The following is a 115343-nucleotide window of genomic DNA, read 5'->3' on the forward strand; positions in this document are numbered from 1 at the left end:
TCACCTGCGAACTTGACTGGAAATCTGGCTCAAGCCGGGGCATGTATTGGTGTATTCCTCTTATTGAAACATAAAGCGAGCAAATCCAGTGCTTTATCCAGTGGTGTAACGGCGATGTTTGGTATTACCGAACCGGCTATCTTCGGATTCAACCTTAAGTACAAGCGTCCTTTTATCTGTGCGATGCTTGCAGGAGGTATCGGAGCAGCTTACATCAATTTCTGGGGTGGAGGAGCAACGGCTCTGATTCTGCCAGGTATCCTGGCCTTGCCAACCTATATCGCTGACAGTTATATACACATCATTATCGGGGTAGCAATCAGCATTACGCTTGCACTGGTTGCCGTCTTGATCTGGGGAATTGAAGAAGAGATTCCAGCTCCAGTTACTGCAAGTGTTGGCAATGGAACAGATGGTTCTGCTGCCGCTAATGTGATTACGTCGACCTCAGAATCCCATGCTTTGACTCGACCAACCGGAACACTAATCATTGGCTCTCCGATTAACGGGATAGTTAAAAATATAACTGAAATCGACGATCCCATCTTTGCTCTGGGGAGCGGTGCTGCAGTTGAATCAATCGACGGCAAAGTATACGCCCCATTTGACGGAAAGGTTGTATCGCTGTTCCCAACCAAACATGCCATTGGACTGATGTCGAATGAGGGTGTGGAAATGCTTGTTCATGTAGGGATAAATACAGTCAAGTTGAAAGGAAAGCATTTCACGGCTTATGTGCAGCAGGATCAGGTGATTAAGCAAGGAGATCTGCTGATCGAATATGATCATGAAGCTATTCGGGCAGCAGGATTTGATACGGTCGTGCCCATCATTATATCGAATACTTTTGAATATCAGAGTGTTGAGCAGATTGCTGAGGATCGGGTTGTCCAAAACGAAGCACTGTTACGCATTCACGCTTAGAGGTGGTAAATATGAGTAAATTATCTGAAGACTTTCTTTGGGGAGGCGCTGCAGCGGCCAACCAGTTAGAAGGTGGATGGAATGAGCGCGGCAAAGGAGTCAGTGTTGCAGATGTCATGACAGCAGCAACACATGGCTTGGAGCGAAGAATTACACAGGGAATTGAGGAGAATGTATATTACCCTAGTCATCAGGCTAGTGATTTTTATACAAGATACAAGGAAGATATTCAGTTGTTTCATGAGATGGGATTCAAATGCTTTCGAACCAGCATCGCGTGGACACGGATATTTCCAAACGGAGATGAGACGGAACCGAATGAGGAAGGTCTGCAATTCTATGATGACTTGTTTGACACCTGTTTGGCATACGGGATTCAGCCAGTAGTCACCATATCTCACTTCGAAATGCCATATCATCTAGTGACGGAATATGGGGGATGGCGCAATCGTAAATTGATTGACTTTTATTTAAACTTCTGCGAAGCAGTCTACACCAGATATCGGACAAAGGTTAAGTACTGGATGACGTTTAACGAAATCAATATGATTGTGCGCAAGCCATGGAAGCCGGGAGGCATTCAGTGGAACGATGGGGAAAACAAACTTCAGACCATGTACCAGGCTGCGCATTATATGCTGATAGCCAGTGCCAAAGCAGTCAAGCTTGGTAAAGAGATCAACCCGGACTTTATGATCGGCGGCATGTTCCTTCATCCAACATCATACGCAGCTACATGCGACCCTGATGATGTGCTTGCCCAGGTCAAAAAACTTCAACAAGCTTACTTCTTTCTCGATGTACATGTCAGAGGCAAATATCCACGCTCATATTATGGGTTCCTGAAGCAGCATCAATTAGAAATTGAAACTGCTCCTGAGGATGAATTGATTCTGAGAGAAGGAACCGTAGATTATATCGGATTCAGTTATTACTCCAGCTCTGTCGTTATGGCTAATCCAACCGATCAGGACAAGAGTGAGGGGAATGAAATAAGCGGTTATAAAAATCCGCTCTTGCCTGCCAGTGAATGGGGATGGCAAATTGATCCGGTAGGTCTCCGGATTACATTAAACTGGCTGTATGATAAGTATCAGATCCCGCTATTTATTGTAGAGAATGGTTTAGGCGCAGTGGATACGCTCGAAGAGGATGGGTCAGTGCATGATCCGTATCGGATTGATTACCTTAGACAGCATGTGAGTGAGATGAAAAAAGCCATTCTGGAAGACGGGGTCGAAGTGATAGGTTACACTCCTTGGGGTTGCATTGACCTTGTCAGTGCCGGAACAGGAGAGATGAAAAAGAGATATGGCTTAATCTATGTCGATAAAGACAATGATGGGAAGGGTTCATTAAAGCGAGTTAAAAAAGATTCTTTCTACTGGTATAAAGAATGTATTAAAAGTCAAGGGAAGATAATATAACACTTCGTCAAGTACACGAATGATCAATTAAAAGCCCTTGTCTCCATCGGCAACAACTGGAGACAAGGGCTTAAGCTTTTTCAAAGTTTTACCGAAATTTATTAGGGATTTTTTTTACTGGTGCTTACTGAGAATATCAAATATGATCTTGGCATTATCTGTGTTGTCGATCAAACCGGCGAAGCGATGACTTGCCGGACCGTAGGCATAGACCGGAACATCTTCACCTGTATGTCCACCTGTTGTCCAGCCGGTATATGAACGGTTATCAATAATCGCTTCAATAGCATTATCAATCTTTGTTACATCCGCACTTTTGGCTGCTTCGTTCACCGATTGAATCTCTTCAGGTTTCAACTCCAGTTTGAGATAACTTTTCAGTGTTTCTTCAACCGAAGCACCTTTTGCAATTTGTGCTGCCATGAAGTCAGGTGTGCGCAGTGCAGCTTTGATTGGGTCTACGAAGAAGTTGTATTCTCCGTCTTTTCCAAGCGTAAGTCCGCCCGTGGAGTGGTCGGCAGTAGCTACGACAAGTGTTTCACCGTCTTTTTTGGCAAAATCAATAGCTGCCTGAAATGCTGCTGCGAAATCATCCATTTCACTCATCGCGCCAACGATATCATTATCATGTCCTGCCCAGTCGATCTGGCTGCCTTCGACCATTAGAAAGAATCCTTTGTCGTTCGAACTGAGGCGATCAATCGCTGTATTGGTCATCTCAGCTAATGATGGAGTTGCAGCAGTACGATCAATCAACTTGTCCAGCCCTCCGTCCGCAAACAGTCCAAGAACTTGTTGATTCTTATCCGCAAGGAGAGAGGAACGATCCGTCACATAGCTGAATCCGGCCTTCTGGAACTCCTTCGTCAGATCACGACCCTCGCGTACAAAATTGGATTTCCCTCCACCCAGAAGTACATCCACCTTATGCTTGCCATTAATCAACTCATCATAATAATCGTCCGCAATTGCATCCATATTTTTTCGACTGATATCATGGGCACCAAATGCAGCTGGTGTGGCATGAGTGATCTCCGATGTAGCCACGAGTCCGGTGGACTTGCCGTTTTCTTTGGCCTGCTCAAGTACGGTTTTGACTTCCTTCTGCTCAGGGTCAACCGCAATGGCCGCATTGTATGTTTTCACACCCGCCGACATAGCCGTTGCTGCGGAAGCGGAATCCGTCACATTTTGTTTATCATCATCCGGATAGGTCATTTGTGCTCCAACCAGATAAGGGTCGAATACGGTTTTATCCATGCCCTTCGTCGAAGGATCATCTTTCATATAACGGTAGGCGGAAGTATAAGAGGTCCCCATGCCATCCCCAATGAGGAAGATGATGTTCTTGATTTGTTTTTTCTCCACACTTACAGCTTGAACCGCACTTGCTTGTCCTGCAGACAAGAGAGTAGAAGCCGATACAGCCAGAGTCAGCGCTACCGCTGGTAATACTCTTTTGGATAATTTCACAATGATTCCTCCTCGTAATATCTCAACAACAAAAATGAATGCATGAATCTATATTCATTTGTTCATCATTAAGAAGATTAGCATTTATTTGTAAATGAGAACCAAGAATTTTGTATACCTGAGGTAAAATAAACAAATACGGTGATAACTTTATTTCTTTGCATGAGGAGCAAGTCAAGCATTCCAATCAGAGAAAAATGATCCCGGCGAAAGATTCACATGATCTGCAACATACGAGATTACAAAAATATACTCATTCCGCTATTTTTGAAGTATGATACAACATAAGTAGAACGCTTTCATTTTTATATTACTGTTAGTATACAATCAATTTCATTTTCAGGAGGCTCTTTACCATTGATCAAAACAACTCCAAATTATGATGGGTATCTCTTTGTACATTTTATTGGCGAACAACCAGACGGAGAGCAGGTTTACTTCTCCTATAGCGAGGATGGTCTTCACTGGAAGGACCTTAATGGCGGATCGCCTGTGCTGTTTTCCGACCTTGGAGAAAAGGGGGTACGGGACCCGTTTCTGGTTCGTTCAGTCAAGGATAATAAATTTTATCTGATTGCTACGGATCTCCGCATCGCAAGCGGCAAAGGATGGACTCATGCCGTTAATGCCGGGAGCCGTGACGTAATTATATGGGAATCCAGCAATCTCGTGAACTGGTCATCCCCATGGAACGTTACACTAGGTGTTGAGGGCGCTGGATGTGTCTGGGCACCAGAAGCTGTGTATGATGAAATGGCAGATGAGTTTCTTGTATTCTGGGCTTCTGCGACGCAGGAACTACAGGAGCAAGAACGAAAACAAAAAATATACAGTGCTCGCACAAAAGACTTTCGTACGTTCTCTGCATCGGAAAAATACATTGAGCGGGATAATCATATTATTGATACAACGATTCTTCCTGCGGATGGCTCTTATTATCGATACTCCAAGGATGAAACAACCAAAAACATACGGGTAGAAAAAGGAGACTCTCTCGACAAAGGGACATTTGTTACACTTCAAGCTCCGGTACTGGAGGCTATGGCAGGTGTGGAGGGACCTCAAATCTTTAAATTCAATGACCGGGAGGAATGGTGTCTGATTGTTGATCGATTTGCTGAAGGCAAGGGTTATCTTCCTCTGCTGACTACAGATCTGGGAAGTGGAGAATTCCGAATCGTCCCTGATGGTGAATTCGATATGGGAACGACTCAAAAGCGGCATGGAAGTGTCCTGCCAATCACAGCTGAGGAGTGCAGCCGGCTTCTCGCGGCTTTTGGGGATGGTCATCAGGTGCTTCCCGGACAATATGCCGATCCTGATGTCGCACAGTTTAGGGATCGTTACTATATGTATCCGACAACAGATGGCTTCGAGGGGTGGTCAGGGACACAGTTCAAAGTGTTTTCTTCTTCAGACCTGAAGCATTGGCAAGACGAAGGTGTTATCCTTGATCTGGGAACAGAGGATGTCGCCTGGGCAACCGGTAATGCCTGGGCACCGGCAATTGCCAGCCGTAACGAAAAGTTCTATTTTTATTTCTGTGGCAAAATGCTGAACGGCGACAGTGCCATTGGCGTTGCTGTAGCGGATACACCGATTGGTCCATTCCTGGCCGAGTCGCAGCCTTTAATCACAATGGAGCAGTTGAAACGTCTGGGCATTGCTATGGGCCAAGCTATTGATCCCTCCATCTATGTCGAAGATGATGGAAGACCGTATCTGCTATTTGGCAATGGACATGGTGCCATTGTGGAGCTTGGTGAAGACATGATAAGTGTCGTTGAGGACACAATGAGCAATCTGGCGGACTTGCATGATTTTCGTGAGGCGGTAACCGTGTTGAAGCAGGGTGGACTATACCACTTTACATGGTCCTGTAATGACACAGGCAGCGAAGACTATCATGTGAATTATGGTACGGCAGAGCAGCTATATGGTCCAATTACCTATCGATACCCAATCTTGAGCAAAAAAGTCGAGAAGGGCATGCTGGGAACAGGTCATCACTGTATCTTTAATGAAAATGAAACCGGTCAACTACGGATTGCCTATCACCGTTTTGTAACACCACTGTCCAGATTCTCCTCTGGAAAGGGGTATCACCGCGAAATATGTATGGACCCGCTTCTTTTTGGTAAGGACGGACTGATTCAGCCGGTCATACTCTAACATAAAACGTTCAGTTAAATCGCTATTTTATGAAGACCTGATACAGCATGATTGCCTGTCAAATGTCGCTTTTAGCGGTTTTGGCAGGCATTTTTATCATCCACCTGGAACAAGCCAAAACCGTAGGGTTGAGCGTGTATAGAACTTATTAAACGCATTAACTCCAGAATACATTTGACAGGAGAATCAATAAATCGTATTATTACGATATAACGATTTAGGAGGAATACTTTTGAACACTCCCGCTTTTGACAGCAATAACATTAAACAGTTCGATGAACCAGCTAATCTGCTGAAAGCTTTGTCTCACCCCATTCGTTTATGCATTGTGCGCGGACTGATGATGAAAAAAAAATGTAATGTTTCTTATATGCAGGAATGTCTGGATCTTCCCCAATCAACAGTCTCACAACACCTCCAGAAACTTCGTAGTGCAGGTATTGTTGCTACGGAGCGGAATGGTCTTGAAGTGAACTATGTGCTTGCCGATCAACGGGTTGAACAGATTATCAAAACTTTATTTGAAAAGGATGATTGTGAATCATGAGCAAAAAAGTACTCATTGTTGGCGGTGTAGCTGGAGGTGCATCTGCAGCTGCACGTCTTCGCCGTCTGGATGAACATGCCGAGATTATTATCTTTGAGAAAGGGCCCTACATTTCATTTGCCAATTGTGGTTTGCCTTATTATATAGGTGGCTCAATCGATGATCGAGAGCGTCTGCTGGTGCAAACGCCAAAAGGGATGGCAGATCGCTTTTGTATCGATGTGCGTACAAGAAGTGAGGTTGTAGCTATCGATTCGCAGAAGCGAGTGGTTAAGATACAGTCCCAGGAGCGCGGTGCATATGAAGAAAGTTATGACGAGTTGATATTGTCACCAGGTGCTAAACCGATCATTCCCGATCTGCCGGGCAAGGACAATCCACTAATTTATACCGTACGAAGTATTCCAGATATCGATCGGATCAAAGACCAAGTAAGTTCGTCTAACAACAAGTATTCGATTGTCATAGGCGGTGGATTTATAGGTGTGGAAATGGCTGAGAATTTAAAGGAAGCTGGTCTGGATGTAACGCTGGTTGAGGGGAACGCACAAGTACTCACACCCTATGATACCGAGTTAGCAGCCGCATTAGCACAGGAAATGGAGAATCATGGTGTAAACCTGCTGTTTTCCAAACGTGTTCAGGGATTTCATTCCTTAGAGCAGGGCATAGGGGTTGAACTTGCCGATGGTCATGTGTTGACAGCTGACATGGTTATTCTTGCGATAGGCGTAACACCAGACACCTATTTTTTGAAAGATAGCGGCGTTTTGCTGGGTGCACGTGGACATATTATCGTAAATGAAGCCTTGGAAAGTAGTGTGCCACATATCTATGCTGTTGGGGATGCGATCGAAGTAACGGAAAGCATTCATGGTACGAAGGCAACGATACCACTTGCCGGACCTGCCAACAAACAAGGCCGTATTGTTGCCGACCGTATCGCAGGGCTTCCTTCTACCTATAGAGGAACACAAGGTACGTCCATTATCAAAGTATTTGGAATGACCGCAGCCACGACAGGCAGTAATGAGAAAACACTACAGCGTCTCGGCGTGGAATATCAAACCGTTATCGTACACCCTGCTTCTCATGCATCGTATTATCCGGGTTCAAGTGCAATTACTCTTAAACTGCTGTTTACTCCGGAAGGCAAAATTTTAGGCGCACAAGCAGTCGGTTATGATGGAGTGGATAAACGAATTGATGATATTGCTGTAGCCATTCATTTTGGAGGACATGTCCGGGATTTAACAGAGCTTGAACTGAGTTACGCGCCTCCTTATTCGTCTGCCAAAGATCCCGTGAATATGGCTGGATATGCAGCAGAGAATATGATTACCGGACGTGTTCAGACGTTCACCTATAATCAACTGGCTGATCGTCAGCCGGGGCAGTCGATACTTCTGGATGTACGCAGTGAAATTGAGCATCAAAATGGTCATATTCCGGATTCACTCTCTATTCCAGTTGATGAGCTTCGTCAACGTTTAGATGAATTAGACCCATCCAAAGAAATCTGGCTATACTGTCAAGTCGGCTTACGTGGTTACACTGCTTCGCAAATTTTGCGTCAGCATGGTTTTAGCGTAAAAAACTTAAGTGGTGGTTATAAAACATACCGTCAAGCCCAGTTTAATCCTGCTCCATTTACTACTGCAAAACAAGATCATCATGATTCTGCGGTGGACGTTAAGGAAAAAAAGTCTATTCCCTCTGAGTCGATACAACCGCAACGTATTGATCATGAGTTGAACGTTTGCGGATTAAGTTGTCCTGGTCCCCTAATTCAGGTTAAGCAGAAAATGGATCAACTAGCGAACGGAGAAACCCTTCGCGTGAAAGCTTCCGATCCAGGATTCTATGAAGATGTCAAAGCATGGGCCACAATGTCGGGTTCCACAATCTTGCAGTTGGAAAGACTGAAAGGCGGTACAATTGAGTCTGTCATTGCCAAAAATACAGCACAACCCGTATCCAATGCCCCAATCAGCGATCCTGCCAGCACGATGGTTGTTTTCAGTGGTGATCTGGATAAAGCGATCGCCTCACTCATTATTGCAAATGGGGCAGCAGCGAGTGGACGGAAAGTAACCCTATTTTTCACATTTTGGGGATTGAGTATTATTCGTAAGCCGCAACCTCAGAAGTTATCCAAAACTATGATCGGCCGTATGTTTGATATGATGTTACCTCGCGGGAGCCAGAGGCTTGACATGTCCAAAATGAATATGCTCGGAGCAGGCCCGAAGATGATCCGTGGTTTGATGAAAAAACATCATGTGCCGTCGTTGGAGGAATTGATTGAGAGCGCAATTACACAAGGAGTAGAGATCGTTGCCTGCCAAATGTCCATGGATTTAATGGGAATTCAGCGTGAAGAATTAATAGATCAAGTCAAAATTGGTGGTGTGGGTTACTATCTTGGACAAGCATCACAAAGCAATCATAATCTGTTTATTTAAAAAATGATCACAAACTCCAAAAAGCGTTGATTCGAATTCGAACCAACGCTTTTTGGACTTAATCATCAAGTAAACATTGACTTCATTTTTTTGATATTATAATATAAGCATACACTTATATGTGATTGAAGGAGGAAGTGCTATGGATTCTATGCAAGAGGTAGCGGATAAGCTTAAATTGCTGGGTGACAAAACACGCCTTACTATCCTTACACTCCTCAAAGAACGTGAAATGTGCGTGTGTGAATTTGTAGAGATTTTAGACATGTCACAACCTGGAATTAGTCAACATTTGCGCAAACTGAAGGATCAAGGCTTGGTTAAAGAAAGTAAACGTGGTCAGTGGGTATACTACTCTTTAAATGTAGAGAATACACCCTATATTACATCTGTCCTGGAATTGATGCCGGATACAGCAACTATTCTTAAATCGTTAAATAAAGAAAACTTTACTTCAGGGTGTAATTAATTTTTGTTCAATATATAAGCATATCATTATATACCAATATAAATTAAGATGAATTGAAAGGGGGGATGGTTTTGTTTTCTACGCTGTTAGCCTGCATCATCTTTTTGATTACACTTGTACTCGTTATTTGGCAGCCTAAAAACCTGTCGATTGGTTGGTCTGCTTGCGGCGGAGCAATCCTTGCTTTACTTGTGGGTGTGGTCAATTTGGAAGATGTATGGGATGTGACACAAATCGTATGGAACGCCACGCTTGCTTTTGTGGCAATCATTCTGATCTCATTAATTCTGGATCGTATCGGCTTTTTTGAATGGGCTGCCTTACATATGGCCAAAGCCGCTCATGGCAATGGTGTACGAATGTTTGTCTATGTCTCCATCCTGGGAGCGGTGGTTTCTGCTTTCTTTGCCAACGATGGAGGCGCACTGATTCTGACGCCGATTGTTCTAGCCATGGTACGTGCACTGAATTTCGATGAGAAAAAAGTATTTCCATTTATTATTGCCAGTGGATTTATTGCGGATACAACTTCCTTGCCGCTGGTTGTAAGTAACCTGGTCAACATTGTGTCTGCCGATTTTTTTGGTATTACGTTTATGGAGTACGCAGGAAGGATGTTTGTTCCAAATCTGTTCTCGCTGGCGGCGAGTATAGGTGTACTGTATCTCTTTTTCCGCAAGAGTATTCCCAAACGATTTGATGCGAGTGAATTGAAACCTCCGGTAACTGCCATTAAGGATATGAAGATGTTTCGGTTGTCGTGGGTGGTGTTAGCGGTTCTTCTCATTGGATACTTTACCAGTGAATTTATCGGAATTCCCGTATCTCTTGTGGCAGGTATTGTCGCGATATTCTTCCTGATCATGGCTTCCCGCAGTTCAGCTGTACCAACTACATTGGTTGTCAAAGAAGCGCCGTGGGCCATCGTATTTTTCTCCATCGGTATGTATGTCGTGATTTATGGTCTACGTAACGTAGGTTTGACCGATTTGTTGGCCGTTGTCATTCAGGCTGTGGCTGATCAGGGATTGTTCGCTGCAACAATGGGTATGGGCTTTATTGCGGCAATCATTTCATCCCTGATGAACAATATGCCTACCGTGTTAATTGATGCGCTTGCCATTGATGCAACCACAGCTACAGGGACTGTTCGGGAGGCGCTTATCTATGCCAATATTATTGGCTCGGACTTAGGACCCAAGATTACCCCGATTGGTTCACTCGCGACCCTGCTTTGGCTTCATGTTCTTAGCACCAAAGGTGTCAAAATCTCATGGGGCACTTACTTCAAGACAGGTATCATAATCACTATTCCGACTCTGCTTATTACGCTAGTGGGTCTGTATCTGTGGTTAAGCATTCTATAATTCAAACAACGAGGAGACGATGAACATGAGTAAAAAAACACTGTACTTCCTGTGCACAGGCAACTCTTGCCGGAGCCAAATGGCCGAAGGCTGGGCCAAGAAATATCTGAGTGAGGACTGGAACATCTATAGCGCAGGAATTGAGGCCCACGGTCTGAATCCAAAAGCGGTTGAAGCCATGAACGAAGTTGATCTGGACATTTCGACTCAAACCTCGGACATCATTGATTCAGAGTTGTTGAACAACGCTGATTTCGTAGTCACGTTGTGTGGGGATGCAGCAGATAAATGTCCAATGACGCCTCCACATGTGAAGCGAGAACACTGGGGATTTGATGATCCTGCCAAAGCACAAGGTACAGATGAAGAGAAATGGGCCGTATTCCAAAGGGTTCGTGACCAGATCGGGGAACGCATTAAAACATTTGCTGAAACCGGAAAATAATACAAACCTGCCTGAGCAGGATAATTGAATGCGTACCAAGAGAATGCCACGATGAGTGGCATTTTTTTGTTCAAAAATAATGAACGTTTCATTCAAAAACGGTTCTTTGACTTACCCATAACAGCAACATAGAGTGATGACAAGGACGGTGATTGATTTAGCTAGGCAAATGAGAAGCATATACACCCTTGACTTTCCCCTGTACGGGAAACTATATACTCGCATTAGGTTAAAAGATTGGAGATGATATGTTGTTCAAAATCAGTGCGTTTTCCAAGCTAAGTAGGGTCTCATTAAAAACACTGCGTTATTATGACCAGATTGGCATACTTAAGCCGAGAAAGGTAGATCACGATACGGGTTACCGTTACTATTCCGCAGATCAGCTTCTCGAGCTTAACCGAATCTTCATTTATAAAGAATTGGGGTTTACGTTGCCACAAATCACACAGCTGTTACAGGAACATATTACATTGGAGAATATTCAAGGCATGTTTAAGCTAAAAAGAAGCGAAATTCAGCAGATTATCGATACGGAACAAGCCAAACTTATCAGAATCGAGGAACGCATGCAGCTTATAGAGGAAGAGGGGCAAGTCGAAACTGGGCAAGAAATCCGAATCAAAGAGGAAGGTGCTCGGCAGTTCCTTTTTCAGACAGGCTGCGGGAGGGAAGAGGAGATCCCGAGTTTATTTCGTCAGTTTGACCAGTCAGTAACAAAAGAAATGCGCCAAATGATCGACGGACCTCAGGTTGTTTTGTGGAAAGAAATCGCAGGACAAGAGGAAGAGTTCGAGTTTGAAATAGGTTACTTCTTAAGCTGTGAGCTGCGATCACCTCCCGACCCATTTCAACTGCGGACTCTTCCTGCTGAGCCCATGATGGCCACCATAGCTTATCGTTCCAATGCCACCTTTGCCTGTAAAGCCTGTGTTCATCTGGCTACATGGATTGAGAATAATAACTATCAGATCAAGGAGAACGGAGCTGGTAGGGAATTATATTTACCCTTATCTCAAGAACAAGATGTACAGTTTATAGAAATACAAATTCCAATACTAAATAGATAACTAGAGAAGACGGAGTGGATTAAATTGAAAAATAAATGGATTATATATATCTTGGCATTGGCTGTTTTTCTGATCGGAACCCTTGAATACATTATTACAGGAGTCATAGAAATGATCGCCTCAGACTTGAGCGTATCTACTTCCGAAGTGGGTTTACTGGTGACTGTATTCGCTCTGGCAGCGGCCATTATCGCTCCAATTCTCATTGCAATTACAATAAATATGGATCGCAAGAAGTTACTGTTGTCCGCCCTCAGTGTGTTTATTGCCAGCAATGGACTTATGCTTGTTGACCTTTCTTACGAAACTTTACTATGGGTACGAATTATTCAAGGGGCGAGCGGAGGAGTGGCTACCGTAGTAGCGATGGCCGTATCGACACGACTGGTTGAAAAAGAAAAAAGGGGCAATGCCATCGGCATCATTTTGATGGGGCTAAGCAGTTCGCTAGTGCTCGGTGTCCCATTGGGCACATTTTTTAGTGAAATGTTGGGATGGAGAGTTCTATTTATATTCATTGGATTGTTAAGTGTTGTTCCATTACTTATTATCTACAAAAAGGTTCCGGCAATCAAAGAGGAAGAAAAGATCACCCTCAGAATGCAGCTCTCCATTTTAAAAAATCCATTCATTCTGACTGCCTTGCTTATTACATTATTGTATATCGGCGGCTATTCGACACTGTTCACATATATTACGCCTTTCTTACAAGCTACGTCTTCTCTTTCCATGACCGAGATAAGCGGTGTTCTATTTCTCGCGGGAATTTGCAGCTTTGTCGGATCAAAAGTGGGCGGACAATTGGCAGATGCAAAGGGATCAAAGTTTACAATTTGTCTAGGCCTTCTGTTACAAGGCGTAACTCTTCTTTTGTTTGCTCTAACTGGAGTTAATCTTATGATGTTAATCTTGGTTTTAATGATTTTTATGTTAGCAACGTGGAGCATATCTCCGGCCCAGCAACTATATCTGGTTACACTGGCACCTCGTAATCCCGACATTGCCCTTAGCGTAAATACGTCGTTTATCCAATTTGGTTTTGCATTGGGATCTGGATTAGGTGGGATTGTGATCAGTCGTACATCTGTCCTGTATTTAAATTGGTTGGGGTTTGGAGCTGTAGGAATTGCTTTACTTCTTGCCATACTGCTATTTAAGAAATCGAGAAGCAGGACTGGAGACACACGGTCTGAATCCAAAAGCGGTTGAAGCCATGAACGAAGTTGATCTGGATATTCCGACTCAAACCTCGGACATCATTGATTCAGAGTTGTTGAACAACGCTGATTTCGTAGTCAAGTTACGTGGGTATGCCGTAGATAAATGTCCAATGACGCCTCCACATGTGAAGCGAGAACACTGGGGATTTTATGATCCTGACTGAGCAGGATAATTGAATGAGTACCGAGAGGATGCCACAATTAGTGGCATTTTTTTGTTCAAAAAAAAATGTTTCATTCGAAAAAGGTTCTTTGACTTACTTATAACAACAATATAAAGTGAAGACAAGGAAGTTGGTTGATTTTAGCAATGCAAATGAGAAGCATTACACCCTTGACTTTCCCCTGTACGGGAAACTATATACTCGCATTATGTTAATAGACTGGAGATGATATGTTGTTCAAAATCAGCGCGTTATCCAGGATAAGTAGGGTCTCATTAAAAGATGGAGTGGAGTAGATAAAATAATATATGGTGTTACTACATAGCGATGCTGTCTAAAATCCAGTGATCAGTTCAAAAAGATTATGTATATCAGCAGCTAACATGGTATTCAGACACAGGTGAACCTTCTTATCTATTGATAGATAGGGGAGTAGCTTTTAGCTAGACTGGACTACACAATACCTTCTCCATAGCTAAAACAATGTTGCAGCAAAGAGGGAACCGTAAAACTTGAGTCTTCATGACTTATATGGACAGATGCAAAACTGAGTTAAAAGAAAATGGGAAATATAATGGGAAGGTGTATAATTCAGTTGAGAATATTGCTAATATAGCAAAAAAACTTGGCACAATAATAAAGCGTTTTCTGTAAACTTGGTGTAATTTTACCGTCCTCTTACACAACGGTAGGGTATTGACAATACGCAAATGGGCGAAATATAATAATTAATAGTTAAGATATTATGAAATAATTCATAAGAATGTATAAATTTATACTATGTTGACTAAGCGAAAGAGTAGACTTATTTTCCAAAACAAAGTATTATTCTTTCCTACAATCAGCAAGCTCCAATCAAAGTTGGATTTCTTTTAGTTCCTTAATTTAGATGGAATTAACTCTGAATTGGAACAAACACTCAAGGAAGGATATAAAGTAGCAATTATAGATACACCTGTACTAAGCTTCTTTATGATGAGTAGGTTCAACGCTCAGACTGACCAAGTGACTCGTTTCCTGAGTTATGGAAGTAAAAGAGTACCGACTAGAAAGTAAAAGTATATGCACTTTTTTAGGAGATGATTCATTGTGGCAAGAATACCACTACCGTACAAGACTGAAAACAACCTAACTGAACTATTGATAATGGAGCAAGCAAGAAGAGCAGCTGGAACTCGTGGCACTGCCCGCCCATCTCTTAAAGAACTTGAGGAAGAATTAGCTACATACTGTAATGTTACGCAAGATACTATCAACCTGCTGAGACGTAATAAGCATCAACCATCGCTTCCGGTTGCAATCAAAGTATGTGAGTATCTACAAGTTCAAGTGGACGAAGTATTTAAGCTTATAGTCAATCCCAATTTCAAATAGGGTGGTAGGGCGACATTCCTGCTGCCTTTTTTTTCTATCATAGGCATTATATTAGTTAAAGTAATAAGTTAAAGTAAACATGAGAATTGAGTAAATTACGATGGTTGAGACTTTCTCAAAAATTTCCACACATCTAAAACATAAGAAACCCAAGCTGACTTCGGTACACTGTCCTCGTTGGTTTGTTTAATTTAAATGGTGGCCGTCCCATAGAGTTGTCGTAGACATGAGACGTTTACTAAAAAGCATCTCACTGTTCGGGAACCTTGCGAGTTCCTTTTATATCGAAGTTTCTTACGCATGGTGGCTTGAAGACCAATCTTTTGAACCAAATACAGTACCGTCTTAAGATTTTCCATACTCCTCTTAGTAGTTTCCACACAATGTGAAAAAATTCTCCTCCACAGCTTGATCTATCTTTTTCCTCTTCGAATTTGAGTCTTTATGAATATCTGTAAACTTCTCACTTTAATCTCCACACAAAAAAACCTTGTATACAACTCTTAAACCCTAGTATTTTTTTCGCGATTTCCAACTACTTAGCTGATAAAGCAATAATTTGTTTTACCTTAAACAAGCAACTTTTTTTAAACATAGAACGACCATTGAAAATTGAGGGGGTCAAACATTATGAGCTAAATGCTAGTGATTTGAATAGATTAGCTACATTTACAGGAGAGAAGAAATAAAGATGAAGTTAAGAAGGCCGTAACAGGCAGTAACTTCTACCACTGCGGCTATTATTCTTGCTGATTGATAAGAACACTGGACAACGCTCTACATACTCTTATTCGTATTACGTACCTAAGGTTATACTGGAGTTTTAGGTGAAAAAGCTACTTGGAAAATTTGATGCAACTAGCCAGAACAGGAAAACTCAATGAACCCTCTGATTTAAAACAGGAAGCGAAATATGCTTAGGCTGAATTATTCAACCAGATAACGACAGAGTTCTGTAAGAGCATTGACCTCTAAAGTAGGGCTCAGGGAAAGGACTGTGTAGTATTGAATTATGATTGCACGAAGTGCGGAAAGAGAATGAATGATATTTTAGAACATATATTACATATCATTCACGAATGCCCTATTAAGGGTTGACTAGTGAAAAAATGAACATCATATTGATTAATTCACTTAAACTAATGAGTAGCAATATATTAAATATGATTTACAGTAAGACTTATCCTAAGGATAAGTTGGTTGTGCATTTAGGATTTTAACTTTAGCAACTATTTCAGTACTTGCACCGACTAATGAGGTAGGGAGCTGATTTTAACGATGGTACACAAAGAACCGGTGATATTATCTAAAGAAAGAGAGTGTATTTATCAAGATTCTGGAAATAGAGGGCACATTCAAATACCGAATATGGTCATCTCTTGTTTAGACTTATCAGACACATCGAAGATAGCATATGGCGTAATATCTAAGTACGTTTGTGAGAACGGCAGAGAAGCATTTCCTGCAGTATCTAGAATAGCAATGGCTTGCAATTGCACCAAGAAAACCGTCATCAAATATATCAAAGAACTTTGTGACAAAAAATTTATCCTTAAAGATCGAAACGGTAATCGAAAGACAAACACCTACTACTTGATGAGTATTGATAAAATAGAGCACTTACATGTGTCGGAGATGTTCTGGCGCGCAGTTAACGAAGTTTACAAGAACGTGGAAGCTTGCCTTTATGAAGAAGTCTACAACTCCTTCATAAAAATGCTTGAGAACATAGTTGCCGAGGGAATTGTGTTCCGAGAGATTCCGGTCAATGTTGAAACAGAGGGTTACATAAGAGAGACCCTTTTAAAGGGTATATTGAAGAATGCTGATGGCATGTATAAGCCTCTCGACCTTGAGAAAGTGAAGCCTAAAACGTTTGATCAACCTATGATGAAGAACACAACAGATAAGTTTTTAAACGGAACTATTAAAATTCATGAAACTATCTTAATGGATACAAATAGATTTGTTCTTCCTGATGACGTAGAGAAATGGAATATGGATAACTTCGTTCAATACTTTTATGAACAGTTTATTAATGCAACAGGAAGAACTCACGAGTCCACACGTAGTAAGCACCGTGGAATGTTTAGACGTATAGTTGATAAAACTAATAATGATAAAATACTGGTAAAAAAAAGGATACAAGCTTTTTTTCAAATCGGCTATGATAATCAATCGCTTGAATGGTTCTGTACATCTGGAAGAGCCGTTGAGATAGATTTGTTCATTACTCAAGGAAAGAGACCCTTTTACATTATCACAAAAGAGAAGAAGAGCACCACTGAAACTCAATTACAAATAAAGAGTGGTATGACTGCTGACGACTTCCTAAAAAGGATTAAAGGAGGCAAAAAATGAGTACAACGATTGAGATTAAAGAAGAACTCTTCAGCACATGTAAAAACTGTGTTGTGAAGGATTGGTGTAGACTTCGTAGCGGCGAGTTCAAGTTACCGCTCGATAATATGCACACATTCTGCATCGGCTATGAAAAGCTGTCCAAGGCTATTGAACTGGCGAAGATACCGAAGGAGTACCATAGCGCAAACCTTTACAACTACGTAGTGGACGATGACAATGTAGACTTCGCTCCAATAGTAAAGGAATTGCTCACTAATCCAGTGGGCTTCGTCACTTCCGGTACAAACCTCGCGCTGATTAACTACAACAAGGGGACAGGTAAGTCATGGACTGCGAATGCAGTCCTTAATGAATTTATCTACAAGGTTTGTCGTGACTCAGGGTGGTTTGACTATGAAAGTCCAGTAGCAATGTATGTTAAATTTGGGGCATGGGCTAACCGTCAACGGGATATTTATATTCGCAATGACGCACAGTTTAGCTTTGAAGCGCACAAAGAACTAAGTCAAATGAAAGACGTTCCTTTACTACTTCTCGATGACATAGGGAGTGGCAGAATAACCCCGATAATTCGGGATCTTACCTATGATGTTATTGACTTACGTAAAGAAGAACAAAAAAGCACTATCTTTACAAGTAACTTCACTACGTCAAGATTACGTCAAGATGACATGCTTGGTGATATGGTTGTTTCCCGAATGTTTTACAATACAATGGTCATTCCATTGGGGGGAAGAGATAGAAGGGAAGATAATACTTATATTTACTAAAGGTAATTTGACTAGAAATAGAATTTTTCATTGTAAATGTTATTAATATACTCTAAACCTGGACATCACAAGTTAGTTGAATATACGGCAAGGAACTGCTATGATTGCTCTAATAAGTTCGCTAAACAACTATATGTAGAACGTCTGAAGGTTGCTAATGTAATCCTAGGAGTAGTTCTATTCACCCTAAAACTAATGCGGACGGAAACCTTTATCCGAGCAATAGAAAGCTGTATTATATGGAATTGGTTCAAGTTAAAGTTATATTGGTTGTACTCACCTTCGTTATGTTCCTAGTCTAGTTATCAAGTAGGAGGTATTGAAATTCCCTACTTGGAAACTCAGTACTACTTATTGTAATCCGCCTTCCTTTCCTCAAACTTTATTGCTCTAAATGGATTAGGCTTGACGGACTAAATTTTTTGAATTACACACCACGACTACCGTCAAGGTTATATTAATTAGAGCAATGTCCCTTCAGGATGCCCACTATTCATATAATAATGGGTGGCTCCGAGTTTTTCCCGATTTTTTGTCGCTATATCCTATTCCAGTAAGGAAGAGATTGATGTTAACTCACGTAAGCCAATGGGCTTATTTAAGTTACACACGCTTTTTAATCACCAAATAATTGCTTTATTTATAATAAATTCATAATAACGACACTCACAAGGTCTAACGACTAGTACGTTCAAAAAAGCCCCCAAATGGGCATAATATCTAAGTCTTGTGATAAAGTGTGACTTCTTCTTTCTAATCATAGTTTGAATTGTATATTAGTGTTTAGGCATATCATATGGCGACACCTTAAAGACTTGTCGATTACATCGATCATTATTGTAATTGAGCAAGTCTTTTCTTATTGCCAAAATTCATGAAATGCTATTTACTTCCGAAGTAATAATAGCATACATAATGAACAAGAAAAGAAGTATTTGTGATCCTCGCGCACCTTTACCAATACATGAATCAACTACTGATAATGTAATTGGATATTGGGAGGGGAAACGTTGGCTGCGATCGAAGAACTCCAACTATTAAATCACGTCCTCAATGTTAAAGACTGGGGCGTAGTAGAGGGTGCAGGAATCACCGAGAATTATTTCCAGATCCACAAAGACGCTTTTGAGTTCATCAAATTTTTCATAAGAATTAATGGACAATTGCCAACTATTGAAACGGTAATGAACAAGTTTAATACATTTGAATTGGTGGATTTAGAGAATATCGACCATGTAATTAAATCACTGAAAGAGGACTTCCTATACAGACAGTTTAAACCGATACTTGTATCAGCTTCAGAAGCCTTCGCTAATAAAGAAACGACAGCGGCAATTCAACAATTGCAAATGGAAGCACAGCGTTTTTTGAAGTCAATTGGATCAAGCAGTCAAGGGTACTCCTATGTTAAGAATGCTCAAGTAAGGCTAGAGGCTTATAACAGAATTCATGGTAGAGCAGAAGATGAATTTATTGGAATGACAACGGGTTTTAAACCACTTGATTTAGCAACCAACGGAATTGAATCACTAGAAGGAGCGGTAGATTATTTCCTTGTGTTTGCGCCAACAAACATGGGAAAAACACTCATATCATCATTTATGATGGGAGCTGCATGGAATAGTTCGTTAGCCACAGACTACCCTGCCTATTTTTCACTTGAGCAAAGAGCATCCGAAATTGCTCTGAATTGGGACAATACGCTTGCAAAAATATCTAGACTAGCTTTAACACGAGGTACGCTTTCTGGTGAAAAGAGAGACGCTTATGCAGAGTTTGTTGACCGACTTAAGCAAAAGAAGAAGGACATGATGATTTATGACTTTGACAGCAACGGCGGCAAACCATTTACGCTTGACGATATACACAGGATACTGGAGCGAGAAGGTCACAATCGCTGGACTCTTGATCAACTATCAAAAGTTAGACTCTCACACCGTAGTGCGGGAGACCTCCGCCAACGATTATTTGAAGTGTCTGCAGGTGTCCGTGAAATTATCCTCAATACTGGAAAACCTGCTATGGTAGTTGCTCAAGCGAACCGTGACGCTCTCAAAAAAATTAAAAAAGATATTACAGAAAATGTGGATGCTACAGATATCGGGGAGGCTTTCTCAATCGTACAAGATGCTTCTAAAGGAATCTCTATCGTTAAAGTAAGCGATAATACATTCCGTATTTTGGTCATTAAGAATAGAAATAACATAAGTGGGCAATCTTTCCTTGTGCGCTACGACTTCGATACTGGAATCGTTTCCGTCTTGGATGATTACATTGGAGAACAATATTTTTAAGAGAGACAAGCACAAAAGCAGTTAATGCAAGAATACATGTATTTAACTCTCTCTGTCCGCTCAGAAGAGTTACCGACTCTATAGTAATACTTCCACTTGTCTAAATACATATTGAATCGCATAAAAACCCTTCCATTCAAAAATAAGGGAGTAAGGGGAGTGGAATATTTACAAATCAACAAAAGAGAATCCAAATATAGAGATTCTTGAATCCTTGCACATCGACCCCAAACAGTTGATAGAAGAACTACGTTTTTCTTTTCAGTATCTCTCTAAGGGTTTAAGCAACCCTAATGCATTCACGGGTTTAAATGATACAGGTGAATGGATAATGAGTTGTTGTCCCTTACACACAGAATCTAGAGCTTCTTTCGGAATCTCTAAAGAGTCTCCCTATCACTGCAACTGCTTCTTTTGTGGCTATTTAGGGACAATAGACAACTTAATAGAGAATGCTCTTGACTTAAACGAAGGAGAGGGCATTAATTTTTTGGTCTCTACCTATATATTCGAGGAAAAAAGTAGAACGTTCGATATGGTTGACTATATAGATAATCGTAGGGACAAATATGTAATCCCCTATCTTGAAGAAAGTAAACTAGTGACTCTAAAGAAATCAAGATCAAAGAATGAAGTTCTCTTTCAATCAGGCATGAGCTACATGCGTGGTCGGGGTTTTAAAGATTGTACTCTTGAGACCTATGAAATTTGTGTTGACACCAAAACTGAGATGTTGGTCTTCCCTCAAAGAACCAGAACGGGACAACTCCGTTTTGTTCAAAAGAGGAAAATCGGCAACAACTATCATGGTGCTAAGTTCATAAATGAAGGAAGTACGATAAAAAAAGATATCGTCTTCGGTCTTCACTTCATTAACAAACTTAGAACTACGACAAATCGAATCAAAAGAGTCAGAATGGTCGAGTCACCTACTGACTGTATGTCCAACTACCAGATAGGTATTCCCGCGGTATCAATTAATGGACGTATCCTTTTCAGAAATCAGGTTCGGGAGTTACAGTTGGCAGGCATCGAAGAGGTTGACTTGATGCTCGACAACGATAAGGCGGGTGAGAAGGGGATGCAGGATGCCGCCATATTACTGGATAGGGCGGGTTTGATTGTAAACCGGGTTCGCTACCCTAGCTTTCCTGTGTTCAAAGATAGCAATGAGCTACTAAATGCTGGACTACTAGACCGTCTTGTCACCTACAATGTGAACCTTATCGGTGCAATTTTCAAGTAGTTTAATTTCTTTCGCACCTTTTCTACAGCATGCAACGACCACTAATAGCAAAAGGTAAAACATTATACATTATCCCATTGGAGGAATTAACTGTGACCAATCAGACAACCGTAGCTAACTTCGATATCGAAACTTTGACGCCAATCTTTAACTTCATATTGAAAGGTGTAAGACACGAAGACCGTGAAGAAGTTAAATCCGAAGCCGTTCTACGTATTCTGACTGCCATCGACAAAAGACAAGTTAAAAAAGATGTGTTTACATTCTCACACACTGTCGTTCAACGTGCTGTTTACGACTACTATCGTAAGAATAACAGAATGATTACGAAGAACAGCACTCTTGTAAACTACTGCGATGGTGCAGATGAAGAGCAAGGTTCAACCGTTGATTTCTTCTCTTACGCAACTGAAGAAGTGGGCTACGGTCTATCTGATGTAAAGACAGATTACTTGAATAATCACTCTGATTTCACTCCGCAACAACGCAAAATAATTGATTTCATGCTCTTCACGGAAGGAGGAATAGATATGAAACCGACAGAGATTTCTAATTTCCTCGGTTTAGACAAGTCCCATGCTTCACGTGCAATGAGCAAACTTAAAAAGTTATGTCAAAGTTAAATTCCTTTTAGGGCAAATAATAAAATATAAAATAAAGGGATCAAATGAATAAATGAAGATACTTTTATTTAAGTATATCACATAACACTTCACATTTTTTTTTATTTTCTCATTTGTTCCTAGGTATTTCTTTCCAAGTATATATACGATCATATTACCACTCTGCTGAGGGTAGTGTCAATACACTACAATACTGCTTATAACAATACATCTTTATCAAATTCATATAAATATTATTCTAAAAACTTAAGATTATTTAACCAATTCTTACGTTTTTGAAACAACCTTTTTTATCTTTTGAATAGGATAGAAACATTACTAAAAATTAAGTGAAGAAACATTTAAGAGAACATTGAATCTTCCTTACATATCATATCCAACTTCTTAACAAGTCATTCCTATCTTTCAAAAATGTGGAACGACGAATTATTTGAAGTTATTTAATCTCAAACACAAAACTGTTTATTGGAGGAAGACCGATATGTCTAACACTGTAGTTCGTGGTCTTGGAGCAATTCTTTCTGGTGGTGCAGATTTTATTACTTTTCAAGAAGGGAACCCCATGACTTTGCTCTTTATTGATTGGTTTGAAAACTTGCTCGGTATCCGTGAGCATTTTGAAGCTACTTTGAATCCTAAGTATGTTCGTTGCCCTGGAAAAAATATTTGTCCCCTGTGTAAAGCAAATCCTTCCAAGTATCCTGCACTTCGCATTAAGTTCCGTGTATATGATGCGGTTGAAAATAAAATAAAATTCGTATCTCTAGCTAAAACCCACGTTCAAAAATTGAACTGTGATTTCATACAGCACGAGATTGACCCAACTAAGAATTTTGTAACTATCTACCGTACTGGAAAGGGAGCATCGGATACTTCCTATAGCGCCCGCCGTTACGTAGCTAATCTTGAGGCAAACAATTCACTTGATTATCCTTCTCAAGAATTACTAGACAACATACCTGACATTACACCACAAGTAACACCACACAGCCCTGATGAGATTACGGCATTTGTACAGGCAATGGCAGGTGTTACTCAGTTCTATACTAACAGCGATATTCGATCGCCTCAAGGTAGACATGTACCCTCTTACGAGAAGCAGCAAGGGACTCAAACTGCACATCGTAAGCTGCCATTCTAATCGTTAAACGTGAGGGGATATAAAGCCCCTCATTGTTGTACTTACTTAAACCTTAGCACATTCATCATGTTAAGACGTTACAACATTTCAAGTGTAATAGGGAGGGTCACAGTGTCTGAAGCTAATGAAATACTTGAAATTCTCAAAAAGGCTGAAAAGAAAAACGCCCAACCGAGCCGCACTAAAAAAACAGAAATTTTAAAATCTAAAAAAAAGTTAACTAAAAGAGAACAGCAGATTTTGGATATCGAATCTTCTATTAGAATGCCAGATAACTATACGCTTGTTAATACCCCTGAACTACTTGAGCGGCTAGTGAAATATTATAAAGCATATAAAAAGATGTATCAAGGCGATGCTTTTGTCTATTTAGATACTGAGACTTATGGACTAAACAACTGGCGGGACTCTTTAATATCCATTTCTATCGGTTTTGAATCAGAACAATATTTTAACATACCTATGCGCAAATTTCTACATAATATGTCGAAGGGTGTCGAAACTCTGCCTTTTGATGTTGTATCCGACGCGCTGAGACCATTGTTAGAAACTGATTATATGATTGTAATGGCAAACGGGAAATTTGATATTCACGTACTCAAGAATTGGGCAAATATTGACATTACCTTTAATATTCATTGGGATATTATGATAATGGGTGGGTTGTTAAACGAAAACAAACCAAAAGGTTTGAAGGAATGGTACAACTCATACACCCTCCCTTGGCTAATTGAGCAAGGTAAACTGAGTCGTGACGAACTCAGTCGGCCAACCTTCAAGTTTGGTAGCATGTTCGACAAAATCCCATATGATAGTATACCTCACAGTATTGCCAATTATTATGCTTGCCATGACGTGTTCATGACACATTGGGTGTTCAGATATCAAAAATTCATTATAGAAAATCCTTCTTTTGGACTATATCGTGTTTACAAATTGTTCAGAGAAGTTGAGATGCCATTGGTGGCAATTTTCGCCACTGCAGAACGGCGAGGTGTAGAACTTGATTCTAAGTTTCTCAAAGACATTATAGGTAGAGTTCTTCAGGAAAAGTTGGATGAACTTAAGACAGATATCTTCAGTGTCTTAGGCAGAACGATTACCCTCACCAAATCAAGAACACGTCAGCGACAGGGTATTAAGTTCAAGGAAGAATATGAGATCGTTGAAGAATTTAATCTTGCTTCTCCCGCGCATCTAGCAATTAAGTTATACGTGGAGCACGAGATACTTGAGCCTGAGATGGTTTACGTCAAAGAACTCAAGCGTAAAGTACCTACACAATCAACAAGCAAGAAGGTACTGACAAGGAATAAGAATGTCCTGGTCTCTGTAAACGACAAGGCTCATAAAATAGTAGATTATATTCTGGAATATCGAGGTCTTTCCAAGCTGATTGACGCTTTTTGCAATAAACTTCCTAATGACACAGTGGAAGGTATTATACACTGTTCCTACAATCAAATGGTTCGTACCGGGCGTGTATCCTGTTCAGCACCGAATCTGCAACAGATTCCATCAAAGTTCGACCTTATAAGATATGCATTCCGTGCATCTGCTGGTCGATTGCTGGTTTCTGCCGACTTTTCACAACAAGAACTTCGCTGGTTAGCTATCTTTTCTCAGGAGCAAACCCTCATTGATATATTTAAGTTGGATTTGGATATGCACAGTCGGGTAACGTGCCAGATTCACGGATTTGATTACCATATGTTTGAGATGATTCGAAGTTACAAGGGTGAGTCCGAAAAAGAAACTTCTAATAAAATAGAGGAAATAAATGCGAAATATTCTGGTTCTCAAGAACTTCTCTTCGCAATGACCTATCTTAATAGTAAGGAAAAAGGAGCGAACGCTTCCACTGTGGGGGGGTCAAGCCAAACGATTGAATACCTTGCTGGATTATTTGAACTGCTCCGTAAGAAAACTAAATCCGTAGTGTTCGGTAACAACTATGCCGAATTTAAACTCCTCTCATATCGGTGAAATCTAAGTGGCTGTCGAGAGACGCTCCATACGGCAATACCGAGCTAAAACTCGCTAGGTTAGTAGTGAATGATGGTGTAGAGACTTATCATAGGTCGCCTGACCACTAGTGGTCAAATCAATCGAATCTATGTAATGGGGAGAACAGTTATCTCTTAGATAGGATCAACCTACGTTAATTTAACAGTCAGCAGCTTATATTAAAGCCAAAATAAATTTACTAAGGTTGCTTCTATAGCTAAAGGACGAATTAAAGTTGATGTTGAAAAGGCATTGCTCTTTACTGAAGATGCTAAATTCACTCCAATATGCGTGAATTCATGGGAAATGTAAGATTACAAGGTGTCTCGAATCGCTTTGGTACTTACAGTAAATTGTGATGAAGCACGAGGGAACTTGTTAGTATTGATCTCAGGCGGTAAAGGCTTTTCGAAAGCACTTTAGGTTCATAGAGAACTGAGAGCGGTTAACTATCTCAAAACTAATCATCGCGAGATTGACCGCCGTAGTTTTATAACTGTTAAGGGATAGTCCAATCCCATAGAAATATGGGGATACGAAATGGTAGTTTACGGTATTACTGAGTTAGGGTTAAGTGAGCAAATTGGTTCTAGTAAAGAGGAGGCTAAGAAACTAATTGAAGGCTTTAAATCCTCCATGCCCAACTATCTTATGTGGGAAGCAACAACTCACAAGGAAGTAATGGAGAAGGGGTTCATAGAGACTGTTCTCGGACGTAAACGTAGATTTGGTGAGACCATTGCCGAAGCTAAACAAGAGGACATCTGGAAGAAGTCAGGATGGCATTGGAAGATTGAAAAATGCAAACGTCAGTCCTGCAATGCCAAGATTCAGGGTTCATCCGCTGACCAAACCAAGAAGGCAATGGTTGATCTATTTTACCCGACCCGTCTTGACGGAACGAAGTGTTTAGACCGCCGTGAGTGGTTACGTGAAGGCTATATGTCTCAGCTTGAGAAGGACGACCTTCACCTTGTTCTTCAGGTGCATGACGAGTTGATTTTTGATGTCCCAGAGACAGTTGACCCTGCAGCGCTCAAAGCGATCACGGACACTATGGCTAATGTCATCCCCAATGACGTAGGCGTTAAGTTCAAATCAGATATTGAAGTAAGCCCTTATTGGGGTGGTAATTTCTCCAAAGAACAAATCCGTCTCATGACTGAAGGTCTGTTGGACTGGAAGGATATATTCAAGGAAGAGGTGAATAAGAAACTTTCTCAGTTCGGCTTTGATTACAAAGTTGGAATTTTTGCTGATGGAGACTTAGATGATGAGAATGATAGTGAAGAAAACACTTAATACGATTCTTTTTGTTTTTTTGAAAGTTAGTTACTTATAATGTGTTTAGCTGATTAAAAGGGAGTGATTTTTATGCCATCCGTAGGCATTCGAATATGGGGAAATTCCCACCTCGCCCCTCAACGTGAGGTGGAATCTGGAGTGAATGACATAATCGTTATCAACGTCAACGATACAGACTACACAATTGTCCTTGATGCAGGAAGTTATACATCAAGCCATGAGCATGTAACCTCTAGCTTTGTACAGCATGTGAACGACAAATTGATCGAGGTAGGCTGTCCTGTAATTGCAAAGGTAGGAGGTATTCATGATGACCAGCCACGTACAGTGCTGTTATTTGAGACATCTGAATCATCCGAGAGAGTGACAATGTCTATTGAGGGACCAGGTGCAGTAGAGTTTATCGGAGATACACCATACCAGACAGTACCAGCTGTTGAAGAAACCCAGATTGACGGTCTACCTTCTAAAGTTGCAGCACGTGGTACCGGCATGATTTCCCTCACAGGAGAAATTGGGGTATCTTAATCTCCCTAAACAGTAAAGTAATTTTGATAATTCATAGTAGATAATTAGTAAGTCAAAGACCTCTAAGGGGTCTTTTTTCATTGCCGCACCCTTTCAGGCTAGTGGGTTGACTACTAGAGTGTATGCCAAACAGGCAACTGATAGGAGATGATCCCATGACAACAGGAAAATCCCACTCCAAGAACGTGTATCCCAACGAAGTCAAGACTTGAAATCACTTCCATTAGCAAGTGCGTGGAGCGACTATTAGAAAGAGGGTAACAATATGAAGATGACAACACAACAATACGCAGAAATCATCGCAGGTAAGGTTGCTCATACTGCAAAAAACATTGCAAAGAACAGTGGTCGTAAGGAAGAAGCAGATTCCGATGTAGCTGCCGCAATGATTGTAACGTTCGCAGAAGAGATGATGGAAGTCATCCGAAAGAGGACACCCAATACACCAAACCCCTTATCTAAAAGCTTCTTGAAGCTGAAACGGTTTCTGCGAGGTGTTGGGTAATGTTTGAGCGGTACTTAGTTGGCGGACGACTTGACCCACCCTACTTTCCGACGAAACCAAGCCCTCACTTTGTAGGTAGGGAAATCATAATTCCAGCTAAAGCGAACGGGGATAGAACTGTCAAGGATACCTTTACAATGTCACATGACCTGGAGTTCTATGCGGTATCCATCCGAACCAATTCGAACAACGTCGAGGACTACTGGAATCTGATGATAGATGGCAATTTTGTTGCTAAGAACATCCACTGTAAAAACTACGAGGAGGGATTATATTTTCAGGTGGCACATCCTGTAGCGGCAGGTAAAGAGTTCCTCTTTGAGTACCATACACCTCAAGGAGACAGAAGAAATTTTGAGTTAATGTTTCACTTTCTTACTGAGCATAACGTTGATTTGGTACTCACTGAAACAACAGATTTGGGAAATTACCCTGATCCTTCCGAAGAGCCAGCAGATGACCAGCAGCCACCGGATACGCCTGAAGATGGTATACAACTTCCCATTACGTGGAAACCGTTTATTTCCGTTGTAGATGCATACAAATGGACACAGAACCTTGGCGTGTCGGTAAACTTCGCAAACAAACTTGATGCAGCAAACTATGTGACTGAAGCCTTGGCGCTTTTACTGAACACATGCGATGGCTTTAAAGAGATGATTCAGAAGCACAAGCTAACTATTAACATAGAGAATGGAAACGGAGCTAATGGTTACTTTGATCCTGCGTCTGGAAAGGTAGTCATAAGCAAGACTTATGACTACACTAACGCCGCCACAATTGCCCAAATGGAGTACAGCACAGGGCAGAAGTCTTCACCCGACAAGCTGCGCACAATCATTCATGAGATTGGGCACTGGCTTCATTATCACAATATCGGATCACAGCAGTTCTTTCAATATTCAGCACTTGACCCTGATAACTACGGCGTGAAGACAATACTATCAAACGCTCAATCATCTTACATAGCAAACAACCTGTGTAACTACGCTACCAAGTGGTTTCCTATTGAGTTCGTCCCTGAGACATTCACTGCCAAAATAACCGGAGTCCCCATTGATGCTAAGATATGGGAGTGGTACGAGCAATACGGTGGATACAAATGTATGGGATGGTAGATATCTATCAATAAAATTGCAAGTTTTTATGAATGTATTAAATAAATGCAACATAAGGGGGCTATGCTTAATGGACATTACAGTTCCTTGCGTATTCTGTAAACACTTCAATCGGGACGAACGTGCAAGAATGACTTGTGCTGCATTCCCTAACGGGATTCCGAAGGACATTCAAGAAGTAAAAGTGATTCATACTTACCAATACCCTGCTGACAATGGGGTTCAATATGAAGCGTTAAGTGATAATCAAGACTATTTCAAATATTTTAAGGGAGAGACTCGATTATAAATGTATGAGCAATTGCATTCCTTATCATTTAGATAAACCTACCACCCAACGTAAAAAAATTATGAAAACTAAAGCCAATTATAGAAAAATCGAAGAGGAGTTTAAGATTTTGCAACTCTAACTAACCATATATCGACCACTATAATGAGGTGATGTGAATGATAGGCTTCTTAAACAAGTGCCCTCATTGTGGGGCACGTTCTTCTTTTACACCTGAAGAAATGGAATGCGATAAGGCACTAGTTCTGTGGTGTAACAACTGCGGTAACTTCATAAATCAAACCTTGACTATCGAAACTGTTCTCAGGTGGTGGCTTCGCTACAATGAAGGGGAGGAAACGATAGTCCCTCCAGTCAGCAGGAAAAACCTTCAAAAACTCATAAACATTGAGCAGATGCTTAACGAAGAAGGAGAGTGGATGGAAAGTATAGAGATACACATTAAAGACTTCAGAGAGTACCATTATACAGAAGTAGAGGGTGAAAACCATGAAGGTTCAGGTAACGGCTAAGTTCTTCCTTGATAATGGGGAAGTTAAGCGAGTCGATTGGTTTGAGATTGATCCTAAGTTGATAGGTAAGATTGTAGAGAATGGCGTTGACAAGCCTATTGAAATTATTCTCAAGTCGGCAAAGGACGTACAGGACGAATACAAAAAGATATTCCGCAGGCTTCATCGCCAGGGAGAGATGTTCATTGTTGAGAACATCAACGGAGAGTTAGCAGGTGTACCTTTTACCAAGGTGACCTACTGGACATTAAAAGCGGGAGAGGTTACAAAGAATGTAAACGAGTCTACTAATAGAACGAGTATCTAATATACCTTGAGAAAATCTGAGTCCTAACCTCTCACTTCTACCATTGCCAGCTAACCTGAGATATTTGAACTGGAGAGACTGGGTAATTTTCACGCTCACTACGGTCATCTTTCCCTCGTACAACCTTCAATCGTGACTGCCACTTTTAATAGCTAATGGATAATACAAGGGCGCATCTATCACTGGTAACTGTTCCGGACAGATACTAGTGCACCGAAGGCAGGAAGGTGAATGTAGGTTGCATAAGTTAGATGAGAGTCGTGGGGTCACAGACGTATATAGATTATATAATTGACAATATCAGACCTTCTAATAGTTGCTCGTTGACTATCTGGATGGTCTATTTCATGATGTAAGAGTTGCTGATAAACAAGGGAGAATGAGTCTAAAAGGGCATGAAAATAAAATGTACATGAGAGGCCTACGGGTCTCTTTTTTTTGACTGAAAATTCTCATCGCACCCCTCAATGGGGATACCCCGACTACTGAAGTATAAGCAGTTGAACTCCACTGCTGAGGGCTCTATATGATTAAAGAGAACATATCTTATCATATAGATATTCCGGTCACCTTAGAGGGGAGGAAAAGTGAACAGATAAAAAAGAACGGTATTCTAAGTGTGAAATGAAGAAATATCATTATGAGTTAAAAATTTACAAAGTTGATTAATAACAGGGCTGAACAATGAGCAGACTTGATAATTCAACTTTGCAAATGACGAAGTAAACTAGAACTTAGTGAAAATTCATTCCTATCGCGACTATTAAAGTGATCGAAGTACTTAATCCAGTGAAAAATGATTAGAATTCTATTAAACCTAAATAAAGCCAGTAGCACGACATTATCAACAAATGATGGGATAGCTTTAACCTCACATTACTAGGAGGATCAAAATGGCAAGCACTTATGTCTACACTCTCGGAGTCATAGTAGAGCAAGTCGAGCAGATTGAGAGATCTATTAAGAATATGGAACAAACTATGCGTCATGTATCGCCTGCCACTGTGGATGTAATTCGCAGAAACAAGTCTCAACTTGAAGCATTGCTTGAACGCATCATGAATGCTGATGTGACCTCCACATTTAGTTTACAAGCTTTTATCGAAGTCAACAAACAGTGCTTGCAGGACTGTTTCTCTGCTGACTACACAAACCGTCTCAGCACAATTGGGAGGACGAGAAGACAATGAAAATCAAATTCCGTGATGTATATGAAATCCTGCAGAATAATCGGAAGGCTGTTTTGGATATGGGTCTTGATGTAACAAATGTTCTTGATGGTGAAGGTAAATGCTTAATTTCAGATGAACTAAATGTGCTGAAAGAAAGTTACGCAGACCTGTACAATTCAGACATTAAATTGAACGAAAATATTGACGCTATTAGGGCTAAAGCTAACTCTTGTTATAAGTGTTTAGACCTTAGTTGATAGGTAAACATCAGAATGTTTTTGATCAATAAATATATACCTATTACATCCAGAGTTTCTAAAACCAGTGACGAATAGCACTGTGTCAGCTTGGGATAAAAAATGAGGGGCTTATTTTACTAAGAATGGCGTGATATGGATGAAAATTGACAACAGAATAGTCGAAGGGCTTCGATTAAAAGATGTGCCCGAAAACAAAACGAAAGAGATACACTTCTACGCTAACGGGAAGAGTATTTTTCTGAGTTCCATGACTGAAGAGAAATTGATTAACGAGGAACAGTTGGATATGTTCCAGCACTGGATCGAAGAGACTACTCTTAACCTGCCGACTTACCAGACATTGTTAGAAATTCTTGAAACAGAAGGTAATGTGGTCTAATGATAGAGAGATCGTCCATTTTCACAAGAGCACTGTGTTTGCAAGCGGAACGTGCCAGTGACATTAACTTGGTACTAACTATGTTAACTTGTTCCAAGCACTAATGTGTGGCTTGCTGAAAAATATGGAATTCTCCATATGGATAACCGTCTAAGTTCCCTATCTATATATGCTGCAGCTATCGTAGCAACTATGAATGGATCAAGAAGTACTTAATTAACCGTGCAGGAGTAAACTAAAAAGTAAAGGAGGCATGCCTATGTTTCCAGAAGTGGACGACTTCATAGAAATTGATAGTGAAGGACACCCGCATAACGGTCTTATTGGCAGAGTTGTCTCACTCGCCCCGAATAGGGTTACTTTCAATCTGTATGGTAAGGAAGTTTCTATTGCGGAGCGTTTTGTCAAAGTAAAAGCAAAACTAGGAACACGGGCACATATCTTACTGAGTCGGAAGTCTATGCACTGGGAACTGAATTCTCTGGATTTCATAGGCTTATATGTTCTTATGGACATTGCTTTATGGATGCGAGACTACGAGTGGTGTAGAGATATTCAGCAACGGATGGCTAAGGTGGGCTAAGCGCCCACCTTTTTTCACACCTTATTGTAAGCATGTCACGACCATAATAGGGAAGACAAAAAGAAGGAAGGAAATAAGGTTTGAAATCAAATGGCATGGTTATTGGCAAAATGAGTGTCAGCAGTTACTTTTATTTAGCACATTAAACCGGACGAAGAGAAGTTCAAATTCATCCAAGCTACTCCATGATTCATCTTAGACAATTTAGCTCACCTTTTCTTTATTCTATTTCTTCAGTCAGAGGCTTTGCATCTAAGGATTTCTATTATTTAATTATAGACTTCGTTTGGAAAATACTTGTAGAACAAAAAGGATGAAAATTGTTAAATGAAGAAAATTAAGTTGACAGTGGCATTAGCCATGACGATTACTGCTTGCTCCCCGCATGAGAAAACATCGGATTTCGATAATAATCCGATCCCCCAAGTTTCTGTGTCAGAAAGTGTGTTTAACGTTAGACACCTCTTGTCGATAGAGGCGAATAAAAAAGAGCCAATCCCAATGATTGCAAAAGCTGTACTCGAAGCAAAACCAGCACCTAAAATGACAGCTGCTGCAGATAAACCGAAAATTGCGCCTAAATCTACTGCTGTCGTTACAAAGTCTTCCACTGTGCAAAAGAACATAGTGAACCATCTTCTCAAATACAAGGTAAACAAGTCAGACTCTACTAAGTTTGCCACTCTTATCGTACAGAATAGCAAGACTTACGGTGTCGATCCTTATACTATACTAGCAATTATTCAAGTTGAAACAGGGGCGACATTCGACCCTAACCTTGTCAGTACTCACGGTAGCGTAGGCTTGCTGCAGGTGCTCCCCTCCACACAGAAATATATGAATATATCGGGGAGTCTCAAAAAACCTTCAATTAACATCAAAATTGGCACTAAGTACCTTGCCTATACTCAAAAGAGATTCGGCGATGAATTGGGAATCGTTGCTTATAATCAAGGCGAGGGGAACGTTAAACGAGGGACGTATAACACTAAGTATTTGACCAAAGTTAATAAAGCATTGGCAAAAATCAAAAAGTAGTTGCACAGGATCATGGTTCAGGACCACAAGGTTACGAAAGTATGTCAGGAATTCAAAACAGCACAGGAAAGACTTAAAGTCGGCAAGAAAGTCTATCTGCTGAAAGCCTACAAGCAATATTAGTTAAACTACAAAGACTTGATAGGGTAAATAAAATTGAAACTGAAACGGCATGGGAAAAACCCTCATGCCGTTTTTTTATGTGAAAACAAGTACTTCCATAGCATAAATGAAGCGAAGTAAAAATTCGTTTAAAAACTCAGATATCTGGATGTAACTCTATGAATGGGGTGGAGCAAGGTTTCTACGAAAAACGGTTTTTCTGTCACTGTTGGACAAAGTCAGAATTGTTGCTCCTTCATGGAAATAGTCGTTGATTAGCTTTTCAAGCTTTCGTCTTTTTTGAGATGAGCTCAGCGCTTCAACTTCATTATATTGGCCCCGAGAGGGGTCTTTTCTATTTGTTCACACCTCCTGATAGGGTTAGCGCGACTACTAAGAGTATGCAGGAAATAATTTTGTTTGACACAGGAAGGAGACCAGAAAATGAGTATTTCACACCTCTGATGTAACGATAACAAGTTGGCAGAACTTCAAGAACTTAATGTAGCCCTTTAAAGTAGGTCCTCAAGATCAAGGAACAAAGTTGCAAAATCACAGCAGATGGGACGTCAGCGGACTTCTCAAAAGTAATACAAAAAAGACAGAAATTTCGAGGTGAATTAGATAGTGCCGAGTCCCAACTACCTACAGCTCAGGGATAAAGAGATGAAGGATATGCATAATATGGTTCTCTTGAAGGCGTGTAAAGAGAACAGAGAACTCATGGGAGACTTCTTGAAGGCTAATCGAGACTTTATCTTCTCTATTATCAAGCACTACAAGGGGAGTATCCTAGAACTTAAAACGAAGTTCCGAATCACAGAGGACGAACTATACCAACATGCTTGTATTGGCATTCTGACTGCTATCAAGGATTTTGATTTTGAACGAGGCATTAAGTTCACAACATTCGTTGTACGCCCCATCCTCTGGGAAATCAATCAGCTTCTTTATAGTGATTCTCAGTCTGTAAGGTTGAGCAGGGGGGCGGTTGACCTCATTAAGCAAATGGTCGGGATTGAGGATGCTCTAGGTTATCGCCCCGGTGAAGAAGAAATGTCAGCTCTACTTAATGTGTCAATTGAGCGCTATCGCGAGATTGCCATGTTCAGCGATGGCCTTGAGCATTATGACGGGATTGATAATTTTGAATTCGTCAACAAGGATGAGAAAATCCTTGAAGAAGATGTGGCCAATCGTCTTTATGTAGAGCAACTACTGGATGACCCTATATTTAATGAATTCGAAAAGAAGGTCATGCGCCTGCTCTTGAGCGATACAAGTAACAACAATGCTCAGATTGCTGAACAACTGGACGTATACCCCATGACCATTAGTCGTACTCTCGCACGAATCCGCAGCAAAACTGTGAATAGAGAGTTGAAGGAAGAGGAAACTAAGAGCACTTCCAAGTATGAACGGGAGATTGAACTTATCGCTCAGGCAACAAGGGAGTGTAATGAGAACTTGTGCATCAATAAAATTACAGAACTACTTGAGGTGTGTGGGTATGACACCAACGCCTACACAACCAGAGTGCTTTATTACATCCGTCAGAAAGCTATTCAACAAAGTGCTTAAATAACTCGCACTTTTTAATAAGGATGCGGGGATCAATATTGTATATAGAAAACAAACTAAACCAGGACGTTTGGATCACAATATCTTAAAATGTATCTTTATTAAAATCACTCTGAAGTCCCTTCTTACGGCGAAAATCTTGAACAGCTGCCAGCGGATGAGACAACAGTCGAATTATCAATTAATCATAAAAAATTTAGCTAGAGAAATCATCGTAATGGATGTTTATGAAATAGACAACAAAATTTGTATGTTAAGGAGGGGCGACAAGCCCCTGATACTGTATAGGAAAGAGTGATGAGATGAAAGCGCGAACTCATCATAAACCAAAACATCCTTTTGAAAAGAGACTGACGATAACTTCCCATCTATCAGTTCTATTATTCCACTATGAATTCTAAATGAAGGGAGCACTATAAGTGGATACCAACGACTATCACAACTGGAACATAGACCCTTATGACAAGCACCTTACATACTACAAATGAAAATCACCCTATACTACAACAATGAATGCGGTCATTGCCGACGTTTCCATAAGACCATAGACAATATAGCCTCGGAACGTCCGCACATTGATGTCTCTAAAGTCGAATATGTGCCCTCTATACACACAGATGTCATGTTCATACCAACTATGATCGTCAGCCACGGAGGTAGGGAATTAGGGCGCTTCAGCAGTGCTCTAGAGAAGAAAACTATCAGCATATGGTTAGATCAACTCGATGAATACATTAAAACTCACTTGTATTCCAACGATATATAAAACTCTTTGAGTATTTTATCTTATCACGTAGTCCAGGACAGCTCTAAACGACCATTAAATTACATCCTAAATTAAGTCTTAAATCAAGTCCTAGTATGTTAATTAAGACCCTTCGGGGTCCTTTTTAGGTTGATAACGTAGAAAGGTAATCTGCGCAAGAATACAACCAGTTTGAACGATCACAGCATAATTTTTTATTCATAATAAAGAGGAACAGTGTCAACAATGTACACGTGAGTCAACGTCTCAGCGGTTCCATTGTTTTATCACTCTTCCTTGTAGTTTTATGAGTCTGTTTGCTCATATGCCATCCGCCAATTCATGACTTCCATCAAAAATATACCTAGTAGCTAGAACTAACATCAGACGTTTTTGATTCGACTTTTTGTAAGAAACACCCATTGTATTGTGCATGATTGACATGTACTTCTGGTTTACATCATCTATATGAAAGGAGCTAAACATTATTAGAGTTTCCACTTCTATGACCAATCAATCTTCCGCTTGCTTTTACCCCGATTTTTGGGCTCCCTCCTCCAAAAGGGTAAATAGTAATAGTGTATCCCGCTGACATAACTTCGCTTTCTCACATTATTTCTGTCCTCTCGGTTCTGGTCTTATTATATTCATTTCTCTTCTGACCCTTACATTCCAATTAGTCGCACTACTCCTATAAAAAGATGTGTCTAGTACGTACAAAAGTTCAATTGTGTACAAATCAACTTATATTGGTACTAGAGGTGGTCATATGAAATGCGATTGCGGACGCTTCATCACGCAGAATGCCAAGGCTTTAGCCTCGATCTATGAGACGAATGGTGGCAAGTGTATTCACTGTTTGTCAGAGACCCTGAGTGTTCCTTATCAAGAATTAGTAGATAGGTATATGGGAATCTACGAGTGCCGTCCTTGCGCTCAAGATAAGAAAAAAGAGGAATTAAGAAGGAAATTACTTGGATTAGGGGGTTAGGACATACTGGTTTGAATCGTGAAGCGAAGTGTAAGCCTCGTATGGGCAGATAAAATCCTGAATACTGCCGAGTATGGTAAAGGTTGTGGAGAGTGAAAAGTCTCTCCCATCCTAAACTAGTCCTGCGCTTTACGGTAAGAAGAAAAATAAAGGGATTGATTTAAAATGGACTTTTTAATCAAGTGCATTAAGTGTGAATTCAGATACGTTACTGATAAAGCAAGGGAGAACTTTGCGGCTGAAGGACTGAAAGGAGAATCCATGCTTTGTCTACACTGTATCGGGGAAATTACGGGGAAAGTCTTGAACCAATACAGCTACTTGGTCTTGCCCGAAGAGCTAGAAGATTCGAATCAACGGATGCAAGTTCTACCTAAAACGCCCACTGGTTGTAGACCGTGTATGAAGAAGAGAGGGTGATCGTCATGAAAACGGAACGTATTTACTTGAGAACTACTCCTAAAAATAAAGAGTATTTACAAAAAGTAGCTAAAAATTATTTTAAAGGAAATCTGTCTGCTGTTTTCGAGTACATGATTGAACATCTCGATATACGTATGGATTGATTACTCTTAACTGAGTTTCACATTCACAAAAAATTGTTAGAGCAGGCATAAGGTTAAACGGTCTGCTTTTAGGGAGAGTGAAGTAATGGAGATAAACATTGGGAGATTAATTGCATTTGTTGGATCAGTTAGGAGCGGTAAGACAAAAAAACTAATTGACCTTTACGAAGAAATGATGGGCGATGGTGTCAAAGTCGCTGTGTTCAAGCCGTTTATTTCGAGTGAGAGAGAGGGTGATGAGTTTGTCCGTTCTAGAGAAGGTGATAAAGCCCCTGCGAGGGCTGTTAAATATCTGTCTGAAATCCCAGCTATAGTCGAATCGGAGCGTCTGGAGGCAATACTAGTAGATGAGACACAGTTATTTAATCAAGAGGAAGATGGCTTCATAATTCTTGAGGGATTGGCTATGGGAGGACTTGAAGTTTACTTGTTTGGTCTCGATGTTGACTCCGAAAACAACACATTCAGGTATATAGGGGATATTCTTGCTCATGCTGATGAAGTCCATAAACTCCGTACATCATGTGTAAAGTGTGGAGAGGAAGCAAGGATTAGCAAATTCGTGGGCATAGTCAAGTCCGACGTCATACCAAATGGTGAGCCGGATGATTATGCTCCTTATTGCCGTTTCTGTTACCACGGATGGAATGATCGGTTGGAAGATCTCCGTAAGACAGCACAGATCACTGTCGGGGGGGACGGCTTCTTTTTTACTTGCGATATCGAAATTGAGCGAATCATGGAAATAGGCTACGACATTGAGACTCTTGAAGATAACTTGCGGACAGTTGACCAAATATTAGAATTCATTTCAAAGCTGAAAAAAGCAGATTGATTTTATTTCTAAGCATAAATGATGTATCCCTATGTTCTAACCATGTAATCCAAATAGGGACATTATGAATCGTGAAGTGTAAGTTTTACATTTTAGGATTTCCACCTATTTAAATGTTTTTTTGAAATGTAAATTTTACACTCAATAAAGATTAAAAGATTAAAGATTAAAAGATAAATAATATATTAAATTAATAAATATTGCGAAAGTCATTACAGACCAATTCTCCCAGTACAACTCAAATATTTTTAAACTAGCATGAACCTAAGTTTGTTAGTCTGTTTTTAAATAACCATATAATCAAAGATGAGTCATATAAAGTGAACTTCAGTAAAAATATTCCTTTGACGATCTGATATCGATACTCTGTTAACTCATCACTAACTACAAGGCGGATAGGGGCTACATCCCCCACCTTTTTTATTATCACAATAATACCATTTTGAGAGGAGTTTTCTTACATGGCAGGACCAACTGGGACGCACAAGAAAGAATTAAAAGTCGCTGAAGCACACTTAGAGACAAAGGAAAGAAGCAAGCCGATGGCGACTGATGATGTAAATGTAGAGGATGTGGAGGGGGATGTGGTAGCCGAGTTAACCCAACAACTTACTATGTTCGGACAGTTCATTTATAACGCTCAGGAAAAAGATACCATCCTGATTGTCGAGAACTTGGGTTATGGCGATATTTACGTAAGTGACAAGCATAATCCTCGAGTAGGCAATGAAGATCAACGTCTAATTTTCAAGGAGCAAAAGGCATTCAAATCTGGAAAGCTGTATATGATTTCGGCAAGCTATCCCATAGTATCCGTTATTGAGATCAAGTAAAAAGAGTATAGGGCCAGTCTACTCAATCATGGGTTATTACAGATCGAGGGAGAGCATCCCCCGGCTGATGTTGATATTGTTGGACACCTCAATACGCACGGCTGTTAGAAATGTTCCCATTTCAGCTTATATTGGTATACGAAGCATTCATAAGAGGATGTGATGTAATGGGAGAATCCACATCTCCAATGTTTACACCTATATTCACACCACGCTTCGTCAAGACCCTCAAATCTTGCAATGCTAGGACTGCCGGCTAACGATTCTCCAGAAAATTTAGCTACCTAAATTCAGAAGAGAAAGAAGCCTCAAGACTTAGTCAGCACAACTTGCCCTTGATAATATTTTATAAAAATCCTGGAGCAAGAGGCGAGAATTACCTTGAGTATAGATTCATCGTAGACTTCGATATCTATACGAAGGATGATGTGGTATTGACTGTAAACATCGCTGACCGATTTGCCAGATTTTCGACGACCAGTACCTTGGTATGCCGAAGGGTAGTGTGTTTAAGAGGGAGTACGTCACAAGTTCTGAAGACGATACTTACTGGAAAACACCTACAAGTATTTCACCCAAATAGTTTTCGCTATTGGGATAGACGAATAAAGGAGGTTTTTTGAATGAAAGTTACTAAAAACAAAAAAATGCTGATTAAAGGTGCAGGTAAATTCATGGCGAAAATCCCGAACTGTGACGACCTCGTTACAATCGGAACGCTAAATAACATGCGTCTAGACATTCAATTGGATATGCAGGACATCGAGGCCGGCGATTCTAGCGTCGCTCTGGACACTTTGCTGCGTAAGAAGACAATCGACATTACCGCAGAAGCGGCTAAGTTCGATCTCAACCTTGTTAGGTTGGTACTTGGCTCAAAACTGCGCGAAGGTGTCTCAGGCTCTGCTTACAGTATGGTTACTGAGACTTTCGTAGTTCCTTCTGCATCTCCATATCAAGCAGAACTGACTCAAGTATCTATCGCTTCTCCTGCACCTAAGTCCTTTGAGGGTGCAGTGGGCGGTACAGACCTGAGTACAGACGTGACGATATCCGGTCAGAACGTAGTGTTCGACATGGCACTGGCAGGTAAAACAGTTGTCATCGTCTACGCTGTGGCTCTAACGGGTATTACTCCAGACCCTGATGGCTTTGTATGGGTTCTGGAAGAGAAGCACAACGTTAAACAAAACGGTTCTGAATTCACTACTGATCTTGTTTATGGTGCTTCACTCAATACAGACCCTCAGATATCCGTCCGTACCCTGCAAGGTAACGTCCTTCTGAAAAAAACGGTCAATCCTAATCCTACGGAAGACCAATATGTAATTAGCGCCGGCACGCTGAAGTTCAACTCGGCTATGAAAGATGTAGACATTTATGTTAACTACAAGCGTAACGAAGTTGTCGATATCCTCGATATCACAACCAAGGACATGCCGTTGACAGTTCACGTTGTTCACGACGGACAATTCGAACAGAAAGATGGAACGATTCAAGGTTATCAAACTGAGCTGTACCAATGCCGTGTGAAGTCCAACTTCACTCTCGACGCACAACGTCAACAAGCTTCCACACATAGTGTAACTCTAACTGTAATCGACCCTGAACGCTTTGACGGTAAGCTTGGTTCTATCAAGCGTTACGAGGCAGGTTCAGCCCAATCGGTAGATTGCTAATCATTAGACTCCCCTCGGGGAGTCTTTTTACATACAAAATGTTATAGCCTTGGCTTACTCACTTAGAATGTCCTATGAGGTGATTACAAGGATTCCCCCACCTTGTCGTCACTTCGATTAACTGATTCTTGGGGGAGAATTTAAAGGGGGAGTGTAAAGTGAGTGAACGAGATTTAGTAATTCCAAGAGCAGATAGTACTGTGACCAAAGAGATTGCCAGTCAAGTTGAAGAGCAGACACAAGAGGCGGTAACTGAAAAAGAAAAGAATCCTTTGACACAAGAGGAAGCAGAAGTGTGTGAGAAAGTATTCTTTGAAGAGGACGATAAGGTTCGTTTACGTGACGGCAAAACTTACAATATTCCACCATTAGGTCTGATGGATGCTCGAAAGCTAATGAATAAACTTAACACGATTGATTCTGGTGTAATCATCGCTAACCTTATCCCTGAAGACGGGGATGATAGATTTGACGAACTGCTTGATGTGCTACTAATGGCATTTAAACCGTACTACAACCACATGACGGTCGAACATCTTGGAAATTACGTTGATTTGGAGACGGCTAAGAAAATTATCGACTGCATGATTGGTCTCAATGGGCTAAAAAAGTCCATGTAACCACTCAGGTAGAGGAAGAAAACTATGACAGCATGCCGCCTGTCAATTGGGCAAATATCTTCTTCAAGCTCGCCCACTACTGCCACTTGAAAAAGCAGGATGTATGGCAGTTAACCTTACCTCAGTTGGGTTATTACCTGGAACAATGTAATGAACACATTGAATTTACTATCAAAGTTTCTAGTATGTCTCTCGGCGGGTTGTTCGGTAGCGGTGTTCCTTCCAACGAAGATTCCAGCGGTGGTGAGGAAGAAACAAGAACCGACGGTAACTACGTGAATGGTTATAAAGTAGCCGATGCGGAAGACATGAGTTTCCTTGCACAGTTATTATAAATTCTCCTGCTCTGCTTCCTTCTAGGGAGGGGCAGGAGTTTTATTTTATGAGGGTGGTGAGATTATGAAAAATATCCAATCTGATGTGATTTTAGAATTTCAGAAATCCATTGAAAACATGACCCGATTGGGACAGGAGATGGCAACTCTCGATGCTCAATTTGGTAGATTAGACCAACGTATTGACGCAATGCGGACATCTCTGTCTGGCCTGCAATCCCAGGTTTCTCGTGGAACTGATGGAAATATTACAGAATCATTAACTAAAGGACTTAACAACTTTATTGCAGGAAACGAAATTTTTCTTCAGCAGTTAGGTTCGACAGGACTGACCGTTCAGCGTGAGACTCTACAAGGCATCTTCGGTAAGATAGAGGTCGAAATTAATGAAGAGTTACGTAAGCATGTCCGTAACATGAATGTTGAAATAGACTCTAGCTATGCCAAAGGGCAGAAGCTACCTATCAGCAACGAAGATTTCAATGAAATCAACGAGGAAGTCGCTAAGGTTGTAAAAATGCAAATCCATAACCTTATTAAGGTTATTCAAAATCACACAGCAAGTCTGACTGGACCTGACTCTCTCGAAGGTTTACAAGTTACGGTAGGCAAGAACACCATCATGGCGTTCGTCAATAAAATCAAGCAAGAGATTCTGAATAAGCTTGAGAACCCATATGTAGCGAATTCTAGTGACTTCATAATTACCAAAGAAGACTTGAACAAAGCAATCAAAAATGTAAAAGAAAAGCTGTTGAAGTCGGTAGAAGTGGAAGTACCTGATGTTAGCGGCAAGGAGATCACCGACAATATTAAGAATATCTCGAACGAACTTGAACGTAGTTTTACGGAGTACGTCAACAAAACTGTAGCAGGAATCAACGGGGCGACGGCAGGCAAGCTGGACGTTCCAATACAAAACCTCAGCAATAAAGTCAAGAAGATTATTGCAAGAGAACTCGAAACTACGGTTGATCAATTGGACACTCTTGGAACAGTGGATTTAGGTTCTTTCCGTGGGAATGAATTGAAACATCAACTTGAACGAGTGGCTAAGGCTCTCGACAAGAAAATGAGTAATAGTGTACAGGAAGAGATTGACCAGATAGTTAAGACAATTAACAATGTGGAAATCACGCCTGAACCTAAGCTAAAGCGTCACCTCGTCAACCAAATTAATCATATTAATAATGCCATGATTGATAAAATCCGCGAACAAGTGGATGAACAGGTACAGTCTATCATCCAGGAGATTAATGAAGTCCAGTCAAGACCAAAAGGATTAAACCGAGACGCTAAGATACAGAACGCAGGAGGTCTTGACATTTCTACAGAATCCTATTCCGAGAATGGCAAGAACGACAGCACAACACCAAGTGAAACGGTATCCAACGGAAACAGTTCAAGTCAGGAGAACAGTTTTGCAGGAACAATAAGCAACGTGGCTCTGGAGTCCGCAGTCTCTAACATGATGCGCAACAAGATTACAGGTGTTATGGTCGGTGCACCGATGCTTGTTTTGAACCAAGCTGTCGAGACCTTCAAGTCTGTTCAGACCGAACAGATTAAGATGATTCAGAACTTGATGATGAAGGACAAGTACAATAAAGACGAAAACGGAAATGTCCTCAATAGCACCAACATGGCTGGAGTAGAGAATACTGTCAACGAACTACAATCGTTTATTCGACAACAGTCCATGTTTTACGGAACGGACTACCATAAACTTTATCAAGTTGGTGGAGTAGCTTCCGGTTTTCTCAAAGAGCCTGTTGAAATGAAAGAATTCGTACGGGTGACTGCTCAGTTGCAGGCCCTCACCCCTGGTAGTGACCCTCTTAAAATCGCAAAGGGTCTTGAGTCAGCAAAGTCGCAGTTCGGCCTTGAGATGTCCGACATGGAAGATAGGGTGGCACATCCGATAGCAGCAGTATCTCAAGTCACGAATACCAGCGTCGAGGAACTTTTCGACATTATAAAGCGATCCGGTTCTGCTTCTAATAATACCAAAGTTGATTCTGAGACAGCTATTGTAATGGCTGGCGCTTCCAACCAATCTCCTGCAATAGAAGGGACAAATGTCAGTCATTTCTACAATTCCATTGTAGAAAGATTACAGCCTTCTAACTTGCTGAACAAAATGGATAAGTTGGCTGTTGACCCGAACTACGGTGATGATGGCGAGAAAGTAGCTGCCAAGCTTCAGTCTCCTGATGCCATGAAGAAACTGCAGGAACTTGGTCTTGCGAACGTTACGGATACAGGAGGACAACTCCTAGTTCCAGCCAAGGAACTCTTCAAATCCATCTCTCAAAAGTTGTCCGGTGCAGACAGTCTAACAGTTCGCAACACAGCTGATACCCTGTTCGGTACATCGCAGTCCTCAAAGGGTGCTGCGGCAATGCACGAAGTCATGAACACGTTCGTCAAGGTAATGCAAGTTACTGATAACTTCAATAAGTCCCAGTACGAGAAAATGATTATGACTTCAATAGACAACCCTCTTGTCAACACTAAACGAGCAACACAAGGGACTACCATTGCCTTTGATGCTATCGTTCAAGAAATGACTCCTGCCATAAATAAAGTGTCCTATGCACTTATTAACTTGGCAGAAAACGTGGCGAAGAATGCTCAGATATTTGTAGCTTTGGGTGATGTACTCTCGAATGTGGTGCTCGGAATGCTAATGCTCAAAGGTATAAAGTGGGGAGCTGGAAATCTAGGTATTAGAAGTAACTTTGAGAGTGAGACTGCACGGACTGCTTTCCTAGATAACATGAAAGATGTAAGTGTTGATAGCGACTTCAAGAAGTTAAATCGACAAGAGGTAGCTGCTATGCAGCAAGATCCACTGCTGAATCGATATGTTCAGGAACTGAATGGTATGTCGGAAGAACAGAGTAGACACTTTAAAGATTACATTTCTGAAAAGAAAGTTGATATAAAAGACATTCCAACTCTTTTTACTACGATGGACGAAGCTAAGAATTGGGAGAAGCAGACGGAGTTAACAGACGATGAAAAATTCGACCGTACAAGGCAGTACAACAACCGTCTGGGCACAAGAGCTGAATTGGCTGGTGTTATTAACCCTAGCCTTCTGACCAGGCTGAGCAATAGTACAGCTAGTCAAGGGACATTCGGAACCTACAGAGCAAACGTATCTGGATACACCGAATTGACTGACAGAATGTCCCGAATGTCTCAAGGAGATTTCAATGGATTTGAAGACCACTTGGTAGACAGACAGCGCAATGGTTTACCTCAAATTAATGATATTCAGAGTCTTAGTCGTGCGATGGATGAGTATCAGAATAGTCAAAGGGAAATTGCCACATCTGCACGACGAGCCTCCCCTGAATTTGGTAACCTATCCAACGCAGTGCGTGGAATGAACTCTGCATTATCTCAGACTACATCCCTGAAGACTGGTTTCAAACAGTTTATGAAGGACATTTCAGACATGGGAAGAGGTGCAGCTACTTCCTTTAGAAGCTTTGCAGGAGGTATCGCTAAAGCTGCTCTAGAGATTAGTGCGGCTATCGTTTTAGCTGAAGCAGCTAAAGCTATCATGTGGGAAGCTTCTTCTACAGAAGACCAACGGATGATGGCGATGGCTGACACGGACGACAAGCAACTTACTTCAGCCGCCAATTCAATTAGGATTGGTCAGGAAGGAGATGGGACTTCAGTAGCGGGATTCCTTAACTTCTTGGGTGGACTGTACGGAGACGGCATGAACTTGATCCAGTCTGTGGCCAACTCAGACATGTCCCACGCGGGTGTATTTACTGAAGGCGGTAGCAAAGAAGTTGCAGTTGGCGTTCTCAACATGCTCAATAGGGATCGCGGGACTAACCTTCGTTCTCTTAACGATATGTATAAGTATCTGAACGACAACCAGGATGATCCTACTTTGAACGAAACTGTTCTCGTGAACAAGTGGGCAAAGGAAACGGGACGTATAGAGGATACTAAAAAGTTGCGTCAGGAAGCCTTTACCAAACAGTACGAAGCCTCAAAACTGGCTGAAATAGAACAGAAAGAGCTCAAAGATATCGCTACGAAAGAGTACGAGAAGAAGTACATGGAGGGTGCTGTTGAACTCACTTCCATTGATACTGACAACGTACTTAATCGTGTCTCTGACAATCTGAAGGAGATTAAAGATACCAGCCAGATCGAAACCCTCCGTTCACTCATGAGCGGGATGAAGACCGACTCCGACGAGTACATGGCGATGCGTAAAGCACAAGCGGCATCCTTACGTCAGGTATTGGATGATGAATTGGCTATCATTGACCAGTATATCCAAAATGCAAAGAACATTATGGAAACTTCTGATCCTGAGTCGCAAGAGTATCAGAATGCCAAGAATGCCTATGATTCCTTTACATCGGCCAGAGGCAAAGTAGCCAATGAAGGTGAAGCAGAAATTCTACAGGAGAAATGGAACAACCGTCAGGAAACATACCAAGGTCAGGTGCGCAAGGTAAATAACAGTCTGTCAAGAATTGATCTTCTCGCTCAGGCAAAGGAATTAGCCGCGGCATACAACATGGATACTCAGTCTCAGGAATATCTGGACACCATGAAACAAATCACCCTGAATAAGCTGTCTGCGATGAAGTCCGAACTCTCCAACCTAAAAGCAATCGAATCCATCGGGGATCTCTCCGAAGACCAAGCAACGCAGGTTTTACAGCTTCAGAATCAAATTGCCAACGAGCAAGCAAGAATTAAAGAATACAACCTTGCATCCATCGGTCTAGGTACTGCAGAAATTCAGAACAACAATTCGGAACGCGAGAACAGGCTACTGGAACTCAAACTTCGTGCTGGAAACCCTGATGACTCTTCCCCAATACTACGTAACAGACGTATCGCCAACGCCAAGGAAGAGGTATCCGAAATCAATCAGGTAATTACTGACCTGAAGGCTAGGCTACCTGCGGCAGGAGCTGACGAGACCTATAAGATTAATCAAGAAATCCGCGACTTGCAAAAGCAATCTTTACAGACTCAGTTAGGAATCTTGAGTGAAATGAAAGCTTCGGCAGGCACGTTCAACATGCCAGATGGTGTACAGGCTATGAGTCGCTACCAGTACCTCACACGGGGGAATACTCATAACACAACTGCCATTGGAGCAGGAGACGTGACCGTAAACATCACGCTTCCTAACGTGACTAACGGCATGACATCCAGCCAGTTGCAACAGGTCGGACAGTCCATCGGACAAGGCTTGTCAGTGGGACGAGTGGGCGGTCTTCGTAACCAACAAGCCATGAACCCAATTAACTACCGAAGTTAACAACTCACTCCCCATCTTAAAATGAGGTGGGGAGTTACGTATAGGGAGGTACACTCATGACACAACAAAACAGCCTCTTATCGGAGGATTCGGTTTATAAGAAGAAGCTATTTTACGACAACGGAGTTCAGTTTACACAGGTCAAGGCGAAACTGGTTACGGAATATAAGCCTCCAACTCCAGTACTTAAGACATATGTCAATAAGACCCTAGCATCTTCTGCGGGGCTCGTGCAAAACGGTACTTCCCACTATGACGCTACACTTACCATGCTGTTCTATTCCAAGAAGGAATACGCTGATTGGCTTCAGTATATTGGATCACAGCATAAGTATTATGACGAAAAGGGAACAGTTTACATCGGCATCGTAACAGGTGAACCCAATATCAGGACTGCAGAGATGGAAACCAAGTACATCGTAACCGTTGGTATGTCCCTTGTCCGCAAACAGGAGTTCGAGTACAAATACCTGACCGAGTTCATCGACATTGAGAACCATTGGGCAAACAAGTACATCGACAATATGCAACAACTTGGACTTATTGCAACGAATTGGGAAGCAGACGGGGAGTCCGTTGTTAACTTCCGTCCGGATGAAGCGGCGACACGGGCAGAGTCAGTAACGTTGCTTATGAGGACTTATAGATACGTGGATAAATTACTAAGGGGGTATTAAGATGAAACGATGGATTGACGTTGACCCTCTGGATTGGTTCTACCGTGACACCCTTGAGATTACCCGACTGAAGACAGACGGTACAGGTGACGTGGACGTACTAAGCGGCATGACTTATAACGTATTCAAGACAGGTTACGAACGCATGGTTAAGCGTTTTGTAACAGTCAACGGACAGCAGGAGTTCCTTGTTCCTGACTATAAATACCATGCCGACAACCCTATGTTCGTCATGATTAATGGGGTGGAGGTTCTTCCCGAAAAGATTGAGGATGGGAAAGTTACCATGTCCAACCCTTTGTCGGCGGGCATAGAGGTAGTATGTGTCGCTTATGGTATTCCTGACCGGAAGGATATTGGTTGCCTTAATACCCCATACAACGGAACATCTGACTACCGGATGCCGCACGGAACGCTAAAATATGCGACCACTTACAAATTTAGTCTGAGCAACCCACCGGAGTCTTGTACGGTGCTTGGTGTAAAGCTGAAGAGGATGATTGTTACTGTGGGGGCTGGAAGCGATGCGGGAGTTGTAATCAGGAATGCTATCGGATTCCAACGGGATGTATTCGTGATACATAAAGGTGAAGTGTACCTTCCTTATATGTATAACGGATTCCCTGCAACCATCGGGTATAACGCAAAGATTAATGGGGTTAATAGACGCACAAGCGAGACGGTAATCGTCGAATCAGGACGGGTGACATATAACGACAGGTTCTTCGGAGACGTTCGCATTCGTCGTGGAGACTTCTTCGCACTCATGAGCCGTATTTATGAGAACCTTCATAACCGATACACTGACCGTGCGTTCGCATATAACGCCACGCCAATGCGAGATATTGCAGATAAAGCTGATATTCAAGCCAATTGGTACAGGAACGATGTGCTGACTCTACTGGATGAAAAATACCATGACGGTTGCTATGTGTTCCCTCTTTACGCCGATGACAAGTTTGAACCTGAAGCATGTATTACTAGAGCGGAAGCTGTAACCTACCTAAACCGATTCATTGAGTGGATTACAGAGAAATATAGATAAGGCAGGTGGGATAAGTGACTTATGTTTCTAACGTGAACTACCCTTCAAGGCAGTTGTTACAAGGAATCATGGAGCGTGTGAATGCACTTGGAAATGAGCCGAAGGTGGTCGTGGAGTTGGACAAAACATCATACGTGCGGGGATTCCGTAGAAAGTACGATGCAGTACAGTACGTAATGGATAGTGCTGTAAGCGACCTTTTGTCCATCGACAAGGCTGAGAAACTTACGGACTACGTTGACGGTACGTTGGTGGAGACTAGCACGGAACTTCGTAACTCCGACTTCTCCATGCCAATCAAGAGCAGTTCGACCATGCACGGACATGAGAACGGGGAGCGTACCATCAACGGCATGTATATCACGGACTTCTTTGAGACCGACCCAAGAAGCACACGGTATGTTGGTCGTGGAGGTAAGCATAAAGGGATTGACCTCGACCTTGCAATGAACGACCCTGTTTACGCTGTGTGGTCAGGTACGGTCACAGTCGCCAGCACCTTAAGAGGATACGGTAGAGTTGTTTATGTTAGCCACGGCAACGGATGGGAGACTCGCTATGCCCACTTAAACAAGATAAGTGTCAGTGTGGGGGATAAGGTTAAGGCAGGAGGTCTTGTTGGTCTAGGGGGCAACTCCGGTACTTCTCGGTCTAATGGGGGAGACGGTTCACACTTACACTTTGAAGTAAGGCTTAACGGTAAGGCACTGAACCCTGAGCAGTTCCTTCGCGGTAAGAAGACCATCCAGACCGCATCCAAAGCTGACCCACGAAACATACAGGATTCTGTTTTTATGGATGCTTCGGTTATGGCTGATTCATCGACTTCTCATGTGGAATACAACATGGAAGCCACGGCATATGTCGCTGATTGCCCCGGCTGTATAGGAATCACAAGAGGCGGCACTGACGTTCGCACATGGAAGAACTGGAAGATTATTGCCGTTGACCCTTCCATCATCCCCTTAAAGAGTAAGGTTGAACTTGTTGTCGATGGAGTAAGTTGGGGAGAATACCTTGCCGATGATACTGGCGGCGACATTAAAGGAAACCGGATTGACATTCTTTTTGACACGAAGCCTAATGCCCTTAAGTTTGGTAGGAAGCCTGTCGTGGTGAAAGTGAAGTCTTGGGGAGACGGAAAGACCCGTTCAGCGGACACTACCGGTGATACAAGCATCGACAAAGAAATCGTAACGTACCAGTACAACAAGACGACTTCCAAGCAAACCTACTTCAAGGATTTTACAACCAAGAAGACCTCGCTGGATGTTAAGAAGTACACCAAGACTGACGGCGCGGTACAGATGACGGTCATTGACGACGATACTCAGATGAACGTACTCGGATTCAAAGGTACGGGCGGGGCTGGTCAGGCTAAGACGATAGTGTTCGAGCATGACTGGTTTAAGGCAGGAAACCTTGGATGGTCATACTTCTCAGACCTTGAAATAGACGATGTAATTATCGTCAAGGTAAATGATTACGAGGTCGTGCGAATCAAAGGTATTAATGCCAAGAACGGTGTAGCTTATCCACCATCAATCCCAATGCCAAAAGGACATAACGTGGTCGAGATTACGTTTGCCAACTCTTCCAAAGCATCGAGAGGCAAGTTCGGTATTCTTTGGTTGCGGGCTAAAGAGTTTGATGTGGAGACGGTAGAGACAAAAACCTTATGGGACTTTGAAGACAACATGAGTAGCGCCAACAAGTGGACTCCGTACAGCACCGTTGTACAAAAAGACAAAGGTGACTATCAGGCAATCTCAACTAATGGCGGCGAAGCAGGTATTGAGCGGCTAGGTAAAATCAAGAAGTTCCCCTTTACGATTAACTTCAGCCTGAAGACTGCGGCGGGCACAAGTGGCAAGCTAATTATCAGCGACGGTACAAAAGGATTCCTTCTGAACATAAAGGATGACCAAATTTACACTAGTGGTGGTGGGACATACCAACTCAATACGGCTGCCGATTTCATTGAGTATACCGTAGTTTGCCATGACCAAACGGACATTGACGTATACGTGAAGCTTAACGATGTTTGGGTCAACACCGGAATCCGTGGGGCGGCGTTCGACTACCCATACCAGAGCAGAATCCTGTTCGCTGTGACGGATGGGACAATTTACCTCGATAGTATCAACTATGCTTCTAACGACTACGCCGTTGAGCAGTTGGCTACAGCTATCGGTGACACCTACAAGGAGAAGTGGTATGAAGTAGGGGAGTTCGTCTTTGAAGAGACGTACACCATCGACGTAGACGTAATGAATTGGGAAATCAACACCCATCTCGATACGACTATTAGCACAGCAAGGATTACGCTGAACAACGCTTCAGGTATCTACTCTCCATTGTGGGAGCGCAAACCGGAGTTTCCAGACGCATTCCGAACGGACAAGTCTCCCCTGAGTTACTACGAAGAAGGAGAACTGCGTCACGTCATTAGTGAGTACACCCCAATCAGGATTTACGCTGGATACGGCGAAGAAGTTGTTCGGGTATTCACGGGGATAATTAAAGGCGAGATTATAGAGAACTCTGCGGAGAAGACTATCTCCTTTAGCTGTGTGGACAGGTTCGACATGCTTGAGGAATTTGTGTTCTACAAGCCGATGCAGTACCCGCCAGAAGAAGCTTATGCGGGAGACGGTGGGGCGTTTGCTTGGATTAAATCAAGCATCGTGGAGGATATCGTTGTCGCTTCTGGATTCACCGCATGGAAAGTTCATGCAGAGGATATGGCTAACCCTGACTACGTAATTGAGGATACAGTGTACACTGACGTAAACAAGGGAAAGAATACATTCATGAAGTTCAACAAGGATAACGGAGAACTAGAAGCCGTTAGTCAAGAGAACATCATGGAAGTGGGTGGCTGGCAGAACCCGTTCGTGGCAAGTGTAACCTTCCCATTAGGTACAAACGCTTCCGATGCCTTGCAGTCTCTCATTCAGGACTTACCATACCGAATCTACTGCGATAGGTACGGGACGTTCAGAATGGAACGCATGGATTTCTTGGATGCACCTGATTGGGCCATGGTTTCTGGAATGAAATGGGAGTTCATCGACGGCGAGAATCTACTGGAAGTCACTTCTTCTACGGATTACTCCCGTGTTAGAAACCACTTGATGATTTCCGGTACAGCAGGGATTGTCGAGCACTTCTTCGATAAGTCGCTGATAATTGCAACCAAGGGTAATATGCGTACCGCAGGTGCTCAACTGGATTGGATTGAGGAAGTCGATGGCTCTTCAATGCGTGGGCTGAAGGAAGACGTAGCCAACAAGATTTTCTTTGACTATAAACGTCAGGCGAGAACGAAGAATGTGGTGGTCAAAGGGAATCCGTTAATCGAACTACTGGATTCAGTTTATGTCTACGACGCAAAGACATTCACGTCCAGTTACTATTTAGTAAAGGGAAATAGAATGGTGGGCAGTAACGAAGGTATTTTCAATTACCTTGAGTTGACCTGGCAGACACTATCAGAAGTAGGGTAGCACATATGGGCAGGGAGCACTTACGTCTATGACGCTAATTGTTTCCTGCTTTTTCTTATAATGCCATAGAAGTGAGGTGGATTCTGTGGAGAATAGAAACTTTCTAAACTCGAATGAGATTTATCCCATACTTGACTTAATTCGTAGGGAGATGCAGAAGTCTGGTCTGTATACGGGCGGCGACGACCTCACAATCATAAACAGTGCTCCGGTAGAACCAAATGTAATTAACGTGGAAGCCCGTAGAGAGATGGCAGGATACTCCGCTCTCGTAACCTCAGTGGTTTACACCTATGACAATGGGACTATTGAAGTGCTGACGCTTGAGAGGGACGAGAATCTAATCGTTAACGGCTTCCTTATAGAGATAGCATATCCTTCCAGAATCAACGAGCAAATGGAAGAGGAAACGGATATCGCATCTTTTAGCACCATTAGAGGGACTATTATTAGGGAGAACGGGTTGTTCAGTAATCTGGAACTCGAATATATAAAGGGGGTGTAGTGAATGTCTAGCGGCGCTAATTTTGCAAGTTACTTGGTAGGCGGTAGACTCGACCCTCCTTTTATGCCAACAAAAACAGACCCGTACATTGAAGGGATTATGGTAGAGTCCCAAATGGCGGGCAAGGTCGAACATAAGCTAACCATTGAAGAAGATTGCGAACTGCTCTCTATTGCAGTAGGCGTATCCAACTATGAAGCAAGGGACTACTGGAACTTGTATGTAGGGGAACGGCTAGTCTGTAAAAACATTTACACGAAGGACTTACCGGAGGGCATGTACCTGACGGCAATCATCCCGTGTAAGCAAGGGACGCAGATTCATTTTGAGTTCTTTAATGAGGGCGGCAAGCCCAAGGTCGTTTGGGCAAACTACCAAACTCTCAAGTAGGAAGAAGGTGATTAAATGGCAGATACTTCATATCAACCAACGCCGTGGCTCGACACGACTATTAATGAAGAGTTCCTGCTGGAAGGGCTTGCTGGAATTATGACAGCCAATGGGTGGACAAAGGTTACTGAGTTTACCAAGGTCGTCTACTCTAACAAGCTAACAAAGCCTACAATCAAGCGGTTCTATCTTCCGCTGGCTAACCCTAAAATTGATTTGCCGAAGGTACTCAACGACGATTACTACATTTTCATTGATGGGGAGATTGCTCCAACATCCTATTATACGGCGGTCAAGAATCCAGACGAGACAACCACGCTCACGTTTGAAGCAGGTGTGTCCGGTCAAGTAGCTATTTACTACAGCACAGTCGGGTCCACGGATGCCTTCGACTTCTACGTGACCAAGCATATCATCGTCAAGAACATATCGGGAAACTTATTCGGTATGGCGATGATGGCAAACGTCAATGAGCAGATTGGACGGACAGGGTGCAAAGTACCATTTGCAATCTACGATAAAAATGCAGATTACGGTACGCAGTTGACACCGCAGGACAGCGGTGTATTCTCATGGGCCATCCAGAAGGCAAACGAAGATGCACTCTTTGAGCGACACACGCTTTACTTTTATCAGCTTGAGAAGTGGATTGGAAATGGGAAGATGTTGGTCGGTTGGGAGAAAACCGATGAACTGAAACGGGTTTCTCTGGACGTAGAGGTGCAGACAAGCATGTGGGGGTTGGACGATAACACGAATGCTCTTCAGTCGAGAATAACGGACTCGTTCCCTCAGATGTATCAATCTCCAATCGTTACAGCAAGGACTCGTATTCCTCAGCTTGAACACACTGAGAAGATTGCTTTCGTGGACGTGAAGTATACGAACTGGTGGGATGATAGCAAAGTGTTCGTCAAAGGATTCATTGACGGAAAAAGTATTATGTTAATCATCTTAGCTGACACTGCTCCGATTTGGGACAGCAATGCCGTACCTGCGATTCCTCTTTACATGGGAGACTTCGACGTAAATGGCCTGACTGAGGAAGTTATTAATCGGGATATCACGTTTGACTTCTACCGGAAGACGACTAAGACCTCTACAATCATCTCAGGAAAACCAATGGTCAATGCAGGTTCTTATGTAAAGGTATGGCTCATGGGTGACACGGACGGCGACATGCCTGACGAAGCAGTCAGGCTAACCATTGCAGGACAGGAGATTGGTCGGTTCAACACCATGGGGGTGAAAGAGCCGTCAAACAATAAAAATGATGCTCAGTTGATGGGTCAGTTTGATATCACTGGTATCGAGGGTATGTCCTCCGTAACCATTGAAGCAGAAAGTGGGGATGGGGTAAGTGGTTACACTCCGGTATCCGGTCGAATGTTCCTTGAGGTGCATATCGAGACCAATAGGAACGCTGAGGGAACACCGTCTGCTCTGTTCTCAGGAACAGCGTACAACAAAGAGGGGGCAGACGTAGAAGCCGCACTCAAACAGTCAGCTAAGTTCGATTACGATGATGCGTCAGTTAAGCAAGAGATTCTACTGCCTGTTATGAAGGAATACCCCCACTACCCAAGTAACGGCGTTGACTCAATCATGGTCAAACGTAACAAGTTCGGAGCAAGGTATCAGGCGCATTACCTGTCATGGAATGTACCGTCAAACACTATGCCGCCACGCAGGGAAGATTCTGACGGACACAAGCACCCAAGAGCATGGAAGGATTACATGAATGAGCAATACAAGTACCAGTTTAGTCCTTCAAGGTATAGTGGCAAAGCCCATTCATCCCGTGCGCTCCTGGTTCACCCTGAAGATGGCACGTTCGGAACACTGCGAAACGTTATTTTAACGTCTCCCTTAACTATAATGAATGGTGACGAGTTAAAGGCTGTGAGGGATTACTGCGATGACGAGAATAGGTATGAAGTTTATTCCTACTACTTGGTCGAAGGCATCTCGCCACTGACAAAGAGACCTGCAACGCCGTTCAGACCTGCCGCACTAGGCATCCTGAAGGCGGGATACACTCTCCCTGAGATTCCTCCTGCACCACCTGAGCCACCAGCCTTGATTCTAACCATCGACCCTGCTTACTCAAGTATAGAAGAGGAAACACCAATCAGGTTTACTTCTATCTACAGTAAAAACTCTCCCATTACAAACTTCAAGTGGGAAGTAGCAAGCGATGTGAACAAGGGAAGCTATACGGTCGATAATGCAACATTTACGTTCAACAATGTCGGCACGTATTCGGTCAAGCTTACGGTGTGGAATGAATTAGGTCAGAAGGCAACGGGTACGGCGACCGTATCGGTAACTGCCAAGTACGTTCCACCACCACCTGCTCCACCACCACCCGCAAACACATTGCAGTGCGGTAAGCTGAACGACTCTGGCGGCGGTGCTTACACCGAAAAACTCCATGAGATGGGTAACACGTCTGGACGAGTGGTAATCACCTACAACATGTACGGAGTAGCTGACCGAATGGATGTTTACTATCAGAATCAGTTGCTTGCAAGCACGAACACTGAGGTATCCAATGGCGGTTCGCTTCAGTTCCAGTACAGTCCTGTGGGCGGTGTGACGCAAATTAAAGTAGTGATGAGTTCTGGTTCAGGTTCAGGTTCATCGTGGGAATACTTGGTAAACTGCCCTGTGTAATAACAGGGCTTCATACAAGCAAATAAGTGAAGGGGTGTTATTTAAATGCCATTTATCGACACAACGCCTGCATCTTTTATCCCAAAGGTAACGGAGCAGGATATACAACCGCGTTTGGGCGACCTGCTTGCTACTCAAGGGTGGGAGACGGTAGCAAACTTTAAGAAAGTGACATTTGATTCAGGCATAATGCGAAGCACTTATACCGGACTTGATACTACTGACATTCCGATTTACGTAGCAGAGCATTTCATCTACAAGAACACGGAGGGTAAAATGTTCGGGGTGGCTGTCCTTGGTACTTGGAATCAAAATCTAGGTGTGCTGAGAAAGTTAAACAAGTCCCCTGATACTAAAGCACCTGCTCCTGCGACACTCCAAGTGTTTTCTGAATGGGCGACAAACGAGTTCCGTAAGTACCGTTCTCCACAAACCTTGTACTTTTACATGGTCGAGAACCTTGCTGGACTGACTACAAACAACCCTGACATTACATTGCCTTGGATAAATACCTCAGAACTCAAAAGGGCAGTGTTAGATATCGAAGTTGAAGTTTCAGGTTGGGTGGGCACAGGTGCATCAGCTACTTTTACAGTAACTAAAGCCGAAGGTAATCGGATGCAGTCTCCTATTATGCAAGCTGGTCTTCGGACAAACCTGCTGGAAAATTACTACGATGACACTATCAACTACGCCATTCAGAATACGAACTGGTGGGCTGACTCTGAAATCTCCATTAAAGGTCACTTGAACGGAGAAAGCCTGTTCTTCATCATCCAGTGTGATAATGTACCCGCACCGGAAGGGAATCTTGTTCCAGTCATTCCTCTTTACTTCGGCAAGCTAGATGCTATTGAAGAAGGTGACGATGCTTATGCAATGTTCACGGGTAGTGTGCCTATCGTATCCAGTACAGGTACGGCGGGGCTGACAGCAATCTCCGAATACGACTTTGATGACACCGCGAAGAAGCAACCAAACATCATGCCGCTCATGAAGTCTTATCCTAAGTTTCCTGCGAACGGTTTGGATAACATCATGGTAAGCCGTGGTAAACTAGGTGCTCGTTATCAGGCTTACTACCTGTCGTGGAACGCCCCTGCAAATGCCATCCCTCCAATGCGTACTTCAGTGGATGGTAAGAGAGATTACCCAAGGGCTTGGAACAACGCTGAGAATCCTCTTTACAAGTATTCCTTCAACCCATCCCGATACAGCGGTAAGGTTCACACCTCCAAGCTGTACGTAGTACATCCAGAAGAAGGGGTGAGGGGAGCACTGAAGGATACTATCGCATTGTCGGCGCTGTCCTTTAACGCTAACAAGTTGCGTGTAAAGAAGGAGCATTGCCCTGACGAGTTCGATGTATTCCGTTACTTCTTGGTCGAAGGCGTATCGCCACTGACCAGCAAGCCAGGAACTCAGTACCGCCCAGCGGGTATCGGATTATACTTCAACACAGTCAATGACGAAGGAATAGAAGTTACTTCTACGCCCCCAACACCGCCTGTAACCCCATAAAAATCAAGCCCTGCCGTGTAAAATCGGCGGGGCAATTCTAAACTAGAGGTGATCTATTGTGAGTTGGTTTGATGGAGATTCCACGATTCAGCTATTCCCTAAAGACCTTGAAGCGCTATTTAACTCCAAGGGATGGGATACATTCATTAAATACCGCTCTGTATCGCAAGACGGTCTCAAGTTCGCAGAAGTCCGCTTGTTCAGGTCTCTTGGCTCGGATAATCAAATGCGTAACTTCGGCATGGTTTACGGCTACGGTAAGAAGAGTACCCCTGCATTGGGTGAGCAAGAGTTTATTTCTCAGAACTCCGTTCTTGGTGCGTTGATTAGAGATGAGACCTTGAATACCAAGTTCCAGTACCAAGTATTCCCTGTAATCGCAGACTCGGCAATTATCTACAAGAACGGTAACGCCGTGCCTTCCACGGATTACGCACTGGATGCAATGAAGGGCGTAGTTACGTTCACTTCTGCTCCTGAACCTACAGACGCAATCACATCCAACTATTCCCCATCCCCAATTGCACCACAACCAGTGAAGCGTATGTACTTCTTCACATTTGATGACGTGCGGGGCGAACGTATTGTACAAGGCGTAAGTGGTACTGTAGTAATCGGAGACCCTGAATCCATTTTACCTGATGGTGACGGAACTAAGAAATTGTTCCCAATCCCTACTGTAGCAACGATTAAACCTGACACTGTTCGGGTTTATGTAAATCAGGTCGAACAAGCCGCAACTAATTACACAGTTGACTACACTAATAATACTGTAACGTTCATTGGAAAAGCACCGGACGCAGGGGCAGAACTTCACGCATCTTACGTGAAAATTCTGAACGCCACAGGAACACAAACCCTGAACTACGGTGATATTATGGTTAAGAACTTTGACCCTGATAAACCTACCGACCTGATGAACGCTGTGTACTCGTCCATTTACTACATCTATCCGTCCTTGCCAACGGCTCTGTCCTTCACTCCGTTGCAGAACTTTGATAGAGGATGGCAACGCGACAGCACGATGTACTTTTGGGGGAATGTGACCAAAGACCGCATTGTAATGTTCTTCCGTCCAGACCCAACTCCGGGCGCAGAGAACACGTACTTCGCTCCATTGTACATCGGGCGGCTGACGACCCTCGGTAAAGCCCCTCGTAAGAACAACGTCATTATCTCCGGTTGCCGTGAAGCCGATGAAGTTGTTTGGAAGAAGGACATGAAGTTGGGTGCAGTTTACGTGGACTACGGAAACAACACTTCTAACGGAAACCGTGGAGTACAGTTACAGCAGTCTATTGGTGGTACTTACTACCAACAGCATTACCTCGCATTCATTACGCACGATAAGAGCATTGATGCGGGCGAAACCCGATTTAACCCATCTGTATACAGCGGTAAATACCACATTTCTCCGATGTACATTGTTCACCCGAATGATGGCTTTGTAGGCAAGCTGGATGAGTGTTATGCCGTCCACCCTAAGAACATTTCTCAGTTGGATGAACTCGAAGTAGTTGAGACTTCCGACCATGAAGAATTGGGCAAAGGCAACGGAGTAAACAAAGTCTTCCACCTGGCTCACTCGCCATCCCTGAAGGATGACGGTACGCCGTTCAAGCTTGAGGTTCAGGTGGATTGTGCAGACCAAACGCTCGGCACGGACTACATGGTTGATATCGAGACGAAGACAATCAGTTTCCTTGAGGGTAAAGAACCTGCGGCTGAAGCGGAAGTTCTTGCTACTTACGAGTACAAGCAACTGTACCGCTACACTTTGGCAGACACACCTGTTAGCCCGTTCACTCTAGCTAACATGTCACCGTTTGCTCCAATTGGCCTAGGCATCCTAAAAGAAACGCTTAAAAAGAACTCGTAATCTATAGTATGGGAGGTTGGCGGTGAATGATGAACGGTAAGAAATCTTACCTAATCAGCTTCACCGCCCTTTTTTCTAAAAGGGGCTATGAACTGAAAATTGGGTTCGAACAAATTATCAATGCTAACAATCAATATCACCTGACCGCTCCCGTTAACAGTACCTATAAGACATTGATTGAGGATACCATGAAGAACGCAAACAAAGCCCCTCACTCGGCTACCGGATTATTCGGGCGGCTAGGGAGTGCTGAGTACATCACTCAGTATGACGGCTTTGAAGTAGAGACTGTAGTAGCTTCTATCGTATCGTACCTGTCAGGCATCCATAAGTATTTTAACGGCGAAACAGTCACAGACGGAACAACAGATGGACAGCAGGATGCACGTAGGCTTGAGCAGATACTTGAAGCTGAAGGTGCGGCGGTAAGCGAAGGTAGTCGGATAGACAAATTTGCACACCTTGAAGAACTGGCTTCCGGTGATCTTTATGACGTTAAGGTCTCCGTTGCAGAAGGTAATAGGGTTTCCATTTTCCTGTCCAACAAACAAAGTGTAATACATGCGCTCGAATCCACCGTATCCGGTATCTCACAAGACACTCAGATGGGCGGAATTGAATCCGCAGAGAACGGTGTCCGGTTGAATGCTGAAGAAGGACGGGCGGTACTTTCCAACATCGTCCGCAGTATCTTAGATGGGGAGATGGCTTTAACCAGCGTAGCTACCCATAACCCTGACATTAGCGTGGTAGGGGAACTACACTATACGGAAATAGGTGAGGTTGGGTTTGACAGAGCTGTCAGTGATTCTTATCCATTGGAGTATGCAGTCCTTGTAAGTGAGGGTAGTGAGCAAGGGTATGAACTCGCAGAGATAGCCGTAAAGGGATCCTCTCTAGAAGTTTACGTACTTACGGATACTCGACAGGAGGGTACTCTTGAGGGCAGGGAGGAAGCAAGACAGCTGGAAGTCACGGAGGATGCTTTCGTTTCTCGGACAGAGACCGGACATTTGGATATGGTATTTGATGCTCAGACAGGAACACCTGTTTTCGCTGAAAAGAGGAATGAAGCAGAACTTACGCTTACCACGGTAGCCGACACATACGGCGGCGGTGAAGCTGAGATGAATGAACACGTACTGGCAGAGACCCTTTACAACGAACCAACCATCTTGAGTGAGTATGTGATGGTGGACACGAATAAGGACGTAGACCTTCAGCCTTTTACTGAGGTTCATACTTACCAGAACGCCGATGCTCAGGAGTTCATTCGTACGGATACAGTTATGCAAGCAAGCCAGCAGGATGACGTAAGAGGTGAGTTGATTCAGTCTGTTTACGATGGTCAAGTGGAAAGGGTCTTGGTACAGGGAGAGAACGTACAGGATGCCGCAATGCAGGAGAGTTTGATGTACGACACTTTAGTCAATACACAGACGGACGAGCAGACCACCGCTGTTACCTACGAGAACGGGCACAGCCTCGAATTCTCATCCAAGGCAACCTCTCAGGTGAAGGACGCTAGAATTGAATCTACTCAGTCTGTGGACACAAGTGTCTCAGCAGATATGCAGGAGTTCCTGACCTACGATACAAGGCAGGACAGTGAACTTGAGACGTTCACTAGAGCGGAAAGTTGGGCTAACTCACTGCTCTTGATTGACCGGACGGTGACGGCTGACACAGAGCAAGAGGGCAGGCAGTCACTCGAACTGGAAAGCGGTAAGATTGAGATGGAGTATATGGCGGGCGTTGAAAGTTTAGACCAATCATACTACTTCGATAAGCACATCACCAATTCCTCATTTTCAAGCTCAGATAGTGTCAAGGATGCCACTGAGAGCCTTCTTGTAACTGTAGAGTACACTTCGGACACGGCTAAAGCAGGAAGCCTTACAGACGCTTCTAGCGCTATTGGAGACAACGAAGGTTACCTCAAACTGGTATCCCAAGGAAGCGCCGTACAGGAATACAACGCTGACATTGACGATTTTACGGATGTTACGTATGTGAGCGGTGACGGGGCTATCCAGCTTATCAGTGACGCAGAAGTTTACGTGGGCGGCGACCCACTGGTTGATAGATTCATAGAAGCTACCGATAAGAGTGACAAAATGGATGCAGAATTCGAAGAGTGGACGGAAGCTGGCATGTCGAAGCGCACACAGGCAGAGGTAGAATCCCTTTATACGTTCGAGCAGATTCGGGGAGCGATTGCAGAATCGCCTGAAATACTGAAGGCGGTGCGACTCATGGAAATTATGTACGGCTCAAAAGCGGTTGATTTGATTGAAGCAGGGATGGAGAACATCATCCAAGATAGCATCACTCAAGGTTTCACACAAGCTGATTTCCCTGCCATTACGCAAACGGTAATCGAAAAGCTGAAACAGGCGGGGGCAGGGGTTACGGTTATTGCTTCCAATCAGGAAGAGGTGCACGTCGAACAAAACAAGGGGGCAGACCTGAAAGCAGAGTCTCCGACGACCGGACGGTACGTAGTAGAACAGGAGGGCACGATGCCGCAGGGAATTTCAGGTGCTTCCTTATCGGACTTCAAGCAGACTGCAAACATTACTGAAATAAGCAGGGCAATTGCGGAAGCCAACAAGCACATCGGAGTCATTCAAGGACTGGACAAGGCAGATCAGAAGACCTTCGGTGAAGGTGTTAAGCAGACAGGGCTCACTGCGGCAGAGACCGACATTACAAGGGACGGTGTAGTTCACTTACCTGAGACGGCGTTATCTAACCCTACTGCTGAAGGTGTAGGTACAAAGCTTGAGACAGGTTTGGCGGGCATGGGATATGAAGGTGAGGTAGAAAGACCGGACACAGCCAACCAAGTAACAAGTGTAGAGGCTATCAAGCAGGACATCGAGTCCGCCGCACAGTCTGACAGCAAGCATGTAAGCTATAAACACAAGACTGAGATAGCGTTATCTAACCCTACTGTTGAAGGTGTAGGTACAAAGCTTGAGATAGGTTTGGCGGGCATGGGGTATGAAGGCGAGCTAGAAAGACCGGACACAGCCAACCAAGTAACAAGTGTAGAGGGTATCAAGCAGGACATCGAGACCGCCATACAGCCTGACAACAAGCATGTAAGCTATAAACACAAGACTGAGATAGCGTTATCTAACCCTACTGCTGAAGGTGTAGGTACAAAGCTTGAGATAGGTTTGGCGGGCATGGGGTATGAAGGTGAGCTAGAAAGACCAGACACAGCCAACCAAGTAACAAGTGTAGAGGGCATCAAGCAGGATATGGAGTCCGCCGCACAGTCTGACAGCAAGCATGTAAGCTATAAACACAAGACTGAGACAGCGTTTAATGGTACAGGTGTGGACGGTGTGTGGCACGGCATTAGTTTGGGCGAACAACGGACAGACAGGGATGCACTGACCCATGAAATCGAAGGCGCTCGAATCAGTGATGGAAACTCACCTACAGCTATTCAGGAGTTGGAGGATGCTTGGCATAGCGATGTTGCGAAGGAGACTGTTCTTTACGAAGAACACACAGCAATGTTTACGGACAAAGGGTATGAAGCAGTGGAGTCCAAGCTAGAAGGGGCTACCAGCGGCAAGTCTAATGACGCATTTGTGGTGGGTATAGAAGGAGCAACTTCCTTTATTTCCGAAGAAGCTGTGGTTCATCAAGGAGAATCAGCCCAATACCATGACGGCTCGACAATGGGCGTTATTCATGAGGGTGAATCGGCTAATATTGATGATAGCAGTAAAGTTGGAACTATCTCGGAAATGGGGACAGCAACAACGACAACCAATGCTGAAGCAGTCACCCATGAGTTGGAGGGAGCGGTAAGCGGTAAGGATACGGGTGCCTTTATTCAGGCAGGAGAACTCGCTGAGCACATCTCACATCAAGACCTTGCAGTCATTGAGGATTTGGAGTCAGGGGTACGGAAGAGGTTGCAACTTGAGACTGATATCCAAGACGACTCCAAAGTGACGAATCACCGTGAGCCTATCGAGACGCATATCAGCGAACCGGAAGAAGCCGCTAGACCTACTAAGGCGATTGAGGTGGGAATTGAAAAACCGGAGAAAGTCGACAGACCTAAGCTTGTTCTTGAGGTCGATATCGAGCAATCAGAAGGTGCAGAACGACCTAAACGTGTAATCGAGACGACAATTGAGAAATCTGAGGGCGGTATTCTCAAGACACCTGAAGAACCGAAGAAACCTCGCATCTGGCTCATTATCGGTAAGATAGCTTCTTGGAGCATCTGGAACTGGAAGAAAACAAGGTAGGTGATAATAATTGGGAATCTATAAGAAGTCGAGTGGCTTAATCTTCGATGACAGGTTCGATAGCGGGAGTATTCATTCCCGCTATACCCTTTCACCTAGTGATGCTGTTTCAATCGACAATGCTTTAGGTCAGGTCATCATGCCGCACACTGAAAGCGACACTTCTATTATGTTCGATGTTCCTGAAGAGCAGACTGTGCTAATGGAAGTGACCGCTGACTACGTGCCGACAGAACTGTTAGATGAAGGCGGTATTATCATCTGGCAGGACGGATACCACCGATTGGAGTTTCTTGAGAGTAAAGACACAACCATTAGGGAGTATAGCCGTTGGCGGGCACTAAAGAAAGCAAATAAGTGGACGTTCTATGCCCATCGCGGTAGTGGGTGGGAGATATTCGATACTGCTCCTATGGTCGCTGAGAAGATGGGTGTCATCCTAAAGAATAGGGAACAAACTAACTTCGACACTCTGAACCTCGATAGGATGGTTGTCTGCAAGAGCGACAAAATTACGATAGGCAACTTACCTACGGGGTACTCAGTTTACCTCTGTGACCCTGACGGCAATTCAGTGGCTTCAGCGGTGGTTGAGCCTAACTGGACAGGTTGTGAGATTGAACTGCCCTTGATGCCCTATAACGGGATTATCAGGGTTTACGATACGCAAGGTACGCTTCTATCAAGTCTCGGCGCATTCGATATCTACGGTGGCGACATTTACCTGTTTGGCACTGAACTAAAGGTTATCTGGAATGGTAAGGAACTTAACAAGGAGACCGACACGTATCTTGGCACGATGTATGAAAATCAGATTCTCGTTCAGATGTTACTACAGAACCCTTCCAAGGAGAAACCTGCAAACACCATATCGCTTGGCATCCTAAAGTATATGGAGACGTTCGGGTACGAGTGGGCAGACATTTGCCATGATGACGGGGCAGACACGCCGACAGAGGAGTTCTCGAAGCTTCTAGATATGGGCAGTTTACCACCTCTTGGAGAACGAAAGTTCTGGATGAAAGTTGAGAGGATGGAAGACCGTTTCCAGATTAAACCCCTGCACTTTATTCTGGACATTAACCATACGTAAGGAGGTGAGCGTAAATGGCAGGAACGAAGATGACCCTTCGCCGCTACGGGGGCGGTGAGTTTCAGTATTGGGATGAACAGGAAATCATCGTAGACGAACAGTACCTTTTATTAGAGCGTGGGTTGTTCATCTACCTTGACCACGAATACCGGATGGGCACGAAGCAGTTAGACGTGTACTTTAACGGAGCACACTTGCTAGAAGGCGGCGGCTACGAAGAGATTGACCCGACAACTATCCGGTTGGACTTAGGGACGTATGAAGGAGACACACCCCTTGCTGGACTTCCTGTACAGCTTCAGGTGGGCGATGAAATCCTTATCCGTACATGGAAGCCTGAATACCGTCAGGGCAACGGGAACATTGATGAACTCAGGTTCTTGACTCTGGAAGAAGAGATACGGAAAGCAAGGCAATACAAGGACGCTGACGCACCTCATTCCAGCCTTGATGAACGTCTCGATTTTATTGAGCGGCGGGTAGAATCCAAGACAATGGTATTCTTCCTGAGTCGGGTGTTTGACGGAGTAGCCAAGCTAGTCATGCGCTTCCCGTATGAGGGAGATATCACTGAGGTTTACGCTTCCACATCACGTGAGGGAGACGCTGACACTATCTTCCAAATTGAGAAGTGTTCTCAGGAAAGTTACGACGGTTTGAACCCAACATGGGAGACAATCTTCCACAGCAATCTTGTGGTAGATGGGAACGAGCGTTCCAGTAGAACGTCAGACAGACCTTACGCTGTATCCGTTCCTAGAATCAACAAGGATGACCATTTCCGTATCAACGTGGTCGAACGTGGAGAAGGCATTGAGGGTGTAACAATAGAACTGGTAGTGCGGTTAGGATAGTTCCACAGTTTACCAAACCCACAGTAAAATATTGGACTACTTGCTTATAATGTATGTGCGGTAAAGAGCCGCAAGATCGTAAAGGAGAGGTGAATAAATATGGCAGGAACTAGGGGTATTGCTAGATTCCGTGGTGAACAGTTGAACAACAAGTTGATGCGTAATAACCACTTCGATGTTGCCAACAAAATCAATGAGCAATATTTGGATATTGATTTCCACGCACACCGTGAATCCCTTGAAAACACCAAAATCGACGTGTTCGTTCAAAAGAATGATGTAGCTGTAGGTGTGGGGCTGAACTCCATCGCAATCACGCCCGACATTCTAAACACTAACGTAGCAGTTGACTCCAACACTGAGGGTACTGTTGTCGGCAACGTAATCGAACTACGTAAGAATGGCACACAAGACTTCCCGTTTATTGATGAAGACGGAGATAGAGTTTACGGTAAAGTACGTGAAGATGCAGGAGATTTCTACCTTGACTTCTTCAGTGAAGTTGCAGGAGTAGAAGCCCCTTACACATTCGTAGATGCGGTAACATTCGACTACAAGTACATTACCCGTACTAACCTGTCTGTAATTCCTGTTGATGCTATTGTTAGTGGCGGGGCAGGTCTCGTAGCAGATGCCGTCGATGCTAAAGCCTACATGAACCTTAACCAGTTGATGAAGGACATTTACGGTGGCGGTGGCACTCTGGACAATGACGGTAACGCTAACCTCGCTACTAGCATTGTACAGCAAATTGCCAACGAGATTCAAGCACGTACTGACGCTGATACAGCTATCCGTAACGACTTGGCATCCACTGCGGCGGCTAAAGGTGCGAGCCTTGTTGGGGTAGTCGTTGACCCTAACTACGATGGTGCAAACGTTCAGGCTGTACTGGCTGACCTTGCACAGCGTTTGGTAGAAGTTGAGACGCTGACTGTGGGCATCGCTAACCGTGATTCTGACTCTGCCAATGGCTACTTCAAGGCGGGAAACTTCGGCACGGCTGAGGGTCGTATCGTTGACCTTGAGACTGCCGCTGATGCTGAGTTTAAGGCTCAAACTGACCGCTTGGTGAAACTTGAAACTGAAGATGAAGAAGAAGTGTTTGAAGCGGCGGGCGGTGAGACTGAGTACGTGTTCCTTAACGGCTTGGCTAAACCTAAGACTGTCCTTCTGTCCATCAACGGTCAAGTACAGACACCTACCATCAACTTCGAGTACCATGTAGACGGTAATGGCGCAATCCGTGGTGTAAAATTCGCACCTGAGACGTTGAAGATCACTGACGGAATCCCTGATGTACTGTACGTCAAGTACAAGAAGATTCTCTAGTAACTAGACCCCTTTATCGGGGTCTTTTTATTTGCCCCGAACCTAACTATAAAACGACTAATATAGTAGTGTACTTTACACGGCAATTGTTAAGGTTTCACCTGACCAACCTATATTGTCTATAGCTTGACAAGAACAAAGTCGAGAACTAAGCAATTAAGGGAGGAAATACAATGCCAGCACCAATAGTTTCTTGGTACACGTCCGATAACTCTTCGCAAGTAACTCAGTGGGATATCGGTACAGTTGACGCAGGTTCGTTGTCCACTACCTTTACGGTACTGATTTGGAATAACCGTGGCGGCTCGTCCGCAGTATCCGATATGCAGAACTGCACAATCACAACTAAGGATAGTTCGGGTGGTAACACGGGTGAACTTGTAACAAACACTTGGATTGAAGTTAAAGTGGATTCTCTATCCGAATCCACGTTTACTGCTATCGGCGGCACAGTCACGAAAGATATTCGTGCTACGAAGTCTGACACTCCTGCGAAAACAATCAAAGGGGCGGCAAATGACGGTAACATTAATACTGCTAACACAACGGCAAACTTATCGAAGGTAACTCTTCGTGCCAACGTACCACCAACAGCTACAGCAGGATTAGTAACATTCCTGACACGTGTGTCTTACCAGTACGTGTAAACATTGACTTCAATACAATGAAGGAGGAATTCATAACATGCTTTCGATTTTCAATGAACACAGCGGGATCTCTCCTGTAGGACAAGACTTCGTGTGGGTGGGTGAGTACATAGATGGTACTTACCTATCCGAATTCGACCTTACAACCAAGGAAGAGAACAGTTTCTACGATATTGATCGCGATCGGTTGGTTCGATTTGGCGTTATCGGTCACGGTAATAAATTTTTCTTCGAGAATGACGGTGTGTTCAACCTCGGTGGCTCGGGAATAGAAGTTATCTACAAGGACGGGGAAAGAGAGTACAACCTTACCGGTCACGCTGGAAAGTTTCACGATATCATCACCTACAAGGATGCGGAGTCTTCTGTGAACTTTGCTGTGGGTCAGGGCGGAACTGTCGCTGACACTACAATTACCCAATTTAACTTTGGATACAAGTCTTTGATTGAGATTGACGGAGTAACCTTCCAGTTTAAAGCTACTTGCAGAATTCCATTCGGTGAGCCGATGTATATCAACTTCTGGCTTGTAGCAGATCAACAGCTTAACGGGGTGCTTCTAATCAAGAAGAACAACCGAATTGCCACAGAACTCAAAGCACCACTAAGAAAAGGCGTGGGCGGCGAAGTTAATTTCGGACTGTCTTGATCCTAAGACAGTCTTTTTCTATTTAAGGAGGTACGATCATGCCGTATAAAATAGGAAATCTAGTGTTCACAGGACAAGCCGCATCGCAGACGGTGAATGGCTCTGTGGCTGATGTTATGGTCGGAGATAAATACCTATACGTTGCTTCATATAACTTGAACACCGTATATGTTTACAATAAAAATGCTGACGGAACTTTTGGTTCTTTAGTCAGGAGCTTAAATTGGGTCGCAAATGACAGTTACGTCCAATATATTTGTGCAAGCGGAAGTTCAGTGCCTTATGGTTATGCCGTTTACACTAAAGACGGGCAAGATTACCTTGTCGGTTGGTCTTCTAGTCACGCTTTACTGTTCGAGTGGACTATTAGGCAGTCCGACCAAGTGGTTGTAAACCGTACTCAGTATGCTGCCCCTACCACAATGGGTTCATATGGTCGTGGTGGTTGGGACGGAAGGGACGCTGTTTGGTTCTGGAACAGGAATGACATGAGCATATATAAGTGGGATTTGAATAACAAGACTGGTGGGTTGACCAAGGTTGTTGGCATACAAGGTAGCGGTTATGCTCTTGACTCAAGTTACACAGGGAGCGGTCTCTTAGTGGATGGGAATTACGCTTATTGGGGTTCTGGCTCGAACGAAGCTGACGGGTTTCTTGGGTGCTTTAGCTTGTCCAACGGTTCATTAGCAGAGTCTATCATGAAAAGTGGTAATCTATCAAGCTTCGGAGTCACTGCTATTTCGGGAAACACGGGGTGCATCCAGATAAACCCTACCAACAGAGGTGTAGCGTACTACTTTACCTTCAGTAACACAGTTAAGACCTTATTCCTTACTAACTTAGTTGTATCTAATACTACAATCCCTACCACTGCACATGACGACTTTGATATCCAGTTTGATATCTCCCTTGAAACATTAGGTAGTGCGTCCTCAGCCACGTTCCGTGCATTGATAAATGGGACGGTAATTAAGCCTTTCGCAACTTTATTTCCACTTCCAGTGACTAATAATACTGTAACAGTCCCAATTTCCAAAATGGTCTTGGGGGATAACACCTTAACGTTGGAACTTAAGGATAATTACGGTGGAGTATCAACAAAGACCTTCAACATCACGGTGACGAATAACGAACCTATAGTCGTAACAAGCGTTTCAAGGTCAACTACGCACGTGGATAACGTAATCTTTGAAGCCTATGTAAAGGACGAACCCACCGACCTCATGACGTACAGGGTATTGCTAAATGACATTGTGGTTAATGACTGGACAGTATCAGGTTACAACTCCCCACTGACTGTTCGGCGCTCGTTCAGGGCTGACCAACTAAACATCGGTAGCAATACGATTACTATTGAAGTGAAGGATAACTACAAGACCAATACTGAAGTTGTGTCAGGCACAAGTACGGTGACGAAGGTGAACACAAAACCTGAGTTGACGGTGGACATGAAAGGAAACACACTTAACATACTCATGCAGGACGCTGACGGAGATATGGTTAGGTTTAGAGTTCTGCTAAATGGTGAACAGGTTATCCCTGAGTCCGGTTACTCTGCCCCGTTCCCTTCGCCACTAGCTGTTACGTACACCTTACCCAAGAAAAAAACTATTACCAACCAAATTAATACAGTGAGGGTTGAGGTAATCGACTCGGCGGGAGACATATCAGAGTGGTCTTCGACAGGAGTATTAGGGTATAGCGGGCTGATGTTTAAGGACGCTTCTAGTAATTTCTACACTACGGACTTCGGGGTACTTCTGAAGTATCTGGACGTTGGAGTCCTTTACGCTAGGGAGCAGTCAGGAATATTTGAGGTGTTCGTAGAGAACACACTTGGATACCCTGTGAAGAATGTTGAGATTAAGGCATTGCAGGGAGACCTACACCCAACCAACGAGAAGGTTGAGGTCAGCCTGAGCAACGCACCTTTCGCTCCTGAGAGTGGACTGCTTTATCCTGACACCTACGTCACAGGCGATACACTTAAGTTCTATGTCCGTCTGACAATGAACGACGATGCAGTAGGCGGGGGCAACTTCAAGATTAAAGTAACAGGCAATGCCCTGTAAGAAAGGGAGGTCAATACAATGGCTAATCATAAAAACAACCGCCTAGTTGTAGATTCTACGGGCGTGAACCGCACAGCGGGCGCTCAAAACACTGTAGAGTTTTGGATGTTCTGGCGGGGAGATGATGGGCAGATGCCCTTCGGCTTTGACAACTACGACATTTACTTAGTGTCTGGAAGCTTAGGAATCAACACAAATAATAGTGATGTTATTGGGATAGCAAGCAGTGGTTTAGCGAATAAGTGGGTACATGTGACGGCTGTCTTCTATAACGGAGTACCTAATGCATCAAACCTGGAAATTTATATTAACGGGGTCAAGCAGACGATAGCTCAGCGCCTTGGTAGTTCACGCTCAATGACTGTAAGCAACTCAGCGGCGTTTGGTGGGTGGTCTCTGAGCACTTCTTACCAGTTTAACGGATATATTCGTAACGCCCGCATTTGGAATAGGAAGCTGCTTGCATCTGAGGTAACAACCGTAATGAACACGGCGGGGGCTGTACCCACAGGGAATGGACTCGTCGGACAGTGGTACACAACCTCCATCGAGAACGTAGCACCTCAGTACGATTATGCCTTTGCGAGTGGATACAGCAGGTTCGACCCCGTTGGTCTTCTTACACCTAACACGACATATCCCTTTGATGACAACGGAGACCCCTACGCAGGTTTTACGTATCAGTGGGACGTTCCGATTCGCTTTACTAAGCTCAGATTCAAATCGCACCCAAGTTACCCAATTAAAGGGGTGTCCATATATGTAGATAACGTGAGAGTCGTCACTAACTTAACCATCACAAACACTTGGTACGAAGCGAGTGGTAACTGGTATGGGAGTACCGTGACTCTTGTAAGGACAGGTACGGGAGACCAAACCATACAGCAGGTAGAGTTTTACGGGGATGTGCTGAATAAGGATTATTCTTTGAATGTAACCAAGGTCGGTGAAATACCTGCTTGGTACGTATACAACATGCAGATGGTACAGATTGATAACACGTTGGATGTTATCGGTGACACAGGACACGGAGGTAACGACATATGGCACATGGTCAGAACTGCTACTGTGGGCGGGTCAGTAAGCTACGTAAGAAATTACCAGCTAACTGGTATGCAATATACTACTACGCATCCTGACTGCTATGATTACAACCCTTGGAACGACCACCTGTACATTATCCATGACGAAGACCCTTATACCATGTACAAGTACCGTATTAATAAGCCAAGTATGAACTGGAATCTGACCTACACTGCGAAGTACACCTTTAGTTCAAGCTTATCCAACGGCGGGGTGCTGGTAACGTGGGCAGGAACTAAGTTCGCATTCAACAAACAAACGAATGAAGGATACGCTTACCTACTCGCTAACGGTCTTGGTCAAGGGACTACGGCTAAATTGTACAAGATCAAGCTGGACACTCCCAATGCTATACCAGAGTTTGTCGTAGATATTCCTTGGTATGCTCCAAACAACTTAGTTAGTTTCGCTGTCACGGACGAGTACGTATTTCTTCCGTTATCCGGCGGGGTACGTCTAGGGGCGTACAGTAAACGTTATGGTAATTTAGCTAACTCCTACCCCATGGTTGGAAATAAATTAAATAGTTACTTCAGCGCTTCCAGCTTCAACTACGGCGGGGCGACTTACATTACCGCCAACGGATACCAGTACGGGCTTATTCAACTAAGTGTAAGAAACAAGCGACCTTTAATTAATGACCTGAAGGCAACACCTGCCACGCTGACACGTGAAGACTTCCGTGTTACAGCAACGATAGGGCATACGAATGACTTGCCAACCTCCTACAAGATATTTGTTAATGGGGTGGAGAAAGCCACCGTATCATCCCTTCCAGTGCCTATTACAGTCAATCACCTATTATCTAATAGGGATCTTGTTTTAGGTTCCAACACGATAACGCTGGAAGCTATAGATACGCACTCTGCTAAGGTGACGGCTGTAGCGACCGTTCTCAAGACAAACACTGACCCTTTCCTTAACATAACGGCATCTACGCTGACCTGCCATAAGGAGCACATCTCCCTTGAGGTAGTCGTGTCTGACGCAGAAAAAGATAAGGCTAAGTTTCAGATTTTACTTAACGGGGTTGCTAAGTACCCCGACTCAGGAGGGTTCACTGAGAGCCTAAATACACCGTATACCTACGTATACTCACTGCGTAACAGTGACCTTCTAATTGGTGACAATACGGTTATAGTGAATGCGGTAGACGAGTACGGGGCGACAGTGAGTAAAAATTTGACCGTCAGTAAGCTAAATAAACTACCTCTAGTGGAAGCTGAAGTTAAGGGGCAGACCCTATTTGCTCACATTACTGACGATGACGGGGATGCCGTTCGTTACAAAGTCTTGATAAATGGTTCACAGGTTTACCCTCCCTCCGCTGGTGTATGGACGCAGTATATACCGACTCCCATTGACGTTCAGTTCATGATACCTAAAGAAGTTATTGTTTTCGGCAACACTCACAAGGTAGAAATCGTGATGGAAGATGACATGGGGGAGAGCAAGATTTGGCAGGAAACCACCCTGATTGACTACGCAGGTCTTATGTTCATATCTGAGGACGGTCAGTATTACTCTACTAATATCGGTGAGGTTCTGAAGTATCTTGAAGTAGGGACGATTGTGGCAGGCAACTTGTCAGGAATGTTCAAAGTTACTCTGAAGAACACCATTGGGTACGAAGTAAAGAATATCATACTGACAACGGCGCAGAAAGACCTTAATCCTACCGAAGAGGTCGTAGAGTTGAGCCTGACGGACAAACCTTTCACCGCAACTAATAGGATAGAGGTTGATTCCCTAGCCCATGCGGAGAGCGTACCTTTTTACGTAAGAATCAATGCTTCACCAAAAGCCATTGGCGGGGGGGAATTCGATGTAAGAGTCGTAGGAGACCCCGCTTAATATGCGGCTAGGAGGGAATAAATGAGTACTCAATCAGCACTGCACTCGTCGTACATTAAAAACAACGGTGACGTTTACTTTTTTGGGCATAACAGCTACGGTCAGCTAGGGTTTTCATCCTCTGCTGTTTACCCTTACCAAACAAAGGTTTCTCAACTACCTAATGTCAAAATGGTGGCTGAGGGGCACTACCACTCTGCTGTACTCCTTATGAATGGAGACCTGTATACCTTTGGGTACAGTTACTACGGTCAGCTTGGTGACGCAAGGGGGTGGAGAAACAGTAATGCGTATCCCACGCCTGTAAAGGTCATGTCCGATGTTAAGGAAGTAGCCTGTGGATACCTGCACACGGTTGTCTTAAAGAATAACGGTGACGTATACACCTTTGGTTATAATAATTACGGCAGTCTAGGTAACGGAAGCTCAAACGATAGCTACGTACCACAGAAGGTAGCCACAGGTATTCGTAGGATAGGGGCAGGGTATACTTCTTCGTTTACGATCGACCAAGAGGGTAAGCTTTATGCTACAGGGTACAACGGATACGGTGGGCTTGGTATCGCAGGGACGCAGGCTAGGTACAGCTTCACCTACGTCATGGATGATGTGCGCCAAGTGGACGGAGGTGTGTACCATACATTGTTCCTGAAGAATGATGGTTCGGTGTGGGGAGCAGGGTACAACTATCATGGTCAAACAGGCAGAGCCACAGGTAACAGTACAAGTAACGCCTACCCGACACCTCACAAGATTATGGATAATTGTCGCTCAGTCACTTGCGGCGGGTACTTCTCAGGAATTGTGACAAATGAAGGTAAGTTGTATACCTTCGGTAATGACGATTACGGTCAGCTAGGCAGAGGGTTCGTAGGGGGTAGTATAAATCCAACACCTACATTGGTGGCGGCAAACACCAAGCAGGTAGCTATGGGTTACTATCATACTATGGCGCTGGACTACGAAGGTAATGTCCGGTCTGTAGGTTACAACCATTATGGGATGTTAGGTACTACTGTAAATAACAACAGCGGTAATGGTGTAGTTGCGTGGCAGAACGTGACAAACGATGTTAGACGGCTCATGGGCGGTGGTGAAATCGCCTTTGAGTTCTCTGCCACCAGCGTTACGAAGGAGTTCCACAAGGAAGACTTCCAGCTAGTCGTCACAATTGACCACGTACAACATGACCTCATATCATACAGGGTGTTAGTAAATGGTACGCAGAGATTCCCTTCAAGTGGATGGACTTCTCCACAGTTACCTGATTTCATGCTTACTAAAGACCTGTCCCATACTTACTTTGACTTGGGCGGTAACTCTGTAATGCTGGAAGTCAGGGATACGACAGGAATGACTGATGCCATTACGTGGACGACAACCAAGACTAACATTGCCCCCACTGCTTCCCCTGAACTGTCTGCCGCTCAGATTCACAAGGACAACATCATGATTGGCGGAACAGTGTCCGACCCTGAAGGTGATAAAGTACAGTACCGTGTGCTCCTGAACAATGTTCAGAAATACCCGATTACTAGCTTTACAGAACTTGAGCCGTCACCTGCAACAATCGGCTTGGTCATCAACAACGCAGACTTCAACGTGGGGGCTAACACCCTGAAGATTGAAGTAAAAGATGACTTAGGTTCATTGACGACTTGGACGCAGGTAATCATTAAGACAAACACTGCCCCTACGATAACAGGGACGGTAAAGGGTAACTTCCTTAACGCCACAGTTAATGACTTTGATACGGACAAGGTACAGTACAGACTGACGTTAAACGGAGAACAGCTATACCCGCAGGATGGTTATACCGGATACAACGCGGTACCTCTAAGCATTCAATACACCATTCCGAAGACTAAGGTCAAAAATGGTGTTAACAACGTACTCAGAGTTGACACGTTGGATGAATTGGGCGGGGCTAGGTCGCTGGATATCACTTTCGTAGGTATCCTATCAGGATTGATGTTCTGCGATGCCGCTGAGTCATTCTACTCGGATGACTTCGGAGAGGTAATTAAGTACCTCGACTTCGGTACAATCGTTGCAGGGCAGACCACAGCGGCAGAGAGGGTGTTTGTAAAGAATACTCTAGGCTATCCGGTAGAGAATGTCCGGTTGACAGTAGACCAGCGAGAACTTGACGGTACGAACGCTAAAGCAGAGGTAAGTAAGCTAGACGCTCCTTTCGATCCGCTTGACAAATTGACCTACGTGGAGCAGTTAGAGCATAATGCGAAGATTAGCTTTTATGTTCGCATAGCCGCCAACCGTCAATCCATGTGGGGCGGCATGTTTGATATCCTTGTCAAAGCTGACCCAAGCAAAAGCTAAAATGCGCCCTTGCTATCTTATAATGATGGTAAGGGCTTTTCATATGTAATTACAATTCCACTCAGAGGTGATTTTATAATGGCTAATGGAGTTTATAAGGGAGGCACAGGAACAGCGAACGACCCTTATCTGATTGAAGATGGGTACGACCTGTTTGAGTTCTTGAGCAAGGTAGTTACTATTAACACATCCAAGTGTGCACAGCTAGTTAATGACATTGACCTTAATATCGCCCCTTACAATACAGGTCTTGGGTTTTATCTTGGGCATACAACAGCCTTTCTTGGTACGTTCGATGGGGATGGGTACGTAATCAGCAACTACTTCAACCGACAGACCACCAGCTACGGGGGATTGTTCCCTCAGCTTGGAGCGACAGCCATAGTTAAGAACTTCGGGATGGTGAACGTGGATATCCAAGCATCGGGTATGTCTTATATGGCGGCTGTTGCAGGGAACATGGCTGTGGCGGGAGCGCTGATTGAGAACGTATATGTCAGTGGGGGTAAGTTTTACGTGGGCGGCTATTCCGGTCTGATTTTAGGGAGTATGTCGAATGGTACAATTCGCAACGTTTACTCGCTCAATGTCGATATCAAGCAGTATTCCAACTACGTAGGCGGTATCGTAGGAAGTATATCTTCAGCCAACCCTCAATGCTATAGTTCGTGGGCTTCCAATACTATATCCTATAATTCCAATAACTCTTATTTGGGAGGGTTTGCAGGAGGCTGGACGAACAGTGTCCCGATGAATATTATTAACTGCTATTACAGCACAAGAATGAACTATGCAGGGTATAACGGAAACCTTGCCTTAGCTGTTACGGAGACGCAACTCAAAGACCCTTCTTATATGTACAACCTGAATGCTAACCAGACAACAAGCGTAAATACGTTTTGGGTTCTTCGTCCGGTATCCTACCCTGCTTTGTGGTTTGAAGACTTCATGTCGTTCCTCCTACTTGACGCAGGTAAGCCGATTACAAACTTGGACTTTGGGGCAGTGCTTGAGGGCGGCAACTCCCCCACTAAGAAGGTCAGGCTAAAGAATGGGTATAAGTACCAAATAAAAAGTATTAATGTAGGTTGGGCAAGGGCGGCAGGGGTGTCAGATAAGACAGAACTTCAGCTTAGTTTGGATGGGACATTCACTGACAATGCCAACCCACTTTCCTTGAACGGGTTAAGTATCCTACGTGGTAGAGAGTTTGACTTGTACGCTAGAGTAAAGACCTATGATGGGGTAACTGGTGCAGGGCAGTTCGATATAACCGTAACAGTGACTTCGGCAGAGTAATGGGTTTTTCATCTCAATACAATGGGATAGGAAGTGGTTGAATTGTCAGCATCAGGAATCATTGGTGCGGAGTCGAGTTTTTCGGCTTCGCACGTTAGTTTAACCAAGACTCTTTTCCTACCACTGTCGGCTACCCATACCATTAATGAAAATACCCCTTATACCTTAACTGCCAACCATAACGTCTTGCTGAAGACAGCAACGTTCAATTTAACGGCAAGTCATAGAACAGAAGGGAAGTCGCCACTTTTATTAACTGGTAGCCATGCAGTTCTCCCTAAGAGTGTGCGGTTGAACTTAACCGCTAGACATAACACGGTGGAGTACGGGACGAGTGACTTACAATTAACAGCAGAACATACACTTTATTCTAAAACGTTCAACCTTCAAGCATATAACAGGATAGACCCTAACACCACTTACTTTACCGCTGAACATACTTCCATACTTAACGCAGTGGCGGCTGATTCGGAGATAAGCAGTAGCCTAGCAGTAGCCCCTCCAATCACTGAAGCGTTGAATGGTGCTATCTCCGTAACAGAGACGAACACGATGGACGGTATATCGTTCATTTGGGGTGTAAGAGATGCTGACCTGAATACGAAGGTAAAAGTCAAGAGAACGGAAGATAGCTACCTTAAATCGCAGATAGCCGTTAGAGAGTCCAATACTATGGACGGTGCGGTTGATATCTTCGGTCGGGGCGAGACGGAAATCAAGAGTAGTATCTTTGCGATGGGTGTCAGTGAGTCTTACATCGACGGTCGAATTGGTGTCCGTATAAGAAACGCCATGACAGGTAATACCGACATTTGGGGCACTGATAACAGTGACCTGAGCGTTAATGTAAACGTCAAGCAAGTCTCTGACCTGCCTATGACGCTAGGTGTAACCCCTGCAAACAAGATGACAGCAATTGTAGATATTCAGCAACCTACGAGAGTAACCGATAAATTGACCGCTAAACGTGACGCATTCGTTCGTCAAGCATATCCTAAGCTGAACTACGGCGGGGAGCAAACGTTGGTTACAGGTTACAGTGCAACACGTGAAGAAGTGTTCCGAAGCATTGTCGGCTTCGATATTACTAATCTCATGGGGCTGACCAACGACTACAAGATTGAAAAAGTAGTCATGAAACTGAAGCATTCAATCGGACGCACTCCAACTATCCCAATTGAACTAAGCGCCGTCAATGGTGCTTGGACAGAGTTCGGAATCACTTGGAACAACCAACCTGACTCCGGTGACATTGTTAGCCAAGGAGACTACGTTGTAAACGCTGAGAAAGGCTTCATCGAGTTCGACATTACCAACTTCATCCTGCAAGCAAAAGAGCAGGGAAAGAACCTCGTAGACTTTTACTTGCGAGCGGTAAATGAGAGCGATGAATCTGTGCAGTTCTTTTCAATGGATGCAGGGGCTTCATTGACACCTACCATCGAGTACACTTACTTCGATGAAGTAATCCGAAGCACTGGACGTTCTGGAATTGATACGAGTATCTTAGTCACGTACCCTGCTAAAAAGGACTTGCCTTCTAAGATTAATGTATTCAAGAAGTCCGATAATAAAGAACTACCTTCGACGATTACGGTTACGCCATCGGGTAAGAGATTCGAGAACTATCCTTCCAGTGTGATGATTAGCCGACCTGACCTGTCCGGTAAGGGTACGGTAAGGATAAATACTTGGAGTGAGATTGATTCTAAGGTGTCCGTAAGAGAAGTAGACCTGTACGACCTTGAGAACTGTAGTATTGTAATTTCCAGACCTAACTTTAACTCAGAGCTTTACGTAGCCAACAGAAAAGACACTCCTTCGCAATTGGGTGTTCGAGTATGGAGTGAAGATAATCTTTACGGTTGGGCAATTATTACCGTTAAAGAACGTCCTGCACAAGTCTATGTACGACCTTACGTTAACTTGGGAGGAAGCGTAACAGTTCGCCATTCGGTGGACGAAGACCTGTTCGGAACATTTACCGTAAGTGAGCGCAACAAACCAGGTACGATTTATGTACTGAACCGTGATGACCTTCCTTCGCAGGTAATCGCAAGGGGCGGCGAGAACAGTGATATTGTTTCTAGCATCACTGCCAATCAGTTCCAATTTCAAGGTACAATTGAGGTTAATCCTTATATCGACTACAAGGGTAGCGTTTCTGTAAGACGTTCCTCGCAAGTGGAAAAGGAATCTAGTATTACGGTGTCTAGACCTGACCTGAACTCTTCAGTTTACGTCAGATTCCGCAGTGACTTAGACGGGGTAATTAAGACAAGACGTAAGGATAAGAGCGACCTTGATGGGCGGGCGGCAGTATCCAGACCTGACCTGCAAGGTAGAATCTTCCCTATCATTCACAGCGACACGGTAGGCAGTATTACCGTAAGGCAGAATAAGGTCGCTAACCTGAACTCTAAAATTAATGTGCCTTACCGAAAGGACATTCTTGCTGAGATTGATGTAGTAGGGGCAAGCATGATACCGTCCAGCATCCAAGTAAATTCGGGATACCTGTCCAGTAGATTGGAGATTCCTGCTTACGGCAACGAAGACCTTGACAGTGAGTTCATTATCAGAGTGAGATTGGCAAGCGATATTGATTCCTCAATCGACGTGTACTCCTTTAGCACGATTGAAGGTAGTGTTATTATACGCCAAACCTACGACAAGTCAGTAGACTCTAGTATTACAGTGAGACGTACCGAAGGAAAAGACCTGGCGGGTAGTATTGATGTTTGGGTTGTTAGAGACCTGAAGGGTAAAATCTCCATCCGTAGAGCAGAACATTCTGAGATTGACTCTAGCATTTCCATCCTGTGGCATAACGACTTAGCGGGTAGTGTTATCATCCCTAGTCACGCAGACCTGAACAGTAGAATCAATGTCATGTACCCTGCACGGAGTGAGATTCTTTCCAAAGTCCTTGCTAAGATTCGTGTCCACAGTGACGTTGAGTCAAGCATTGACGTAGCGAAGGGTGGGGCAGGAGACCTCCTAAGCTTCTTGGGAGTCACACCTACCAATAAGATGACAGGTATTGTAGATATCACTTTACCAATCCGTGAGGAAGTTACTCTGGATGTTATCAAAGACACATATGTTAGGGAAGATGTTCCAACCCTTAACTATGGGGAAGAGACCACTTTCGCAGTCGGTAGCTATAAAGGTAAGGTGCTTCGCTCACTACTTGGATTCGATATCTCTAGCTTGAAACGAAGCTACGATATCGACAAGGTTGAACTTCGCATGGTGTACGGTCAAGAGCCTGACAAGAACCTGAAGCTGTACGCAGTTGACGGAAGCTGGTCGGAGATGGGCGTAACATGGAACAACCGTCCAAGCATTGGTACAGAAATTACCAGCGCCTACACAGTAGCAACTGAAGACGGGCACGTGACATTCGATGTGACAGACTTCATCGAAGGACAGTACCGAGAGGGGAACAACCTAGTTGACTTCTACTTGGTGGCGGCTGACGAGCCTGAGAACGACTACGAATACTTCTTTACCAAGGAAGCAAGCCTAGCCCCTCAGTTAGTGGTCACGTACTTTGACCCTGCTGTATGGAGTTTTGGACGTTCTAACATCGACTCTAGCATTAGAGTACCTAAGCACTACGATAAGGCATCAAGACTGCGTGTTAGAAAACCTGCTTGGCTGGACGTAGAGATTCCTGCGACCATTGAAGTAACTCGTAATAATGAGTTCTCCGGTGCTATTACAGTAAGCCAACCTGATTTGGATTCCAGCGTTCATGTCGTGTACCGTAACAACCACGATGTTCCTTCTCACTTGGGAGTATCGAACAGGGCTCTTGCTAAGATTGACGGTAGCCTGACAGTAAGTAGACCTGAGCTTCCAGTCAGCTTCTACGTTAAAGATAGAGTAGACCTTCCTTCTAAGGTCGGCGTAAGAGTAGAGATTGAACAGGACTTCTTTTCTTGGTTGGTTGTCAATGTGAAAGAGAGACCTGCTACCATCTTCGTAAAACCTCACAACGATATCGAGTTACGCTTTACGGTTCGTGGTTACGTTGACGAAGATATGGAAGCGAAGATTGCTGTATCTCAGCCTGAGTTTAGCGGGGCTGTCACGGTACAGCGTAGTGAGGATACTGACCTTCCTGCTAATGTGACCGTAAGGCACAGTGGAGATGAAGACATTGACGGAAGTATCAAAGTCAACGTTGGCATCAACAAAGACCTTTACTCTGAGGTAACGGTAATTGGCAAAGCAGACAGCGACCTGATTGTATCTTTGCAGGTTGTTGGGTATTACTTGGGAGGTTCGTTGTTCGTACCACTGACCAGCGATATTGCCGCTCAACTGCGAGTCGCACCTACTTGGTTCGATTACCTGCCATCTACTGTGGCGGTAAGCAGACCGGATGCTCCTTCTAGCTTGGAAGTTACTCTTCCTGCCGACATTAACGCCACGATTACGGTCAAGGTAGTAGGCGAGAATGATGTAGCGGCAAGCATGGCGGTAAGTAGACCGGAAACTCCTGCTAGTGTGGTCGTTACCAAACCTGCTGACCTTGAGTCAAGCATCGGAGTAAGGGTAGAAAGCGAGTCCTCGTTTGAGGGCGGTCTGGTGGTAAACAGACCTCATATTACAGGAAGCCTAGACGTAGTGGCTAACAAAGACCTGCCTTCTAGTGTGGCAGTAATGCACAGCGCAGATGGTGACCTTAACAGCAGAACCTACGTGAAGTACATGAGCGATATCTTAGGAAGCCTTGATGTTGTTGGGGCAAGCGTCATTCCTTCGACTATTCGAATTATCTCAGGCAACTTGGCTTCTGTCATCGCCGTACCTGCCTACGACAGCAAAGACCTGAAGGGTACTATCGGAGTAAGAACCCGATTCATCTCGGAGATTCCTTCAACCCTGCAAGTCCAAGAGTGGTCGCAGTTCGTAGGTAAAATCGGAGTACGGGTGTGGGCAAACCACGACACGTTAGGAACGCTCAAGGTAATCGTCAAGGCTGATAGTGACCTTGCTTCTACTATCTCACCAGTGTTCTTTAATGTCATTCCTTCCAAGTTAGGCGTTCGTTTCGATAACACGATGACAGGTAACGTTGACTTCATCCCTGTTGGGGATTCAGACCTCGACGGACGTATTGACATTAGCCCTGCTTCCGATATCGCAGGTAGTATCCAAGTTGTCCTGAACGCTGAGGATGACATTCCTTCTAGCATTACAGTACGTGTGAGAAGGGAGAGCGACCTACCTGCGAACGTGGACGTTATATACAGAGCAAATGAAGACCTACCTACTACTTTAGGTGTTCCTCCTGTAAATAAAATGACGGGTAAAGTATTCATTATTCCGGTAGACGATAGCGACCTCAAGTCGATTATCGAAGTCCATGAGCACGTAAACCTCCCATCTAATATTACTGTTAGTCAGTTCGGTCACGAAGACCTACCTTCGACAATCGAAGTTCACCACTTCCTTGACGTGGCGGGTACAATCTCGGTCAGAAGAACTACCCCTTCTGACCTGCCTTCGGAGATTGCCGTAAGGGTTTGGGGCAAGAACGACAAGAGCAGTAAGATTATCGTAAAGCAGAGGGACAACAGCGACATTGGAGGTAGCATTAACACCATCCAATGGAGAGTCCTGAACTCCAAAATTATAGTCCGCAGAAGTGCTTTCTCTCAAATCCCGATGCGCTTTGAAGTATTGGAGAAGAGTGACCTACTGGACTGTAGCATTACGGTACGGAGAACTGACAAGTCCGACCTGACTTCTACAATCACTATCCTAAGAAGTGCTGACAAAGACCTCGACGGTAGAATCGTAGCAAGGCAGACTGATAAATCAGACCTTCCGTCCTTCATCGAAACATGGCAATTCCGTACAGTACCGTCACAACTTGATATTCTGTATCGTAACGACATTGTATCCACAATTGATGTAGTCGCTGACTACGGTTACTGCTTCATCATGTAATGAAAATAACCCCTACCTTACTTGGTTGGGGTTATTTTCACGCCTAAATTACTTATATTATAGTTGTAAGAGAATGAAATTTTCTGAATGTTTGCTGTTTATTTTTCTATATCCTGTACACAGTTTTCCATGGTAGGATCGGTAAGTTTTTTCTGTTTGTAGGTAGAATAAGAACGTCTCAACATAATTCATACAGGTACGGAAAGGTCAAGTGATAGATATGGATGTAGGGGTAATCACAGCAGTCGTCGGTCTTGTTAGTACAGCTGTATCCGGTGTAATCGGCTATGCCAGTGGTAAAAGTAACAACAAAGTGACTGACAGGGAACTGCTCTCCAAAGACGAGCAAGCCTTCCGTGAGAGGTTGATTGAAAGGTTGACCTCATCCGAAGAAAAGATTGAACTACTGAGCAACGAAGTGATCACGCTCCGCCAGGAAAATATGGAACTTATTACAGAGAACAGACTACTAAACATCAAAGTAGAGCAGTTAGTAGCTCAACTCTCAACACGGAGGGGAGATGTAGCATAGGGTGAGAATTTTTTTAATTAATGCTTTCTGGAACGATGGAGACGGATTTTCTGCAAAGGATTTTTTAATGGTACTATTCGGAGGTTTGTTCGCGTTGTTTCTAACAATTGCATTCTTTGCACCATTCTTAGGAGCGGCGGTGAGTGCTGTATCCTTAGAGGCGATTAATAGCTTGAGTACGGTGGTCATGACTATTGTTGGCGGGGTATTTGCCATACAGACTGTGAAAGAGTTCAAAACTATCAATTCAGAAACTCCCCTTACAGTGCCTGAGCATTCTCTAGTAGAAAGTGTCCTTACTGTGGAGGGAACTAAAGTAGATAATACACCAAAAATTCAATAGAAAGGGTGAACCAGATGACTTTTAAAATGAAATACACTATCGAGCAACGGTATCTGCCTAACAATACCAAGAGACGTTCCGGTATCAAGAATCAGGGAATTAGCTTTATCGTGGCACACGATACAGGTAACGATGGAAGTACAGCGGCAGGTAACGTGAACTACTACATGAACTCCGCTAATGTCCAAAGTGCATCGGCGCATACCTTTATCGATGATAAAGTAATCATTGAGTGTGTGCCCCTTACAGAAAAGGCTTGGCATGTCCTTTACAACGTAAAAACTGACAATGATCTTTACGGATTCGATTCTAATGATCGTGCCATCGGCGTAGAACTTTGTTACTCCAATAAGAAGGGTAGCATCAATAACACAGAGTCTTACAAGCGTTACGTTTGGTACATGGCATACCTCTGTAACAAGTTCAAACTGGATCCCCTGAAATGTATCTCAGGACACAACGAACTTGACCCCAATCGTAAGAGCGACCCTTACAAGAACGCCTTGAAGATTATGGGCATAAGCAAGACGAAATTTCTGAATGACGTGGTAGCGGAATTTAAGGATTGCACTACGACTCAAGTAAATGTACCACAAAATACAGTATCGGGGGATGACGAACCAATGAAACTTGATAAATGGGCGTTAGACATGCTCGTGAGCGCACTAACGAATTTTAAGGCTAAGGGCTACTTTACAGACGAAGCTTGGATCACTAAAGCTAAGAACGGGACTCTGACAGCTGCAGAACTAGCGTTTCTGAATACCATTCTGATTGCCAAGGCGGTGAAGTAATATGGTTACATTGAATGCAGTACTTACTACAGCCGTAGCCTCAGTTGGTTTGTGGTTGCTTTTGGCGGGCTTAACTGAAGCTCTTACAGAGGTCGTTAAGACAGTTCTCCCAATCAAGGATAGAGCTACATATGGTGTGTCAATCGTAGTCGGCGTTGGTTTAGCAATCTCATCCGGATTGAATCCATTCGGACTGACCGGAATTTCCGCATACACATCTATGGTAGCTGCTGGATTGCTGGCATCCCGTGGAGCGAACTACCTGAATGGTTGGTTGAAACGATTTGGTATTCATCACTAACTGTTTAAGATGAAAAAACCGTTCATCCGTTACTCGGGTGAGCGGTTTTTGATCCGTTTCTATTCTATCCGAAGTGATGAAGCACTAATAAATTGAAGGCTTTGTCCAATCAGTATTAGGTTCACATACCCGTTTGGTTATAAAGCCATATTAACCGCAACAGGGTATAATCCAGACTGGTATTTCAAGCATCTGTGCAGATTCAATTTGAAAACGCATCCGTGAAGTTCTGCCAATCAGATGAACTCGACTGAATATCTGTTATAAAAGAAAAGTATATAATTACCCAACAATGATAGCGCTCTCCAAACATACCGACAGGTGTCGCTTGTACTACTATTATTCTTCAATCATCCGCAACGTTGGCTTCTCCAGCCTGTTGCGAATGGCTGCGATATTCGCTTGGCGCTATGCCTGTCCACCGCTTGAATTGGCGGCTGAAATGCGCATTGGTCTTATACCCCAGCATCATTGCAATATGGTCTATGTTCAGGTCGGTTTGCTTTAACAGCCTTTGCGCTTCGTTCAGAAGGGTTTCGGATAGAAACTTGCGCGGAGCGATGCCGTATACCTGCCGAAAAATACGATTAACCTGTGACGGGCTAATGCTCAGCGACTTGGCAATGTCCTGAATCCAGGTTCGCTCACTCTCCTGAATTTCCCCGTGAAGATGGATATATCTTACCGAATCCTCAATGTGCTCAGCAATCTGATGAGCAATGGTTTCTTTTCTCGACAACGTAACGGAAGCTTGCTGAGATAACTGGCCAACCAGGGAACCAAGCAGTTCAAACACGGCCGCATGTACCTTCATTTGTTTGGAGGAAGATAGCGAGCTAGACAAATGCTCTGTGGACAGACCATACAAGGTAGACAGGGAAGGGGAGAGCCCCAGAGCCAAATTCGAATTTGCCGGATAATAGATGTCTTTGCAACGGTTAAGTTCTCTGCAAAAGGATGTATCGTGTATGCTGAAATGCACGGAAAAATAAGTGAACCCCTCCGGTCCGGCTCCGGTGCAAGAGTGGGTCATACCAGGCCGGATGAACAGAAGGTCGCCAACCGACTGACGATAAGACTGCCCGTTGACAACCATGTTCATCTGCCCGTCCATCATCCAGTGGACTTCATACATTGAATGTTCATGAGACGGATAAGTCCAGCTGGAATCCACCTTTCTTGCATGCAGCCCCAATAATTGAAAAGACATGCGAACATCGGGCAAACGACCTAAATACACAGCATCCGAAAGCTTGGTCACAGCAAACCAACCCCCTTGTACTATTCTATATACCAACATCCTGTCATCGGAGTATCCTCGTAAACCATCTTTAGTTCAACGGATCTAACCTCATCTTAACAGAAAAAAAATGCGTGAAAAGGGTAAATCGTCGGAATGATTAGAACATCGTCATGAACCCTAGCGGGTGCTATGGTAGTATTATCAACCCGATGGGGAAAAATGGAGGCAAGCTTGAATGAGAATTATTCGATTTCTGGACGGACAACAGAAGTGGCTGGCAGCCGTTACGGATGATGAACAAGCGTATCGTTTGCCACAAGCAGATTTTATGACTTTGATCTATCAAGCAAGAAAGCAGGGGATTTCTCCAGTTCAACTTGTTGAAAGCGCTTTTAAACCGTTAAACAAGTTAACTGACGATTGGACTTCCTTACATCTAATCACTCCATTGGAAGCTCCGGAAGTATGGGCGGCAGGTGTAACTTATCAGCGCAGCCGGGAAGCGCGAAATTATGAAGCAACGGAAGGCAAGCTGGATGCAAAGACCTTTTACGATAAAGTTTATGATGCCGAAAGACCGGAGATCTTTTTTAAATCCACAGCAGCCCGCACTATAGGACCGCTTGAGGCAGTCACGCTTCGCAGCGATTCCAATTGGCAGATCCCGGAGCCTGAGCTGGGGTTGGTGCTTGCCGCGGATGGCAGCATTGTGGGATACATCGTTGGCAATGACATGAGTTGCCGCGATATTGAAGGGGAAAACCCGCTGTATCTGCCGCAAGCAAAAATGTGGCGCAATTCCTGTTCTATAGGTCCGGCCATTCGTCTAGCGGAAACGGTGCAGAATCCATATGCGTTCAGCATCGTCTGCGAAATATATCGTGAAGGTGAAATAGTTGTCAAAAGCGAGGCAAGCACGAGTGAGTTAAACCGAAAACTCGATGAGTTGGTTTCTTTTCTGGCCAGAGATAACGATCTGTTTGACGGTACGGTGTTATTAACAGGCACTAGCATCGTGCCACCTAATGAATTTACACTTGCACCCGGGGACCGCATTGAAATATCCATTAGCGATATCGGGACACTTATTAATCCAGTCATTTCAAACTAATGTATAAGGAGGATGAATAGGATGATCACATTTCAGGTAGAGCAGACATACAGCAATTACATTAACGGAGAATGGGTGAAGGCGACGTCCGGCGAAACCGAACCGAGCATCAACCCAGCGAATCGGAAGGAGGTAGTTGGCTACGTACCCACCTCAGGCGTAGAGGATCTGAACCGGGCTGTTGCAGCCGCGAAGGAAGCAGCAAAAGATTGGCGGAGGTTATCGGGCGCGGAACGCGGAAACTATCTATTTCAGGCAGCCAATGTGTTGGAACGCCGGGCCGATGAGGTTGCAGAGGCGATGACCAGGGAAATGGGCAAAACACTCCCAGAAGCCAGAGGAGAGACACTGCGCGGTGTCGCGATCTTAAGGTATTACGCTGGAGAAGGCATGCGAAAAACCGGTGATGTCATTCCATCAACGGACAGCGAAGCGCTGATGTTTACGACCCGCGTACCCCTTGGCGTTGTTGGGGTTATTGCTCCTTGGAATTTCCCAGTAGCCATTCCGATTTGGAAAACGGCTCCGGCCTTGATTTACGGCAATACGGTTGTGTTGAAGCCTGCTCAGGAAACTGCGGTCACTGCGGCTAAAGTAATGGAGTGTTTTGAAGAGGCGGGCATTCCGGCAGGCGTTCTTAATCTGGTATGCGGCAGAGGCTCAGTGATCGGATCTGCACTTGCTGAGCATCCGGATGTGGGCGGAATAACGTTCACAGGTTCCAATGAAGTGGGCAAACGGGTCGGCGGCGCAGCACTGGCACGTGGGGCCAAGTATCAACTTGAAATGGGTGGGAAAAACCCGATTATTATCGCGGCTGACGCCGACCTGGATTTGGCTGTGGAAGCCACGATCAGCGGTGGGTTGAAATCGACCGGGCAAAAATGTACGGCCACCAGCAAGGTCATTATTGAACGAAATGTATACGATTCCTTCAAAGAAAAGCTGCTCTCGCAAATCCAGGAAATTCGGCTGGGTGACGGCATGTCTTCTGGAAGCTGGATGGGTCCATGTGCAAGCGAAGGACAGCTCAATACCGTGCTGAGTTATATTCAAAAAGGCCAAGATGAAGGTGCCGTTCTGCTCACTGGTGGAAAAAGAGGGGACGGTCCGGGATTAGAAGAGGGATTCTATGTGCAGCCGACCGTATTTGAAGGGGTCGAATCCCATATGTCCATCGCCCGGGAAGAAATCTTTGGCCCGGTTCTGGCCTTGATTGCGGTAGATTCCCTGGAGGAAGCGATCGAAGCGGCTAATGATAGCGATTATGGCTTGAGTGCTTCCATCTATACACAGAACGTCGGAGCCATGTTGTCTTTCATCCGGGACATGGATGCAGGACTGGTCAGAATTAATGCAGAAACAGCCGGCGTAGAGCTGCAGGCTCCGTTTGGCGGAATGAAGATGTCAAGTTCACACTCCAGAGAACAGGGGCAAGCGGCTATCGAGTTTTTCACGGCCATCAAAACGGTCTTTGTGAAGTCATAAACTGTGGGAGGCTATCATGTACGAACAGATTACGTCGATTATGGGAGAGACCGCGTCCAACTGCTTCGATATCATAGCACATGCTCCAGGGGCTGCCGGACGTCTGCCTTTAACGGATGATTTGCTGCGGAATGCTCCAAGCGGCGACTTGTTCGGCATGTCCCAGAACGTTGGAATGGGCTGGAAGCCCGGGGAATTGAACGGAAAACAATTTCTGATCTTGAGTACACAAGGTGGCATACGGAATGAAGACGGTAGCCCGGCAGCACTCGGTTACCATACCGGCCACTGGGAGGTCGGCCTGCTGATGAAGGCTGCCGCAGAAGAACTGTCAAGCCGGGGAGGAATCCCGTTTGCTGGATATGTCAGCGATCCGTGTGACGGCAGATCACAGGGGACAACCGGCATGTTTGACTCGCTTCCGTACAGGAATGATGCCGCTATGGTATTTCGCAGACTGATTCGCTCGCTACCAACTCGTAAAGGCGTGCTTGGTGTCGCCACTTGTGACAAAGGTCTTCCAGCGATGATGCTCGCACTTGCCGGCATGCCGCAATTGCCTGGTGTAATTGTTCCCGGTGGCGTCACACTTCCGCCTACCGATGGAGAGGATGCCGGTAAAATTCAGACCATCGGTGCACGGTACGTCAACGGGGAACTTTCTCTGGAAATGGCTTCGGATTTAGGATGTCGAGCTTGTGCTACACCGGGAGGAGGCTGTCAGTTTCTAGGTACCGCGGCTACGGCCCAGGTGGTAGCAGAGGCACTGGGTATGACAGTGCCACATGCTGCGCTTGCACCTTCCGGACAGCCCATCTGGTTTGAAATGGCGCGCCAATCTTCACGTGCACTCATCCACATGGAGTCACAGGGGATGAGAATGGCAGACATTGTCACCGATGCATCCATTCGCAATGCGATGACCGTTCATGCCGCGTTTGGCGGATCGACCAATCTGCTTCTTCACATACCGGCGATTGCCCATGCAGCCGGTTTAACCATACCCACGGTACAGGACTGGATACAGGTCAACAAAAATGTTCCGAGGCTGGTTAGTGCCCTGCCAAATGGACCGATCTTTTATCCGACCATACGTGTCTTTCAGGCAGGAGGTGTACCGGAGGTCATGCTCCACCTCAGACAGCTTGGTCTGTTGGATGTGTCTGTACCAACGGTTACAGGTACTTCATTGGGTCAGGTACTGGACTGGTGGGAATCGTCGGAACGCCGTTATCTCATGCGGAAGCAGTTAAAAGAGCAGGACGGTATCGATCCGGACAGTGTCATCATGAGTGTAGAACACGCTCAGCGGCTTGGAATCTCATCGACTGTAACATTTCCAACCGGGAATATCGCTCCAGAAGGTTCTGTCATCAAATCCACCTCTATTGATCCTGCTGTGCTGGATGAGCATGGCGTATACCGTCATCGTGGCAGAGCAAAGGTGTTTACCACTGAACGTGAGGCGATCCATGCGATTAAGACCGGAGGTATTCTGGCTGGCGACGTTGTTGTGCTTCTCGGGCGAGGTCCATCGGGAACTGGAATGGAGGAGACGTACCAGCTTACATCTGCGCTTAAACATTTGCCTTTTGGCAAATACGTGTCACTGATTACGGATGCCCGGTTCTCCGGTGTTTCCACCGGAGCGTGTATTGGTCATGTTGGCCCCGAAGCGCTGGCAGGCGGACCGATTGGCAAGCTGCGGAACGGAGACCTGATTGACATCACGGTTGATCGTAACACGCTGGAGGGTAGCATTAACTTTGTCGGAGAAGGCGATCTGGAGTTTTCGCCGGAAGAAGGTGCTCTCATCCTGGCACAAAGGCCCTTTCATCCAGATATGAGGCCTGATGAGGCTTTGCCGGATGATACAAAGCTCTGGGCTGCATTGCAATCGGTCAGCGGTGGGACTTGGAGAGGGAATATATATGATGTCGAGCGGATCGTAACCGCCCTGGAAGCCGGCAAAAAAGCGCTGGGCTGGTACTGATATCCACCTTTTGTGTATCTGTTGTTGTACAGATCATTACTTTCATACCGGAGGTTTCTTCCATGAATAAGATCAAGAAAATGATCACCAATCCCATCCTTCCCGGTTTCCATCCCGATCCGTCCATCTGCCGAGCAGGGGAGGATTATTATATCGCCACTTCCACCTTTGAATGGTTCCCTGGTGTACGGATTCACCATTCCCGGGATCTGGTTCATTGGCGGCCCATCGCTTCTCCGCTGACTCGTGTAACGCAGTTGAACATGGAGGGCAACATTAATTCCGGAGGCGTATGGGCACCCTGTCTTAGTTACGACAACGGTGTGTTTTACCTGATCTACACCGATGTCAAAAGCCGGGTAGGCGCTTTTAAAGATACCCACAATTACCTTGTGACAGCAACGGATATCAAGGGTCCTTGGTCCGATCCGGTGTATCTGAACAGCAGCGGTTTTGATCCTTCCCTGTTTCATGATGAAGACGGGCGTAAGTGGCTGGTCAATATGATATGGGATCACCGTAAGGGCAAAAATCGGTTTGCAGGCATCGTTCTTCAGGAATATTCCGTCCAGGAACATAAGCTGATCGGACCGGCCATGAACATATTTAAGGGAACAGAATTAGGCCTGACCGAAGCACCCCACCTGTATAAACACAAGGACTATTATTATCTCATTACGGCTGAAGGTGGAACCGGTTATGAGCATGCGGTTACCTCAGCACGTTCCCGTACGTTACAAGGTCCTTATGAGGTCGATCCTGCCAATCCGATCCTCACTTCATACGGCAGACCGGATTTAGCTCTGCAAAAGGCAGGCCACGGTAGTCTGGTCGAAACGCATACCGGCGAATGGTACATGGCTCATCTGGTCGGACGACCCGTTCAGCACAAATATTGCATTCTTGGACGTGAGACCGCACTTCAGCCATGTACGTGGAGTGAGGACGGCTGGCTGAGACTTGCGAGCGGTGACCGATATCCGGAGGTTCAAGTGCCTGCACCGATGATCCAGTCCCATCCGTTTGAGCCGATTGCTGAAATGGATCATTTCGATCACTTTGAGCTTCTGCATGATTGGAATACACTTCGCATTCCACCCGATTCAACTTGGCTCAGCTTGACGGAACGTCCCGGTTACTTACGCTTGCACGGCATGGAGTCGATGAGTTCAACGCACAGGCAAAGCATGATCGCACGGAGACTTCAGGCCTTGGAGTGTGAAGTCGAGACGTGTCTGGAATTTACGCCGGACCATCCACAACAAATGGCAGGATTGATTTTGTACTACGATACCCAGGACTATCTCTACTTACGTGTAATTTATCATGAAGAGAAAGGGCACTGCCTGGGGATTATTCAGTCCAAATACGGGGTATACGACGAACTGCTGGAGGATATTCCGCTAGATTCGGTGAGCACGCTCCGTTTAAAGGCTGTGGTGGATCAAGATCGCGCCCGCTTTTATTATGCGTTAAATAGTGATTCATCCTGGAATACAGCAGGCGAGTGGGTTGATATCACACATCTGTCCGATGAATCTCCGGAGTATATCCGGTTTACGGGAACTTATATCGGTCTTTGTGTACAGGATCTAGGTGGAACCCGAAAACATGCCGATTTTGATTACTTTATGTATAAAGAAACAAAGCATGCAGCTGGTGTATTGGAAAACATGTGACGGTCTTTAAAAAGGCACATTATTCCATATGATCAGTTGATATCGTTAGTGACAAAAATGGAACCAGCATGGAATGAACATGGAAAGTAAAGCAGCAAGAATAGAGGAATATATGCTCGCAGAAGTAAAGGAACAGGGCATAGTGCGGAACAGGAAGGCTGCGTGTGATCATGACGATTCTGCTGGAGCTGGACTTCGAGACACTTCGTACATTAACATAGATGGAGTGAGATAATGATCGGTACAGTAATGTACCGTTTTTTTGTGTTTAGGAAGATTGTTTTGAGATAGTACCTGATAGAGGTGATCAAGCATGAGTAATTATTCGATAAACCAACCGTATACAAGCTCCCGATCTGATATTCAAAATGTTCTGCGTGATTCTCGTCTGCCTGCTTTGATCTGGGGTATTCTGATTTATTTTTCTGCATTGTACTCCCAGCTACCGATGTTGCCCACATGGTTTGAATTTATGATGTTTACAGCTCTCATTCTGGTTCACGTTCTGCTGCATTGGTATGCAGGATACGTTGTCGATCGAAGACCCTGGATTTATTTTGTGACACAAGGATGTATTGTCTGGGGGTGTGCGTTATTCATGCCTAATGCTCATTCTCTCATTTTTGTAAGTCTATTGACGGCTTTGGCCGGTCAGAGTATTGGCGTATACGCTCAACGGATGAAGGTGCTTCTGGTATGTATCTTTTACTGTACCTTGTTTTCTGCCTCCCTGGTTTGGCTCGGGACTACCGAGGATTTGCCATCTACAGTACCATCGCTCTTCTTCATCATGTTTTTCGTAATCGGCTATGCTGCTTTGTTCTATAAACAAGTTCGTGCCAAATTGCGGACCCAGTCGTTTTTACGTGAATTGGAACGAGCGCACAGGAAAGTGGAGGAGCTAACGATTGCCAATGAACGTCAAAGGATGGCCCGTGATTTACATGATACCCTTGCACAAGGGCTGGCAGGTCTTATCATGCAGCTTGATGCCGTGGATGCGCATTTAGAAAATGATAATAACCATCGTGCCCACGAGATTGTTCAGTTGTCAAAAGCCCAAGCAAAGCGCACGCTTTCAGAAGCGAGAAGCGCAATTGACGACTTGCGTTCGTATTCTGCAGAGGTAATAGATATTTCTAAAGCAGTGAAGGAAGAGGCTGAACATTTCTCACATATAACAGGGATTCGTGTTGTCACTCGGTTATGGATGCCCCATCTGGTGGTGCCGAAGTTGATCTTCGAACATAGCTTACATATCATCCGAGAATGCTTGGCCAATACAGCTAAATATGCTAATGCTACGAATGTAGAAATCGTGGTTGCTGCACGGGAAAAGGAAGTCGAGCTAAACATAACGGATGACGGAATAGGGTTCGATACCAACCTCATCGAAAAACAATCCGGTAGTTATGGTTTAATTGGTTTATATGAACGAACTCGAATTATGGACGGGGAGATCGAAATTGAAAGCGGAAAGCAAGGAACCCAAGTTTCTGTTCGCATCCCATTACAGCAGGAGGAAACCAACGCATGACAATCAAGATTCTTATTGTGGACGACCATTTCGTCGTTCGGGAGGGACTTAAGCTGATCCTGGAAACCAATCAAAGGTACGAGGTAATTGCAGAAGCATCTAACGGTAAGGAAGCGATTCGACGGGTAGATACTTACAATCCGGACATAATTCTATTGGATTTAAACATGCCTGAAATGGGCGGCCTGGATACCATGACAGCGCTCAGAGCTAAAGGAATGGATATACCGATCATTATTTTGACTACATATAACGAGGATGAAATGATGATCCGCGGGCTGGCTTTAGGTGCTAAAGGGTATTTGCTAAAGGACACGGGAAGAGAGATGATATTTCGCTCGATTGATGCAGCGATGCGGGGGGAAACGTTGCTACTTCCGGAGATCAGCGAGAAAGTATTTGCTCACAAGACATCAGAAAAGGCGAAAGAGTCATCCTCCGCGAGGATATCTCTTACAGACAAAGAGCTGATCGTGCTTCAAGCAATTGCCCGTGGCTCTCGAAGTAAAGAGATCGGCTTTGATATGGGCATATCCGAACGGACTGTAAAGACTCATTTAACGAGTATTTACAATAAATTGGGTGTGGATTCGAGGTCGCAGGCCGTCGCCGTCGCGGTAGAGCGTGGAATATTGCATTTATAATCAAACATTTCATAGATTTGCCCGATCGTACACTTGGGTCTTGCCCTTTTGTACGATTTTTTATTTTTCTCCTCCGTTTATGATAGTTGCATGAATACAAATTGGAGGAGAAATGATGAAAAAAAGACTGACAACGATTCTGGCAACTGTTCTCTCACTGACCATGCTCTCCGCTTGCAGCATCACTAATAGCGGGACTTCAACACAGGAGGAAATTCCGAAACCTGAAAATAACGTTGCTTCCGCACAGAATGAGTTTCCGAAACCAATGGGAAGTTATACGGTCGGGCGTACACAGATGGACTTCAAGTACACAGCATCAGACCATTCAGAAAGAGAACTGACAGCATTATTTTTCTATCCGTCCGACAGCAATGAGGGCAAACCAACGGCAGAGTATGCATTTCCGGAGTTTCATTCACTGAGGGATGAGCTTTTGGTTAGATTAGGGGGCACCGCGGGTGGTGAGCAGCTTTTTGATTCCAATTTCAAGACATGGTCTTACGACGATCTGGCCTTGTCTGAAAAGGAAAAACAATATCCGGTTTTATTCTTTGTTCATGGCGCAGGCGCTTACCCACAGCAAGGCACTTTGTTCGCACAAGACCTGGCAAGCGCCGGCTATATTGTGGTATCCATCGGCCATGCCGAAAGTGGCGTGTACAAACTTAAAGATGGACGAACGATGGGTATGTCAGAGAAATTTATGGACGAAGTAACGAAATACGGAATGGAAGCGGCCACCCTAACCCCACCTGAAATTGTGACAGAGAAGCTTGAGGAAGAAGAAGCTATTGAGATTGCTCGCAAATTAACTTCCGCGCCTGAAGCAGTCAAGTTTGCTAACTATGCCGTTTTACAGAGCGAGGATATTCGATATGTTGCAGATAATTTGTACAAAATGAATACAGGTGACATGGAATCTATGTTTAAAGGCAGATTGCAGCTTGATCTCGGTATGGGTGTGTTCGGACATTCTTTTGGAGGAACGACAGCGGCAATTGTTAGCCGTGACGATGACCGATTTGTCGGCGCTGTAAACCTTGACGGTAATATGTTAGGTGCCTTGGATAGTGATTTTAAGAAACCCTTCATGCAGCTCAGCACTGTACTTGCCTATAATACGAATGCATTTCTTCTTGAATCCAACAGCAAGGACACCTACTTTGCCATTATTGATAATGTAATCCATGGTGACTTCTCCGATTCCTTGTTTACAACTACGGATAAAGCATCCAGAGGAACCCGGGACGCGATGGAACAGCGCAACATTATCACTTCTTATACAAAGGCGTTCTTTGATAAATATATGTTGAAAAAGGATGCGGATATTGATAGCCTTACCTTTGACGGCGTAGAGATGATTAAAAAACCTCAAAAGCCTTAGTATTGATTTGCCTGAATTTCGGGAGGGTTTATCGCGTAATAAAAGGAGAGAACCGGGTGGTCGGATTTAACTGCACGTGATTCAACTCTGATCTTGAAATTAAAATGATAAAGAGACCTTACTTTTGCTTTAAAACGTTAAGGTCTTTTTATCATTTGGGGAAATATATTTCGAATGAGAGAATGATACATAACTTAAAATAGTTCATATTTAATAAGTTTTAATCATTGATTTTTTCAATACTCACAACCGTTCTAATGGGTGGCGAGGGTTCTAGTTGGTCAAATCCAGTAGTAATTCTTACTCTTTGCCCTACCTCAATTGTTTCATATGTTTCTCTATTAACCAAATAATACGAAGCTTCCTGGTCTTGTGCTAATTCTATAAAATCCTCAAGATTTCCATTCTCCAGGTCTTCCTTACTTACATTTTGAAGAACAAGAAATTTGTACTTGTCATTTTCATCTGTTTTAAATACTACAGTGCCCTCGAAAACTGGATAATTCTCTTTCTCATCCTTGTTAGAACAGCCCGAAAGTATAATCATACTAATGAAGATAAACAATATTATTTTTTTCATAATGACCTCCTTGATTTGAAATAAAGTTTTCCCCTTGCTTTTAAGTATACCCTACGTAAAAAAAGCAAATTATTACTAAAAGGTAATTCATACGAAAAAAGTATGCAATATGGCATGAGAATTCCTTTAAATAATAATTCCCTAGAGTAGAAAAAACAAAAAAAGAGGTCACGATGATGGATATCCTAAAATGGATTCAAAGCTGGTATTATGAAAACTGTGACGGTGATTGGGAGCATTTATACGGTGTGCGAATTGATACGGTGGATAATCCTGGTTGGTCTGTCGAAATCGATTTGACGGATACCTATTTAGAAGATGTGCCATTTGATTCGATTGAAGAAGAGAGAAATGAAGAAGATTGGTTCTACTGTATCGTGAGAGATGGAGTGTTTCACAGTGCAGGGGGAGCAAAAAATTTAGAAGAGATGCTTAATTGCTTCAAAAATTGGGCTTCAAGTTTGGATAGAAGTTAATAATGCACTAACCATCGGGAGTAATCTAAGGAGAGAACCAGATGTATCTAAAAGGATTCAATTTGGATTTACCGTATATTGTAGATGATGAAAATATTGAATCTATAATAAAAAAACAAAAATGTGAGTACAACGAAGCAACAAAATTAGATTATGCGTTGAATTGGAAATGGAAAAGACGCTCTTTTAGTTTGGAAACCCGCTGTATTACAGCGATGTATGAACGTCTGTTGGGGAAATACAAAACGAAAGATTGTTGGAAAGTCCTAATAGAGTGTGTAGAAAACATTACGGATGAACGTATTGTTAACGATTCTGGTGTGTGTTCGGTACCGATCCAATTTAGTTTGAATGACTTTAGTGAAAAAAATGAGTTGGAGAAAAAAAAGGCTACGCTTCGCCTGCTAATGGAAGGCATAGAGAAACTTGCTCTACGTAATAATTGGGATATTGATCCATTTAGGGAGATAGCTTTGCAAATAGAGCAGTTAGATTATGTAAATGAATGGACTTGGAAAAAAGACGTAAAGAGCCCTAATAAGAAGTACAATGCTAGAGTCATATGTCATCATAATGTAGATAGCATGGATATATTCCTATCTATTTTACAACGTGATGGTACGCAAGTACTTGTAGAGAAGGTCATATCAGAACAACCAGATGAATTTGCCTATGCTGAACATCTAGGTGAACTTACATGGGTATCTGATTTTGAAGTTGCTTTAATTAATAAAACAGGTACTGAAAGGCACTCTGCAACCCTGAAATATTAATACGCTGTTAAAAATTCCACTTAGAAGAATAGGTCGAATAAAAAAGAAATAGTAAAGGATAAAATAATGAAAAAAAGAGTTTCGGTGAAGATAGGAGATGTCTTCTCAATAAAACTAAATCAGGATTGGAATTGTTATGGACAAGTTGTTTCTGAAGGAAGAATATCAGATTGTATGATTGTATTTGATTTGATATCAATGGAACACCCAACAGTAAGTGAGATCACTACTAAACCAATCATTTTCTTAATACAGACTGTAAACTCCAGGATTGAAGATGGTATCTGGAAAGTGATTGGTAATGCTCCAATACCTAGGATGACATTTCCCATGTACAAAGAGGAAACTGAAGATGGATATACATTGGTAGATCATAAGGGTGATATTGTGACTGAAACTCCCAGTGCTTCACAGATTGAAGTTGCCTCCGAACTGGAATCTTGGTCACCTGTTAGTTTAGAAAAAGCAGTCATTGCTAGATTTGTAACTGGAGAATGGGACCCGTATTATAATGATTTAATTTATATAGAGTAGTCTATGTTCAATGGTCTAGAGAAAAGGACATAGTCCGTTTACCGCTTGGGCTTGTATCTAATTAATTTTCACTTAGGCATGCATTTATCTTGAGGATTTCATTCCTCTCGTGTAAATGACATGCCCGTTTTTATTTATGCTTTAAATCCCCTTGTGATTTTGCGTCCTGTTGGTGTCTGGGCATGTCCCTGAGTAATCAGGAGCATCTGCTCCATCTGCAACTAGCCTGTTATCTAAAGCAGACATATCGTTCATCGTGATGTTCACAAATCAACTTACTTGAGATCAAGATTCAAACGTGTTACCGACATAATGAAAAGAGTGAATATGCGTTTTGGTGAGATCAATCACGTTTTTGATAAATGCCTCACGTGATTCACGATATCCGCTTAATATCCAATTATTTAATAGTCCAAAAAAACCGTAGGCGGTATAGTACTTGAAATAGTCCATATTAACTGGGGAGTTGTTGATCGTCTCAAAGACAAATTGCTCCTGATAGATTTTGAGTATGGTTTGCGGAAAGCCTGTATGTAGACCGGGTAACGTATCATCGTATTGAATCAGTTCGAAGAAATCACGGTGCTCGTAGATATAATCCACGATTTGAAAAGATTCGGCATCCAGCTTGTTTGTTGAAACCTTTTGACCGTGCCAATAAGGTTTGCCTACTGCGCCCCTCAATCCTTCGAGTGTCATACTCAACAACTCTTCGGCGAGAATATATTTATCCTGGTAGTGTAAATAAAACGTGCTACGATTATAACCCGCCTGATCAACGATGTCTTTGACAGAAACACCATGGAATCCTTTTTTCTTAATGAGCTGAATCAGAGCAGTTTTTAGGTGCTCCTTGGTTCGATTACGATGTTGAGATGTCACAATAAGTTCATTATTCATTCAAAAAAACTCCTATAAATATAGACATAGTTTTATAAAGTGTCTACGAGGTAGACACTTGGTCACATCTTAATGATTGGATTGTTACAATTTTAAGCATAGAATTAGTTTTGTAAACATCATATAGCACTATTTATATAGGCGCTATTCAAAATATTATACTGGGGGATTTATTCATGGGCAAACTTCAAGATAAAGTTGCAGTCATCACAGGAGGAGCATCCGGGATTGGCGCAGCGACAGCTCGCTTATTCGTTTCCGAAGGAGCTAAAGTGGTCTTGGTGGATCTAAATGAAGAAAAAGGTAAGGCGTTTGAGCAGGAACTGAAAGCGCTTAAAGCAGAGGCTCTCTTTATTAAAGCAAACATAACAAGTGAAGAAGAGGTTTCTGAGATTTTCAAACAAACCGTAGAAGCATTTGGTCAAGTCGATATCGTATTCAACAATGCGGGAATCGGACGTGTTCATCCCACGCATGAGCTTGATTATGCCGAATGGCGCAATACAGTCAATGTTGATCTGGACGGCGTATTCTTGGTTGCACGTGAAGCGATTCGCGAAATGCTCAAAATTGGTGGAGGTACAATCGTCAACACGGCTTCCATGTACGGATGGGTTGGTTCACCTGGCTCTGCAGCCTACAATGCAGCTAAAGGCGGCGTTGTGAACCTGACTCGTTCGCTCGCGCTGGAGTATGCTGAGCAGAATATTCGGGTGAACTCCCTTTGCCCAGGCTTTATCGATACACCGATTATCCCGGAAGAGAGCAAACAAGCACTTTCAGCGGCAACACCAATGAAACGTCTGGGTCAAGCAGATGAGATGGCAAAAGCCGTTCTGTTCCTGGCTAGCGACGATTCTTCATATATGACAGGAAATAGCTTGATCATAGACGGAGGATACACCGCTCAATAAGTGTAGCAATTATCGAAGCACACAAAGAACATAGTTCCATTAAAAGTCGCTATTCTAGCGGCTTTTTTTATATTGTATTGGTATAAGAGCAGTTCCCAATTCAAGGACAACTAGCAAACAGCGATTTTAGCTATTCATAATAGATGGCCTCATAAGGAAACTCTAACTTATTCAAGCGATATTCTTTGGGCGACATGGACATATATTGACGGAAAACTTTGCCGAAATAGCTGGGACTCTCAAACCCGCATTGTTGACCAATTTGAGAAATCGGAAGTTCCGTTGTGCGGAGTAGTCGGATTGCAACCTCAATGCGTCTGTCTTTGAGATAGGCTAGCGGTGATGTTTTCTCGGATTTCTGAAATAACCTGCACAAGTAGTGTTTATTGATATCGCAATGGCTGGCTAGAAGATCCAACGTCAATGGAGATGCATAATTCTCTCGGATGAACTTTTTACATTTCTCAATCGTTGTTATGGATAGGGCACCGATATCCTTCTCCGCATCCCGACTCGTCTGTACTAGGATAAGCAACCACCGATAGACTTGCATGGACAAGCGATACTTGTCCGTAACCTTCTCTTGATGAATCAAATGGATAATTTGCCATAACTCTTGAATCAAGGGAGAGTCCGCGTTTCGTCGAATGACATGCCCCTCATTATCATGCATCATATCCCAAATTCGGTTAGCTTCATCCCCGCGAATGTTGATCCATATAAATTCCCATGGCTCGTTGTTCTCTTGTTTATAGTAATAGCAATGTTCTCCTGCAATTTTGACAAGTAGGGCATGTCCCTTCGGTAAAGGGAGCGTTTGATTGTCAATATCCAGATAACCCTGGCCATTAAGTGTGTATTGAAAAACGACATGCCCCGGGTCCGGTCTATCATCACTTGGACAACGATATTCCTCGCTAGAAACGATCTGCCATCCAATAGAGTCCAGTGTCATGATTGATGTATCGTCATTACGAAAAGCATAAGAAACCGTATGAACCATCGTTTCATCTCCTTCCTAAAAAAGTCAATTATCTTATATAATACGTCACATTTTTTAGATTGTCTGTCTTTTTTTAGACCTGTAAGATAAATGTAAGCGGTAACATAAAGAGGAGGTGGCTGTAAATTGTGTTCATATGACAACAAGCTGGGCAGGATCGAACTGATGATTCTAAAAATGAATTTTTAGATAAGGGGGAGTTAATCGAATGATCCGAAGAACTGTTTCCATCCAAAAATCGATGTTTGTATCTTTTTTAGCACTCCTTATGGTTATTTCAATGGCTGTTCCTCCGGCGCCGATACGTGCAGAGTCATCAAGCAGCCTGCCGGGTCGCCAAGCAGAGTATCTTAACCGGGGATTGGTTGCGGTTCTTGTAGACAACGGCGTTTTTTTAAGCTGGAGGTATTTAAACAACGATCCAGATGATATCGCTTTTAATATATATAAAAACGGAACTAAAGTGAACGCATCTCCCATAAGCGATGTGACCAACTATGTGGACACCACTGGTTTCGACAGTTCGCAATATCAGATCTCCACCGTTATTGCAGGCAAAGAGCAAATGCAACCGGAGGTTGTATCGGTCTGGCATAACGATTATCTACCTATCCCGCTCGATAAACCGGCCGATGGCCGGACTAAGGATGGTGGAACCTACTCCTATTATGCAGGTGACGCTTCCGTAGCTGACTTGGACGGGGATGGCGAATATGAAATTGTTTTCCTGTGGAGTCCGAGCAATTCCAAGGACAATTCGCAGGCAGGTTATACCGGCAATGTGTATATCGATGCCATCAAACTGGACGGCACCAAGCTGTGGAGGATTGACCTGGGAGTCAACATCCGCGCCGGAGCGCATTATACGCAGTTAATGGTGTATGACCTGGATGGCAATGGAAAGGCTGAGGTTGTTGTCAAGACGGCGGACGGCACAAAGGACGGCCAAGGCACAGTCATTGGTGATGGCACGAAGGATTATCGCAACGACAGCGGATACATACTGTCAGGTCCAGAATATCTCACGCTGTTTAACGGTGAGACTGGCGCGGCTGTATCCACTGTGAATTATGATCCTCCAAGAGGCAACGTCAACGATTGGGGTGACGGCTATGGCAACCGTGTAGATCGGTTCCTTGGCGGCATCGCTTATCTGGACGGTACGAAGCCAAGTGTCGTGATGAGCCGGGGTTATTATACCCGCACAGTGCTTGTTGCTTATGATTATGTTGGCGGGGAACTCGTCAAACGCTGGACGTTCGACACAAACGAAGCAGGATCACAATATCAATCACAGGGAAACCATAATCTAAGTGTGCTGGATGTCGACAAGGACGGCAAGGACGAAATTATGTTTGGCGCCTTGGCCATTGATGATGACGGCAGCTTGCTGTACAGCACTGGACTCGGCCACGGTGACGCCATGCACGCCGGCCAACTCGATCCGAACCGGGAGGGCTATCAGGTCGTAAGCGTGCATGAGCATTCTGATGCGGCATACGGTCTGGAGATGCGCGATGCGGCAACAGGTGAAATCCTCTGGGGTGAGAAAACAGGTTTTGACACCGGTCGCGGGATGTCGGCGGACATTGATCCCAACTATCCAGGTTACGAATCATGGGCCACGACCGTTACCAACGGGCAAAGTGTACCTGTAACCAATACCTATTCTGCAGCAGGAGAGGCTATCTACACTGTGGACGAAGGGCCCAAAACCGCCAATTTCGCCATCTGGTGGGATGGAGATCTTCAGCGGGAGCTGTTGGACCATGAGTGGGATAATAGCACAGCCAAAGGTATTCCACTCATCTATAAGTGGGATTACCAAAACAAAAAGCTGAATGAAATCTTCCGGGCGACCGGTACGTTAACGAACAACCATACCAAAGGCAATCCGGCACTTCAGGCGGACATTCTGGGAGACTGGCGTGAGGAGCTTCTGTTGCGGAGCGAAGATAGTTCGGAGTATCGTCTCTACACAACGACCATTCCTTCAGACTATCGCATCCCTACGCTGATGCAGGACCCTGTGTATCGACTTGGCGTAGCCTGGCAAAATGTAGCCTACAACCAGCCGCCTCATACCGGCTTTTATCTTGGAGCGGAAGCTACAGCATTCCCTAAAGCCGATCTGACTCTGACCCGCGAAGCTGAAATGCTGGAGCCGGTCTACCGCTTTAATTTCGGTACAGAGACTGCGTCAGGAAGTACGAACATACAGGATACGCTCTACGCACAAGATCCGGGATACGGCTTCAAGGATACAAGTGATGTTACGGTAGGGGCAAATCAGGTCTCGGTCGCGGCGGGCACGACATTTGCCGTTGATCTGCCCAATGCGAACTATAAGGTGATGTTGCGATTGGGCAATGATGCAAATGACTCGAACGTTGGAGTCAAATCCGAATTCGTCCAGAAGCTCGCCGTAACCAATGTGACAGCAGGGACACCACTGGAGTATTCCTATGATATTGCTGTGGTGGATGGACAGCTCGATCTTCTCTTCACGGGTACAGCCATAGACATCCAAGACGTCATCATCGAGAAATATCCAGAGAAAGCGGCTGGTGCGGCAACAACGATCTATATGGCTGGTGATTCAACCATGCAATCTTACAGTGAAGCGCAGGCTCCTCAAGAAGGATGGGGCCAACAGTTCGGACGTTATTTCTCCAATGGGGCTGTCGTCGTGAACGATGCGATCGGTGGCCGAAGCAGTAAATCCTTTATGGTAGACGGTCGTTTGGATACAATCCTGCAACGAATTAAGCCGGGGGACTTCTTCTTCATTTCCTTTGGTCATAACGACGCCAGTGCAGGGATACCGGACCGTTACGCATCACCGGAGGACTATAAGATTTACTTGGCTCGTTATGTAAACGGTGCCAAACAGCGGGGCGCTACACCGGTATTGCTCACTCCGGTTGGGCGCAGAGATTTTAATACAGTGACTCAGGAATTCAACGTCAGCTTCCCGGCATATGTTCAAGCTGCCAAAGAAGTGGCGGAAGAGCAGGACGTGCCGCTGATTGATCTCAGCAAGTTGAGTATTGCTTACTACGACAAAATTGGAAATACAGCTACGGAAAAAGTGTTCCTATATGCTAATCCGGGTGAATATCCAAAATACCCGAATGGGATCAACGATAATACGCATTTCAGCAGCTATGGTGCACAGAAAATTGCCGGACTCGTTGCTGGTGCAGTCAAAGACATGGAGCTGAGCATTTCATCACTGGTCATCGACCCGGATATTTCCGAGCCAGAACCAGAACCGGAAGCCCAGCTATATGAGGAGGACTTTGAAGGCGACGCTACCAACTACCAGTATGCGATGGTCAATGCCACGGGTATTGCAGGAACCATGACGGGAACCGTTGTTGAACAGTCTGGAAATAAGGTACTGTCCGTCGCGGGTTCCGGATCGGGCAATCGGGCCAAGGTATTCCGTCTGTTCGATGCCGTAAACGGCGATCAGGTGAACGTGAACTTTGACTGGCAATCCGGTAATGTGAGTGCCTATCCATCAGAAGGTCATCTCACAATACAGGATTCTAACGAAAACGCCCTGTTCACGCTGTATACCAAAACCGGAAGCACCAAAATTCATTATTTTGTCGGTGCATATAACCCAGACTACGGCACAGGGGATACAGCCATACCCGAAGGGGGAACGGCTACAGATATTTCCAAGAACCAGTGGGTCAATGTGGATGCAACCGTTAATTTTGCCGAAAAAACATTGGATCTGACATTAACGAACCTAGCCGATCCGACAGTTACCCAAACGATTGCAGATATCTCGCTGAGTTCCGCCGCATATGCGAACAACGTCAGATCCATGCGGTTCCTGGGAACGAGAAAAGGCGGTGGAGGCACGTTGAACTGGACTACCCAGATCGATAACGTGCGGATTGAAGGCACTCAGCTCTCTTCAGAGAGTGGCGATCAGACGGCCTTAATCGCTCTATACGATGAGATCAAAGCAATTGATCTGTCGGAATATACAGATGCATCGAAGGCCGTGGTGAACCGGGCTTTGGCAGCTGCGGAAGCTATATTTAATACGGAAGCCACGCAGGCTAAAGTTGACCATACGTTTAACATGTTAACTGTGGCGAAGGATTCATTGACAAGTGAACCAAGCGAAGAGACAAGTGAATACAAATTTGACTTTGGTTCTGGCGACGCAGCCGACGGATACATCAAGGTAGATGCCAAAAGAGCGTACATTGAAGGCAATGGGTACGGCTTTGCTGATACTGCGCTGACCAAAGATGAGAACCGGGAAACCGGAGATTTGCTCAAGGAGGATTTCACACGGGTAAACGGCACCTCCTTCCTGACGGAAATGGAGCCGGCGAATTACCGGGTAACGATGACCATCGGGGATGCGGAGGAATTGACCAGCGCAAATGTCGTTGTAGAGCAGATGACAAAGCTGCCGATTACAAGCATTGCCAAGGGCGAATTCAAAGAAATCACGTATGACGTTGCCCTGGTTGATGGGGTCTTTAACTTCAACTTTACCGGAAATGCACCGAAGATCAATGCGCTGAAGCTGGAGCGACTGCCAGATCACAGTGCAAGTGATAAACCAGTTATTTATTTGGCCAGCGATTCCACGGTGGCCAATTACGCGGAAAACTATCGTCCGCAAGCGGGCTGGGGAGAAACGTTGGGTGAATATTTTGATCCAAATGAAGTCAGTATTGATAACCGGGCAGTTGGAGGTTTGAGCAGTAAGACCTTCCTGGTCGGTGGATATCTCAACGATATTTTACTCGACATTCAAGAAGGCGATTATCTATTCATGCAGTGGTCTCATAACGATTCCACACCTTCACGTCCAGAGCGTTATCTTACACCAGAGCAATTTAAGGTATATCTGAAAGAATACATTAACGGTGCTCTGCAGAGAGGTGCGATTCCGGTTCTGGTCACGCCAGTGAACCGTCGTGATTTTACCGGAGAGGTGCTGAACAAAAGCTTCCCGGAATACGTACAGGCGATGAAAGAAACGGCGCAGGAAACGGAAACGCTTATCATCGATCTGAACCAAGCCAGTTGGGAGCATTTCCAGGAGCTTGGCACAGAAGGAACCAAATCGATATTCATGTGGGTAGGCACAACGGAAGACAATACACATTTGCAAATGAACGGTGCAATCAAGGTGTCTGAACTCGTAGCACGCCTTGTGAAGGAATTGAATATACCTTTATCTGATTTTGTTACGTTGGAAGGAGAATCTCCGGAGCGGGAGGCCCCGCAGACTACGGCAACTGTGGAAGGAGAATTGCAGAACGGCTGGTATACTTCTCCTGCACAAGTAACCTTCACAGCAAGCGATGAAGATTCCGATATCGAAGGGACCTATTATCAAATTAATGGTGGCGAAACGGTGAGTGGCACACAGTTGACCCTAACTGAAGAAGGAACACATACCATCACCTACTGGAGCGTCGATGTTGACGGTAACAAAGAGAGCGAACAGTCTTTGTCCATATCCATTGATCTCGTACCTCCAACCATTGAAATTCATGGTCAAACCGAATACACCATTGATCAGCAGGTGGAAATTGGCTATACAGCCTCCGATTCGGTATCCGGTGTAGAAGAACCAGAGGGTGTGCTTCTCGACACTCCTGCGTATACACTTGAACCCGGACTGAACCAGGTTACGGCAACCGTCTCCGATTTGGCTGGGTGGGAACAGACGGTAGAATATAGTTTTGCAGTTATTACTACATTCGACAGCCTGATTAATCTGACCAACACCTTTGCTGATGAATCGATCGATCCTAATGCCAGCATTCTTGCTGATCAGCTCACAAACACGTTACAGCAGGCCAAACAGGCAGCAAACGATCGTGAAGGAGCAAAAGCGCGTCAATTGCTTGCAGCCTACGGTAATGACGTTCAAGCAGTTAGAGGAACCGTATTTACGGATGAGCAGACAAGTGTGCTGATTAAGTGGGAGGAATGGCTCCATCAGACAACGCCACTTGCAAACGGTGCCCCAGGCACTCCGGTGTTATCTGATAATAATGGTTACGACACGGGGCTCAAAGACGGAGACTATACAATCACGATGAGTCTGTGGTGGGGGAATAACGGTAATCAGTTCAAGCTGTATGAGAATGGTGAACTGATTAAGGAAATTTCTCTGGTCGATCAATCCCCGTCCGCCCAATCTGTTCAAGTTGATATTACTGGAAAGAAAAATGGCACCTATATCTATACTGGAGAATTAATCAATGCACTGGGTTCAACCATGAGTGTTCCACTAACAGTCATCGTCACGGATGCTTCCCCGGGGCAAGCTGTTCTGTCGAACGACAACTGGGACGGTGACGGCAACTATAATGTCACCATGAATCTGTGGTGGGGAACAAACGCAACCGAATACGAACTTTACGAAAATGGTGTATCGATTGACACACAATCGCTGCAATCTCATTCGCCTGGTGCACAGTCTGCGGTTACCTCAATCTCTGGAAGAGTACCTGGAATCTACGAGTATGAAGCTGTACTTCGTAATTCTTCAGGGGAAACCAGATCACACAAATTAAATGTGACGGTACGAGAGTAGACTGAAATGTTGGAGCATTCCATTAACAAGAAGTGATTACAACTGAAGTAAGGTACGCATATAAAAGTGCTATTCCTCATTATTTTGAGGAGTAGCACTTTTTATATGCGCACAGTATGAAAGCGTTTGACTTATTTGAATATCAATCTATAATGATGAAAGGAAATTGGACTTGGACAGGATACAGACAGCCTGTCCGCTTGAATGTATATTCAGAGCAAGCTTCCATACGCAGGAGGCTTGCTGTTTCATTTTCAGAAGGAGAATAGGTTCCCATGACACTTAAAAAAAGAATATTTTTACTGTTCTTTCTCAGTGCGTTTATCCCCTTTATCAGTATATTTGCAATTTCTTATTATACGATCGACTCCATTTTCGCAAATAAGATCGATGATGGTATCCGTAGCAATTTACAGCAGGTGACATCCTCATTGGAGAATTCCATCACCAATCTGAATCATGTGACGCAACAATTATCTTACAGGGGTACTTTAGGCAAAAGAATGGATGAATTCTTGAATCCGTCCTCCGATATCTTCGAACTGATTGAGGCCAGGGACGAATTAAAAAACGAGTTAAGTGTTGTGACCTTCACCAATCCTAATATCGGATTGACCCTATATTACTTTCAAAAAGAAGGTACTACTCAGTTCGGCAACTTTCCGATTAAGGATCGTTTCTCTCCTGAGTCTCTGCCTGTGCTCTTCCAAACCTATGGCATTAAGTACTATGGCCCCCATATGAGTATGAACCGATTTGATGATCAACTCGTTCTGTCTGCTATGCGCAAAGTGCAATTATCCGAGAGGAACGACGTGTTCATTTACGTAGAATCAGGCTTTCGCCTCACTCAAGATATCTTGGGTTACAATCAATACAACGGCGCATTATCTCATCTCATCCTGGATGGTGAAGGCAACATTGTGTACAGCGAAATACCGGAAGCCATGAAGGTAGGGGAGAATTTCACCAGCTTAACGGTCGATCCTGCCAAGGACGGAATATCCCGCGGGTATCACTGGTTCAAGGAGGATTCCTCACAGAAATGGAGTGTCGTATCGGTCATTTCGCAGTCTAAATATCAACAGGAGAAAAACCAGTGGTTGCTTCAAATTTTGCTGGTCGCTTTATTTTTCCTCGGCTTTACCGTGTTTCTCGCTTGGCTCCTGTGGAAGATGGTGTACAAACCACTCGGTCTGTTCCATTCGGAGATCAACGGGATGTCCAAAAATCCACAAAGGACAGTGAGCCGAGCTCGCACTCAGATTCCCGAATTTGATTTTCTGTTGGGTGAATTTTCGAATATGCAGCATCAAATTGGTGACCTCTTCACGGAAGTACAGCAGAAAGAGAAGATTCGTGCAGACCTGGAAGTGGAAAAGCTGCTCTATCAGATCAACCCGCACTTTCTAATGAATACGCTCGATACAGTGCACTGGCTGGCCGTCATGAACGGACAAGGGGAGATCGACAAGCTGGTGCAGTCATTGAACAAGCTGCTCTATTACAATCTAGGCAAATTAGGGCAAGTATCCACCATGGAAGAGGAGATCGATGCCCTAAGACAGTATCTAATTTTGCAGCAAATTCGCTATGACTTTGAATTTGACGTCCGCATTACTGCAGATGAACAAGTACTTCAAATTCCTGTGCCCCGCTTTATTCTGCAACCGCTGGTTGAAAATTCGTTATATCATGGATTAAGTGACGAAGGTTTTATTCATATTGAAGTGACATGCACTTCAACGTTGAACATTATGATACAAGATAATGGCGCAGGTATGACTGAGGAAACCATTCATAATCTGCTGAACAATCGTGAGGCTGAACAACAAAAAGTAGGGATGGGCATCGGACTCAATTATGTTCACCGCATGTTAAAGGCACAGTACGGGGACCAAGCACAACTGGTGATCGAGAGTGAATTGGGAACAGGGACAAGCATACTGCTCGTATTGCCTATTAAAGGAGAAGATATCTCGGCATGATTAAGGTATTGATTGTAGATGATGATAAGCTGGTACGCAAAGGTATTAGCTCTGCGATGCCATGGGACGAGTTCGACATGGAGGTTGTAGGAGAAGCAAGCAACGGGTTGAAAGCACTGGATTTTCTGAAAACCCAACCGGTCGATCTGATGCTAACGGATCTTGCGATGCCCGTCATGTCAGGGATCGAACTGATGCGAGCTGCAAGGCAGCTCTATCCTGAACTTCATATCGTTGTGTTAACACTGCATCAGGATTTCGATTATATCCAGGAAGCGCTAAGACTCGGAGCCATCGATTATATAGCCAAAGTGCAGCTGGAGAAAGAGCAATTCGAACATGTTCTGCAACGGATTCATACACGAATTAACGGGTTGACAAGCACGATAAGAAAGATGCCTGCACAGAATGAAATCAATTTCCATTATCGAAATGTGTATGCTCTTGTTTCACAAGATCGGAAATCAGAGCATAAATGGCCAATGGAGCTAACTGCGCATGAAGATGAGATAAGATGGGAGGTTGAACGTCATAGCTGCATGTGGGCTGCACCCCCGTCCGAAGAGGATCAACTATTTCATCAATTGAGAGAATGCCTGCATCAAGTTCCCCAGTGTACGTTGTTGGTTTTGTCTGATGTACAAGAGCGAACATGGTCGCAAATCAAAAACTGGATTATGAATTATACAGAGACGTCTTTATTCTATGCATACAACCCCAATAACCAAGTCATTGCCGTTTCGATGAATGAGAAAGACACATGTTCAAATGAACCACAGGATGAGGACCTTGACCGGATTAAACAAAGTTGGTTCCAAACCCCGTGGACCCACCATGACAGTTACTACAATCAACTCATTGATCAGTTTATATCCTTACGATTACATAAAGGTCAGTTGATGGGATTGCTGTACTCGATCGTGATGGAGTGGAACCGTATTTTTGCCCAAACTACGCTTGGAAGAATCTCGATGATCCATTCTTTCGAGTCTTGGTACGAGGTTGAAGAATGGATCAAACAGACTGCTGCAAGCATTCGAAAGGCTGATGAACAGACTTCGTACTCACAGGAAATCATCGATGCCGTGAAAAAAGCGGTGATGATCGTGCAACAGGATTTGGAACAGGCCTATACGGCTTCAGGTCTCTCCCAACAACTCAACATCAGCCGAAGTTATTTCAGTCAATGTTTCAAAGATCTGATGGGGAAAACCTTTAATGAGTACTCCCGCTTCATCCGGGTAGAGAAATCCAAAGAGTACTTGCTCAATACGAATAATACGATTTTCTGGATTGCGGAGCGAGTGGGTTATTCGGATGAAAAATATTTCAGCCGGATTTTCCGCGAACTGACAGGTCTTCTGCCAAGCGAATATCGGCAGCTAGGTAGAGGAAATAAATAGCCGACAGTCTCCTGTTTTAGGAGCTGCCGGCTTTTGTTTTGATCTAGAAGAGGGGTAGATAGACAAATGTTAGTCAGTAGGTAGGGTAAATGATCACAAGTTAATCATACTTCATCATACGGACTGAAAACTGTAACCATTTCTCTATCCAAACGGACGTGTAATCCCTATCTCGATTGGCCTTCACTTCATTTTATAATGAAAGCGCAAACAAATATTGAACATCAGAATAAAGGGGAATCGAACTAGATGAGAACAAAATGGTCTATGAAAAGCAAACGGGTGACAAAGCGTCTAGCCGTGCTGTCCATGTCCGCCTTGATGGTTGCAGCCCTAGCGGCATGTGGAGGCACTTCCAATCCTCCTACTGCAGAGGAAGCAGGCAAATATGAGGTAACGCCTGGAGATCCGTTCAGTGCCTATAAAGACGAAATAACCGTAACCATGGGACGGGTAACCACAGCCAACCCAAAACTGCCGGCTGGTGATACCTATGAGAACAACGCATATACTCGGCTGGTCAAAGACACGTTTAACGCTCAGATTACAGATCAATTTGAAGCCAATGGTGAAGATTATAGTCGTCAAGTATCGCTTGCCATCGCATCCGGGGAATTGCCTGACATGATGCGTGTTGATTCCAAAGATGAACTGAAAGAACTGGTGGATAACGATCTGATTGAGGATCTGACCGCCATCTATGATCAATATGCCACAGATAACATTAAGCAGATGTACGATTCCTATGATGGGCGTGCATTAGACAATGCAACGATTGATGGACGTTTGATGGGCCTTCCGGCGACTTCCCTGGATTCCGCACCAACGATGGTTTGGGTTCGTCAAGATTGGCTGGATCTGCTGGGGATTCAACTGGATGCAGACGGAGACGGTGCCCTTTCACTGGATGAAGTGGAGCAAACAGCGCTGGAATTCCTGAAAAGAGATCCTGGCCAATCCGGGAACCCGGTAGGTATTCCATTTGTGAACACGATGAATACAACAGATTATAATGGCTCTGCTTATACGATGCTGGGTGTGGCCTCAACCGAGGGTGCCTTCCCGCAATATTGGATGAATGGTGAAGACGGCAAAATCGTGTATGGTTCCACGACAGAAGAAACGAAGAAAATGCTGGGCACCATGGCGGATTGGTTCAAGAATGGTATTATCGACCCGCAATTCGGAACCCGCACGTTTGATGATATTACCGCACTCTACGCCAATGGCCAAAGCGGTATCGCCTTTGGACCGTGGCATATCCCTGACTGGGGACTGATCAGTGCAAAACAGATGGATAAAAATACGAAATTTTCGGCTTATACGCTGGAGGATGCAAACGGCAAGGTCAATGTGGCGCATGCCAATCCATCCAATCAGTTTATCGTGGTGAGAAAAGGTTATGAGCACCCTGAACTGGCCGTTAAAATTGTAAACCTGTTCTACGATAAACTGGCAAATGATAAAAATGCCGCAGCAACCATGCCGGAAGCTGCCAAGTATCAGGAGACCGGGGTAGACGGATCTACGAGACCTTTTAATATCGAAGTCAACTCGGCTACATCGCTACTGGATGATTACTCTGACGTTGTTCGCGGGATTAAAGGTGAGATCAGCCTGGATGAGGTTCGCACAACCGAATCGAAGAACAATATCGGAAGCATCAAAACCTATTTGAGCGACATGGATACGGATGATGTGACTGCTTGGTCAAAATATCATTCGCGGATCAACGGTGTTGGACTGATCGACAAACTGACACAAGAAAACAAATTTGTATGGATGACACCTGCTTTCTCTGGCACTACACCAAGCATGAAACAGACGTGGGCCAATCTGACAAAGTTGGAGCAGGAATCGTTTATCAAAATTGTAACGGGTTCAGAACCGCTCGATTATTTCGATACATTCGTCAGCAATTGGAAGAAACAAGGTGGTGATCAAGTCATTCAGGAAATTGAAGACGAGATCGCATCGAAACAATAATATCCATGAACAGTGGAAGGGCTGCGATACGCAGCCTTTCTTCAGGAAAGGGGTTCATCCATGAAACAGGGGAATTGGAAAGCGAGAGGGCGGCTCGGCCCAGGTGCCATGTACCATATGATGATGCTGCCGGGCATTTTGTTTTTGCTTGTATTCAGCTATGTTCCAATGGTCGGTATCATTACAGCGTTTCAGGACTATATACCGGCCAAGGGCATGTTCGGCTCCGAATTTGTAGGCCTGAAGCATTTTATGTATATGTTCAAGCTTCCGGATATCGCGCAGGTCGTCAGCAATACGTTGGTGATTGCGATTGGCAAGATTCTGCTCGGAACGATGATGGCCATCATTTTTTCTGTTTTATTAAATGAAATTCGTATCAAATACGTTAAAAAATCTGTGCAGACGATTGTTTATCTGCCGCACTTTCTATCCTGGGTTGTACTGGCATCGGTTGTTGTCAACATGTTCAGTTTGGATGGCATTGTGAATCAAATGTTGGCGTTCTTTGGACTCGAAAATATTAATTTCCTTGGCAGCAACACCTGGTTCCAGCCACTGATTATCGGTACAGACGTATGGAAAGAGTTTGGTTACAGTTCCATCGTTTATCTGGCTGCGATTACGTCCATTGATCCCGGTCTGTATGAAGCGGCAGGAATGGATGGAGCAAGTTGGTGGAGAAAAGTGTGGCATATTACATTGCCAGGCATGCTGCCTATTATTCTGCTCATGGGCGTAATGAGTCTGACCAACATTTTGAGCGCTGGTTTCGATCAAGTCTATAATCTGTATAACCCGGTTGTCTATGAGTCGGGCGACATTCTGGATACCTATGTCTATCGGATCGGTCTCGTTGGGCGACAGTATAGCTTCGGTACAGCTGTTGGTTTGTTCAAGTCCGTTATCGGTATTGTTTTGCTCATGTCTGCCAACCAGTTGGCCAAAAAATATACGGACCGAAAAATATTCTAAGGAGGCCAAACCTGTGTCCTATTCTACAAACTTAAAAGATCGAATTGGCCGGTTTGCCATCTATGCCATCGTCATCATGCTGGCATTGGTCTGCCTTCTTCCGTTATGGAATATCGTCGCCATTTCATTCAGCAGCAGCGAGGCAGTATCCGCGAACGCAGTAGGTCTCGTTCCAGTTAATTTCACAACAGCAGCGTATACCAAAATTATCGAAGATGCACAGTTCTGGCGCTCCTTTGGTATATCCGTTCTACGTGTTGCGCTAGCTCTTGTGCTTAACATGATTCTGATTATTTTAATGGCGTATCCGCTATCCAAATCAAAAAGAGATTTTAAAGGCAGAAACATTTATATGAATATCATGATTTTTGCCATGTTGTTCAGTGGAGGCATGATTCCCAGTTACCTGCTGATCAAAAACCTGGATATGCTGAATACGATCTGGGCACTTGTTCTGCCAGGCGCTGTCCCGATATTCAGTGTCATTCTCGTGATGAATTTCTTCTCCGCTGTACCTAAAGCGCTTGAAGAAGCAGCATTCATCGATGGGGCCAATCCGCTCCAGGTCTTGTTCAAAGTGTATGTTCCCGTATCCATTCCTGCACTGGCGACAGTCGCCTTATTCAGTATCGTGGGTACGTGGAATGACTTTTTCGGCGGGTTGATCTATATGACCAAAGTGAGTAATTATCCGTTAATGACCTATATTCAGTCCCTTAACGTGAATATTGCTGATTTGCTTCAAGCGGGCACAAATTCCAGCGAACTCAGTAACCTGACTGAAATATCGAACAAAAACCTGAATGCAGCCAAAATCGTAGTCGCTGTTATCCCGCTATTGCTGATTTATCCGCTGCTGCAAAAATACTTTGTGACGGGCATTGTCGTAGGATCGGTCAAAGAATAACATTAGAGAGGTTGAATGGAACATGGAAAATAAAAAATGGTGGAAAGAAACCGTTGTATATCAGATATATCCACGTAGCTTTCAAGATCGAAACGGGGATGGCATCGGAGACTTGGAGGGCATTGTGTCCCGATTGGATTATTTGCAGCAACTCGGCATCGGTGCGATCTGGTTATCACCCGTTTGCAAGTCTCCTCAAGATGATTACGGATATGATATTTCAGATTATCAGGACATTGATCCGATGTTTGGGTCTTTGGAAGATATGGAAACGTTAATTGATGAAGCCGGGAAACGAGACATTCGGATCATTATGGATTTGGTGTTGAACCACACTTCGGATGAACACCCCTGGTTTCAAGAAGCCAAAAAAGGTAAAGACAATCCGTACCATGACTACTACATCTGGAGAGATGGCGTGGA

At 44.1% G+C, this 115343-nt stretch carries 85 protein-coding genes and 2 pseudogenes (2 of these 87 only partly in view); 81 read left to right on the forward strand and 6 right to left on the reverse strand.

Translation table 11 applies throughout. The features are described 5' to 3' along the window. Nucleotides 1-924, forward strand: the 3' end of a protein-coding gene (locus EL84_RS21845; RefSeq protein ID WP_047843086.1) for a glucose PTS transporter subunit IIA. 978 nt of this gene lie to the left of the window's left edge; 924 of the gene's 1902 nt are visible here — the last part of the coding sequence; its start codon lies off the left edge, out of view; its stop codon occupies nucleotides 922-924. An 11-nt stretch (nucleotides 925-935) separates the two neighbouring features. Continuing rightward, on the forward strand, nucleotides 936-2351 hold the full coding sequence (locus EL84_RS21850; RefSeq protein WP_047843087.1) for a 6-phospho-beta-glucosidase: 1416 nt from the start codon (nucleotides 936-938) through the stop codon (nucleotides 2349-2351). A 114-nt stretch (nucleotides 2352-2465) separates the two neighbouring features. On the opposite strand, the gene EL84_RS21855 is transcribed toward EL84_RS21850, so the two are convergent. Then, on the reverse strand, nucleotides 2466-3827 hold the full coding sequence (locus EL84_RS21855; RefSeq protein ID WP_047843088.1) for an alkaline phosphatase: 1362 nt from the start codon (nucleotides 3825-3827) through the stop codon (nucleotides 2466-2468). A gap of 354 nt (nucleotides 3828-4181) precedes the next feature. Between EL84_RS21855 and EL84_RS21860 the strand changes: the two genes are divergently transcribed. From EL84_RS21860 to EL84_RS21980, 25 genes and pseudogenes are all read left to right on the forward strand, one after another. Further along, nucleotides 4182-5996: a family 43 glycosylhydrolase gene (locus EL84_RS21860; RefSeq protein ID WP_047843089.1), complete on the forward strand. Its 1815-nt coding sequence runs from the start codon at nucleotides 4182-4184 to the stop codon at nucleotides 5994-5996. Nucleotides 5997-6228: 232 nt separating this feature from the next. Beyond that, nucleotides 6229-6543, forward strand: a complete 315-nt coding sequence (locus EL84_RS21865) for an ArsR/SmtB family transcription factor (protein WP_036615511.1) — start codon at nucleotides 6229-6231, stop codon at nucleotides 6541-6543. Beyond that, on the forward strand, nucleotides 6540-9008 hold the full coding sequence (locus EL84_RS21870; RefSeq protein WP_047843090.1) for an FAD-dependent oxidoreductase: 2469 nt from the start codon (nucleotides 6540-6542) through the stop codon (nucleotides 9006-9008). The genes EL84_RS21865 and EL84_RS21870 overlap by 4 nt, the downstream gene beginning before the upstream one ends. Nucleotides 9009-9150: 142 nt before the next feature. Continuing rightward, complete coding sequence (locus tag EL84_RS21875; protein ID WP_047843091.1) at nucleotides 9151-9477, forward strand: ArsR/SmtB family transcription factor; 327 nt, start codon at nucleotides 9151-9153, stop codon at nucleotides 9475-9477. Between the two features lie 65 nt (nucleotides 9478-9542). Further along, nucleotides 9543-10844: an arsenic transporter gene (locus EL84_RS21880; RefSeq protein ID WP_200904536.1), complete on the forward strand. Its 1302-nt coding sequence runs from the start codon at nucleotides 9543-9545 to the stop codon at nucleotides 10842-10844. A 25-nt stretch (nucleotides 10845-10869) separates the two neighbouring features. Then, nucleotides 10870-11289: an arsenate reductase (thioredoxin) gene (gene arsC / locus EL84_RS21885; protein ID WP_047843093.1), complete on the forward strand. Its 420-nt coding sequence runs from the start codon at nucleotides 10870-10872 to the stop codon at nucleotides 11287-11289. A gap of 251 nt (nucleotides 11290-11540) precedes the next feature. Beyond that, complete coding sequence (locus tag EL84_RS21890) at nucleotides 11541-12359, forward strand: MerR family transcriptional regulator (RefSeq protein ID WP_047843094.1); 819 nt, start codon at nucleotides 11541-11543, stop codon at nucleotides 12357-12359. Between the two features lie 24 nt (nucleotides 12360-12383). Beyond that, nucleotides 12384-13568, forward strand: a complete 1185-nt coding sequence (locus tag EL84_RS21895; protein WP_047843095.1) for an MFS transporter — start codon at nucleotides 12384-12386, stop codon at nucleotides 13566-13568. Next, a pseudogene (locus tag EL84_RS21900) lies at nucleotides 13528-13737 on the forward strand (arsenate reductase); the annotation flags it as partial. The gene EL84_RS21895 and the pseudogene EL84_RS21900, both read left to right, overlap by 41 nt. Nucleotides 13738-14832: 1095 nt before the next feature. Then, the gene (locus EL84_RS21905; protein ID WP_047843096.1) at nucleotides 14833-15117 is read left to right on the forward strand and encodes a helix-turn-helix transcriptional regulator; all 285 of its coding nucleotides are present in this window, start codon (nucleotides 14833-14835) and stop codon (nucleotides 15115-15117) included. A 1278-nt stretch (nucleotides 15118-16395) separates the two neighbouring features. Then, entirely contained in the window at nucleotides 16396-17478 is a 1083-nt protein-coding gene (locus EL84_RS30925; protein WP_053061559.1) for a helix-turn-helix domain-containing protein, read from the forward strand. After that, a complete protein-coding gene (locus EL84_RS21915) occupies nucleotides 17475-18251 on the forward strand; it encodes an ATP-binding protein (RefSeq protein WP_047843097.1) in 777 nt (258 codons plus the stop codon). The genes EL84_RS30925 and EL84_RS21915 overlap by 4 nt, the downstream gene beginning before the upstream one ends. A 1010-nt stretch (nucleotides 18252-19261) precedes the next feature. Next, nucleotides 19262-20545, forward strand: coding sequence for a DnaB-like helicase C-terminal domain-containing protein (locus EL84_RS21920; protein WP_047843098.1), 1284 nt, complete (start codon nucleotides 19262-19264; stop codon nucleotides 20543-20545). A gap of 214 nt (nucleotides 20546-20759) precedes the next feature. Beyond that, a complete protein-coding gene (locus EL84_RS21925; protein WP_235431567.1) occupies nucleotides 20760-21791 on the forward strand; it encodes a toprim domain-containing protein in 1032 nt (343 codons plus the stop codon). A 92-nt stretch (nucleotides 21792-21883) separates the two neighbouring features. Next, nucleotides 21884-22414 (forward strand): sigma-70 family RNA polymerase sigma factor, encoded by a 531-nt coding sequence (locus EL84_RS21930; RefSeq protein ID WP_047843100.1) that lies wholly within the window; start codon nucleotides 21884-21886, stop codon nucleotides 22412-22414. Between the two features lie 481 nt (nucleotides 22415-22895). Next, nucleotides 22896-23555 (forward strand): hypothetical protein, encoded by a 660-nt coding sequence (locus EL84_RS21935; protein WP_047843101.1) that lies wholly within the window; start codon nucleotides 22896-22898, stop codon nucleotides 23553-23555. Nucleotides 23556-23666: 111 nt separating this feature from the next. Next, entirely contained in the window at nucleotides 23667-25541 is a 1875-nt protein-coding gene (locus EL84_RS21940; RefSeq protein WP_053061560.1) for a DNA polymerase, read from the forward strand. Between the two features lie 561 nt (nucleotides 25542-26102). Then, complete coding sequence (locus EL84_RS21945) at nucleotides 26103-26864, forward strand: DNA polymerase (protein WP_082219095.1); 762 nt, start codon at nucleotides 26103-26105, stop codon at nucleotides 26862-26864. 141 nt (nucleotides 26865-27005) lie between these two features. Further along, the gene (locus EL84_RS21950; RefSeq protein ID WP_152683055.1) at nucleotides 27006-27395 is read left to right on the forward strand and encodes a hypothetical protein; all 390 of its coding nucleotides are present in this window, start codon (nucleotides 27006-27008) and stop codon (nucleotides 27393-27395) included. Nucleotides 27396-27660: 265 nt separating this feature from the next. Further along, nucleotides 27661-27900 carry a hypothetical protein gene (locus EL84_RS21955; protein WP_047843103.1) on the forward strand — a complete coding sequence of 80 codons (240 nt, stop codon included), beginning with the start codon at nucleotides 27661-27663 and terminating at the stop codon, nucleotides 27898-27900. Further along, the gene (locus EL84_RS21960; protein WP_047843104.1) at nucleotides 27900-29018 is read left to right on the forward strand and encodes a hypothetical protein; all 1119 of its coding nucleotides are present in this window, start codon (nucleotides 27900-27902) and stop codon (nucleotides 29016-29018) included. Before EL84_RS21955 ends, EL84_RS21960 begins: the two co-directional genes overlap by 1 nt. A 70-nt stretch (nucleotides 29019-29088) precedes the next feature. Further along, a complete protein-coding gene (locus tag EL84_RS21965) occupies nucleotides 29089-29307 on the forward strand; it encodes a hypothetical protein (RefSeq protein WP_047843105.1) in 219 nt (72 codons plus the stop codon). 158 nt (nucleotides 29308-29465) lie between these two features. Continuing rightward, a complete protein-coding gene (locus tag EL84_RS21970) occupies nucleotides 29466-29819 on the forward strand; it encodes a hypothetical protein (protein WP_047843106.1) in 354 nt (117 codons plus the stop codon). Further along, nucleotides 29797-30126, forward strand: a complete 330-nt coding sequence (locus EL84_RS21975) for a hypothetical protein (RefSeq protein ID WP_047843107.1) — start codon at nucleotides 29797-29799, stop codon at nucleotides 30124-30126. Before EL84_RS21970 ends, EL84_RS21975 begins: the two co-directional genes overlap by 23 nt. Before the next feature lie 893 nt (nucleotides 30127-31019). Beyond that, nucleotides 31020-31316, forward strand: coding sequence for a hypothetical protein (locus EL84_RS21980; protein WP_047843108.1), 297 nt, complete (start codon nucleotides 31020-31022; stop codon nucleotides 31314-31316). Between the two features lie 139 nt (nucleotides 31317-31455). On the opposite strand, the gene EL84_RS33135 is transcribed toward EL84_RS21980, so the two are convergent. Beyond that, nucleotides 31456-31509: a hypothetical protein gene (locus tag EL84_RS33135; RefSeq protein WP_143786560.1), complete on the reverse strand. Its 54-nt coding sequence runs from the start codon at nucleotides 31507-31509 to the stop codon at nucleotides 31456-31458. A 185-nt stretch (nucleotides 31510-31694) separates the two neighbouring features. Here EL84_RS33135 and EL84_RS21990 point away from each other — a divergent pair, with 185 nt between their 5' ends. The 36 genes and pseudogenes from EL84_RS21990 to EL84_RS22160 all read left to right on the forward strand — a co-directional run bounded on the left by EL84_RS21990 (nucleotide 31695) and on the right by EL84_RS22160 (nucleotide 84807). After that, nucleotides 31695-31937 (forward strand): hypothetical protein, encoded by a 243-nt coding sequence (locus EL84_RS21990; protein ID WP_047843110.1) that lies wholly within the window; start codon nucleotides 31695-31697, stop codon nucleotides 31935-31937. A gap of 259 nt (nucleotides 31938-32196) precedes the next feature. Next, nucleotides 32197-32520 (forward strand): hypothetical protein, encoded by a 324-nt coding sequence (locus tag EL84_RS21995; protein WP_047843111.1) that lies wholly within the window; start codon nucleotides 32197-32199, stop codon nucleotides 32518-32520. 327 nt (nucleotides 32521-32847) lie between these two features. Then, entirely contained in the window at nucleotides 32848-33558 is a 711-nt protein-coding gene (locus EL84_RS22000; RefSeq protein ID WP_053061561.1) for a transglycosylase SLT domain-containing protein, read from the forward strand. Nucleotides 33559-34335: 777 nt separating this feature from the next. Beyond that, a complete protein-coding gene (locus tag EL84_RS22005) occupies nucleotides 34336-35241 on the forward strand; it encodes a sigma-70 family RNA polymerase sigma factor (RefSeq protein ID WP_235431568.1) in 906 nt (301 codons plus the stop codon). Between the two features lie 484 nt (nucleotides 35242-35725). Then, nucleotides 35726-36007, forward strand: a complete 282-nt coding sequence (locus EL84_RS33140; protein WP_082219096.1) for a thioredoxin family protein — start codon at nucleotides 35726-35728, stop codon at nucleotides 36005-36007. 1395 nt (nucleotides 36008-37402) lie between these two features. Continuing rightward, nucleotides 37403-37543 (forward strand): hypothetical protein, encoded by a 141-nt coding sequence (locus tag EL84_RS32050; RefSeq protein WP_161799442.1) that lies wholly within the window; start codon nucleotides 37403-37405, stop codon nucleotides 37541-37543. A gap of 85 nt (nucleotides 37544-37628) precedes the next feature. After that, nucleotides 37629-38378, forward strand: coding sequence for a hypothetical protein (locus EL84_RS22020; RefSeq protein WP_047843115.1), 750 nt, complete (start codon nucleotides 37629-37631; stop codon nucleotides 38376-38378). 461 nt (nucleotides 38379-38839) lie between these two features. After that, complete coding sequence (locus EL84_RS22025) at nucleotides 38840-39211, forward strand: hypothetical protein (RefSeq protein ID WP_047843116.1); 372 nt, start codon at nucleotides 38840-38842, stop codon at nucleotides 39209-39211. A 623-nt stretch (nucleotides 39212-39834) separates the two neighbouring features. Then, nucleotides 39835-40890: a hypothetical protein gene (locus EL84_RS22030; protein ID WP_047843117.1), complete on the forward strand. Its 1056-nt coding sequence runs from the start codon at nucleotides 39835-39837 to the stop codon at nucleotides 40888-40890. Between the two features lie 158 nt (nucleotides 40891-41048). Further along, nucleotides 41049-41510, forward strand: a complete 462-nt coding sequence (locus tag EL84_RS22035) for a DNA polymerase III subunit gamma/tau (protein ID WP_091020945.1) — start codon at nucleotides 41049-41051, stop codon at nucleotides 41508-41510. Between the two features lie 32 nt (nucleotides 41511-41542). Further along, the gene (locus EL84_RS22040) at nucleotides 41543-41845 is read left to right on the forward strand and encodes a hypothetical protein (protein WP_235431569.1); all 303 of its coding nucleotides are present in this window, start codon (nucleotides 41543-41545) and stop codon (nucleotides 41843-41845) included. Between the two features lie 64 nt (nucleotides 41846-41909). Next, complete coding sequence (locus EL84_RS30930; protein ID WP_053061562.1) at nucleotides 41910-47162, forward strand: hypothetical protein; 5253 nt, start codon at nucleotides 41910-41912, stop codon at nucleotides 47160-47162. Between the two features lie 56 nt (nucleotides 47163-47218). After that, on the forward strand, nucleotides 47219-47839 hold the full coding sequence (locus EL84_RS22050; protein WP_047843118.1) for an S-layer homology domain-containing protein: 621 nt from the start codon (nucleotides 47219-47221) through the stop codon (nucleotides 47837-47839). A 1-nt stretch (nucleotide 47840) separates the two neighbouring features. Further along, nucleotides 47841-48884, forward strand: coding sequence for a hypothetical protein (locus EL84_RS22055; RefSeq protein WP_047843119.1), 1044 nt, complete (start codon nucleotides 47841-47843; stop codon nucleotides 48882-48884). Between the two features lie 68 nt (nucleotides 48885-48952). Beyond that, the gene (locus EL84_RS22060; protein WP_082219200.1) at nucleotides 48953-52393 is read left to right on the forward strand and encodes a peptidoglycan DD-metalloendopeptidase family protein; all 3441 of its coding nucleotides are present in this window, start codon (nucleotides 48953-48955) and stop codon (nucleotides 52391-52393) included. An 85-nt stretch (nucleotides 52394-52478) separates the two neighbouring features. Continuing rightward, nucleotides 52479-52898 carry a hypothetical protein gene (locus tag EL84_RS22065; RefSeq protein ID WP_047843121.1) on the forward strand — a complete coding sequence of 140 codons (420 nt, stop codon included), beginning with the start codon at nucleotides 52479-52481 and terminating at the stop codon, nucleotides 52896-52898. Nucleotides 52899-52901: 3 nt separating this feature from the next. Further along, nucleotides 52902-53288 carry a hypothetical protein gene (locus tag EL84_RS22070; protein WP_047843122.1) on the forward strand — a complete coding sequence of 129 codons (387 nt, stop codon included), beginning with the start codon at nucleotides 52902-52904 and terminating at the stop codon, nucleotides 53286-53288. Nucleotides 53289-53303: 15 nt separating this feature from the next. After that, entirely contained in the window at nucleotides 53304-55964 is a 2661-nt protein-coding gene (locus EL84_RS22075; protein WP_047843123.1) for a PKD domain-containing protein, read from the forward strand. 45 nt (nucleotides 55965-56009) lie between these two features. Beyond that, the gene (locus tag EL84_RS22080) at nucleotides 56010-57485 is read left to right on the forward strand and encodes a hypothetical protein (RefSeq protein ID WP_047843124.1); all 1476 of its coding nucleotides are present in this window, start codon (nucleotides 56010-56012) and stop codon (nucleotides 57483-57485) included. A gap of 58 nt (nucleotides 57486-57543) precedes the next feature. Then, the gene (locus tag EL84_RS22085; RefSeq protein WP_047843125.1) at nucleotides 57544-59364 is read left to right on the forward strand and encodes a major virion structural protein; all 1821 of its coding nucleotides are present in this window, start codon (nucleotides 57544-57546) and stop codon (nucleotides 59362-59364) included. A gap of 26 nt (nucleotides 59365-59390) precedes the next feature. Next, complete coding sequence (locus tag EL84_RS22090) at nucleotides 59391-63644, forward strand: hypothetical protein (RefSeq protein WP_047843126.1); 4254 nt, start codon at nucleotides 59391-59393, stop codon at nucleotides 63642-63644. A 10-nt stretch (nucleotides 63645-63654) separates the two neighbouring features. Further along, nucleotides 63655-64737 (forward strand): hypothetical protein, encoded by a 1083-nt coding sequence (locus tag EL84_RS22095; protein ID WP_047843127.1) that lies wholly within the window; start codon nucleotides 63655-63657, stop codon nucleotides 64735-64737. A gap of 14 nt (nucleotides 64738-64751) precedes the next feature. After that, nucleotides 64752-65591, forward strand: a complete 840-nt coding sequence (locus EL84_RS22100) for a hypothetical protein (RefSeq protein ID WP_047843128.1) — start codon at nucleotides 64752-64754, stop codon at nucleotides 65589-65591. A 99-nt stretch (nucleotides 65592-65690) separates the two neighbouring features. Beyond that, entirely contained in the window at nucleotides 65691-66923 is a 1233-nt protein-coding gene (locus tag EL84_RS22105; protein WP_047843129.1) for a hypothetical protein, read from the forward strand. A 173-nt stretch (nucleotides 66924-67096) separates the two neighbouring features. Next, nucleotides 67097-67570, forward strand: coding sequence for a hypothetical protein (locus EL84_RS22110; protein ID WP_047843130.1), 474 nt, complete (start codon nucleotides 67097-67099; stop codon nucleotides 67568-67570). A gap of 37 nt (nucleotides 67571-67607) precedes the next feature. Beyond that, a complete protein-coding gene (locus tag EL84_RS22115; protein ID WP_235431570.1) occupies nucleotides 67608-68219 on the forward strand; it encodes a hypothetical protein in 612 nt (203 codons plus the stop codon). Nucleotides 68220-68257: 38 nt separating this feature from the next. Continuing rightward, nucleotides 68258-70294, forward strand: coding sequence for a hypothetical protein (locus tag EL84_RS22120; RefSeq protein ID WP_047843131.1), 2037 nt, complete (start codon nucleotides 68258-68260; stop codon nucleotides 70292-70294). Nucleotides 70295-70312: 18 nt separating this feature from the next. Beyond that, nucleotides 70313-73231: a LamG domain-containing protein gene (locus EL84_RS22125; protein WP_047843132.1), complete on the forward strand. Its 2919-nt coding sequence runs from the start codon at nucleotides 70313-70315 to the stop codon at nucleotides 73229-73231. 21 nt (nucleotides 73232-73252) lie between these two features. Further along, nucleotides 73253-73426 (forward strand): annotated as a pseudogene (locus tag EL84_RS33145) (hypothetical protein); the annotation flags it as partial. Between the two features lie 15 nt (nucleotides 73427-73441). Continuing rightward, nucleotides 73442-75571 (forward strand): RCC1 domain-containing protein, encoded by a 2130-nt coding sequence (locus tag EL84_RS22130; RefSeq protein ID WP_235431571.1) that lies wholly within the window; start codon nucleotides 73442-73444, stop codon nucleotides 75569-75571. A gap of 78 nt (nucleotides 75572-75649) precedes the next feature. Further along, on the forward strand, nucleotides 75650-76870 hold the full coding sequence (locus EL84_RS22135; RefSeq protein ID WP_047843134.1) for a hypothetical protein: 1221 nt from the start codon (nucleotides 75650-75652) through the stop codon (nucleotides 76868-76870). 42 nt (nucleotides 76871-76912) lie between these two features. Beyond that, nucleotides 76913-82837, forward strand: coding sequence for a DNRLRE domain-containing protein (locus EL84_RS22140; protein WP_047843135.1), 5925 nt, complete (start codon nucleotides 76913-76915; stop codon nucleotides 82835-82837). A gap of 220 nt (nucleotides 82838-83057) precedes the next feature. Then, a complete protein-coding gene (locus EL84_RS22145; RefSeq protein ID WP_047844338.1) occupies nucleotides 83058-83369 on the forward strand; it encodes a bZIP transcription factor in 312 nt (103 codons plus the stop codon). 1 nt (nucleotide 83370) lies between these two features. Then, a complete protein-coding gene (locus tag EL84_RS22150) occupies nucleotides 83371-83712 on the forward strand; it encodes a hypothetical protein (RefSeq protein WP_047843136.1) in 342 nt (113 codons plus the stop codon). Nucleotides 83713-83738: 26 nt separating this feature from the next. After that, complete coding sequence (locus EL84_RS22155) at nucleotides 83739-84506, forward strand: N-acetylmuramoyl-L-alanine amidase family protein (RefSeq protein WP_235431572.1); 768 nt, start codon at nucleotides 83739-83741, stop codon at nucleotides 84504-84506. A 1-nt stretch (nucleotide 84507) separates the two neighbouring features. Then, the gene (locus EL84_RS22160) at nucleotides 84508-84807 is read left to right on the forward strand and encodes a hypothetical protein (protein WP_047843137.1); all 300 of its coding nucleotides are present in this window, start codon (nucleotides 84508-84510) and stop codon (nucleotides 84805-84807) included. A 346-nt stretch (nucleotides 84808-85153) separates the two neighbouring features. Here EL84_RS22160 and EL84_RS22165 read toward each other — a convergent pair whose 3' ends face one another. Beyond that, entirely contained in the window at nucleotides 85154-86068 is a 915-nt protein-coding gene (locus tag EL84_RS22165) for an AraC family transcriptional regulator (protein ID WP_047843138.1), read from the reverse strand. A gap of 217 nt (nucleotides 86069-86285) precedes the next feature. Between EL84_RS22165 and EL84_RS22170 the strand changes: the two genes are divergently transcribed. From EL84_RS22170 to EL84_RS22200, 7 genes are all read left to right on the forward strand, one after another. Continuing rightward, a complete protein-coding gene (locus tag EL84_RS22170) occupies nucleotides 86286-87161 on the forward strand; it encodes a fumarylacetoacetate hydrolase family protein (protein ID WP_047843139.1) in 876 nt (291 codons plus the stop codon). Between the two features lie 21 nt (nucleotides 87162-87182). Next, a complete protein-coding gene (gene gucD / locus EL84_RS22175) occupies nucleotides 87183-88649 on the forward strand; it encodes an alpha-ketoglutaric semialdehyde dehydrogenase GucD (protein WP_047843140.1) in 1467 nt (488 codons plus the stop codon). Nucleotides 88650-88665: 16 nt separating this feature from the next. Beyond that, nucleotides 88666-90642 carry a YjhG/YagF family D-xylonate dehydratase gene (locus EL84_RS22180; protein WP_047843141.1) on the forward strand — a complete coding sequence of 659 codons (1977 nt, stop codon included), beginning with the start codon at nucleotides 88666-88668 and terminating at the stop codon, nucleotides 90640-90642. 62 nt (nucleotides 90643-90704) lie between these two features. Next, a complete protein-coding gene (locus EL84_RS22185) occupies nucleotides 90705-92321 on the forward strand; it encodes a glycoside hydrolase family 43 protein (protein ID WP_082219098.1) in 1617 nt (538 codons plus the stop codon). A 313-nt stretch (nucleotides 92322-92634) separates the two neighbouring features. Next, the gene (locus EL84_RS22190) at nucleotides 92635-93858 is read left to right on the forward strand and encodes a sensor histidine kinase (protein WP_047843142.1); all 1224 of its coding nucleotides are present in this window, start codon (nucleotides 92635-92637) and stop codon (nucleotides 93856-93858) included. Then, nucleotides 93855-94502: a response regulator gene (locus EL84_RS22195; RefSeq protein WP_036615473.1), complete on the forward strand. Its 648-nt coding sequence runs from the start codon at nucleotides 93855-93857 to the stop codon at nucleotides 94500-94502. Before EL84_RS22190 ends, EL84_RS22195 begins: the two co-directional genes overlap by 4 nt. A gap of 112 nt (nucleotides 94503-94614) precedes the next feature. Then, nucleotides 94615-95889, forward strand: coding sequence for a choline esterase (locus EL84_RS22200; RefSeq protein WP_235431573.1), 1275 nt, complete (start codon nucleotides 94615-94617; stop codon nucleotides 95887-95889). A 220-nt stretch (nucleotides 95890-96109) separates the two neighbouring features. On the opposite strand, the gene EL84_RS22205 is transcribed toward EL84_RS22200, so the two are convergent. Then, entirely contained in the window at nucleotides 96110-96469 is a 360-nt protein-coding gene (locus EL84_RS22205) for a DUF3221 domain-containing protein (RefSeq protein ID WP_047843143.1), read from the reverse strand. 173 nt (nucleotides 96470-96642) lie between these two features. Here EL84_RS22205 and EL84_RS22210 point away from each other — a divergent pair, with 173 nt between their 5' ends. The 3 genes from EL84_RS22210 (at nucleotide 96643) to EL84_RS22220 (ending at nucleotide 98252) form a co-directional block, all read left to right on the forward strand. After that, nucleotides 96643-96945, forward strand: a complete 303-nt coding sequence (locus EL84_RS22210; RefSeq protein WP_235431574.1) for an immunity 53 family protein — start codon at nucleotides 96643-96645, stop codon at nucleotides 96943-96945. 41 nt (nucleotides 96946-96986) lie between these two features. Further along, on the forward strand, nucleotides 96987-97718 hold the full coding sequence (locus tag EL84_RS22215) for a hypothetical protein (RefSeq protein WP_047843145.1): 732 nt from the start codon (nucleotides 96987-96989) through the stop codon (nucleotides 97716-97718). A 66-nt stretch (nucleotides 97719-97784) separates the two neighbouring features. Beyond that, on the forward strand, nucleotides 97785-98252 hold the full coding sequence (locus EL84_RS22220) for an Imm26 family immunity protein (RefSeq protein WP_047843146.1): 468 nt from the start codon (nucleotides 97785-97787) through the stop codon (nucleotides 98250-98252). Between the two features lie 285 nt (nucleotides 98253-98537). Here the strand turns inward: EL84_RS22220 and EL84_RS22225 are convergent, their stop codons facing one another. Next, nucleotides 98538-99152: a TetR/AcrR family transcriptional regulator gene (locus EL84_RS22225; protein WP_047843147.1), complete on the reverse strand. Its 615-nt coding sequence runs from the start codon at nucleotides 99150-99152 to the stop codon at nucleotides 98538-98540. A gap of 176 nt (nucleotides 99153-99328) precedes the next feature. Between EL84_RS22225 and EL84_RS22230 the strand changes: the two genes are divergently transcribed. After that, a complete protein-coding gene (locus EL84_RS22230) occupies nucleotides 99329-100066 on the forward strand; it encodes an SDR family NAD(P)-dependent oxidoreductase (RefSeq protein ID WP_047843148.1) in 738 nt (245 codons plus the stop codon). 130 nt (nucleotides 100067-100196) lie between these two features. On the opposite strand, the gene EL84_RS22235 is transcribed toward EL84_RS22230, so the two are convergent. Next, a complete protein-coding gene (locus EL84_RS22235) occupies nucleotides 100197-101069 on the reverse strand; it encodes a helix-turn-helix transcriptional regulator (RefSeq protein ID WP_047843149.1) in 873 nt (290 codons plus the stop codon). Nucleotides 101070-101277: 208 nt separating this feature from the next. Here EL84_RS22235 and EL84_RS22240 point away from each other — a divergent pair, with 208 nt between their 5' ends. The 7 genes from EL84_RS22240 to EL84_RS22270 all read left to right on the forward strand — a co-directional run. Further along, nucleotides 101278-107661, forward strand: coding sequence for a GDSL-type esterase/lipase family protein (locus EL84_RS22240; protein ID WP_047843150.1), 6384 nt, complete (start codon nucleotides 101278-101280; stop codon nucleotides 107659-107661). 275 nt (nucleotides 107662-107936) lie between these two features. Next, nucleotides 107937-109649 carry a sensor histidine kinase gene (locus EL84_RS22245; protein WP_047843151.1) on the forward strand — a complete coding sequence of 571 codons (1713 nt, stop codon included), beginning with the start codon at nucleotides 107937-107939 and terminating at the stop codon, nucleotides 109647-109649. Further along, nucleotides 109646-111052, forward strand: a complete 1407-nt coding sequence (locus tag EL84_RS22250) for a response regulator (RefSeq protein ID WP_047843152.1) — start codon at nucleotides 109646-109648, stop codon at nucleotides 111050-111052. The genes EL84_RS22245 and EL84_RS22250 overlap by 4 nt, the downstream gene beginning before the upstream one ends. Before the next feature lie 249 nt (nucleotides 111053-111301). Beyond that, nucleotides 111302-113038 (forward strand): sugar ABC transporter substrate-binding protein, encoded by a 1737-nt coding sequence (locus EL84_RS22255; protein ID WP_047843153.1) that lies wholly within the window; start codon nucleotides 111302-111304, stop codon nucleotides 113036-113038. 60 nt (nucleotides 113039-113098) lie between these two features. Then, nucleotides 113099-114013 carry an ABC transporter permease gene (locus EL84_RS22260; protein ID WP_047843154.1) on the forward strand — a complete coding sequence of 305 codons (915 nt, stop codon included), beginning with the start codon at nucleotides 113099-113101 and terminating at the stop codon, nucleotides 114011-114013. Nucleotides 114014-114026: 13 nt separating this feature from the next. Next, nucleotides 114027-114920, forward strand: coding sequence for a carbohydrate ABC transporter permease (locus EL84_RS22265; RefSeq protein ID WP_047843155.1), 894 nt, complete (start codon nucleotides 114027-114029; stop codon nucleotides 114918-114920). Between the two features lie 22 nt (nucleotides 114921-114942). Next, on the forward strand, nucleotides 114943-115343 hold the 5' end (the start) of the coding sequence (locus EL84_RS22270) for a glycoside hydrolase family 13 protein (protein ID WP_047843156.1). 1228 nt of this gene lie beyond the right edge of the window; only the first 401 of its 1629 coding nucleotides appear in the window; it begins with the start codon at nucleotides 114943-114945; its stop codon lies beyond the right edge, outside the window.

The organism is Paenibacillus sp. VT-400 (genome assembly GCF_001029205.1).
GTDB lineage: Bacteria > Bacillota > Bacilli > Paenibacillales > Paenibacillaceae > Paenibacillus > Paenibacillus amylolyticus.

Bases quoted from the DNA above. Each gene is read 5' to 3' on its own strand.
- EL84_RS22115 (WP_235431570.1), top strand. From the start codon at position 67,608: ATGCTTTCGATTTTCAATGAACACAGCGGGATCTCTCCTGTAGGACAA.
- EL84_RS22000 (WP_053061561.1), top strand. From the start codon at position 32,848: ATGAAGAAAATTAAGTTGACAGTGGCATTAGCCATGACGATTACTGCT.
- EL84_RS22145 (WP_047844338.1), top strand. From the start codon at position 83,058: ATGGATGTAGGGGTAATCACAGCAGTCGTCGGTCTTGTTAGTACAGCT.
- EL84_RS22030 (WP_047843117.1), top strand. From the start codon at position 39,835: ATGAAAGTTACTAAAAACAAAAAAATGCTGATTAAAGGTGCAGGTAAA.
- EL84_RS21990 (WP_047843110.1), top strand. From the start codon at position 31,695: ATGAAAATTGACAACAGAATAGTCGAAGGGCTTCGATTAAAAGATGTG.
- EL84_RS22040 (WP_235431569.1), top strand. From the start codon at position 41,543: ATGCCGCCTGTCAATTGGGCAAATATCTTCTTCAAGCTCGCCCACTAC.
- EL84_RS22130 (WP_235431571.1), top strand. From the start codon at position 73,442: ATGAATGGAGACCTGTATACCTTTGGGTACAGTTACTACGGTCAGCTT.
- EL84_RS22025 (WP_047843116.1), top strand. From the start codon at position 38,840: ATGGCAGGACCAACTGGGACGCACAAGAAAGAATTAAAAGTCGCTGAA.
- EL84_RS21850 (WP_047843087.1), top strand. From the start codon at position 936: ATGAGTAAATTATCTGAAGACTTTCTTTGGGGAGGCGCTGCAGCGGCC.
- EL84_RS21975 (WP_047843107.1), top strand. From the start codon at position 29,797: ATGAAGGTTCAGGTAACGGCTAAGTTCTTCCTTGATAATGGGGAAGTT.
- arsC (WP_047843093.1), top strand. From the start codon at position 10,870: ATGAGTAAAAAAACACTGTACTTCCTGTGCACAGGCAACTCTTGCCGG.
- EL84_RS22240 (WP_047843150.1), top strand. From the start codon at position 101,278: ATGATCCGAAGAACTGTTTCCATCCAAAAATCGATGTTTGTATCTTTT.
- EL84_RS22110 (WP_047843130.1), top strand. From the start codon at position 67,097: ATGCCAGCACCAATAGTTTCTTGGTACACGTCCGATAACTCTTCGCAA.
- EL84_RS22235 (WP_047843149.1), bottom strand. From the start codon at position 101,069: ATGGTTCATACGGTTTCTTATGCTTTTCGTAATGACGATACATCAATC.
- EL84_RS22105 (WP_047843129.1), top strand. From the start codon at position 65,691: ATGGCAGGAACTAGGGGTATTGCTAGATTCCGTGGTGAACAGTTGAAC.
- EL84_RS21875 (WP_047843091.1), top strand. From the start codon at position 9,151: ATGGATTCTATGCAAGAGGTAGCGGATAAGCTTAAATTGCTGGGTGAC.
- EL84_RS22245 (WP_047843151.1), top strand. From the start codon at position 107,937: ATGACACTTAAAAAAAGAATATTTTTACTGTTCTTTCTCAGTGCGTTT.
- EL84_RS22185 (WP_082219098.1), top strand. From the start codon at position 90,705: ATGAATAAGATCAAGAAAATGATCACCAATCCCATCCTTCCCGGTTTC.
- EL84_RS32050 (WP_161799442.1), top strand. From the start codon at position 37,403: ATGAAAACGGAACGTATTTACTTGAGAACTACTCCTAAAAATAAAGAG.
- EL84_RS22055 (WP_047843119.1), top strand. From the start codon at position 47,841: ATGAAACGATGGATTGACGTTGACCCTCTGGATTGGTTCTACCGTGAC.
- EL84_RS22190 (WP_047843142.1), top strand. From the start codon at position 92,635: ATGAGTAATTATTCGATAAACCAACCGTATACAAGCTCCCGATCTGAT.
- EL84_RS22205 (WP_047843143.1), bottom strand. From the start codon at position 96,469: ATGAAAAAAATAATATTGTTTATCTTCATTAGTATGATTATACTTTCG.
- EL84_RS22195 (WP_036615473.1), top strand. From the start codon at position 93,855: ATGACAATCAAGATTCTTATTGTGGACGACCATTTCGTCGTTCGGGAG.
- EL84_RS21980 (WP_047843108.1), top strand. From the start codon at position 31,020: ATGGCAAGCACTTATGTCTACACTCTCGGAGTCATAGTAGAGCAAGTC.
- gucD (WP_047843140.1), top strand. From the start codon at position 87,183: ATGATCACATTTCAGGTAGAGCAGACATACAGCAATTACATTAACGGA.
- EL84_RS21965 (WP_047843105.1), top strand. From the start codon at position 29,089: ATGGACATTACAGTTCCTTGCGTATTCTGTAAACACTTCAATCGGGAC.
- EL84_RS22020 (WP_047843115.1), top strand. From the start codon at position 37,629: ATGGAGATAAACATTGGGAGATTAATTGCATTTGTTGGATCAGTTAGG.
- EL84_RS21970 (WP_047843106.1), top strand. From the start codon at position 29,466: ATGATAGGCTTCTTAAACAAGTGCCCTCATTGTGGGGCACGTTCTTCT.
- EL84_RS21880 (WP_200904536.1), top strand. From the start codon at position 9,543: ATGGTTTTGTTTTCTACGCTGTTAGCCTGCATCATCTTTTTGATTACA.
- EL84_RS22160 (WP_047843137.1), top strand. From the start codon at position 84,508: ATGGTTACATTGAATGCAGTACTTACTACAGCCGTAGCCTCAGTTGGT.
- EL84_RS22100 (WP_047843128.1), top strand. From the start codon at position 64,752: ATGGCAGGAACGAAGATGACCCTTCGCCGCTACGGGGGCGGTGAGTTT.
- EL84_RS22220 (WP_047843146.1), top strand. From the start codon at position 97,785: ATGAAAAAAAGAGTTTCGGTGAAGATAGGAGATGTCTTCTCAATAAAA.
- EL84_RS22060 (WP_082219200.1), top strand. From the start codon at position 48,953: ATGGAGCGTGTGAATGCACTTGGAAATGAGCCGAAGGTGGTCGTGGAG.
- EL84_RS22125 (WP_047843132.1), top strand. From the start codon at position 70,313: ATGGCTAATCATAAAAACAACCGCCTAGTTGTAGATTCTACGGGCGTG.
- EL84_RS22255 (WP_047843153.1), top strand. From the start codon at position 111,302: ATGAGAACAAAATGGTCTATGAAAAGCAAACGGGTGACAAAGCGTCTA.
- EL84_RS22225 (WP_047843147.1), bottom strand. From the start codon at position 99,152: ATGAATAATGAACTTATTGTGACATCTCAACATCGTAATCGAACCAAG.
- EL84_RS22005 (WP_235431568.1), top strand. From the start codon at position 34,336: ATGCATAATATGGTTCTCTTGAAGGCGTGTAAAGAGAACAGAGAACTC.
- EL84_RS22180 (WP_047843141.1), top strand. From the start codon at position 88,666: ATGTACGAACAGATTACGTCGATTATGGGAGAGACCGCGTCCAACTGC.
- EL84_RS22090 (WP_047843126.1), top strand. From the start codon at position 59,391: ATGATGAACGGTAAGAAATCTTACCTAATCAGCTTCACCGCCCTTTTT.
- EL84_RS22170 (WP_047843139.1), top strand. From the start codon at position 86,286: ATGAGAATTATTCGATTTCTGGACGGACAACAGAAGTGGCTGGCAGCC.
- EL84_RS21870 (WP_047843090.1), top strand. From the start codon at position 6,540: ATGAGCAAAAAAGTACTCATTGTTGGCGGTGTAGCTGGAGGTGCATCT.
- EL84_RS22215 (WP_047843145.1), top strand. From the start codon at position 96,987: ATGTATCTAAAAGGATTCAATTTGGATTTACCGTATATTGTAGATGAT.
- EL84_RS21995 (WP_047843111.1), top strand. From the start codon at position 32,197: ATGTTTCCAGAAGTGGACGACTTCATAGAAATTGATAGTGAAGGACAC.
- EL84_RS21915 (WP_047843097.1), top strand. From the start codon at position 17,475: ATGAGTACAACGATTGAGATTAAAGAAGAACTCTTCAGCACATGTAAA.
- EL84_RS33140 (WP_082219096.1), top strand. From the start codon at position 35,726: ATGAAAATCACCCTATACTACAACAATGAATGCGGTCATTGCCGACGT.
- EL84_RS21955 (WP_047843103.1), top strand. From the start codon at position 27,661: ATGAAGATGACAACACAACAATACGCAGAAATCATCGCAGGTAAGGTT.
- EL84_RS22080 (WP_047843124.1), top strand. From the start codon at position 56,010: ATGCCATTTATCGACACAACGCCTGCATCTTTTATCCCAAAGGTAACG.
- EL84_RS30925 (WP_053061559.1), top strand. From the start codon at position 16,396: ATGGTACACAAAGAACCGGTGATATTATCTAAAGAAAGAGAGTGTATT.
- EL84_RS22230 (WP_047843148.1), top strand. From the start codon at position 99,329: ATGGGCAAACTTCAAGATAAAGTTGCAGTCATCACAGGAGGAGCATCC.
- EL84_RS30930 (WP_053061562.1), top strand. From the start codon at position 41,910: ATGAAAAATATCCAATCTGATGTGATTTTAGAATTTCAGAAATCCATT.
- EL84_RS22050 (WP_047843118.1), top strand. From the start codon at position 47,219: ATGACACAACAAAACAGCCTCTTATCGGAGGATTCGGTTTATAAGAAG.
- EL84_RS22070 (WP_047843122.1), top strand. From the start codon at position 52,902: ATGTCTAGCGGCGCTAATTTTGCAAGTTACTTGGTAGGCGGTAGACTC.
- EL84_RS22075 (WP_047843123.1), top strand. From the start codon at position 53,304: ATGGCAGATACTTCATATCAACCAACGCCGTGGCTCGACACGACTATT.
- EL84_RS21945 (WP_082219095.1), top strand. From the start codon at position 26,103: ATGGTAGTTTACGGTATTACTGAGTTAGGGTTAAGTGAGCAAATTGGT.
- EL84_RS22135 (WP_047843134.1), top strand. From the start codon at position 75,650: ATGGCTAATGGAGTTTATAAGGGAGGCACAGGAACAGCGAACGACCCT.
- EL84_RS22120 (WP_047843131.1), top strand. From the start codon at position 68,258: ATGCCGTATAAAATAGGAAATCTAGTGTTCACAGGACAAGCCGCATCG.
- EL84_RS22250 (WP_047843152.1), top strand. From the start codon at position 109,646: ATGATTAAGGTATTGATTGTAGATGATGATAAGCTGGTACGCAAAGGT.
- EL84_RS21935 (WP_047843101.1), top strand. From the start codon at position 22,896: ATGTCTAACACTGTAGTTCGTGGTCTTGGAGCAATTCTTTCTGGTGGT.
- EL84_RS22200 (WP_235431573.1), top strand. From the start codon at position 94,615: ATGATGAAAAAAAGACTGACAACGATTCTGGCAACTGTTCTCTCACTG.
- EL84_RS22210 (WP_235431574.1), top strand. From the start codon at position 96,643: ATGATGGATATCCTAAAATGGATTCAAAGCTGGTATTATGAAAACTGT.
- EL84_RS21960 (WP_047843104.1), top strand. From the start codon at position 27,900: ATGTTTGAGCGGTACTTAGTTGGCGGACGACTTGACCCACCCTACTTT.
- EL84_RS22260 (WP_047843154.1), top strand. From the start codon at position 113,099: ATGAAACAGGGGAATTGGAAAGCGAGAGGGCGGCTCGGCCCAGGTGCC.
- EL84_RS22155 (WP_235431572.1), top strand. From the start codon at position 83,739: ATGAAATACACTATCGAGCAACGGTATCTGCCTAACAATACCAAGAGA.